The 109,124-nt window shown below is 65.3% G+C and carries 114 protein-coding genes, 2 tRNA genes and 1 other RNA gene (2 of these 117 running past the window's edge); 58 read left to right on the top strand and 59 right to left on the bottom strand.

The window, feature by feature from the left end; translation table 11 throughout:
- From WDLP6_RS14960 to WDLP6_RS14930, 7 genes are all read right to left on the bottom strand, one after another.
- Positions 1 to 545: the start of an acetyl-CoA acetyltransferase gene (locus WDLP6_RS14960; protein WP_162592961.1), read on the bottom strand. It extends 610 nt beyond the left edge of the window; the window shows 545 of its 1,155 coding nt (coding positions 1-545); its start codon is at positions 543 to 545; the stop codon falls past the left edge of the window.
- 2 nt (positions 546 to 547) lie between these two features.
- A complete protein-coding gene (locus tag WDLP6_RS14955) occupies positions 548 to 1,075 on the bottom strand; it encodes an acetyl-CoA carboxylase biotin carboxyl carrier protein (RefSeq protein WP_162592960.1) in 528 nt (175 codons plus the stop codon).
- An 11-nt stretch (positions 1,076 to 1,086) separates the two neighbouring features.
- On the bottom strand, positions 1,087 to 1,848 hold the full coding sequence (locus tag WDLP6_RS14950; protein WP_162592959.1) for an SDR family NAD(P)-dependent oxidoreductase: 762 nt from the start codon (positions 1,846 to 1,848) through the stop codon (positions 1,087 to 1,089).
- 52 nt (positions 1,849 to 1,900) lie between these two features.
- Positions 1,901 to 2,548 (bottom strand): 3-oxoacid CoA-transferase subunit B, encoded by a 648-nt coding sequence (locus WDLP6_RS14945; protein ID WP_162592958.1) that lies wholly within the window; start codon positions 2,546 to 2,548, stop codon positions 1,901 to 1,903.
- Positions 2,545 to 3,210, bottom strand: coding sequence for a 3-oxoacid CoA-transferase subunit A (locus WDLP6_RS14940; RefSeq protein ID WP_162592957.1), 666 nt, complete (start codon positions 3,208 to 3,210; stop codon positions 2,545 to 2,547). The genes WDLP6_RS14945 and WDLP6_RS14940 overlap by 4 nt, the downstream gene beginning before the upstream one ends.
- Before the next feature lie 14 nt (positions 3,211 to 3,224).
- Entirely contained in the window at positions 3,225 to 3,998 is a 774-nt protein-coding gene (locus WDLP6_RS14935; RefSeq protein WP_162592956.1) for an ABC transporter permease, read from the bottom strand.
- An 83-nt stretch (positions 3,999 to 4,081) separates the two neighbouring features.
- Complete coding sequence (locus WDLP6_RS14930) at positions 4,082 to 4,954, bottom strand: ABC transporter ATP-binding protein (protein WP_232077073.1); 873 nt, start codon at positions 4,952 to 4,954, stop codon at positions 4,082 to 4,084.
- Positions 4,955 to 5,069: 115 nt separating this feature from the next.
- Here WDLP6_RS14930 and WDLP6_RS14925 point away from each other — a divergent pair, with 115 nt between their 5' ends.
- Genes WDLP6_RS14925 through WDLP6_RS14910 form a run of 4 tightly spaced genes read left to right on the top strand, consistent with a single transcriptional unit; the run spans position 5,070 to position 8,668 of the window.
- Complete coding sequence (locus WDLP6_RS14925; RefSeq protein WP_162592954.1) at positions 5,070 to 5,828, top strand: GntR family transcriptional regulator; 759 nt, start codon at positions 5,070 to 5,072, stop codon at positions 5,826 to 5,828.
- Between the two features lie 50 nt (positions 5,829 to 5,878).
- Positions 5,879 to 6,931, top strand: a complete 1,053-nt coding sequence (locus tag WDLP6_RS14920; protein WP_162592953.1) for an ABC transporter substrate-binding protein — start codon at positions 5,879 to 5,881, stop codon at positions 6,929 to 6,931.
- Positions 6,932 to 6,989: 58 nt separating this feature from the next.
- Positions 6,990 to 8,231: an aconitase X gene (locus WDLP6_RS14915; RefSeq protein ID WP_162592952.1), complete on the top strand. Its 1,242-nt coding sequence runs from the start codon at positions 6,990 to 6,992 to the stop codon at positions 8,229 to 8,231.
- A gap of 59 nt (positions 8,232 to 8,290) precedes the next feature.
- Positions 8,291 to 8,668 carry an aconitase X swivel domain-containing protein gene (locus tag WDLP6_RS14910; protein WP_332105661.1) on the top strand — a complete coding sequence of 126 codons (378 nt, stop codon included), beginning with the start codon at positions 8,291 to 8,293 and terminating at the stop codon, positions 8,666 to 8,668.
- 52 nt (positions 8,669 to 8,720) lie between these two features.
- Here WDLP6_RS14910 and WDLP6_RS14905 read toward each other — a convergent pair whose 3' ends face one another.
- From WDLP6_RS14905 to WDLP6_RS14895, 3 genes are read right to left on the bottom strand one after another with little or no spacing between them, the layout of a single operon-like run.
- Positions 8,721 to 9,716 (bottom strand): isopenicillin N synthase family dioxygenase, encoded by a 996-nt coding sequence (locus WDLP6_RS14905; RefSeq protein WP_162592950.1) that lies wholly within the window; start codon positions 9,714 to 9,716, stop codon positions 8,721 to 8,723.
- Between the two features lie 56 nt (positions 9,717 to 9,772).
- Entirely contained in the window at positions 9,773 to 12,391 is a 2,619-nt protein-coding gene (locus WDLP6_RS14900; RefSeq protein WP_162592949.1) for a membrane-bound PQQ-dependent dehydrogenase, glucose/quinate/shikimate family, read from the bottom strand.
- A 4-nt stretch (positions 12,392 to 12,395) separates the two neighbouring features.
- The gene (locus tag WDLP6_RS14895; protein ID WP_162592948.1) at positions 12,396 to 12,869 is read right to left on the bottom strand and encodes a hypothetical protein; all 474 of its coding nucleotides are present in this window, start codon (positions 12,867 to 12,869) and stop codon (positions 12,396 to 12,398) included.
- Between the two features lie 243 nt (positions 12,870 to 13,112).
- Between WDLP6_RS14895 and WDLP6_RS14890 the strand changes: the two genes are divergently transcribed.
- Entirely contained in the window at positions 13,113 to 13,517 is a 405-nt protein-coding gene (locus tag WDLP6_RS14890; RefSeq protein ID WP_232077072.1) for a hypothetical protein, read from the top strand.
- On the opposite strand, the gene WDLP6_RS14885 is transcribed toward WDLP6_RS14890, so the two are convergent.
- Positions 13,514 to 14,005 carry an Lrp/AsnC family transcriptional regulator gene (locus WDLP6_RS14885; RefSeq protein WP_162567907.1) on the bottom strand — a complete coding sequence of 164 codons (492 nt, stop codon included), beginning with the start codon at positions 14,003 to 14,005 and terminating at the stop codon, positions 13,514 to 13,516. The genes WDLP6_RS14890 and WDLP6_RS14885 overlap by 4 nt on opposite strands.
- 92 nt (positions 14,006 to 14,097) lie before the next feature.
- Between WDLP6_RS14885 and WDLP6_RS14880 the strand changes: the two genes are divergently transcribed.
- Positions 14,098 to 17,703: an indolepyruvate ferredoxin oxidoreductase family protein gene (locus tag WDLP6_RS14880; RefSeq protein ID WP_162592947.1), complete on the top strand. Its 3,606-nt coding sequence runs from the start codon at positions 14,098 to 14,100 to the stop codon at positions 17,701 to 17,703.
- On the top strand, positions 17,703 to 18,149 hold the full coding sequence (locus WDLP6_RS14875) for a DUF302 domain-containing protein (RefSeq protein WP_162592946.1): 447 nt from the start codon (positions 17,703 to 17,705) through the stop codon (positions 18,147 to 18,149). The genes WDLP6_RS14880 and WDLP6_RS14875 overlap by 1 nt, the downstream gene beginning before the upstream one ends.
- Before the next feature lie 31 nt (positions 18,150 to 18,180).
- Here WDLP6_RS14875 and WDLP6_RS14870 read toward each other — a convergent pair whose 3' ends face one another.
- A complete protein-coding gene (locus WDLP6_RS14870) occupies positions 18,181 to 19,149 on the bottom strand; it encodes a nucleoside hydrolase (RefSeq protein WP_162592945.1) in 969 nt (322 codons plus the stop codon).
- Between the two features lie 158 nt (positions 19,150 to 19,307).
- Here WDLP6_RS14870 and WDLP6_RS14865 point away from each other — a divergent pair, with 158 nt between their 5' ends.
- From WDLP6_RS14865 to WDLP6_RS14825, 9 genes are read left to right on the top strand one after another with little or no spacing between them, the layout of a single operon-like run.
- Positions 19,308 to 20,345, top strand: a complete 1,038-nt coding sequence (locus WDLP6_RS14865; RefSeq protein WP_162592944.1) for an ABC transporter substrate-binding protein — start codon at positions 19,308 to 19,310, stop codon at positions 20,343 to 20,345.
- A gap of 22 nt (positions 20,346 to 20,367) precedes the next feature.
- Positions 20,368 to 21,228 carry an ABC transporter permease gene (locus WDLP6_RS14860; RefSeq protein ID WP_162592943.1) on the top strand — a complete coding sequence of 287 codons (861 nt, stop codon included), beginning with the start codon at positions 20,368 to 20,370 and terminating at the stop codon, positions 21,226 to 21,228.
- Between the two features lies 1 nt (position 21,229).
- Complete coding sequence (locus tag WDLP6_RS14855; RefSeq protein WP_162592942.1) at positions 21,230 to 22,006, top strand: ABC transporter ATP-binding protein; 777 nt, start codon at positions 21,230 to 21,232, stop codon at positions 22,004 to 22,006.
- Between the two features lies 1 nt (position 22,007).
- A complete protein-coding gene (locus WDLP6_RS14850; RefSeq protein WP_162592941.1) occupies positions 22,008 to 22,934 on the top strand; it encodes a hypothetical protein in 927 nt (308 codons plus the stop codon).
- Entirely contained in the window at positions 22,931 to 24,127 is a 1,197-nt protein-coding gene (locus WDLP6_RS14845; RefSeq protein ID WP_162592940.1) for an SIS domain-containing protein, read from the top strand. Before WDLP6_RS14850 ends, WDLP6_RS14845 begins: the two co-directional genes overlap by 4 nt.
- A gap of 16 nt (positions 24,128 to 24,143) precedes the next feature.
- Entirely contained in the window at positions 24,144 to 24,578 is a 435-nt protein-coding gene (gene rpiB / locus WDLP6_RS14840; RefSeq protein WP_162592939.1) for a ribose 5-phosphate isomerase B, read from the top strand.
- An 8-nt stretch (positions 24,579 to 24,586) separates the two neighbouring features.
- Positions 24,587 to 26,476: a 5-dehydro-2-deoxygluconokinase gene (gene iolC / locus WDLP6_RS14835; protein ID WP_269475600.1), complete on the top strand. Its 1,890-nt coding sequence runs from the start codon at positions 24,587 to 24,589 to the stop codon at positions 26,474 to 26,476.
- Positions 26,466 to 27,326 carry a sugar phosphate isomerase/epimerase family protein gene (locus WDLP6_RS14830; protein WP_162592937.1) on the top strand — a complete coding sequence of 287 codons (861 nt, stop codon included), beginning with the start codon at positions 26,466 to 26,468 and terminating at the stop codon, positions 27,324 to 27,326. Before iolC ends, WDLP6_RS14830 begins: the two co-directional genes overlap by 11 nt.
- Complete coding sequence (locus WDLP6_RS14825) at positions 27,323 to 28,342, top strand: LacI family DNA-binding transcriptional regulator (RefSeq protein ID WP_162592936.1); 1,020 nt, start codon at positions 27,323 to 27,325, stop codon at positions 28,340 to 28,342. The genes WDLP6_RS14830 and WDLP6_RS14825 overlap by 4 nt, the downstream gene beginning before the upstream one ends.
- Positions 28,343 to 28,381: 39 nt before the next feature.
- On the opposite strand, the gene WDLP6_RS14820 is transcribed toward WDLP6_RS14825, so the two are convergent.
- Genes WDLP6_RS14820 through WDLP6_RS14795 form a run of 6 tightly spaced genes read right to left on the bottom strand, consistent with a single transcriptional unit; the run spans position 28,382 to position 33,298 of the window.
- Entirely contained in the window at positions 28,382 to 29,110 is a 729-nt protein-coding gene (locus WDLP6_RS14820; RefSeq protein ID WP_162592935.1) for an amino acid ABC transporter ATP-binding protein, read from the bottom strand.
- Positions 29,107 to 29,844, bottom strand: a complete 738-nt coding sequence (locus WDLP6_RS14815; RefSeq protein WP_162592934.1) for an amino acid ABC transporter permease — start codon at positions 29,842 to 29,844, stop codon at positions 29,107 to 29,109. The genes WDLP6_RS14820 and WDLP6_RS14815 overlap by 4 nt, the downstream gene beginning before the upstream one ends.
- Positions 29,845 to 29,846: 2 nt before the next feature.
- Entirely contained in the window at positions 29,847 to 30,542 is a 696-nt protein-coding gene (locus tag WDLP6_RS14810) for an amino acid ABC transporter permease (RefSeq protein ID WP_162592933.1), read from the bottom strand.
- A 10-nt stretch (positions 30,543 to 30,552) separates the two neighbouring features.
- On the bottom strand, positions 30,553 to 31,368 hold the full coding sequence (locus WDLP6_RS14805; protein ID WP_162592932.1) for an ABC transporter substrate-binding protein: 816 nt from the start codon (positions 31,366 to 31,368) through the stop codon (positions 30,553 to 30,555).
- Positions 31,369 to 31,395: 27 nt separating this feature from the next.
- Positions 31,396 to 32,649 carry a pyridoxal phosphate-dependent aminotransferase gene (locus WDLP6_RS14800; RefSeq protein ID WP_443083408.1) on the bottom strand — a complete coding sequence of 418 codons (1,254 nt, stop codon included), beginning with the start codon at positions 32,647 to 32,649 and terminating at the stop codon, positions 31,396 to 31,398.
- Positions 32,639 to 33,298 carry an RraA family protein gene (locus tag WDLP6_RS14795; RefSeq protein ID WP_162592931.1) on the bottom strand — a complete coding sequence of 220 codons (660 nt, stop codon included), beginning with the start codon at positions 33,296 to 33,298 and terminating at the stop codon, positions 32,639 to 32,641. The genes WDLP6_RS14800 and WDLP6_RS14795 overlap by 11 nt, the downstream gene beginning before the upstream one ends.
- A 133-nt stretch (positions 33,299 to 33,431) precedes the next feature.
- On the opposite strand from WDLP6_RS14795, the gene WDLP6_RS14790 reads away from it, so the two are divergent.
- On the top strand, positions 33,432 to 34,445 hold the full coding sequence (locus WDLP6_RS14790) for a LysR family transcriptional regulator (protein ID WP_162592930.1): 1,014 nt from the start codon (positions 33,432 to 33,434) through the stop codon (positions 34,443 to 34,445).
- 28 nt (positions 34,446 to 34,473) lie between these two features.
- Here WDLP6_RS14790 and WDLP6_RS14785 read toward each other — a convergent pair.
- Positions 34,474 to 34,550, bottom strand: a tRNA-Arg gene (locus tag WDLP6_RS14785).
- Positions 34,551 to 34,675: 125 nt separating this feature from the next.
- Between WDLP6_RS14785 and WDLP6_RS14780 the strand changes: the two genes are divergently transcribed.
- Positions 34,676 to 34,897 (top strand): hypothetical protein, encoded by a 222-nt coding sequence (locus tag WDLP6_RS14780; protein ID WP_162592929.1) that lies wholly within the window; start codon positions 34,676 to 34,678, stop codon positions 34,895 to 34,897.
- Between the two features lie 18 nt (positions 34,898 to 34,915).
- On the opposite strand, the gene WDLP6_RS14775 is transcribed toward WDLP6_RS14780, so the two are convergent.
- From WDLP6_RS14775 to WDLP6_RS35380, 3 genes are all read right to left on the bottom strand, one after another.
- Positions 34,916 to 34,992 (bottom strand) — tRNA-Pro (locus WDLP6_RS14775).
- 49 nt (positions 34,993 to 35,041) lie between these two features.
- Positions 35,042 to 35,746 (bottom strand): glutathione binding-like protein, encoded by a 705-nt coding sequence (locus WDLP6_RS14770; RefSeq protein WP_162592928.1) that lies wholly within the window; start codon positions 35,744 to 35,746, stop codon positions 35,042 to 35,044.
- Positions 35,747 to 35,820: 74 nt separating this feature from the next.
- The gene (locus tag WDLP6_RS35380) at positions 35,821 to 37,503 is read right to left on the bottom strand and encodes an FAD-dependent oxidoreductase (RefSeq protein WP_162592927.1); all 1,683 of its coding nucleotides are present in this window, start codon (positions 37,501 to 37,503) and stop codon (positions 35,821 to 35,823) included.
- A gap of 142 nt (positions 37,504 to 37,645) precedes the next feature.
- On the opposite strand from WDLP6_RS35380, the gene WDLP6_RS14760 reads away from it, so the two are divergent.
- The 3 genes from WDLP6_RS14760 to WDLP6_RS14750 all read left to right on the top strand — a co-directional run bounded on the left by WDLP6_RS14760 (position 37,646) and on the right by WDLP6_RS14750 (position 41,240).
- Entirely contained in the window at positions 37,646 to 38,518 is an 873-nt protein-coding gene (locus tag WDLP6_RS14760) for a GNAT family N-acetyltransferase (RefSeq protein WP_162592926.1), read from the top strand.
- A 63-nt stretch (positions 38,519 to 38,581) separates the two neighbouring features.
- A complete protein-coding gene (gene ppk1 / locus WDLP6_RS14755; RefSeq protein ID WP_174259873.1) occupies positions 38,582 to 40,771 on the top strand; it encodes a polyphosphate kinase 1 in 2,190 nt (729 codons plus the stop codon).
- 7 nt (positions 40,772 to 40,778) lie between these two features.
- Positions 40,779 to 41,240 carry a SixA phosphatase family protein gene (locus WDLP6_RS14750; RefSeq protein ID WP_162567899.1) on the top strand — a complete coding sequence of 154 codons (462 nt, stop codon included), beginning with the start codon at positions 40,779 to 40,781 and terminating at the stop codon, positions 41,238 to 41,240.
- Between the two features lie 12 nt (positions 41,241 to 41,252).
- Here WDLP6_RS14750 and WDLP6_RS14745 read toward each other — a convergent pair whose 3' ends face one another.
- Positions 41,253 to 42,767, bottom strand: coding sequence for a Ppx/GppA phosphatase family protein (locus WDLP6_RS14745; protein ID WP_162592924.1), 1,515 nt, complete (start codon positions 42,765 to 42,767; stop codon positions 41,253 to 41,255).
- A gap of 223 nt (positions 42,768 to 42,990) precedes the next feature.
- Between WDLP6_RS14745 and pstS the strand changes: the two genes are divergently transcribed.
- From pstS to phoR, 7 genes are read left to right on the top strand one after another with little or no spacing between them, the layout of a single operon-like run.
- A complete protein-coding gene (gene pstS / locus WDLP6_RS14740) occupies positions 42,991 to 44,031 on the top strand; it encodes a phosphate ABC transporter substrate-binding protein PstS (RefSeq protein WP_162567897.1) in 1,041 nt (346 codons plus the stop codon).
- Between the two features lie 21 nt (positions 44,032 to 44,052).
- The gene (gene pstC, locus WDLP6_RS14735) at positions 44,053 to 45,117 is read left to right on the top strand and encodes a phosphate ABC transporter permease subunit PstC (RefSeq protein WP_443083456.1); all 1,065 of its coding nucleotides are present in this window, start codon (positions 44,053 to 44,055) and stop codon (positions 45,115 to 45,117) included.
- The gene (gene pstA, locus WDLP6_RS14730) at positions 45,114 to 45,998 is read left to right on the top strand and encodes a phosphate ABC transporter permease PstA (RefSeq protein WP_162592922.1); all 885 of its coding nucleotides are present in this window, start codon (positions 45,114 to 45,116) and stop codon (positions 45,996 to 45,998) included. The genes pstC and pstA overlap by 4 nt, the downstream gene beginning before the upstream one ends.
- 5 nt (positions 45,999 to 46,003) lie before the next feature.
- A complete protein-coding gene (gene pstB, locus WDLP6_RS14725; RefSeq protein ID WP_162567894.1) occupies positions 46,004 to 46,783 on the top strand; it encodes a phosphate ABC transporter ATP-binding protein PstB in 780 nt (259 codons plus the stop codon).
- Positions 46,784 to 46,792: 9 nt separating this feature from the next.
- A complete protein-coding gene (phoU, locus tag WDLP6_RS14720) occupies positions 46,793 to 47,494 on the top strand; it encodes a phosphate signaling complex protein PhoU (protein WP_162592921.1) in 702 nt (233 codons plus the stop codon).
- A 9-nt stretch (positions 47,495 to 47,503) separates the two neighbouring features.
- Positions 47,504 to 48,196, top strand: a complete 693-nt coding sequence (gene phoB, locus WDLP6_RS14715; protein ID WP_162592920.1) for a phosphate regulon transcriptional regulator PhoB — start codon at positions 47,504 to 47,506, stop codon at positions 48,194 to 48,196.
- 60 nt (positions 48,197 to 48,256) lie between these two features.
- Complete coding sequence (gene phoR, locus WDLP6_RS14710) at positions 48,257 to 49,597, top strand: phosphate regulon sensor histidine kinase PhoR (RefSeq protein ID WP_162567891.1); 1,341 nt, start codon at positions 48,257 to 48,259, stop codon at positions 49,595 to 49,597.
- Here the strand turns inward: phoR and WDLP6_RS14705 are convergent.
- From WDLP6_RS14705 to WDLP6_RS14695, 3 genes are all read right to left on the bottom strand, one after another.
- Positions 49,581 to 50,864 (bottom strand): MATE family efflux transporter, encoded by a 1,284-nt coding sequence (locus WDLP6_RS14705; RefSeq protein WP_443083455.1) that lies wholly within the window; start codon positions 50,862 to 50,864, stop codon positions 49,581 to 49,583. The two genes, phoR and WDLP6_RS14705, sit on opposite strands and share 17 nt — an antisense overlap.
- A gap of 49 nt (positions 50,865 to 50,913) precedes the next feature.
- A complete protein-coding gene (locus tag WDLP6_RS14700) occupies positions 50,914 to 52,641 on the bottom strand; it encodes a hypothetical protein (RefSeq protein ID WP_162592918.1) in 1,728 nt (575 codons plus the stop codon).
- 81 nt (positions 52,642 to 52,722) lie between these two features.
- On the bottom strand, positions 52,723 to 52,989 hold the full coding sequence (locus tag WDLP6_RS14695; protein WP_162567888.1) for a type B 50S ribosomal protein L31: 267 nt from the start codon (positions 52,987 to 52,989) through the stop codon (positions 52,723 to 52,725).
- 149 nt (positions 52,990 to 53,138) lie between these two features.
- On the opposite strand from WDLP6_RS14695, the gene WDLP6_RS14690 reads away from it, so the two are divergent.
- Positions 53,139 to 54,200, top strand: a complete 1,062-nt coding sequence (locus WDLP6_RS14690) for an oxidoreductase (protein ID WP_162592917.1) — start codon at positions 53,139 to 53,141, stop codon at positions 54,198 to 54,200.
- A gap of 130 nt (positions 54,201 to 54,330) precedes the next feature.
- Here WDLP6_RS14690 and rho read toward each other — a convergent pair whose 3' ends face one another.
- Both rho and trxA read right to left on the bottom strand, forming a co-directional pair.
- Positions 54,331 to 55,596, bottom strand: coding sequence for a transcription termination factor Rho (gene rho / locus WDLP6_RS14685; protein WP_162567886.1), 1,266 nt, complete (start codon positions 55,594 to 55,596; stop codon positions 54,331 to 54,333).
- A gap of 186 nt (positions 55,597 to 55,782) precedes the next feature.
- On the bottom strand, positions 55,783 to 56,115 hold the full coding sequence (trxA, locus tag WDLP6_RS14680) for a thioredoxin TrxA (RefSeq protein WP_093108875.1): 333 nt from the start codon (positions 56,113 to 56,115) through the stop codon (positions 55,783 to 55,785).
- A 127-nt stretch (positions 56,116 to 56,242) separates the two neighbouring features.
- On the opposite strand from trxA, the gene WDLP6_RS14675 reads away from it, so the two are divergent.
- The 4 genes from WDLP6_RS14675 to WDLP6_RS14660 all read left to right on the top strand — a co-directional run bounded on the left by WDLP6_RS14675 (position 56,243) and on the right by WDLP6_RS14660 (position 63,665).
- Entirely contained in the window at positions 56,243 to 58,795 is a 2,553-nt protein-coding gene (locus WDLP6_RS14675) for a PD-(D/E)XK nuclease family protein (RefSeq protein ID WP_162592916.1), read from the top strand.
- Positions 58,792 to 62,046 carry a UvrD-helicase domain-containing protein gene (locus tag WDLP6_RS14670; protein WP_162592915.1) on the top strand — a complete coding sequence of 1,085 codons (3,255 nt, stop codon included), beginning with the start codon at positions 58,792 to 58,794 and terminating at the stop codon, positions 62,044 to 62,046. Before WDLP6_RS14675 ends, WDLP6_RS14670 begins: the two co-directional genes overlap by 4 nt.
- On the top strand, positions 62,043 to 63,281 hold the full coding sequence (locus WDLP6_RS14665) for a TIGR03862 family flavoprotein (protein ID WP_162592914.1): 1,239 nt from the start codon (positions 62,043 to 62,045) through the stop codon (positions 63,279 to 63,281). The genes WDLP6_RS14670 and WDLP6_RS14665 overlap by 4 nt, the downstream gene beginning before the upstream one ends.
- A 90-nt stretch (positions 63,282 to 63,371) precedes the next feature.
- Positions 63,372 to 63,665, top strand: coding sequence for a hypothetical protein (locus tag WDLP6_RS14660; protein ID WP_162567882.1), 294 nt, complete (start codon positions 63,372 to 63,374; stop codon positions 63,663 to 63,665).
- Between the two features lie 152 nt (positions 63,666 to 63,817).
- Here WDLP6_RS14660 and WDLP6_RS14655 read toward each other — a convergent pair whose 3' ends face one another.
- The 6 genes from WDLP6_RS14655 to WDLP6_RS14630 all read right to left on the bottom strand — a co-directional run bounded on the left by WDLP6_RS14655 (position 63,818) and on the right by WDLP6_RS14630 (position 69,758).
- Positions 63,818 to 64,579 (bottom strand): hypothetical protein, encoded by a 762-nt coding sequence (locus tag WDLP6_RS14655; RefSeq protein ID WP_162592913.1) that lies wholly within the window; start codon positions 64,577 to 64,579, stop codon positions 63,818 to 63,820.
- 156 nt (positions 64,580 to 64,735) lie between these two features.
- Positions 64,736 to 65,200, bottom strand: coding sequence for a hypothetical protein (locus tag WDLP6_RS14650; RefSeq protein ID WP_162592912.1), 465 nt, complete (start codon positions 65,198 to 65,200; stop codon positions 64,736 to 64,738).
- A 926-nt stretch (positions 65,201 to 66,126) separates the two neighbouring features.
- Complete coding sequence (locus WDLP6_RS14645) at positions 66,127 to 66,717, bottom strand: hypothetical protein (protein ID WP_162592911.1); 591 nt, start codon at positions 66,715 to 66,717, stop codon at positions 66,127 to 66,129.
- A gap of 351 nt (positions 66,718 to 67,068) precedes the next feature.
- A complete protein-coding gene (locus WDLP6_RS14640; protein ID WP_162592910.1) occupies positions 67,069 to 67,239 on the bottom strand; it encodes a hypothetical protein in 171 nt (56 codons plus the stop codon).
- Between the two features lie 686 nt (positions 67,240 to 67,925).
- The gene (locus WDLP6_RS14635; RefSeq protein WP_197910164.1) at positions 67,926 to 68,690 is read right to left on the bottom strand and encodes an MltR family transcriptional regulator; all 765 of its coding nucleotides are present in this window, start codon (positions 68,688 to 68,690) and stop codon (positions 67,926 to 67,928) included.
- Between the two features lie 24 nt (positions 68,691 to 68,714).
- Positions 68,715 to 69,758, bottom strand: a complete 1,044-nt coding sequence (locus WDLP6_RS14630; protein ID WP_162592909.1) for a DUF4917 family protein — start codon at positions 69,756 to 69,758, stop codon at positions 68,715 to 68,717.
- 308 nt (positions 69,759 to 70,066) lie between these two features.
- On the opposite strand from WDLP6_RS14630, the gene WDLP6_RS14625 reads away from it, so the two are divergent.
- A complete protein-coding gene (locus WDLP6_RS14625) occupies positions 70,067 to 70,654 on the top strand; it encodes a hypothetical protein (RefSeq protein WP_162592908.1) in 588 nt (195 codons plus the stop codon).
- Positions 70,655 to 70,930: 276 nt separating this feature from the next.
- On the opposite strand, the gene WDLP6_RS14620 is transcribed toward WDLP6_RS14625, so the two are convergent.
- From WDLP6_RS14620 to WDLP6_RS14570, 11 genes are all read right to left on the bottom strand, one after another.
- Positions 70,931 to 71,581, bottom strand: coding sequence for a hypothetical protein (locus WDLP6_RS14620; protein WP_162592907.1), 651 nt, complete (start codon positions 71,579 to 71,581; stop codon positions 70,931 to 70,933).
- A gap of 446 nt (positions 71,582 to 72,027) precedes the next feature.
- Positions 72,028 to 72,888 carry a hypothetical protein gene (locus tag WDLP6_RS14615; RefSeq protein ID WP_162592906.1) on the bottom strand — a complete coding sequence of 287 codons (861 nt, stop codon included), beginning with the start codon at positions 72,886 to 72,888 and terminating at the stop codon, positions 72,028 to 72,030.
- Complete coding sequence (locus WDLP6_RS14610; protein ID WP_162592905.1) at positions 72,885 to 73,037, bottom strand: hypothetical protein; 153 nt, start codon at positions 73,035 to 73,037, stop codon at positions 72,885 to 72,887. Before WDLP6_RS14610 ends, WDLP6_RS14615 begins: the two co-directional genes overlap by 4 nt.
- Positions 73,038 to 73,141: 104 nt before the next feature.
- The gene (locus WDLP6_RS14605) at positions 73,142 to 73,516 is read right to left on the bottom strand and encodes a hypothetical protein (protein WP_162592904.1); all 375 of its coding nucleotides are present in this window, start codon (positions 73,514 to 73,516) and stop codon (positions 73,142 to 73,144) included.
- Between the two features lie 10 nt (positions 73,517 to 73,526).
- A complete protein-coding gene (locus WDLP6_RS14600; RefSeq protein ID WP_162592903.1) occupies positions 73,527 to 73,760 on the bottom strand; it encodes a hypothetical protein in 234 nt (77 codons plus the stop codon).
- A 78-nt stretch (positions 73,761 to 73,838) separates the two neighbouring features.
- Complete coding sequence (locus tag WDLP6_RS14595; protein ID WP_162592902.1) at positions 73,839 to 74,225, bottom strand: hypothetical protein; 387 nt, start codon at positions 74,223 to 74,225, stop codon at positions 73,839 to 73,841.
- A gap of 25 nt (positions 74,226 to 74,250) precedes the next feature.
- Positions 74,251 to 74,880, bottom strand: coding sequence for a hypothetical protein (locus WDLP6_RS14590; protein WP_162592901.1), 630 nt, complete (start codon positions 74,878 to 74,880; stop codon positions 74,251 to 74,253).
- A 13-nt stretch (positions 74,881 to 74,893) separates the two neighbouring features.
- Positions 74,894 to 75,580 (bottom strand): pentapeptide repeat-containing protein, encoded by a 687-nt coding sequence (locus tag WDLP6_RS14585; RefSeq protein WP_162592900.1) that lies wholly within the window; start codon positions 75,578 to 75,580, stop codon positions 74,894 to 74,896.
- A gap of 70 nt (positions 75,581 to 75,650) precedes the next feature.
- Positions 75,651 to 75,965: a hypothetical protein gene (locus WDLP6_RS14580; protein ID WP_162592899.1), complete on the bottom strand. Its 315-nt coding sequence runs from the start codon at positions 75,963 to 75,965 to the stop codon at positions 75,651 to 75,653.
- Positions 75,965 to 76,657 carry a hypothetical protein gene (locus tag WDLP6_RS14575; RefSeq protein WP_162592898.1) on the bottom strand — a complete coding sequence of 231 codons (693 nt, stop codon included), beginning with the start codon at positions 76,655 to 76,657 and terminating at the stop codon, positions 75,965 to 75,967. The genes WDLP6_RS14580 and WDLP6_RS14575 overlap by 1 nt, the downstream gene beginning before the upstream one ends.
- A gap of 500 nt (positions 76,658 to 77,157) precedes the next feature.
- On the bottom strand, positions 77,158 to 77,502 hold the full coding sequence (locus WDLP6_RS14570) for a BRO-N domain-containing protein (protein WP_269475599.1): 345 nt from the start codon (positions 77,500 to 77,502) through the stop codon (positions 77,158 to 77,160).
- A 125-nt stretch (positions 77,503 to 77,627) separates the two neighbouring features.
- Between WDLP6_RS14570 and WDLP6_RS14565 the strand changes: the two genes are divergently transcribed.
- Positions 77,628 to 78,143: a hypothetical protein gene (locus WDLP6_RS14565; protein ID WP_162592897.1), complete on the top strand. Its 516-nt coding sequence runs from the start codon at positions 77,628 to 77,630 to the stop codon at positions 78,141 to 78,143.
- 10 nt (positions 78,144 to 78,153) lie between these two features.
- On the opposite strand, the gene WDLP6_RS14560 is transcribed toward WDLP6_RS14565, so the two are convergent.
- Positions 78,154 to 78,513: a hypothetical protein gene (locus WDLP6_RS14560; RefSeq protein WP_162592896.1), complete on the bottom strand. Its 360-nt coding sequence runs from the start codon at positions 78,511 to 78,513 to the stop codon at positions 78,154 to 78,156.
- Positions 78,514 to 78,655: 142 nt separating this feature from the next.
- Positions 78,656 to 80,308 (bottom strand): site-specific integrase, encoded by a 1,653-nt coding sequence (locus WDLP6_RS14555; protein WP_162592895.1) that lies wholly within the window; start codon positions 80,306 to 80,308, stop codon positions 78,656 to 78,658.
- Between the two features lie 725 nt (positions 80,309 to 81,033).
- Here WDLP6_RS14555 and WDLP6_RS14550 point away from each other — a divergent pair.
- The 4 genes from WDLP6_RS14550 (at position 81,034) to WDLP6_RS14535 (ending at position 84,253) form a co-directional block, all read left to right on the top strand.
- Complete coding sequence (locus WDLP6_RS14550; RefSeq protein ID WP_162592894.1) at positions 81,034 to 81,297, top strand: hypothetical protein; 264 nt, start codon at positions 81,034 to 81,036, stop codon at positions 81,295 to 81,297.
- 18 nt (positions 81,298 to 81,315) lie between these two features.
- Positions 81,316 to 81,681, top strand: a complete 366-nt coding sequence (locus tag WDLP6_RS14545; RefSeq protein WP_162592893.1) for a MarR family winged helix-turn-helix transcriptional regulator — start codon at positions 81,316 to 81,318, stop codon at positions 81,679 to 81,681.
- 69 nt (positions 81,682 to 81,750) lie between these two features.
- Positions 81,751 to 83,313 (top strand): AAA family ATPase, encoded by a 1,563-nt coding sequence (locus WDLP6_RS14540; protein WP_232077070.1) that lies wholly within the window; start codon positions 81,751 to 81,753, stop codon positions 83,311 to 83,313.
- Positions 83,314 to 83,320: 7 nt separating this feature from the next.
- A complete protein-coding gene (locus WDLP6_RS14535) occupies positions 83,321 to 84,253 on the top strand; it encodes a DUF4435 domain-containing protein (protein ID WP_162592891.1) in 933 nt (310 codons plus the stop codon).
- Positions 84,254 to 84,414: 161 nt separating this feature from the next.
- On the opposite strand, the gene WDLP6_RS14530 is transcribed toward WDLP6_RS14535, so the two are convergent.
- A complete protein-coding gene (locus WDLP6_RS14530) occupies positions 84,415 to 84,690 on the bottom strand; it encodes a hypothetical protein (RefSeq protein ID WP_162592890.1) in 276 nt (91 codons plus the stop codon).
- Between the two features lie 204 nt (positions 84,691 to 84,894).
- Here WDLP6_RS14530 and WDLP6_RS14525 point away from each other — a divergent pair, with 204 nt between their 5' ends.
- Both WDLP6_RS14525 and WDLP6_RS14520 read left to right on the top strand, forming a co-directional pair.
- On the top strand, positions 84,895 to 86,445 hold the full coding sequence (locus WDLP6_RS14525; RefSeq protein WP_269475572.1) for a recombinase family protein: 1,551 nt from the start codon (positions 84,895 to 84,897) through the stop codon (positions 86,443 to 86,445).
- Positions 86,446 to 86,608: 163 nt separating this feature from the next.
- Complete coding sequence (locus WDLP6_RS14520) at positions 86,609 to 87,031, top strand: hypothetical protein (RefSeq protein ID WP_162592888.1); 423 nt, start codon at positions 86,609 to 86,611, stop codon at positions 87,029 to 87,031.
- 486 nt (positions 87,032 to 87,517) lie between these two features.
- On the opposite strand, the gene WDLP6_RS14515 is transcribed toward WDLP6_RS14520, so the two are convergent.
- Both WDLP6_RS14515 and WDLP6_RS14510 read right to left on the bottom strand, forming a co-directional pair.
- Positions 87,518 to 87,817, bottom strand: a complete 300-nt coding sequence (locus WDLP6_RS14515; RefSeq protein ID WP_162592887.1) for a hypothetical protein — start codon at positions 87,815 to 87,817, stop codon at positions 87,518 to 87,520.
- Entirely contained in the window at positions 87,817 to 88,242 is a 426-nt protein-coding gene (locus tag WDLP6_RS14510; RefSeq protein WP_162592886.1) for a hypothetical protein, read from the bottom strand. The genes WDLP6_RS14515 and WDLP6_RS14510 overlap by 1 nt, the downstream gene beginning before the upstream one ends.
- A gap of 188 nt (positions 88,243 to 88,430) precedes the next feature.
- On the opposite strand from WDLP6_RS14510, the gene WDLP6_RS14505 reads away from it, so the two are divergent.
- The 3 genes from WDLP6_RS14505 to WDLP6_RS14495 are packed head-to-tail and all read left to right on the top strand — an operon-like array spanning position 88,431 to position 89,743.
- The gene (locus tag WDLP6_RS14505; RefSeq protein WP_162592885.1) at positions 88,431 to 89,015 is read left to right on the top strand and encodes a recombinase family protein; all 585 of its coding nucleotides are present in this window, start codon (positions 88,431 to 88,433) and stop codon (positions 89,013 to 89,015) included.
- On the top strand, positions 89,012 to 89,278 hold the full coding sequence (locus WDLP6_RS35095) for a BRO-N domain-containing protein (RefSeq protein WP_162595103.1): 267 nt from the start codon (positions 89,012 to 89,014) through the stop codon (positions 89,276 to 89,278). Before WDLP6_RS14505 ends, WDLP6_RS35095 begins: the two co-directional genes overlap by 4 nt.
- Before the next feature lie 6 nt (positions 89,279 to 89,284).
- Entirely contained in the window at positions 89,285 to 89,743 is a 459-nt protein-coding gene (locus WDLP6_RS14495; protein WP_332105585.1) for a BRO-N domain-containing protein, read from the top strand.
- A gap of 227 nt (positions 89,744 to 89,970) precedes the next feature.
- Here the strand turns inward: WDLP6_RS14495 and WDLP6_RS35090 are convergent, their stop codons facing one another.
- Entirely contained in the window at positions 89,971 to 90,207 is a 237-nt protein-coding gene (locus WDLP6_RS35090) for a hypothetical protein (protein ID WP_232077068.1), read from the bottom strand.
- A 181-nt stretch (positions 90,208 to 90,388) separates the two neighbouring features.
- Here WDLP6_RS35090 and WDLP6_RS14490 point away from each other — a divergent pair, with 181 nt between their 5' ends.
- The 5 genes from WDLP6_RS14490 (at position 90,389) to WDLP6_RS14470 (ending at position 94,984) form a co-directional block, all read left to right on the top strand.
- Positions 90,389 to 90,685, top strand: a complete 297-nt coding sequence (locus tag WDLP6_RS14490; protein WP_162592884.1) for a hypothetical protein — start codon at positions 90,389 to 90,391, stop codon at positions 90,683 to 90,685.
- Positions 90,682 to 93,012 carry a hypothetical protein gene (locus tag WDLP6_RS14485; RefSeq protein ID WP_162592883.1) on the top strand — a complete coding sequence of 777 codons (2,331 nt, stop codon included), beginning with the start codon at positions 90,682 to 90,684 and terminating at the stop codon, positions 93,010 to 93,012. The genes WDLP6_RS14490 and WDLP6_RS14485 overlap by 4 nt, the downstream gene beginning before the upstream one ends.
- Before the next feature lie 85 nt (positions 93,013 to 93,097).
- Entirely contained in the window at positions 93,098 to 93,385 is a 288-nt protein-coding gene (locus WDLP6_RS14480) for a hypothetical protein (RefSeq protein WP_162592882.1), read from the top strand.
- Positions 93,382 to 93,957, top strand: coding sequence for a BRO-N domain-containing protein (locus WDLP6_RS14475; RefSeq protein WP_197910163.1), 576 nt, complete (start codon positions 93,382 to 93,384; stop codon positions 93,955 to 93,957). The genes WDLP6_RS14480 and WDLP6_RS14475 overlap by 4 nt, the downstream gene beginning before the upstream one ends.
- Before the next feature lie 250 nt (positions 93,958 to 94,207).
- Positions 94,208 to 94,984, top strand: a complete 777-nt coding sequence (locus tag WDLP6_RS14470; RefSeq protein ID WP_162592881.1) for a hypothetical protein — start codon at positions 94,208 to 94,210, stop codon at positions 94,982 to 94,984.
- Between the two features lie 54 nt (positions 94,985 to 95,038).
- Here the strand turns inward: WDLP6_RS14470 and WDLP6_RS14465 are convergent, their stop codons facing one another.
- The 3 genes from WDLP6_RS14465 to ffs form a co-directional block, all read right to left on the bottom strand.
- Positions 95,039 to 95,752, bottom strand: coding sequence for a hypothetical protein (locus tag WDLP6_RS14465; RefSeq protein ID WP_162592880.1), 714 nt, complete (start codon positions 95,750 to 95,752; stop codon positions 95,039 to 95,041).
- Positions 95,753 to 95,754: 2 nt separating this feature from the next.
- Complete coding sequence (locus WDLP6_RS14460; protein WP_162592879.1) at positions 95,755 to 97,476, bottom strand: DUF6538 domain-containing protein; 1,722 nt, start codon at positions 97,474 to 97,476, stop codon at positions 95,755 to 95,757.
- A gap of 97 nt (positions 97,477 to 97,573) precedes the next feature.
- An RNA gene (gene ffs, locus WDLP6_RS14455) (signal recognition particle sRNA small type) lies at positions 97,574 to 97,670 on the bottom strand.
- A 122-nt stretch (positions 97,671 to 97,792) separates the two neighbouring features.
- Between ffs and dnaX the strand changes: the two genes are divergently transcribed.
- From dnaX to WDLP6_RS14420, 7 genes are all read left to right on the top strand, one after another.
- Complete coding sequence (gene dnaX, locus WDLP6_RS14450) at positions 97,793 to 99,679, top strand: DNA polymerase III subunit gamma/tau (protein ID WP_162592878.1); 1,887 nt, start codon at positions 97,793 to 97,795, stop codon at positions 99,677 to 99,679.
- A gap of 39 nt (positions 99,680 to 99,718) precedes the next feature.
- The gene (locus WDLP6_RS14445; RefSeq protein WP_012747441.1) at positions 99,719 to 100,051 is read left to right on the top strand and encodes a YbaB/EbfC family nucleoid-associated protein; all 333 of its coding nucleotides are present in this window, start codon (positions 99,719 to 99,721) and stop codon (positions 100,049 to 100,051) included.
- Positions 100,052 to 100,064: 13 nt separating this feature from the next.
- Complete coding sequence (gene recR / locus WDLP6_RS14440; protein WP_162567867.1) at positions 100,065 to 100,658, top strand: recombination mediator RecR; 594 nt, start codon at positions 100,065 to 100,067, stop codon at positions 100,656 to 100,658.
- A 20-nt stretch (positions 100,659 to 100,678) separates the two neighbouring features.
- Complete coding sequence (locus WDLP6_RS14435; protein WP_162592877.1) at positions 100,679 to 101,068, top strand: MAPEG family protein; 390 nt, start codon at positions 100,679 to 100,681, stop codon at positions 101,066 to 101,068.
- A 115-nt stretch (positions 101,069 to 101,183) separates the two neighbouring features.
- Positions 101,184 to 102,218, top strand: coding sequence for an ABC transporter substrate-binding protein (locus WDLP6_RS14430; protein WP_162592876.1), 1,035 nt, complete (start codon positions 101,184 to 101,186; stop codon positions 102,216 to 102,218).
- 48 nt (positions 102,219 to 102,266) lie between these two features.
- Positions 102,267 to 103,082: an ABC transporter ATP-binding protein gene (locus WDLP6_RS14425; protein WP_162567864.1), complete on the top strand. Its 816-nt coding sequence runs from the start codon at positions 102,267 to 102,269 to the stop codon at positions 103,080 to 103,082.
- 1 nt (position 103,083) lies between these two features.
- The gene (locus tag WDLP6_RS14420; RefSeq protein ID WP_162567863.1) at positions 103,084 to 103,917 is read left to right on the top strand and encodes an ABC transporter permease; all 834 of its coding nucleotides are present in this window, start codon (positions 103,084 to 103,086) and stop codon (positions 103,915 to 103,917) included.
- A 13-nt stretch (positions 103,918 to 103,930) separates the two neighbouring features.
- On the opposite strand, the gene WDLP6_RS14415 is transcribed toward WDLP6_RS14420, so the two are convergent.
- Together WDLP6_RS14415 and WDLP6_RS35085 are read right to left on the bottom strand one after the other, a co-directional pair.
- A complete protein-coding gene (locus tag WDLP6_RS14415; protein ID WP_162592875.1) occupies positions 103,931 to 105,583 on the bottom strand; it encodes a transglycosylase SLT domain-containing protein in 1,653 nt (550 codons plus the stop codon).
- A complete protein-coding gene (locus WDLP6_RS35085; RefSeq protein WP_232077067.1) occupies positions 105,580 to 105,756 on the bottom strand; it encodes a hypothetical protein in 177 nt (58 codons plus the stop codon). Before WDLP6_RS35085 ends, WDLP6_RS14415 begins: the two co-directional genes overlap by 4 nt.
- Between WDLP6_RS35085 and WDLP6_RS14410 the strand changes: the two genes are divergently transcribed.
- Complete coding sequence (locus WDLP6_RS14410) at positions 105,755 to 106,549, top strand: class I SAM-dependent methyltransferase (protein ID WP_232077066.1); 795 nt, start codon at positions 105,755 to 105,757, stop codon at positions 106,547 to 106,549. The two genes, WDLP6_RS35085 and WDLP6_RS14410, sit on opposite strands and share 2 nt — an antisense overlap.
- Positions 106,546 to 106,995, top strand: coding sequence for a ribonuclease HI (rnhA, locus tag WDLP6_RS14405; RefSeq protein ID WP_162567861.1), 450 nt, complete (start codon positions 106,546 to 106,548; stop codon positions 106,993 to 106,995). The genes WDLP6_RS14410 and rnhA overlap by 4 nt, the downstream gene beginning before the upstream one ends.
- A 22-nt stretch (positions 106,996 to 107,017) precedes the next feature.
- On the opposite strand, the gene WDLP6_RS14400 is transcribed toward rnhA, so the two are convergent.
- The 3 genes in view from WDLP6_RS14400 to mobA are tightly spaced (at most 18 nt apart) and all read right to left on the bottom strand, a layout consistent with a single transcriptional unit that may run on beyond the window.
- Positions 107,018 to 107,512 (bottom strand): Crp/Fnr family transcriptional regulator, encoded by a 495-nt coding sequence (locus tag WDLP6_RS14400; protein WP_162592874.1) that lies wholly within the window; start codon positions 107,510 to 107,512, stop codon positions 107,018 to 107,020.
- An 18-nt stretch (positions 107,513 to 107,530) separates the two neighbouring features.
- Positions 107,531 to 108,844 (bottom strand): molybdopterin molybdotransferase MoeA, encoded by a 1,314-nt coding sequence (moeA, locus tag WDLP6_RS14395; protein ID WP_162592873.1) that lies wholly within the window; start codon positions 108,842 to 108,844, stop codon positions 107,531 to 107,533.
- A protein-coding gene (gene mobA, locus WDLP6_RS14390; protein ID WP_174259939.1) for a molybdenum cofactor guanylyltransferase MobA crosses the window boundary here: on the bottom strand, positions 108,841 to 109,124 show its end. Its footprint extends 358 nt past the window's final position; only the last 284 of its 642 coding nucleotides appear in the window; its start codon lies off the right edge, out of view; the stop codon is at positions 108,841 to 108,843. Before mobA ends, moeA begins: the two co-directional genes overlap by 4 nt.

Genomic DNA, 109,124 nt, shown 5'->3' with positions numbered 1-109,124 from the left:
GCCTTCGGATTGAGCGCGGCCCACTGGCGCGCGGACACGGCGACGTTCGCCAGTTGCTCCGGTGTGGCGCCGTAGTCGTGCATGTAGCGCTGGGCCACCATGGCGTAGAAAGACAGCGGGTAGAGCGGCGCGTACACGGTCTCGTATTGCGCGGCCGAGGTGCCCGACTCGACGAAGCCTTCGAGCTTGCGCGCTCGCTTCGAACGCTGCACGCTGCCATAGGCGATCAGCGCGACCTCGCACAGTCCGGCCTGGATGGCGGCGCAGGCGTGGGCCAGATGCATCTCGAAGGACGCGCCGCCGACCAGCGTGCTGTCGAGGTAGCGCGGCTGGATGCCCAGATGCTCCGACAGCTGGATGGCCGAGAAGCGCGACAGGTTGCAGGTGAACACGGCGTCCACCTGCGAGACCTTCAATCCGGCATCGTCGAGCGCCGCGAGCGAGGCCTGGACCGCGAGGTCGGTGGCCGTGCGGTCCGGCACCGTGCCCAGGTCGGACTCGGCGACGCCCGCGATGGCGCAGGGCTTGAGGTTGACAACGGCCATGCTCAGCTCCGGGCCGCGTCGGGGCGGATCCACAGCATCGCGCTGCCTTGCTCCACCATCGCGGCGTTGGCGGCGACGATCTCGACCACGGTGCCGGCGCACGGCGCCTTGATCGTGTTCATGACCTTCATCACTTCGATGATGCAGAGGTCCGAGCTTTCCGACACCTTCTGGCCCACGGAGGCGAAGGGCGCGGCGTCCGGCGAGGGCGCCGCGTAGTAGACGCCCATCATCGGCGCGGTGACGGGCACCAGGCCTTCGCGCTGCTCCGGTGCCGACAGTCGTTTGGTCTTGGCCGGCGCTGCAGCGGCGGGCTTCGGCTGCGCCGGTGCGGCCGCAGCCGGTGCCGCAGCGGGTGCGAGCGCAGCAGCGGGCGATGCCATGCCCGCAGGCGCGGCGCTGCCCGCTTCGCGCGCGGTCTCGCGGCGCACATGCAGCTTGAGGTCGCCGTATTCGAAGCGGACTTCGGCGGCGGGGAATTCCTCGATGATGCGAAGAATCTGGTCGACTTCCTTGAACGTGAGATTCATGTCGTCTCCTTTCAGGCGTAGACCACTGGCCTGAAGCCGAACGCGAGGTAGCCGCCGTCGACCGCCATCGCATGGCCGGTCATGAAGGACGAATCGTCGGAGGCCAGGAAGGCCACCGCGCTGGCGATCTCGTGCGGCTTGCCGTAGCGGCCCATCGGAATGCGCTCCTCGCGCCGGCGGCGTTCCTCGCCGACCTGCTCCTTGATCATCGGCGTCTCGACCTGCGCCGGCAGGATGGCGTTGACGCGCACCTTCTGCGGCGCCACCTCGCACGCCAGGGTCTGGGTCAGCGCGATCACGCCGGCCTTGGACACGTTGTATGCGCCCATGCCGGTGCAGGCGCGCACGCCGTTGATCGAGGCGATGTTGATGATCGAGCCGCCGCCCTGCGCCACCATGTGGCGCGCCGCGATGCGGTTGCACAGGAAGACGCCGGTGAGGTTGATCTGCAGGCAGCGTTCCCATTCGGCGGTGGCCTGGTCGAGCAGCTGTGCCATGGGCCGCACGCCGGCCGCGCAGACCAGCACGTCGATGCGGCCGTATTGCTCGACGACGCGGGCGAATGCCTCTTCGACGCTGGCCTCGCTGGCCACGTCGACGACCACGCCGAGCGCCTGGCCCTCGACCGCGCGCACGCCGGCCTGCACGGCGGCCTCGCTGGCGTCCATGACGACGACGCTCGCGCCCTCGGACTGGAAGAGTCCGCAGAGCTCCACGCCCATGCCGCCGCCGCCGCCCGTGATGGCGACGATCTTCTTGTTGAACCTTGACACTGGATATCTCCTTGTGGGTCTGATGAAGGGAATGGATCCGTCGCGCGCTGCGCTACTGGAGCCTGATCTGGACCGGGCCGCTCACGGCGGCCCGCATGTCGGATTCGGTGACGCCGGGCGCGAGTTCGCGCACCACGAAGCCCTCGTGCGTGCAGTCGATGACACCGAGGTCGGTGAACACGGTGCTGACGCAGCGCGGCGCGGTCAGCGGGAAGGAGCATTCGGACACCAGCTTGGGTAGTCCGTCCTTGCCGGTCTGGCGCATCATCACCAGCACCTTCTTGGCACCGACGGCGAGGTCCATGGCGCCGCCGACGCCGCCCACGCCCTTGGCACCGGGCACGCGCCAGTTGGCGAGGTCGCCGCCGGCCGAGACCTGCAGGGCGCCGAGGATCGAATAGTCGAGCCGACCGCCGCGGATCAGCGAGAAGGAATCGGCCTGATGGACGATCGCGGCGCCGCGCACCAGCGTCACCGGCTTCTTGCCCGCGTTCACGACGTCGGGGTCGGCCTGGCCCGGCAGCGGGTCGGGGCCCATGCCGATGATGCCGTTCTCGCTGTGGAGCAGCACGTCCACGCCGGCCGGTATGTGGCCCGCGACCGCCGTCGGCAGGCCGATGCCCAGGTTGACGCAGGCGCCGTCCGGCAGCTCGGCCGCCACGCGGCGCGCGAGCTCGGTGTCGCTCCAGCCCCTGCTCATTGCAGCGTCTCCACGATCTGGTTGACGAACACGCCCGGCGTGTGCACGTCGTCCGGGTCGATGTCGCCCAGCGGCACGAGTTCCTGGATCTGCGCGATGGTGTGGCGCGCGGCCATCGCCATCAGCGGATTGAAGTTGCGGCTGGCCAGCCGATAGCGCAGGTTGCCGGAGCGGTCGGCACGGTGCGCGGCCACCAGCGCGAAGTCGCCGACGATCGCCTTCTCGTACACATAGCCGCGGTCGTCGATCACGCGTGTTTCTTTCCCCTGCGTCAGCTCGGTGCCGTAGCCTGTGGGCGTGAAGAAGCCGGCGAGGCCGGAGCCGCCGGCGCGCAGGCGTTCGGCCAGCGTGCCCTGCGGAACCAGCTCGACCTCGACGCCGCCTTCCGCATGGGCGGCGAAGAAGTGGTCGGCGCCCTGCTGCGAAGGGAAGGAGGCGATCAGGCGGCTGACGCGCCGGTGCTTGAAGAGCAGCGACAGGCCGCGGTCGCCGGTGCCGGCATTGTTGGACACCAGCGTCAGGTCATGGACGTCGCGGCTGGCCAGCGCGTCGACCAGTTCGAGCGGCACGCCGATGTCGCCGAAACCGCCGACGAGGATGACGCTGCCGCTCTGCACGGTCGCGACGGCGGCCGCCGCCGATTGCTTGAGTTTGTCGATCAATGGAATCTCCAGGCTCAGCGTCCGCGCCAGTGCACCAGGCGCGACTCGAGCAGGTTGAGGAACAGGTTCAGCAGCAGGCCGATCGCGCCGATCAGCACGATGCCGATGAACACGACGGGGATGCGGAAGGTCAGCGCGGCGTCGGCGATCATGTAGCCCAGGCCCGACTGGGCACCGGTCAGTTCGGCCGCCACGACGACCGCCCAGCTCAGCGCCATGGCCACCTTCAGGCCGGTGAAGATCTGCGGGATGGAGGCCGGGAAGACGATGCGCGTGAACAGCTGGAACCGCGTCAGGCCGAGCGACTTGGCGGCCCGCAGGTAGGCGATGGGCACGTTGGCCGCGCCGGCATGCGCGTTGACGTGCACGTAGTTGAAGGAGGTCCAGAAGATCAGGATCACCTTGCCGACTTCGCCCAGGCCGAAGTAGAGGACGACCATCGGAATGAACGCGATCGGCGGGATCGGGCGCACGAAGGCCATGATCGGCGACGCGATCGCGCCGCCGACGCGGCTGAAGCCCGTCAGCAGTCCGAGCGGCACGCCGAACAGCACGCCCAGGGCGAAGCCGGCCAGCGTCCGGTAGAGGCTGATCTCGATGTGCTGCCACAGCGAGGCGTCCTTGTAGCCTTCCCTGACCAGCACGACCGTCTCGCGGAACAGCTCCGCGGGACTCGGCAGATAGCCCTGCGGTATCCAGCCGGACGTGCTGACGATCTGCCACGCGAGCGCCAGCACGATGACCGCCAGCGTGGAGATGGTGAGGGACGGCACGAAAGGTAGCTTCATGGAGGCCTTCGATGGAGGTTGCGCCGCGTCGGTTGCCTGCAGCAAGGCCCTGGGCGCGACGGCGGAGGACGTGTTTCTCATGATCAGTGCACCTCCATGCGGCGATCGGCGCTGCGGGCGGCGCCGTGCACGGCGTCCGCGGCCTGCTGCACGGCCTCGAGCAGCTTGGCCTGCAAGGCGACGAACTCCGGGGAGCTGAGGAACTGGTAGCTGCGCGGCTTGGGCTCGGTGACTTCGATCTTGACCTTCACCTTGCCGGGCCGGCCCGTCATGACCACGACGTGATCGGAGATGTAGATCGCCTCGGCCACGTCGTGCGTGATGAAGAAGATGGTCGGCCGGAACACCTTCCACAGATCGAGCAGCAGGCGCTGCATCATCAGCCGCGTCTGGTAGTCCAGTGCGCCGAAGGGCTCGTCCATCAGGAGGACCCTGGGTTCGCTGATGAGCGCACGCGCGATCTGCACGCGCTGCTGCATGCCGCCGGACAGCTGGTAGGGATAGTGGCGCTCGAAGCCGCTGAGGCCGACCTCGCGCAGCAGGTGCGTGGCGCGGGCTTCGCGTTCGGCGGCGCAGACGCCGCGGCACTTCAGGCCCAGCGTCACGTTGTCCATCACGCTAAGCCACGGAAACAGGGAAGGGTGCTGGAACACCACCGCGCGGTCCATGCCCGGCTCGCTGACGGCGTGGTTGCCTGCGTAGACGCCGCCGGCGCTGACGGCTTCGAAGCCGGCCACCAGATTCAATGCGGTCGACTTGCCGCAGCCGGTGGGACCGACGATGGAGAAGATCTCGGAACTGGCGATCTCCAGGTTGAAGTCATCCAGCGCCAGCGTGGCGCCGGTGCTGCCTTTGGCGCCGGGATAGCGCTTGGTCACACCGCGAAAGGAAATGCTGGAACCGCCCGAAGGCGGGCGGCCGTCCGGGGCGCGGGCAAGGGTCTCGACTGTCTCCATCTTCATTGCTCCGTTCAGAGGGTTTGGGCTTGCGAACTTCTAAGTTGTCTGCTATTGTATGCACATCATAGCAAACATATTCGGCAATGCAAGCAGATTTGAGAAAGACAGACAGATGAATGCCCTGCTCGAAAACCTCGAACGCGAAAGCGACCGCTCTCTCTATGAGCAAGTCACCGACCGGCTGCGCGGCCACTTGGTGGCGAACATGGCGGTGGGCCAGCAACTGCCCACCGAGGCCGAACTGGTCGAGGTGTTCTCCGTCAGCCGCTCCACGGTGCGCAAGGCGGTCCAGCAACTCGTGGACGAAGGCGTGCTCACGCGCCGGCAGGGCAAAGGCACCTTCATGGCACGGCCGACGCCGAAGATCGTCCATTCGATCGACCGGCTCGCGCCTTTCATGGAGACCTTCCGCAACGCCGGGGAAGACCTTCACACCGAGCTCATTCATTTCGGCTGGGTCGATTCGCCCAGCCTTCCGGATGCGCTCCAGGCATGGGACAAGCCGGTGCTGTCCTATCAGCGGCTGTATGTGTCGGGCGGCATTCCGCACGCGGTCACCCGCATCGATCTGCCGCATCACCTCGGCCGCAAGCTCAGCCAGTCGGACGTCGAGGCGCAGCCGCTCTACAACGTGCTGTCCAAGAAGCTGCGCATCTCGCTGTCGCGCGCGGAGTTCCTGGTCAGCTGCCGCCAGCCCACGCCGGAGCTGAGCCAGAAGCTGGAGCTGTCGCAAAGCACCTTCCTGCTGGTGCTGGAGCGCATCACGCGCGACACCGACGGCAACCCGGTCGAGATGACGACCCACTTCCTGCGACCCGACGTCTATCAGCTGAGCGTCGCGCTCGACGACGTGCACGCCCGGAAGTCCTAGCCCCATTCATGCAAACGCCGCCAGAGGCATACACAAAGAAGGAGACAACCATGTTCAGCAGATTCGTTCGCCAATTGATGGCCGTCACGGCGCTGGCCGCCGCGTCGGTGATGCCACAGGTCCAGGCTCAGCCTGCCGCCGCGCCGCCGGTCGGCGCACTCACGCCGGTGAACATCGGCTTGCCGATCTCCAACTACTGGCCGGCCTACATCGCGCGCGACCTCAAGCTGTTCGAGAAGGTCGGGCTCGCACCCAAGTTCTTCATGTTCCAGTCCGGCGCACCGCTGATCGCGGGCATGAAGAGCGGCAGCCTCGACGTCGCCTGGACGGGCCTTGCGACACTGTTCATGCTGGGCCAGGGCATCCCGCTGAAGTTCGTGCTGGTGCCGCTGGATTCGTCGAGCCAGATGGCCTACGTGGTCAATCCAGCGAGCGGCATCGAGAGCTACAAGGACATCGCCAAGAGCAAGAACATCGGCGCGTCGACGGCCACCTGCTCGGAGGTGTCGATGGTTCTCGCGGCGCGTGCGGCCGGCACGCAGCGCTCGGCGCTGCACGCCTCGAACCTGGCGCCGAACCTGATGCAGACGGCGCTGCAGAACGGCCAGATCGACTCCGCCTTCATGTGGGGCCCGTGGAACCTGCTGTGGCGCGATGCCGGCTACAAGATCGTCAGCTGGGACAAGGACTTCATGAAGGACGGCGGCGTGTGCGCCACGACGGTGGCGATACGCCCTGATTTCCTGAAGACGAATCCGTCGGTGGGCTGCAAGCTGGTGAAGGTGCAGGCGCTGGCGATGGAGGCGGCGCGCAAGGATCCGGAGCATGCGATCCGAACCATGCAGGAAGCCTTCAACATTCCCTACAAGACGGCCAAGGAAACCTACGAGACGCTGCTGATCCCGTCCATCGAATCGCAGCTCAAGCCCGATTCGCCGTGGACCTTGTCCAACAAGTCGGCCGGCCTGACCGAGAAGCTGTTCGTCGCGGGCGAAGCGTTGCGCGAGGCGAAGGCGATCACGCAGCCGATCTCGCGCGCCACGATCGCCGAGGCGGTCGATGACAGGTACATCCGCGAATACCTCGACAAGGACTGCAAGTAAACCTCGACGCCATCGCTTCACCACCGCTATGAACACCGAAACACCGGACACCGGGTCCATGAAGTTGAACGCCGACGAACTCGCCATGCTGCGCGGCGAGCGCGGCAAGGCCGTGCAGAAGGCCATCCAGTTCCAGATCGAGGTCGGCAACTTCTTCGGCGCGCGGCACTTCGTTCCCATCACCAACGCGCACGTCATGGGCGACATCGAGGTGATGGGCGAGGGCGGCCTCGCGCACCTGCGCGAGATGTCCGAGCACCACGCGCGGTGCGCCGTGCCGACCTCGAGCAACGCGCGCTGCATGCACTTCGACACCGTCGACGAGCTGCGCCAGGATCCGGCCGACATGGTGAAGGAGCGCGAGATCATCGTGCGCCTGCGCGACATGCGCGTCGCCACCACCGACACCTGCATCAACTACCAGACCGTCTACCAGCCCAAGATCGGCGAGCACGTGGCCTGGGGCGATACGGGGACGGTGATCTACGCGAATTCGGTGTTCGGCGCCCGCACCAACTACGAGGCAGGCAACGCCAGCTTCGCGGCGGCCGTGACCGGGCGCACGCCGGCCTATGGATTCCACCTCGACGAGGTTCGCCGCGGCACGCTCTCGGTCGACCTGCAGGCGAAGATGACGGACCTGGCCGACTGGGGCGCGCTGGGCAAGATCATCGGGCATCCGAACCAGGACTATTTCGCCGTGCCGGTGATCCAGGGCGTCAGGGAAACGCCCTCGTCGGATGCGCTCAAGCACCTGGGTGCATCGCTGGCCAGCTACGGCTCGATGGCGATGTTCCACATGGTCGGCGTCACGCCCGAAGCGCCGAGCGCCGAGGCGGCCTTCGGCGGCAACGTGCCGAGCTCCGAGATCACGGTCACGCAGGCCGATCTGGATGCCGTGTACCAGGCCTGCAAGTATGTCGACGGCGCGCACAACATCGTGGTGTTCTCGGCGCCGCAGCTGTCGATCTTCGAGATGCAGGCGATGGCGCAGCTGTTCAGCGGCCGCAAGGTCGCGCCGGGCATGCATGCGTTCATCACGACCAACCATGCCGTGTACAGCGATGCCAAACGCCTGGGCTACATCGACACGCTCGAGGCGGCCGGGGTCAGGCTGCTCCAGGGCGTGTGCTTCTATATCCTGCAGCGGCTGTCCAGCATCCGGCAGGAGAACGACTGGACGAACCTGATCTCCAACTCGGGCAAGCTGGTCAACACCATCACGGCGCACCGGTTCAACACCGTGCTGCGCCGCACCGCCGACTGCGTGGACATCGCATGCACGGGAGAACTCAAGTGAACGCGCGCATCGAAGTCACGAAGGCCTGGGGGCCGGTGGTCGAGGGCGAGGCGCTGGTGATGCGGGAAGGCTTCAGCCCGCGCTACGACCTGGACCGCACGACGGGCGTCATCTCCCGCATCGGTCACAGCGCGGAAGGAGAGTCCGTGATCGACCGGATTCTGGTGATCCCGACCGTGAAGGGCGGGGTGGCCGGCGGATGGGCCTTCCTCGACATGCTGCACAAGGGCATCGCACCGAAGGCTCTGGTGTTCGGCCGGCTCAACCCGGTGATGGTGCAGGGCGCCGTGCTGGCCGGCATGGCGATCACCGAAGGCTGGTCGTCGGACGCGTTGACGCTGATCGGGACGGGCGACCGCATCCGCATCGATCCGGCGGCAAGGACCATTTCCGTCGTCGCGGTGCACCGGCAGCCGATGCTTCAGCGCGTCAGGTAGGTTCGAGGCCGGCCGCTCGCCGCTTGCCGGAAGGATCCCGCGCAGCCACGCTTCACAGGACTTCGCGCACCAGCTGCGGAAACACCTTCGATACCTTGTCCAGCAGATAGTCCCCATAGCGGCCGTTGAAGGCATGCACGTTGGCGCGATCCCAGCGCAGCGCGCTGTCGTCCTCGGCATGGCCGCCGGCCAGCCCTTCGATGCGCGCCACGCGGGCCTCGAAGTTCGGATCGAAGAAGAGCGGAAAGGACAGCCGGTCGCGGCCCGAGGTGTTGCGCACCACGCGGTGCGGCGTCGAGCGGTACAGGCCGCCGGTCATGCGGTCGAGCATGTCGCCGATGTTGATGACGAAGGCGCCCGGCACCGGCGCGGCATCGACCCAGCCCGCGGCGGTGCGTACCTGCAGGCCGCCGATGTCGTCCTGATGCAGGACGGTGAGCAGGCCGTAGTCGGTGTGCTCGCCGACGCCCCATGCCACATCGAGTCCGGCCGGTACCGGCTGCGTCGGATAGTTGAAGAGGCGAAAGAGGATCAGCGGGTCGGCCGTGTAGCGGTCGTGGAAATAGCCGGCCTCGAGCCCGAGGCTCAGCGCGATGCCTTCCATCAGGCGATGGCCCAGTTGCGTGACGGCATCCATGTAGTCGAGCAGGGTCTGCCTGAAGCCCTCGATGTCGGGAATGAGGTTGCGGCCATGCACGGGTGTCTGCGCGCGCACGAGGGGATGGTCGTCCGCAAGCTCGGTACCGAGGTAGAGGCCTTCCTTCCAGTCGGGCAGGCCCGAGGTGAGTTCGCCGCCGAGCGGAAAGTAGCCGCGCCAGGCCCGGCCGCCGAGCGCCATGCGCCAGCGCATCTTGGTCGCCTCGTCGAGCGCGAAGAAGCGGCGGCTCAGTGTTTCGAGCCGATGCGTCAGCGCCGGATCCACGCCGTGGCCGATGGCATAGAAGAAGCCGTGCGCGCGGCAGGCGGCGCCGATCTCGGCGGCCACCGCGGCGCGCGCCGGGGTGCCGGCGACCAGTGCGGCGATGTCGATCAACGGGAGCGCGTTCATGGGCTGTCGTCCGGCATGCGAGGGGCACAGTCTCGCACGGCGCGTGGCGTGTGGTGCTAGCGCTTCGGCAACGCGTACGCGATCACCGAGTCACCCGCCTTCGTGCCCGTCGAGCCGTGCCCGCCGGCGACCACCAGCAGGTACTGGCGGCCATCGGCGCCGGTGTAGGTCATCGGCGTGGCCTGGCCGCCCGCGGGCAGGCGGCTGCGCCACAGCTCGCGTCCGCTCGCGATCTCGTAGCCGCGCACGTAGTTGTCGAGCGTGCCCGAGAGAAAGGCCACGCCGCCGGCCGTCATCACCGGGCCGCCCAGGTTCGGCACGCCCATGCGAAACGGCAGCGGCACGGGCGACAGGTCGCGCACCGTGCCGTTGCGGTGCTTCCATGCGATGCGACCGGTGCGCAGGTCGACGCCCGCGACATAGCCCCACGGCGGCGCCTGGCACGGGATGCCGATCGGCGAGACGAAGGGACTGAGCTTCACCGCGAAGGGTGCGCCGAAGTTCTCGTTGAGCGCCGGCAGGCTGCCTTGCGGCGGCCCCTTGTCCTGGACCATCAGCGCCTTGTCGTCCGGCCGCGGCACCAGCTTCGACACGAAGGCCAGGTAGGTGGGTGTGGTGAAGGCGGCCTGGCGCGTCGGATCGACCGCGATGCCGCCCCAGTTGAAGGTGCCGAAGTTGCCCGGGTAGATCAGCGAGCCCTGCACCGAGGGCGGCGTGAAGCGGCCCTCGTAGCGCAGCCGCTGGAAGGCGATGCGGCAGGCGAGCTGGTCGAACATCGTGACGCCCCACATCTGGCGGCCGCTGAGCGGCGGCGGATCGAAGGACAGCGCCGAGCGCGGCTGCGTCGGCGCCGAATGGTCGCCCTGTGCCGCGCCCTGCGGTGCCGGCGTCTCGGTGACCGGCAGCAGCGGCGTGCCGGTGCGGCGGTCGAGCACGAAGAGTTCGCCCTGCTTGGTCGGCTGTACCAGCGCCGGCACGGTGGCGCCGTTGACGGTGAGGTCGAACAGCGTCGGCTGGGCCGGCACGTCGTAGTCCCAGAGGTCGTGGTGCACGGTCTGGAAGCGCCAGCGCACCTTGCCGGTCGCGAGGTCGAGCGCGACCACCGACGACGAATAGTTCTCCACCGCGGGGCTGCGCCGGCCGCCCCATTGATCGGGCGGCTGGTTGCCCATCGGCAGGTAGACCATGCCCAGCGCTTCGTCGACGCTCGCGATCGACCAGCTGTTGGGCGAGTTGACGGTGTAGGTCTGCCCCGGCGCGATCGGCTCGGTGCTGTCGGGGTTGCCGGAATCCCAGTTCCACACCAGCGCGCCGGTGTCGATGTCGAAGGCGCGGATCACGCCGGACTGTTCATGCGTCGACAGGTTGTCGAGCACGGTGCCGCCGACGATCAGCAGCTTGCGCGTGACCACCACCGGCGAGGTCGAATAGTAGGAGCCCGGGTCGAGATTGGGCATGTGCGCCCACAGGTTGATCTGGCCCTTGCCGCCGCCGAAGTCCTTGCAGACGGCGCCCGTGTCGGGGTCGAGCGCGATGAGGCGGCCGTCCGCGGTCGGCATGAAGAGCCGGGCCGGGCAGTGGTCGGTCGCATGGCCGCTGTCCGCGGCCACCGGCTGTGCGGCCTGGCCGGACGTGGCGAGCTCGGGCGGTGCGGGTGGCGAGGGGGGAGGCTCGGATGCGGGCGAGGACGCGGACGCGGATGCCGGTTCGGCAGCGGGCGCCGGCGCGGATGCCGGCTCGGCCGGTGCTGTCGCCGCGGCCTGCACTGTCGGCGTTGCCTCGCTGCGCGGTGGCTGGTACGACAGGCCGCGGCAGGTCAGGTGCTGCAGCGCCAGCTTGCCCTGGATCTTCGGGTCGTAGCGCCACAGCTGCGCCCCCGTGGTGGCGTCGAGCGCGATCACCGACTGGTGCGGCGTGCACAGGAACAGCCGCTCGCCCACCTTGAGCGGCGTCACCTCGTCGGTCGTCTCTTCGGGGTCGCCGCTGCGGCCGCGCAGGTCGCCGGTCTGGATCTGCCACGCGACCTGCAGCTGGTCCACGTTGGCTGGCGTGATCTCGCCGAGCGGCGAATAGCGCTGGCCATAGCCGGTGCGGCCATAGGCATGCCATTCGCCGGGCGGCACCACATCCTCGGGTCCGCCGAGCGCGGGCGTGGCGTTGCCCGCCGCGCCGGGCAGCTGCCCGATGATCTCGTGCGGATCGCGTGTCCAGGACAGCACCGCCACGACCACGAACAGCACCAGTGCCATGGCGAGCGCGAGGCCGCCGTCGCGGCGCAGCGAGACCGGCGCCGGATCGGCCTGCCCCGGCACGTCGTGGACCAGCCGCTGCGTCACCCACGGCGTCAGCAGCAGCAGGCCGAACACGAACAGCACGTCGAGCCGCGCGGCCATCGGCCACCAGTCGAGGCCCGCCTCCCACACGGACCACACCAGCGAGGCGCCGAAGAGCAGCGCATAGACCCACAGCGCTGCCGGCTGGCGCCGCATCAGCAGCCAGCCCGTGGCCAGCAGTCCGGCGCCTGCCGCCACGTAGTAGCCGCTGCCCTGCAGCACGGCCAGCCAGATGCCGCCGCCGGCCACGCCCAGGCCCATGAGCAGCAGAAGGAGCGCGACGATGTTGATCGCGGCTTCGCCGCGCGGAGGTATCGGGTTCGGGATGTCGTCGCCGACCATGGCGTCAACGCAGCAGCGCGAAGGCCGCCACCGCCGTGGCCAGCGCACCCAGCACGACCCAGCCCTTCGATAGCCGCGGCTGGGTGACGGCGCGGTAGGCCTCCAGGCGCGCGGGGAGCGTGCGGATGTCCTCGATCGGCCGGTGCGGCGCGAAGCGCTCGTCCTTGTCGATCGCCGACAGCGTCGAGGCCAGGGTGGCGGCGTTCTTCGGGTTGCGCTCGCCCTGGGCGTTCTGGACGTAGGCCGCGAAGGCCTTGCCCTGCGCGGTGAAGCCGATGTCCTCGCCGCTCATGACCAGCACACCATGCTCGATCAGCGCGTTGAGGCCGCGGCGTATGGAGGGCCGTTCGTCCACCGGCACCGTGGCCTGCAGGCCCGTGCGCGAGGTCCTGGCCGCGCCGCTGGTGGCGCAGCGATCCTGCACGAGCGTCGCGAGAACGCCTGCGAAAGTTTCCCGCTCGGTCAGTTCCAGTGCCATTGAAGATACCTCGTCATCTGCGCAGCCGCTGCCGACAGGATAGCTGCGGCGTCCTCGAAGGCCGTAGGCGGTCTTCATCAAGCACGCTAGGATTTTCCCGCACGACCGCCCGGCCCGCGGCGCTCATTCTGGGCTAAGTCTCCCCTCATCCCCGTCTCATTCTGGCTGCCTAGAGTGCCAACAGGTCCTCCGTACGGCGTTCGTGCCGTGCGGGGCAGAACCGAGATCCTCAAGGAGATCCTTATGCACACTTCACTCAAAGCCCTGGCCTTCGGCGGCTGTGTCGCCCTGGCCGCATTCGGCTCCATCACGGCCAGCGCGCAATCGTCGTCATACAGCGACGAGGTCTACAAGGGTGCCGTCTCGGCCGCCCATCCGAGCGGCACCGAAGCGATCGGCCAGTCGACCGGCGCGCCGATGATGAATTCGACGATCTCGAGCGACGAGGTGAGCCAGGGCGCTGCCGCGGCTGCGCATCCGGCCGGCACCGAGGCCATCGGCCAATCGACCGCCGCGCCGATGGCGACCTCGATGGTGTCGAGGGCGGACGTCTACGCAGGCGCGGTGGCGGCTGCGCATCCGGCCGGCACCGAGGCCATCGGCCAGTCGACCGGGATGGCCGGCATCACCGGCGGCACGCCGCACTAGGCCGCGGGCCCTCCGGGAATCGGCAGGCTCGCGCCTGCCTTCACCTCGCGCAGCACGATCGCCGAGCGCACGTGCGTGACACCCGACAGCTGGAACAGCGTCGTGTGCAGGAACTGCTCGTAGTGCTTGATGTCCGGCACCAGCACGGTGAGGATGTAGTCCGCCGGGCCGGTGGCCGAGACGCAGCGCACGATCTGCGGGCTGGCGGCCACCGCTTCCTCGAACGCGCGCACCTGCGTCTCGCCGTGCCGGTCGATGTTGACCTCGGTCACGGCCGACAGGTTGAGCCCGACCTTCTCCGGATCGATCACCACCGTGTAGCCGCGGATCACGCCGGCGGCTTCCATGTCCTTGATGCGGCGCCAGCACGGCGTCGCCGACAGCCCGACCGCCTCCGAGATCTGCTGAACCGTCTGGCGGGCATCGCGCTGCAATTCGAAAAGAATCTTCAGCGAGTACGAGTCGAGAAGGATGGATTCGTCTTTCATCGTGCGATCGGAGAATTTGATTCTCGAAGAAGGGGTTGTTGCCAGTGTATTGAAGAAGCTTTTACTCAGGGTGCGGGCCAAGAATCCTGCGTATGAACTCCCTCACCGAGGCGCCCGTGCGCCCGAACGAATTGCATCGTTCCGACTATCAGCTTTCCGACAGCCTCTGGGCCTCTTCGGGCGCCATCTTCCTCACCGGCACGCAGGCGCTGGTACGGCTGATGCTGATGCAGCGCCAGCATGACGCAGCCCTCGGCCTGAAGACGCAGGGCTTCGTGAGCGGCTACCGCGGCTCGCCGCTCGGCATGGTCGACCAGGCGATCTGGAAGGCGGGGCCGCGCTTCGGCGATGCCGGCATCCGCTTCGTGCCGGCGATCAACGAGGAGCTCGCGGCGACGCAGGTGCTGGGCACGCAGCGCGTCGAATCGGATCCGGAGCGCACCGTCGATGGCGTGTTCGCGATGTGGTACGGCAAGGGGCCTGGCGTCGATCGCGCCGGCGATGCGCTCAAGCACGGCAACGCCTATGGCTCGTCGCCGCATGGCGGCGTGCTGGTGGTGGCCGGCGACGACCATGGCTGCGTCTCCTCGTCGATGCCGCACCAGAGCGACCAGGCGCTGGCCGCATGGAGCATGCCGGTGCTGCAGCCGGCCTGTGTCGCCGAGTACCTGGAGTTCGGCCTGTACGGCTATGCGCTGTCGCGCTATGCCGGCGCCTGGGTCGGCATGGCCGCATTGTCGGAGGTGGTGGAGAGCGCGAGCACGGTCGACCTCGACCTCGTGCTCGCACGCGTCGCCGCATGGGCCGATGCCGACGCGGTGCGCGCCGCGACCGGCCACAGAGAACCCGTCGACGGCCTGCATTACCGCTGGCCGGACCTGCCTTCGCTGCGCATCGAATCGCGCCTGGCCGACAAGCTCGACGCGGTGGCCGCCTTCGCGCGCGTCAACAGCATCGACCGCCACGTGATCGAGAGCCCGGATGCGAAGGTCGGCATCGTCACCTGCGGCAAGGCCCACTACGACCTGATGGAAGTGCTGCGGCGCCTGGAGATCACGCCCGAGGCACTGGCGCGCGTCGGCGTGCGGCTCTACAAGGTGGGCCTGAGTTTTCCGATCGAGCAGAGCCGCATCAAGGCCTTCGCGGCCGGACTCGACGAGATCCTGATCGTCGAAGAGAAGGGCGCCGTCGTCGAGACGCAGATGCGCGAGCTGTTCTACAACCTGCCGGCCGATACGCGGCCCGTGCTGGTCGGCAAGCGCGACCGCGAGGGACGGCCGCTGGTGTCGGCGCTCGGCGAACTGCGGCCCTCGCGGCTGATCGAGCTGGTCGCGCACTGGCTGTCGGCGCATTTCCCGGCCAACCAGGATCTCGGCGACCACCTGCAGCACGTGCGCGACTTCACGCCGCCCGAATTGCTCGCCAACCCGAGCGACAGCGTCAAGCGCCTGCCTTACTTCTGCGCCGGCTGTCCGCACAACACGAGCACGAAGGTGCCCGAAGGCTCGACTGCGCGCGCCGGCATCGGCTGCCACTTCATGGCCAACTGGATGGACCGCAGCACCGCCGGGCTGATCCAGATGGGCGGCGAGGGTGTCGACTGGGTCTCGCATTCGCTCTTCACTCGCACGCCGCACGTGTTCCAGAACCTGGGCGACGGCACCTACTACCACTCGGGCTACCTCGCGATCCGGCAGGCGGTCGCGGCCAAGGCCACGATCACCTACAAGATCCTGTTCAACGACGCGGTCGCGATGACCGGCGGCCAGCCGGTCGACGGCGTGATCAGCGTCGATGCGATCGCGCGCCAGGTCGAATCCGAAGGCGTGAAACAGGTCGTGGTCGTCAGCGACAACATCTGCAAGTACGACGCCATCCAATCACGCTTCCCGGCCGGCACCGAGTTCCACGACCGTGCCGAGCTGGACGTAGTGCAGCGCCGCCTGCGCGAGATCGCCGGCGTCACCGTGCTGATCTACGAGCAGACCTGCGCGGCCGAGAAGCGGCGCCGCCGGAAGAAGGGTGAACTGCTCGATCCGCCGAAACGCCTCTTCATCAACGAGGCCGTCTGCGAAGGCTGCGGCGACTGCGGCGTGCAGAGCAATTGCGTCGCGGTGCTGCCGAGCGAGACGCCGCTCGGGCGCAAGCGCAAGATCGACCAGACCAGCTGCAACAAGGATTATTCCTGCGCCAAGGGCTTCTGTCCGAGCTTCGTCGGCGTGACGGGCGGCGCGCTGCGCAAGAAGAGCGGCGCGTTGGCGCGCGATCTCGATGCCTTCTTCCGCCAGGCCGCGGCCTTGCCGACACCCGCTGCGCACACCTGGACGGCGCCTTACGACCTGCTGGTCACGGGCGTCGGCGGCACCGGCGTGGTCACGGTCGGCAGCGTGATTGCGATGGCCGCGCACCTCGAAGGCAAGTCGGCCAGCGTGCTCGACTTCATGGGCTTCGCGCAGAAGGGCGGCGCGGTGCTGAGCTTCGTGCGCCTGGCCGACGTGCCCGAGCGCCTCAACCAGGTCCGCATCGACACCCAGCAGGCCGACGCGATCCTGGCCTGCGACATCGTGGTCGGCGCATCGCCCGATGCGCTGCAGACGGTGCGCCACGGCCGCACGCGCATCCTGGCGAACACGCACGAGATTCCGGTGGCCGAGTCGCTGCGCAATCCGGATGCCGAACTGCATGTCGACCTGCTGCTGGACAAGCTGCGCTTCGCGGCCGGCGACGAGCGGGTCGAGACCTTCGATGCACAAGGCCTGGCGGAGGAATTCCTCGGCGGCACGCTGGCCGCCAACATCCTCGCGATGGGCTATGCGTGGCAACGCGGCCTGCTGCCGCTCGGTCTCGCGGCGCTGACGCGCGCGATCGAACTCAATGGCGTCGCCGTGCCGGAGAACCTGCTCGCATTCGCGCTCGGCCGCGTCGCTGCGGCGAACGCGGATGCGCTGGAGCGCCTGCGCGCGACACCGGCCACTGCTGCGCAGGACGATTCGATCGATGCGCTGATTGCACGCGGCGTGGCCCATCTGACGGGCTACCAGAACGCGGCCTGGGCACGCCGCTTCGAAGCCCATGTCCGCGCGCTGCGCGAGCGCGAGGCCGCGCTGCCGGGCGGCGACCCCACGCTGCCCCTGACGCGCAATGCGGCGCGCAGCCTGCAGAAGCTGATGAGCTACAAGGACGAGTACGAAGTCGCGCGCCTCTACACGAACGGCGATTTCCGCCGCAAGCTGGCCGAGCAGTTCGAGGGCGACGTCCGGCTCGAATTCCACATGGCCCCGCCCTTCATCGCGCGCCCGAAGAATGGCCAACCACCAGTCAAGATCCGCCTCGGCGGCTGGATGCTGCCGGCGATGGGATGGCTGGCACGCGGCAAAGTCCTGCGCGGCACGGTGTTCGATGTGTTCGGACACACGCAGGAGCGCCGGCTGGAACGCGCCCTGATCACGCAATTCGAGCAACGCCTGGAGACGCTGATGGCCGGCCTCAGCGCGACCGGCCAGGCGCGAGCGGCGCAGATCGCGGCACTCCCGCTCGACATCCGCGGCTATGGCCACGTCAAGCTCGCGAACCTCGCGCTGACGCGGGCGCGCGAGGCGGAGCTGCTGCATCGGCTGGACCCGGAGCGCTATCCCAAGCCGGTGGCCGGTGCACCGACCGCCGGCCAGTTCCGCGGCATCGCGGTGGTGGCTGAATAATGCGGTCTGCATCGGAGGCATCCGCCGGCGCGCAGGAGCACATCATCACGAACCCATCGAACGAGGCCGGACTGGTCGAGCAAATCGGCGCCTCGGACTTCGCATCCACGCTCGAACGGCTGACCGCGGCCATCGAAGGCGCCGGGCTGCAGATCTTCGCGCGCATCGATCACGCGGCAGGTGCGCGCGCGATCGGCATGGACATGCTGCCGGCCGTGGTGCTGGTCTATGGCCACGCGCGCGGCGGCACGCCGATCATGCAGGCCTGTCCGCAGGCGGCGCTGGACCTGCCGCTGCGCGTGCTGGTGCGGCAGGACGAAGAGGGGCGCACGCGGGTTGCGTTCCGTCCGGTCGGGGCGATGCTTCGGCAGTTCGGCGTGACCGAAGAGCTGGCGGCTCGGCTCGAACCGGCGCAGCGGCTGCTGCTCGGTGCGCTGAGTCCCTGATGCCGGCGCCGGCTGCGACTTCAAACGTGGCTCAGTTGCGCGGCGGGCGAGCTGTGCCGAAGACCTGCTTGAGCATGGCTGTGAATGCAGCGCCATCCGCATGGAATGCGACATGGCAATTCGGCGCCTTGCCGCTTCGGCTGGAGACGTCGATGACCGTTCTGCCCAGGGTCAGCTCACCCTTGGTCTCGACAGCGACGTGCAGAAATCGCGTCGTCACGATCGACGGATTGGTAAGGAACGCGACGCACAGCGGATCGTGAACCGGCGTACTCTCCAGGACGCTCATCGGCTGTCCTGCGATGTGTCCGGCGATGCGGCGTTCGATCAGCTTCGATGCCGCAATGCCCGCAGGCGTGCCGAGCGCGGCCAACTCGCGGCAATCGTCTCGCGTGATCAAGGCCTGGTGCGTGGCATCGATCGGAATCATGGTCAGTTGCCTGAAACCTGCATCCAGCACCGACGCCGCGGCCTCGGGATCTGACCATGTGTTGAATCCGGTCGATGGCGTGGTGTTGCCGATGGCGTGCGCGCCACCCATCATCACGACTTCCGGCACGAGGTCGACGAAGTCCGGCGCCAGGGCCAGCGCGACCGCCACATTGCTCGACGGGCCGAGCGGCACCAGTGCGATTTCCTCGCGCGCCGTGCGATAGGTCTCGATCAGGAATTCGACCGCATGCCCGCGCTGCTTGGCGATGGTGGGCGGCGGCAGCGGCAATTCGAAGCCATGGATGTAGCTCGTCATGTCGCGCGCGCTGCGTGGAACCGGAAAGTCCTTTCGAGCGATGGGGCGGTGCAGTCCTTCGTAGACCGGCACGTCGGCCCGTCCGATGAATTCCAGCACGCGCAGTGTGTTGTCGGTGGCCTGCTGCACGTCGACATTTCCGTTGACCGTGGTGCATGCGATCAGGTCCAGGTCCGGATGTAGGGCCGCCAGCATGATGGCCACCGCATCATCCGTTCCGGTGTCCACGTCGAGGATCAGTTTGCGCCGCATGCATGTTCTCCTGGAAGAAATCGGGCCTTCATTCGTTCGGCGATCGCATCGGGGATCTCGCCCTTGACACCGCCGAAAGTGTCTCGCTACACTGCGAATGACATCGATACCATAGCACGGCTTTTCCGCGTTTCCAACCTGTTCAAGGAGCGAAGGCAATGTCTCTGAAACTCAAATTCGCGGCAGTCGTCGCACTCTTGATTTCTCTGGTTCTCGGGCAGGAGATCGCCAAGGCCGCGGACGCTGCGGCGCCCGTCACGCTGGTGGTCGGCGTGCAGCCCTCCATGAACGACATCTGGGCCGGCGTGGCGGCGGGCGCGTTCGAGCGCAACGGCGTCAAGCTCGAATTCCAGACCTTCAGCTCGGGGCCGGCGATGTTCGCCGCGTTGCAGGGAGGTGCGGTCCAGATGGGCATTGGCGGCATGACCACGTTCTACGTCGCGCGCGCCAACGGCCAGAAGATCTCGTGGATCGCCACCACTGGCAACCTGAACCAGTCCGACGCATGCATGGTCGGGCCGAACAGTTCGGTCAAATCGCCCAAGGATCTTGCCGGCAAGCGCATCGGCTTCGTCAACAACTCGGTCGTGAACGGTCCGGTGCTCGAAGTCCTCGAGGCCAATGGCATCGCCAAGTCCGATGTCACGCTGATGAACCTTCAACCGCCTGCCGCCACGGCGGCGCTGCTTGCCGGGGACCTGGATGTGGCGTGCCTGTGGGCGCCGTTCACGTTCCAGATCGAATCGCGGGGTGGCAAGCGGCTCTTCTACATGGGCGACACGCCGTCCGGGGGATGGGGCGTTTCCGGCTATGCCGTCAGCACAGCCTGGGCCGAGGCCCATCCCGACGCCGTGGTGGGCTTTCTCAGGGCACTGGCTGAAGGCCAGCAAGCGTATGCCAAGAACAAGCAGCCGGCCATCGATGCCGTGGCGAAAGCAACGGGCATCGCGCCCGATCTGGCGAAGAAGCAATCGGAAGAGCTTCCGTTCTTCGCTGTGAGCGACAGCGCCACGCCCGGCGCGAGGGTGTCGATGTGCGGTGCGGCGTCCGGCCAGGGGCTTGGCAAGATCCTGGATCGGGCGAGCAAGTTCTTCATCCAGGCGGGGACGCTCAAGGAGCGCCTTCCCTACGACCAGTTCCTCGCGCCCGCCTATGCCGTGAAGGCTTTCCGTGGACCGAAGTGCACGGTCGACTGACGAATCGGGCAGGAACTTCCAGATGAGCGATGCCGGGCCCCATCGGTTGCACTCGCACATGACGCCGGCGCAAAGGCCGGCGAAGCGCGCCGCGCGGCTTGCCGATCGGGTCCGCGCACGGCGGTTTCGCATCAATCCGCTGAGCGCGGCGGTCGTGGTCCTTGCGCTGGTGGTGTGGGCGCTGGTTTCCAATTTCGTGCTCGTCGATTCGCTGGCACTGCCGTCCCCGCAGGTTCTGGGGCGCACGTTCTGGGACCTGTTCCAGAACGGCTACGGACACCGGTCGATCTTCGAGCACATCGGGACGAGCATGGGCCGGGCGCTGACGGGCTTCCTGCTCGCCGTGGTCTGCAGCACCGTGATCGGACTGCTGGTGGGCTACAGCGCGACGGCGCGGGCCATCCTGATGCCTTTCATCGACTTCATCCGTCCGGTTCCGGCGCTGGCCCTTGTTCCGCTGTTCGTCTTCTTCTTCGGCATCGGCAGCCTGTCGAAGGTCGCGTTGATCTTCCTGGGCGCATTCGTCTACATGACGCTGCAGACCTCGGATGGCGTACGTTCGATCCCGGCCGATCTGTTCAGCGCCGGTCGAAGCATGGGCTTCACCACCGCGCAGATGTTCAGGCATGTGGTGCTGCCGGGCACGCTGCCTGCGGTGGTGACGGGGATGCGCACCGCACTGTCGCTTTCATGGGCGCTGGTGGTGGCCGCCGAACTCATCGCAGCGCCGAGCGGCCTGGGCTACATCGTGACCGATGCGACCCAGTTCTTCCAGATCCCCGTGGTCTATTGCGCGGTCATCCTGTTGGGCGTTCTGGGCTTCGCGATGGACCGCCTGATCGTCGCGTTCAGAGCCAGGGTCCTGCATTGGCAGGGAAAGTGACATGGCCAACGACATCCGCATCACCGATGTCTCGAAATCGTTCTCGAACGGAGACGAGGTGATCGACGTTCTCGACCACGTTTCCCTCGACGTCGAGGCCGGCGAATTCGTCTGCATCGTCGGTCCCAGCGGATGCGGCAAGACGACCCTGCTGAAGCTGATCGCCGGCTTCGACACCGCGTACGAGGGCGAATGCCTGGTGGGTGGACAGCGGCACAGCAGCCCGTCGCCGGATCGGGGCTTCGTGTTCCAGAAGCCGGCGCTCTTTCCCTGGTACAGCGTCTGGGACAACATCACGCTCGGGCCGCGGGCCGCCGGCAAGGCCACGGCGCAGTGGAAGGCGGAGGCGGCAAGACTCATGAGCGTCATGACGCTCGATGGCTTCGAGACCAGCTTCCCCTACCAGCTCTCCGGTGGCATGGCGCAACGCGTGCAGCTGGCCCGCGTGCTCATCAACCAGCCGAGTGCGTTGCTCATGGACGAACCCTTCGGCGCACTCGACTATCTGACGCGGCTGCGCATGCAGCAACTGGTGTCGAGCCTGCATGTCGACTATTCCATGACCACGGTATTCATCACGCACGACGTGGACGAGGCCGTGCTGATGGCCGACCGTGTCGTGGTCATGTCGACGAGGCCCGGCCGGGTGCTGGCAGACATCCGGATCGAGCTTCCCAAGCGCCGAAGCGTGGACGTGGTGAGATCCGCGCAGTATGGCGAATACAAGACGCAGATCCTGTCGCTGCTCGGCTTCGGCGAGCCGGAAATGGAGCACTGAGTTGAACCATCTGTCGATCACCGTCGGTGCGCGTGAGCTCGTCGTCGAACTCGATGCCGATCGCGCGCCGTCGCTGGCTGGCGCGCTGTCGCGCGCGAGTCCGCATTCGACCTTGGCGGTGCATTGCCCGACAGCCGGTGCGGAGTTCTGCGTGCCGGTGCCGTTCTTCCACTGGCACGAGAATCGGCGGCCGCCGATGCCCGGCGATGTGGGCTACGCATCTTTCGGAAACTACCTCTGCTTCTACTACGGCGAGATGAGCGCTGCTGATGGGCCGACGAACGTCATCGGGCAATTGATCTCGCCATCGAAGGCGCTCGAGGACCTGGGCCTGGATCTTCTTGCGCATGGCGCCCGGCGCGCGCGCCTGACAGGTGCAAGTACCGATCTCCCCTCCGACGACACGATGGCGCTGCCTGCGTTGCCAGCGGCGGCCGGGCCGTGGCGGTGCAGCGCGCGGCGACTGCTCGCGGCGTCCCTGGCTCAGCCGCCCGAGGACATCCGGAGTCTGTGTCGTGCGAGCTTGCCGGCAATGGGCAATCTTGCGGGCCGGATGCAGGCCGGCGTCCTGCTGCTCGCGGTCGCCGAGATCTTCATGAACGCGAGAAGCCTGGCGACCGCCTTCGATGCGTCGGTGCAGCCGATTCGCGCATCGCTCCGTGCACAGATGGGGCGCCATGCCCGCTGGCTCGAGATGGCGGGCATGCCGGCCACCGCGACATGGCTTGGCGAAGCGGCTGCGGCCATCGACCGGGAGGCGCCGGCCGCCGATGTCTTGATCGCAGGCCTCGAAGATGCGCTGATCGCCTGCGGGCGACTCAGATTCTGGGCCGAGGCCGTCAGTCCCTGGCACAGGCTTGCGGACATGGGTCCGGATTCGAACTGGACCCACCCGGGCCTGTTGCTCGACCATGGAGATCTGTCTTGAACCCCGACGACCCGTCCGAACCCCAAGCATTGGACAGCTTGACCAGCGAACGCCTCGTGAAGGACACGCTGGCCATTCCGCGCGGCGTCCGCGCGCTGTACCCGTCGCTGGTGCAGGCCGTCGAGCGGGCCCTGTCGGCGTGCGATGCGGGTGCGATCGAGTCGATCCATCTGAGCGGTTCCGGGGATCTGCTGCACTCGGCGATGGCCGTCGAGATCGCCTTTCAGCGCCTGACCGGCATTCGGACCTGGGCCATGCCTTCCATGCGCTTCGGCCTTTACGCGGCACGCGACCTGTCTGCGCGATCCGTCGTGATCCAGATGTCGTTTTCCGGCAAGACCGCCCGTGCCGTGGAGGCCGCAACGATGGCCGGCCTTGCTGGGGCACGGGTCTGGGCCCTGACGAGCGATGCGCAGAGCCCGCTCGCGCAGCTTGCCGAACGCTGCATCCTGAAGCCCGATACCGGCGGCAACGAGGCCGCGGGCTATCCGATCACCATGCTGTTGCTGTACCTGGTCGCCGTCCGGGTCGCCGAGCTGCGGGGCCGCCTCGGCGCGGCGCAGGCGGATGCGCTGCGTGGCCGGTTGGCCCGGTCCGCCGACAGCATGGAACAGACCCTGGCCCAGTGCATCGAACCCGCACGCGCTCTCGCTCATGAATTCATCGGTGCCGAGCATGCCCTGTTCCTCGGGACGGGTCCCACCTACGGCAGTGCGGTCAACGGCTCCGCGCGGATCCTGGAGGCCGTCGGCATCAACGCTTCGGCGCAGGACATCGAGGAATGGGCACACCTGGACCGTTGGGTCGAGGAATGTAGCTCGCCACGCCTGGTGATCGCGCCGGACGGGCCGGGCGTCGAACGCGCCGGGGAGATCCTCGCAGCGATGCAGACGCTGGGAAAACCGTCCGTGGCCATCGTCGCAGACCATGCCGTCGAACTGGGCAGTCAGGCGCGCGCGTGGCTCCCGGTGCATTGCGAGCTTCCCGAGGAATTCAGCCCGCTCGTCTACGGCCTTCCGGGCGAACTCTTCGCCCATCTGCTGGGCGCTGCCAGAAAGAGCAGGCCGTACCGTCACGGCCATCCCGCCTACGAGCGGCTCGGCGAGATTCGCTGGGGCGGATGCATTCGCCGCTCGCTGCCGGCCTGGGACCCCGAGGGTCCGTCGCGCGCGGCTGTTCCCTCCCAGCCCTGACCATCGGAGCACACCCATGGAGCGAGCGATTGCCATTGCCAACGACCACGCCGGCTACGACCTCAAGCTCGCACTGAAGGCCGAGCTCGAATCCGAGGGGTGGCGGGTGCTCGATCTCGGCTGCCACGACAAGACGCCGGTCGACTATCCGGCCTACGGCCGCCTGATGGGTGAAGCGATTCGCGAGGGCCGCACCCAGCTCGGCGTGCTGGTCTGCGGCAGCGGGATCGGCATCAGCATCGCGGCGAATCGCAACCCCCTGGTTCGCGCCGCGCTCGTGCACGACACGCTGACCGCACGGCTCGCACGCGAGCACAACGACGCCAATGTGCTGTGCCTCGGCGGACAGACCACGGGCCCCGCGGTGGCGATCGAGTGCCTGAAGGTCTTCCTGGCCACGCCGTTCGGCGAGGGACGCCACGCGCCTCGCGTGCGAATGCTGGGAGCGTAGTCGCGGCAATGGCGAATGTCCCACGCCCCCTCGACCTCATCGCGATGGGCCGCACCATCGTCGATGTGTACGGCGACCAGGTGGGCGCGCGCCTGGAAGACGTGTCCTCGTTTTCGCGCTATATCGGCGGATGTCCGGCGAACATTGCCATCGGCACCGCCCGACTTGGTCTGTGCGTCGGACTGATCACGCGTGTCGGCGACGATCAGAACGGGCGCTACCTTCGCGAAGGGCTGGCGCGCGAGGGCGTCGATACGCGCTGTGTGCGAACCGATCCCTCACGATGGACGGCGCTGGCCTTCCTTGCCATCCGCGACAAGAAGACCTTTCCTCTTCTGCACTATCGCGACGATTGCGCCGACATGGCGATCTCGCCGGAGGACTATTCCGACGACGACCTCGGATCCGCGCGCGCGCTGCTCGTTTCGGGCTCGCACCTGACCACGCCGCACGCCCGGCAGAACCTGCTGAGCGCCGTGGCACGTGCCAAGGCGAAGGGCACCCAGGTCATCTTCGACATCGACTACCGGCCCGTGTTCTGGGGGTTGGTCGCCCGGGACGGCGGCGAGAGCCGCTTCGTCGACTCCGCGGTGGCGACGCGTGCGAGCCAGCTGTTTCTCGCGCAATGCGACCTGGTTGTCGGCACGGAAGAAGAGATTCACGTTGCAGGCGGCACGACGAACACGATCGAGGCGCTGCGGCAACTGCGCTCGCTGACGCAGGCGCCCATCGTCCTTAAGCGCGGTGCGGCGGGTTGCGCGGTGTTTCCGGATGCCATTCCCGACGACATCGAACGCGGCATCGTGATACCCGGCTTCGCGGTCGAGGTGTTCAATGTGCTCGGCGCGGGCGATGGTTTTCTGTCCGGCTTCCTGTCCGGCTGGCTGCGCGGGCAGTCGTGGGAGGAATGCGGCCGGCGCGGCAACGCCACGGGAGCGCTGGTGGTCTCGCGGCATGGCTGTTCGCCGGCATCGCCGACGAAGGCCGAGCTCGACTGGTTCCTGGAGCGATCCGTTCGGGAACCCGGGCTGCACATGAATGCCGAGCTGGCGTACATCCACCGTGCGACGACACGCCGCCCCCGGATCTTGCCGGTCTGTGTCATTGCGGCCGATCACGTCGCGCCGCTCGAGGCGCTGGTGCGTGTTCCCGCAAGAACCCTCAGCGCCCTCAAGCAACTGGTCGCGAGTGCGGCGCTGGGCCTGGCCGCTCGCCACCCTCGGCTCGGCATCCTGCTCGACGACATCGAAGGCGAAGAGGCGCTCCAGCGCATCGGATCCGACATCGGCTGGATCGGGCGCAAGATCGAAGCCACCGGTGCGGCACCGCTGCGGTTTCGCGATGGGGCGTCGGCGGCGGTCCTGCTGTCGAGATGGCCGCGGCATCACATCATCAAATGCCTGGTGCCGATGGACGACGATGGCACCCGGGCACTGCAGAACGAACGTCTCGTCGAGCTGTACCAGGCGGCCGCGATGTACGAAATGGAATTGCTGCTCGAATTCGTCCATCCGGACACCCCGCAGGACGCGCAGCGGGTCGTCGAGAGAATACGTGCCACGCAGGCGCTCGGCGTCAAGCCCGACTGGTGGAAGCTGCCCGCGTTTTCGGATCCTCGCGCGTGGGATGCGATCGAGCGCGCGATCCATTCCGACAATCCGCTGTGCAGAGGCATCCTGGTTCTTGGCGGCGGACGCGATATGCTCGATCTGAAGGCCGCGTTCACCGCAATCCGCGGACGGGCGTCCATTCAGGGTTTCGCTGTCGGCCGCACCCTGTTCATGGCGCCGGCAGCCGCGTGGCTGGCCGGGGAAGTCGACGACGGCGACTTCATCCGGATGCTGGGCGAACGTTTTCTTGAGCTCGAAACATTGTGGACAGAGACGAATGCCGCTTGAGGTCAAGACATCCATTCATGCCGCGGTCTGGGGGCCGGACTGGTCCGCCGACGCGATCGGCCCGACGCTCGAGTCGGCGGCGCGGGCGGGCTACGACCACGTCGTGATTCCCTTGCGCCGCTTCGAAGACATCGTGCCACGCCGTCTCGCCCGTGCATTCGAGCAATGCGGGCTCGCGCCGCTCAATGCCTGCGGCCTCGCACCGGATCGCGACATCGGCGCCGCCGATCCGGCCATTCGCGAGCGCGGTGTCTCCCATTTGTGCCATGCCGTGGCCTTGGCCAGGGACATGGGGTCGACGCAGATTGGCGGGGTGCTCTACGGTCCGCTGGCCAAGGCCGGCGAGCCCGTGACGGACGATGCGTTCGCGCGTGCCGCCGACGCCATGCGCCGCGTCGCCGAGGTCGCGCAGGCGGCCGGCGTTCGCCTCGCGCTCGAAGTGGTGAACCGCTACGAGACGGCACTGCTGTACAACACGGCACGCGGCCTGGCTTTCCTGGATGCCGTCGCGCATGACAACGTCTACCTGCATCTCGACACCTTTCACATGAGCATCGACGAAGCCGCACCTTTCGCGGCGCTCCAGGCTGCGCTGCCCCGGCTGGCCTATTTCGAGCTCGACCAGAGCCATCGCGGCGCGCCCTTCGAAGGCAGTCTCGATCTCGCCGATTGGGCGCGTCGCGCGAGCGCGGCCGGCTACCGGGGCATCGTCGGCGTGGAAGCCTTCTCACGGTCGAAGCTCGCGCCGGACCATGCGAACGCACTGGCGGTCTGGGAGGACCATTTTTCCGATGGAGATCTCATGGCGGTCGAGTTCATGCGGATCATCCGGGCCGCATTCGAGGCATGACGGCACGTCGCGGTTCGTGGACGATGCGCGATGTCGGCGAGCGCGCGGGCGTCTCGCCGATCACCGTTTCGCGCGCCCTGGCCAACCATGCGTCGGTGAGCCCGCAGACGCGTGCGGCCGTGCACAAGGCTGCGTCCGAACTCGGGTACGTGCCCAACTTCACTGCGAGCGCACTGTCGAAGCGCGGCAGCAAGTTGATCGCGCTGCTCGTTCCGAACGTGTCGAACTCGGTGTTCTCCGAAACCATCAACGGCCTGAACGACGTCCTCGAAGCGGCCGGGTTCGCACTGACGATCGCGCACAGCGGCTATTCAGCCGAGCGCGAAGAACGCCTGATCAGGACCCTGCTCGGCTACAGGCCGGACGCGGTGGTGCTGACCGGCTTCACGCACACCCCCGGAACCCGGATGCTGCTGAAAAGCGCCGGCGTGCCGGTGGTGGAGACCTGGAACATCGGTCCGAAGCCGATCGATCTGGCCGTGGGCTTCTCGAACTTCGAGGCCGGCCTTGCGATGACGAGGTACCTGATCCGCAAGGGCCACAAGCGGCTGGCCTATCACGGCGGCACGCAGGCGGACAACGAGCGCACGCGAGCGCGCGAGGAAGGTTTTCGCAAGGCTTTGTCGGAGGCCGGTTTGCCCATGATGGAGCCCTGGATACGATCGGCGCCGATGGAGCTGGCCAGCGGCGCCGAACTGGCCCGCGAGGTCAAGGCTGCGCTCGCCGCAAGGAAGGCGCCGCAGGCCATCTTTATTGCGAGCGACGTGATCGCCGCGGGCTTCGTGCTGGAGGCGTCGCGCATCGGCTTGCGCATTCCCAAGGACGTGGCCATCACGGGTTTCGACGACACCGAACTGGGCCAGGCGGTCACGCCGCCCCTGACCAGCGTGCATGTGCCGCAGCGCGAGATCGGCCGTGTCGCGGCTTCGCTCGTGCTGCAGCGGCTGCGCAAGGAGCGCGTCGCGCTGACTGCGCACGATCTCGGGTTTTCGATCGTTCCGCGTGAGAGCGCTTGACCCGGGAAGCGACCCTGCCGGAGCTCGGCAGCTGCTGCCTCAGTGCGAACGCAGATCCGACAGGAACTTCCGCGCGCGCTCACTCTGCGGATGGGAAAAAAACACGTCGGGCCTGCCACGCTCCACCAGGGCGCCGCGATCCATGAACCACACCTGGTCGGCCACCTCGCGTGCGAAGTTCATCTCGTGGGTGACGCACATCATGGTCATGCCGTCGCGTGCCAGGCCCTTCATGACCTGAAGCACTTCGCCGACCATCTCGGGATCGAGCGCGCTGGTCGGTTCGTCGAACAGCATGGCCGGCGGATTCATTGCCAGCGCGCGAGCGATGGCGACGCGCTGCTGCTGGCCGCCCGACAGTTCCGCAGGAAAGGCATTGCACTTGTGCCCGAGTCCCACTTTGGCGAGCAATTCGCGTGCGCGCGCATCTGCTTCGGGCCGCGGCATGCCGCCGACCTTGCGCGGCCCGAGCGACACGTTCTGCAGCGCACTCAGGTGCGGGAACAGGTTGAACTGCTGGAACACGAAGCCGATGCCCTTGCGGATGCGGTTGATGTCACCACGGCGCGCATGCGTGTCGACGCCGTCGATCGTGATCCAGCCTTGCTGGATTTCCTCGAGGCGATTGATCGTGCGGATCAAGGTCGACTTGCCGGAACCCGATGGGCCGCAGACGACGACCACTTCGCCCTTGGCGACCGTGGCGTCGATGTCCACCAGGGCCTGGTAGGCACCGTACCACTTGCTGACGTTGCTGAAGGTGATCATGAGGCGCTCGGGGTGGTGGGTGCGGCGCGCCAGGCCGGCTGCCTGGCGTTCGACGTGCGGCTGCGATGGATCGAGCGCTCCACCAGACGGATGGCCGAGGTGAGCGCGAAGCAAAGCACGAAGTAGGTCAGCGCCAGCAGCGCATAGACCTCGAAGGGTTGGGTGAGCAGCATGTTGTTGACCTGCGTGGCCGCGAAGGTCAGTTCCTGCACGCTGATCACATAGCCGAGCGAGGTTTCCTTGATGGTCGAGATGAACTGGTTCAGCATGCTCGGCAGCATGTTGTAGAGCGCCTGCGGCAGCACGATCAGGCGCTGCGTCTGCAGGTGCGTCATGCCGATGGAGCGCGCGGCCTCGACCTGGCCCTTGGGCAATGCCTCGATGCCGGCGCGGATCACTTCGGCGAGATAAGCGCTTTCGTAGATCACCAGCGCGCATAGCATCGTGACGAAGCCCGACACGGTCCGCCCGAGCAGCAGCGGTATGCCGAAGTAGGCCCAGAAGATGAACATCAGCAGCGGCAGGCCGCGCACCACGTAGATCACCGCGATGGCCGGCGTGCGGAACACGAGCCATGGGCTGGTACGCATCAGCGCCAGCAGCACGCTGAAGGGAAACGCGAGACCCAGGCCGAGCACGGACAGGATCAGCGTCAGGACCAGGCCGCCGAGCGGGCCGCTCGGGTAGTTCCCGACGAGAAACAGCAGCCAGTAGTCGTGGACGATCGCCAGCATGGTCAGCGTCCCGCGATCCGCAAGCGTTGCTCGAGCAGGTGGCCCGCGCCCATGATGACCAGCGAGAGGCCCAGGTACAGGACCGTGGCCACCGTGAAGATCTCGAAGGTCCGGAAGGTCTGTCCATCGATCTGGCGCGTCGCATAGGTCAGATCGGCGACGCCGATGGCCATCAGCAGGCTCGTGTTCTTGAACAGCAGCAGCGTGCCGCTGACCAGGGCCGGCAGCGCGGCGCGCAATGCCTGCGGCAGCACGATGAAGCCCATGGTCTGCGCGAAGCTCAGGCCCATGGCGCGCGCGGCCTCGGTCTGGCCGTGCCCGACGGTCCGGATGCCGCTGCGCAGGTCTTCGCTCACGTAGGCGGCCATGCACAGGCCCAGCGCGATGGCGCCGGGGATCAGCCCGCCGCCATGATCATTCAGCCAATGCTGCAGCGCATCCGGTAGCACGGTGGTCACGCCGAAATACCAGAACAGGACCTGCACCAGCAGCGGCACGTTGCGGTGGTAGGCGACATACACCGCGACAACGCCGTCGCAGAACTTCGAAGGCAGGCTGCGCAAGGCCGCAAGAAGAACGCCGAGCGCAAAGGCGATCAACCACGAGATCAGGGTCAGCAGCAAGGTGATCCACAGGCCGCCGAGCAGCATCGACCCGTAGTCCCCCTGCAGCAGGTTCAGAGGATGGAAGCCGGACATGCCCGCCTCGTCATGCGATCGGGCCGGTCTTGAATTCGCGGTTCGTCTTGTAGGGCGTGTTCGGCCCCAGCCACTTGTCATAGATCTTCGCGGCTTCGCCCGAGCGCTCCATGCCATCGAGCGTGTCGTCGACCTGCTTCAGCAAGGCCGGTTCGCCCTTCTTCACGCCGAGTCCCCACGGCTCGGCCATCATCGATTCGGGCAACAGCGTCAGGGGTGTCTTGTCCGCCACCTGGTGAATGAAGCGGACTGAGGCGAGCTCGGACAGCGCAAGACCGTCGACCTTGCCCTGTACCAGCGCGACGAAGGCGCTCGGCGGATCCTGGAAGGTCACGACCTCCGCGCCCGGAATCTTGGCCTTCACCGCCAATTCCGACGAGGAGCCCTTGGGCGCGCTGATCTTCTTGCCCTTGAGCCCGGCGAAGGATTTGATGCCGTCGGCCACGCGCACCATGACCTTCTGCTGGCTGACGAAATACTGGTGGCTGAAGTCGATCTGCTCGGCACGCTGCGGCGAATAGCCGAGGTTCGCCGCGATCACGTCCACGCGGCCCTGGCTCAGTTCGGGAATCCGGGCTTCGACAGCGACCAGCTTCAGTTCGAGCTTGACGCCCAGCTTGTCGGCGACGGCCTTGCAGAAGTCGACGTCGTAGCCACGGATCTCGCGCGTCGCCGGGTCGGGAAAGCTGAAGGGCTCTGCGTTGCCCAGCGTGCCGCAGATCAGCGTGCCGCGCTGCTTGATGGCGGCGAGCTGGTCGGCCGACGCGGCGCTGGCGAGAGCGAGCAGGGCCAGGGCGGCGGCGATCGGTTTGAGAAGTTGGCGCATGGTGTCTCCTTGTGTGTGTGATTCGAATCAGCGCAGCGTCGCGCAGGCAGCGCGAATGCGGCGGCATCCTTGCTCGATCTGGTCGATCGAGGTGGCGAAGGACATTCGCAGGAAGGCAGGCATTCCGTAGGATGTTCCGTCGATGCTCGCCACACCGGCTTCTTCCAGCAGGAAGAGCATCACGTCCAGATCGGACGTCAATGGTTTGCGGTTCCTGCCTGTCTTGCCGAACAGGCCGCCGACGCTCGGGAAGCAGTAGAACGCGCCGTCCGGCGCGCTGCAATCGATGCCGGGGACTTCGTTCAGCATTTCGACCATGCGATCACGCCGTGCCGAGAACTCGGCGACCGCATCGGCAACGCATTGCTGCGCACCCTGCAGCGCGGCCACCGCGGCCGCCTGGCTCATCGCTGCCGCGCATGAAGTGCTTTGCGACAGCAGCATCTCGATCGCCACAACGAGCGACCGAGGCCCCGCACCGTAGCCGATGCGCCATCCTGTCATCGCGTAGCTCTTCGACATGCCGTTGACGATCAGTGTGCGTGTCGCCAGCGCCGGTTCCACCTGAAGAATGGACACATGGCTGGCCGATCCGTAGACATAGTGCTCGTAGATCTCGTCGGTCATCAGCCAGATGTCCGGATGCCGCATCAACACCTCGACCAGCGCGCGCAGTTCGGCTTCGCTGTAGACCGCGCCGCTGGGATTGTTGGGCGAGTTGAGGATCAGCCAGCGCGTCTTCGGCGTGATCGCCGCCTGCAGCGATTGCGGCGTGAGCTTGAAGCCGCTCGCGGGCCCGTTGGCCACGATCACCGGCACGCCGCCGTTGATGGCGACCATGTCCGGGTAGGAGACCCAGTAGGGCGCCGGCACGATGACCTCGTCGCCTTCGTTCAGCGACGCGCACAGCGCGTTGTAGATGACCTGCTTGGCGCCGCTGCCGACGACCACTTGATCGGGTGTGAAGCTCAGCTGGTTCTCTCGCGCGAGCTTGTCGCAGATGGCCCGGCGCAACGCCGGTGTTCCCGATGACGCCGTGTAGCGTGTCTGGCCGTTGCGCAAGGCATCGACGCCGGCAGCGACGATGTGACCCGGCGTCGGAAAATCCGGTTCTCCGATCGTGAAATCGGCGATCTCCTTGCCCGCGCTGCGCAGGGCGCTCACGCGGCTTCGTGCTGCCATGCTGGGTGAGGCTTTGACGCTGCTCAGACGGTCGGCGAGGATGGGGGTCAAGTCGGGTGCCTCCTGTGGCATCGAGTTCGGCTGCGTATCAAAGGCCATGGGGCTGCAGCGTGCGTGTGAGCCAGCTTTGTGCAACCTGACCGTTGGCGATCTCGGCCCGGATCTCTTCTTCGAAAGCCGCGCTGCGCCGTGCGGCGGCGATCAGTTCGGCAGCTTTGGCCGCAGGGAAGGTGACGATCCCGTCCTCGTCGCCGACGACCGCATCACCCGGCAATACCACCTGGCCGCAGATCGAGACCGGCACATTGATGGCGCCCGGCCCCGCCTTGTACGGCCCGCGGTGACTCGAGGCGCGTGCATAGCAGGGAAAGTCGGCGCGATGGAATGCCGCGGTATCGCGCGCGGCACCGTCGATCACCAGGCCGGCGCAGCCGCGCTGCTGCGCGTACAGCATGATGAGTTCACCGACGAGTGCGTTGGCGGTGTCGCCCGCGCCATCGACCACCAGCACGTGGCCCGGCGACAGCATCGTCAGGGCCTTGTAGATGAACAGGTTGTCGCCGGGCCGCGCCTTGACGGTGAGCGCGGTGCCGACGAGCCTGGCTGCGCGATGGAAGCGCTGCAGGCCGGCGATGCCCGACAGGCGCTGCAGGTTGTCGCTGAGATGGGAGACCGCGATGGTCTTCAGCGCTTCCACCTGGTGCGCGGGCAGCAGGGGAGCAGGGGCGTTGATCGGCTGGTCGTACATCGAGGGCTCGGGCGTTGGCGATGACGAATTGTTGGTGAGGCGCTTGACAAATAAAAGCGATATTTACTAATCTGAATGAATCGCCTAAAGCGATTTATTGCAACGGCTGCAACGCCATCCCGAAGGACTCGCCGTGTTCACCTTCAAGCAACTCGAGGCCGTCTACTGGATTGCCGATCTGGGCGGATTCGCCGCTGCCGCGCGCAAGCTCAACACCACGCAGTCGGCGGTGTCCAAGCGCATCCAGGAACTCGAATCGTCGTTGGGCGAAGTGCTCTTCGATCGCGAGAAGCGACAGGCGCGCCTGTCCGAGAAGGGCGAGCAAGTCCTGGTGCTGGCGCGGCGGTTGCTCGAACACCGCGATGCGGCCGTCGAACAACTGAGCAAGCCCGAAGTCGTTGCGCGACGCGTGCGCATCGGCGTGACCGAGTTGACGGCCATCACCTGGCTGCCGCGCCTCGTGCGGCTCATTCGGCAGACCTATCCCAGGGTGGTGATCGAACCCGATGTCGATTCCAGCCTCAGCCTGCGTGACAAGCTGCTGGCCGACGAGATGGACCTGATCATCGCGCCGGACGTCGTGGCGGATGCCCGCTTCGCGAGCCATCGCGTCGGCACGGCCAGGCTCGCGTGGATGTGCAAGCCCGGCCTGCTGCCGACCTCGCGGGCAGTGAGTCTGCAGGAACTGGCCTCGACGACGATCCTGACGCAGGGCGACAGGTCGGGAACGACCGCCATGTTCAAGCCCTGGCTGCAATCGCCGGAGTTCCTGCAGGCCAACACCATCAGCAGCAACAACACGCTCGTGCTGATCGGACTTACCGTGGCCGGCATCGGCGTCAGCTACCTGCCGCTGGCCTGCCTGAAACCGCTGATCGAGCGCCGGGCGCTGGCGGTGGTGAAGACTTCGCCCAGCCTGCCGGAGATCAACTACGTCGCGCTTTTCAGGAGCGGACGCAAGAGCACGCTGATCTCGTCGCTGGTGTCGCTGGCGCAGCAGGTGTGCGACTTCTCGAGCCTCTTCCAGACGGATGCGCTGGATGCGAAGGCATCGGAGGACTTGGGCAGGGCGCTGTTCAGCAAGATCGGGACGTCGTCTGCACGGACGGCTCGTGCACCTGCTCGGCCGAAGATGAAGAAGACGTAGGCCTTTGCGCCCCGATCGAAAACATCGGTGGCCTGCCCGGAGGGGATCGAACCCCCGACAACCTGCTTAGAAGGCAGGTGCTCTATCCAACTGAGCTACGGGCAGTGCAGGGAGGCGCGATTTTACGTTGAGCCGCTGGCGCGTCGGTCCCGGCTGACAAAGGGTGGTGGCATTGCCCGGGTGCGCAGATGCGCGCCACGGCGCAAGTTGGCCTGCCAAGGAGTCCGCCCATGACAGACCACACCCCCGCCGCAGCACCGCAAAAGCACAGCACGAACGAGGAGCCCGAGATCGGCTTCGAAGAATCGATTCCCTCCGACGGCAAGGATCCCGTGGGCGAGGCCATGATCGACAGCCTCGGCAAGGACAAGCCGGAGAACAGCGACAAAGCGGAGAAGGTTCCGCCAAGCCCACCGGCTGAACCGCTGCCTGAGCAACTGCCCGTGAGCTGAGGAAGAAACAAGAATTGATGGTCGGGGCGAAAGGATTCGAACCTTCGACCCTCTGGTCCCAAACCAGATGCGCTACCAGGCTGCGCTACGCCCCGACGAGCCTTCGATTCTAGCCTGAGCGCGGGGATCTCCCGCCCCATTCGTTCAGCGGCGTTGGTATTGCGTCTTGCCGAACAGGATCTCGCGCTCCTTTTCGTCGCGAATGGGCTTGCGGTGCTCGGCCAGCACCTGCACGCCGCGCTGCACGGCCGGGCGGGCGGCGATGCCGTCGAACCATTCCTTCAGGTGCGGGTAGTCGGTCAGCACGATGCCCTGGTTCTCCCAGCTGCGCAGCCACGGGAAGATCGCGATGTCGGCGATCGAATAGGTCCTGCCGGCGATGAACTTGTTGCGCGAGAGCTGCTTGTCGATCACGCCGTAGAGGCGCTTGGCCTCGTTGCTGTAGCGGTCGATCGCATAGGCGAGCTTCTCCGGCGCGTAGATGCGAAAGTGATGGGCCTGGCCGAGCATGGGGCCGACGCTGCCCATCTGGAACATGAGCCACTGCAGCATCTCGTAGCGCGCCCGGTCGCCCTCAGGGAGGAACTTGCCGGTCTTGCCCGCGAGGTAGACCAGGATCGCGCCGGACTCGAAGAGCGAAATCGGCTTGCCGTCCGGTCCTTGCGGATCGGTGATCGCGGGGATCTTGTTGTTGGGGCTGATGGCGAGGAAGCCGGGCTCGAACTGATCGCCCTTGCCGATGTTGACCGGGTGCGCGCGGTAGGGCAGGCCGCACTCCTCGAGCATGATGTGGACCTTGTGGCCATTGGGCGTGGGCCAGGAATAGGCGTCGATGGGTGCTTGCGGCATGTGGCTGGATTCCATGGGTGATGAAAAGGGGCCGGCCAGCATAGCGGCGGCCGGCTTTTCCTGCAGGCGGCGGCTCAGGCGGCCGCGGCGGCCGTCGGCGCGAGATGCCGGTGGATCAGCGCGACCACCGCCGCCCCTTCGCCGATCGCGCCGCCGACGCGCTTGACCGAGCCCGAGCGCACGTCGCCGACCGCGAACACGCCGGCGACGCTGGTCTCCAGCGCAGCGGCCGGCCGGGCCGGGAATCCGCCGCGCGCGGCTTCGCCGGTCAGCACGAAGCCGTGCTTGTCGACCGCGACACCGCAGCCCTCGAGCCAGGCCGTCTCGGGCACCGCGCCGATGAACAGGAAGATGTTGCGCGCCGGGCAATCCTCCAGCGTGCCGTTCAGGCGGTTGCGCCAGGTCGCGCCGTTCAGCCCGGTCGCGGGCTCGCCGTTCAGGTGCACGAGTTCGGTGTGCGGATGCAGCGCGATGTTGGACGTGGCCTCGATGCGGTCGATCAGGTAGCGCGACATGGTGGCGGCCAGCGAAGGGCCGCGCACCAGCACGTTGACCTTGGCCGCCTGCTGCGACAGGAACACCGCCGCCTGGCCGGCCGAGTTGCCGCCGCCGACCAGCGCGACTTCCTGTTGTGCGCACAGCTTGGCCTCGATCGCCGAGGCCCAGTACCAGATGCCGCGGCCTTCGAATTCCGCGAGACGCGGCACCTCGGGCCGGCGGTAGTGCGCGCCGCTCGCGATCACCACCGTGCGCGAGCGCAGGCGCCGGCCATCGGTCAACCGGACCGCGAGCTCGCCGCCGTGGTCGGCGGCGCTGCAGTCCAGCGAGGCGACCTCGGCGGGAATCAGCATCTCGACGCCGAACTTCTGCGCCTGCACATAGGCACGCCCGGCCAGTGCGCCGCCCGAGATGCCGGTCGGAAAGCCGAGGTAGTTCTCGATGCGCGCACTGGCGCCGGCCTGGCCGCCGAAGGAGCGGCAGTCGAGCACGATCACGCGCAGCCCTTCGGATGCGGCATACACCGCGGTCGCGAGGCCGGCCGGGCCGGCGCCGACCACCAGCACGTCGAACAGGTCGGCATGCTCGAGGGTGTCGACCATGCCGAGGCAGCGCGCGAGCGCGTTGTCGGTCGGGTTCGCCATCACGGAGCCATCGGGGCAGACCACCAGCAATTCGGCCTCTCCGTACTGTTCGAGCAGCGCGGCCGCGTCGCTGTCCTGCGTGGCATCGACCACGTGATGGGGATGGCCGTTGCGGCGCAGGAAGTTCTGCAGCCGCATCACGGCGGCCGATTGCGGCGGGCCGATCAGCACCGGGCCGCTCGCGCCCGATTCGATCAGGGCCACGCGGCGCAGGATCATCGCGCGCACCAGCCGCTCGCCGAGATTGGCTTCGGCAATGATCAGCGCGCGCAGCCGTTCGGGCGGCACCAGCAGGGTCTGGACGTCTTCCTCGGCATGGCCGTCGACCAGGGCAGGGCGGCCCGAGAGCTGCGCGACCTCGGCCAGGAACTGCCCGGGCCCCTGGCGTTCGATGGGCACCACATGGCCGAGCCCGTCGCGCTGGCTGATCGCCACCACGCCCTCGAGCACGACGAACATGCCGGGGCCGGGTTCGCCGGCGCGGAACAGGCAGTCGCCGCGCGCATAGCGGCGAAGCTCGCCGAATCGGCGGATGCGCGCGATGTCGGCGGCGCTCAGGACGGGAAACATCTGGTGGCGACGGGTCTCGACTTGGATCGGTGTGTCGGCGGCCATGAACAGGACTCCAGGGGACGAATGTGGGGCATTAGACGACGAAGCAGGATCGCACGGGTCATGCGCGTCATGCAATTGCCATGGCGCTGACATGCTTGTTTCACTGCGGATGCCCAGACTCCAGCGGCAGAAAGGGTCTCGCATGAAAGAACTGCCCACTCCGACGTTTCCGTTCTCGCAACTGGGACTGCGCGCGGCGCTCTGGCCCGCGCCAAGCCCCGCGACCCGCACTGCCGTGTCTGTCCCGGCGCCGCTGCCGCGCGTGGACCCGGTACCCGCCGAGCCGGCGTCGGGCATCAGCGTTACCTGGGCGCGCCACCAGGACGACGTGCGCGCGGCGCAGCGGCTGCGCTACCAGGTCTTCGCGGGCGAAATGGGCGCCCGCCTCACGACGCCGCTGGACGGCCACGACATCGACATCTTCGACGATTTCTGTGAACACCTGCTGGTGCGGGATGTCGCGACGCAGCAGGTGATCGGCACCTACCGCGTGCTGACGCCGGCCCAGGCACGCCGCGTCGGCAGCACCTACAGCGACACGGAATTCGACCTGACCCGGCTGCGCGACCTGCGCGAACGCATGGTCGAGCTCGGCCGCAGCTGCGTGCATGCGGACCATCGCCAGGGCGGCGTGATCCTGGCGCTCTGGAGCGCACTGGCCGGTTTCATGAACCGGAACCGGCTCGACACGATGATCGGCTGCGCCAGCATTCCGATGTGGCACAACGGCGTCACCAGCGGCGATGCGGCGGCCAGCATCTGGCGCCAGCTCTCGGCCACGCACATGGCGCCGATCCAGTACCAGGTCCAGCCGCGCCTGCCGCTGCCGGTGCATCGGCTCGACGACGCGCTGGAGGTCGAGGCGCCGGCGCTGATCCGCGGCTATCTGCGCCTGGGCGCCAAGGTGCTGGGGCCGCCGGCCTGGGATCCGGACTTCAATACCGCCGACCTGCCGATGCTGATGCGCATCGATGATCTGCCGTCGCGCTACCGGAAGCACTTCCTGGGCCATTGAATCGATTCGGGGATGGCGTCACATGCTTGTCATGGAACTGTCACAACGGCTGTCGACACTGTCATGTTTACGCCTACGAGCATTTCCGTGCCGCTTGTCCCAGAATCAGTGTCCATGTCGCCCGCCAAAGCAGACGCCGCGGCCGCTCCCGTCCAGCCCGCCCTGGTGCTGCTCGATCGCGACCACAGCATCCTCGCCTTCAATGAGCGGGTGCTCGATTGGGCGCGGCGTCCCGAGGTGCCGCTGATCGAGCGGCTGCGCTACCTCTGCATCGTGTCGTCCAATCTCGACGAGTTCTTCGAGGTCCGCGCGGCGCCGCACCTGGGCGCCGGCGTGGCCGGGGACCACAAGGGCACGTACACCGTGGCATCCTTCGAGCGGCTGGCCGCGGCGGCGCACGCGCTGGTCGCAGGTCAGTACGCGCTCTACAACGACGAGCTGATTCCCACCTTCGCGGCCCAGGGGATCCAGATCATCTCCCACGGCGAGCGCAATCCGGTGCAGCGCAAATGGGTGCATGACTATTACGAGCGCGAGGTCCGGCCGTTGCTGATCCCGGTCGGGCTGGATCCGGCCCATCCGTTTCCGCAGGTGGCCAACAAGTCGCTCAACTTCATCGTGCGGCTGAGTGGCAAGGATGCCTTCGGCCGCGAGAACCCGATCGCCATCGTCAAGGTGCCGCGCGTGCTCCCGCGGCTGATCCGCATGCCGTCGAAGGTGTCGGGCGGCAAGACGCTGTTCATCGCGCTGTCGAGCATCGTGCGCGCCCACCTGTCGAGCATGTTTCCGGGGCGCGAGGTGGGCGAGTTCTCGCAGTTCCGGGTGACGCGCCATTCCGACCTCGCGGTCGATGAGGAGGACGTCAAGAACCTGCGCACCGCGCTGCGCCAGGGCCTGCAGCATCGGCACTATGGACAGGCCGTGCGGCTCGAGGTGTCGGCCAGCTGCGCCGAATCGCTGGCGAGCTTTCTGCTTGCGCAGTTCAATCTGCCCGCGCAGGCGCTCTACCGTGTGCATGGGCCGGTCAACCTGGCGCGCCTGACGCAGCTGATCGACCTGCTCGAGGAACCGCAGCTGCGCTTTCCGCCCTACCAGGCGTCCTACCCGATCACGCTGTCGCCCGGCCAGTCCTTCTTCGATCGGCTGCAGCGCGGCGATGCGCTGATCCACCAGCCTTTCGAAAGCTTCGAGGGCGTGCTCGCGTTCCTGCGCGAGGCGGTGAAAGATCCGCAGGTGCTCGCCATCAAGCAGACCATCTACCGCACCGGCACCGACTCCGAGTTGATGGACCTGCTGCGCGAGGCCGTCCGCAACGGCAAGGAAGTGACGGTGGTGGTGGAGCTCAAGGCGCGCTTCGACGAGGAAGCCAACATCAACTGGGCCGAGATGCTCGAATCGATCGGCGCGCAGGTGGTGTATGGCGTGGTCGGCCTGAAGACCCACGCCAAGATGCTGCTGGTGACGCGCCGCGAGGGCAAGCAGATGCGGCGCTACGGTCATCTGTCGACCGGCAACTACAACCCGCGCACGGCGGCGCTCTACACCGACATCAGCCATCTGACCGCCGATCCGCTGCTGACCGCCGACATGGAAGCGGTGTTCGTGCACCTGGCCAGCCAGAGCCGGCTGCCGAAGCTCAACCGCATGTGGCTCGCGCCTTTCGACCTCCACCGCAACCTGCTCGCGCGCATCGACGCGCTCGGTGTTGCCGCGGCGCTGGGCGAGCCGACGCGCATCGTCGCCAAGATGAACGCGCTGACCGACGAGGACCTGATCGCCGCGCTGGTCAAGGCCGGGCAGAAGGGCGTGAAGATCGACCTGATCGTGCGCGGCGCCTGCACGCTGCCGGCGCAGGCGCCGGGCCTGACCGACAACATCCGCGTGCGCTCGGTGATCGGGCGCTTTCTCGAACATTCGCGCGTCTTCTATTTCCGCCAGGGCGACGACGAAGCGCTCTACCTGTCCAGCGCCGACTGGATGAATCGCAACATGCTGCGGCGCATCGAGCTGGCCTGGCCGGTGACCGATCCGGTGCTGCGCCAGCGGCTCATCGACGAATGCCTGGTCGCCTACCTGCACGACGGCCGCGACGCCTGGGACCTCGGCGCCGACGGCGCCTACCACCACGTGCGTCGCGACACGCACGCGGGCGAGGGCGGTGCCGCGGCCGCGGTCGAAGCCCACGGCGCGCAGAAGGCCCTGATGGACCGCTACGCATCGCGCGGCCTCAGCCGCGCCGCTTCAAGAGATTGACAACACCATGGACCTTATTTTCTGGCGCCATGCCGAGGCCGAGGACTGGACCGAGGGCTGCGACGACCTGCAGCGCTCGCTCACGCCGCGCGGCGAGAAGCAGGCCAAGCGCATGGGCGCCTGGCTCGATCGCCAACTGCCGGAAGGCACGCGCGTGGTCTGCAGCCCGGCGCGGCGCTGCGAGCAGACGGCGCTGGCGCTCGGGCGCAAATACAAGCTGCGCGCCGAGCTCGCGCCCGACACCACGCCCGATGCGCTACTGGGCGCGGCCGGCTGGCCCAACGGCAAGTCGGTGGTGCTGCTGATCGGGCATCAGCCTTCGCTCGGCCAGTCGATCTCGCTGTTGCTCGGGCTGCAGCAGGACAGCTGCCCGGTGCGCAAGGGCGCGGCCTGGTGGATCCGCTCGCGCGAGCGCGACCACGACGTGCAGACGATCGTGGTTGCGGTGCAGTCGCCCGAACTGCTGTAGCGCCAGGCGCCTTCAGCCGGCGAGCTCGACGCGCCAGTTGGTCTTCTGCCAGGCCAGCACCTCTTCGCGCAGCAGATGCGCCGACTGCGGATAGGCTTCCGCCCAGCCGCTGCGGCATGCGACCGAGAACACCCGTCCGCCCGCGTGAGTGAAGCGCAGCCCCTGCAGATCGGGATCGCGCCGTGCATGGCAGAGGATCACCGCCAGCCGCAAGGACAGCAGTTGCGCGGCGAAGCCTTCGTCCTCCAGCACCGGTTCGAGCTTGCGCAGCTTGCCGCGGTGGCCGAGCACCAGCTGGCCGAGCCAGTGCATCTCGTTCACCGCGAAGCCCGGCGCATCGGCGTTGTCGAGGATGTAGGCGCCGTGCTTGTGGTACTCGCTGTGGGAGATCTGCACGCCGATCTCGTGCAGCTGCGCCGCCCAGCCGAGCTTGCGCAGCGCGCGACCGGCTCGGCTCGTGGTGCTGGCGCCGCGCGCGGCCGGATCGATCTGCAGGAACAGCGCCGCGGCGGTCTCGCCGACGCGCCGGGCCTGCATCGCATCGACGGCGAAGCGGCCGGCGAGCCGGGCCACCGTGGAAGCGCGCAGATCGGCGACGCTGTCGTCGCGCTCCAGCAATTCATAGAGCACGCCATGGCGCAGCGCGCCCTGGGCGACCCGCATCTCCTCGATCTCGAGCAGGTCGAACACGGCGCGCAGCACGCTCACGCCGCCGCCGATCACGGCCTTGCGGTCCTCGCGCATGCCTTCGATGCGCAGCCGGTCGGCGCTGCCGGCCTTGAGCAGCCGGTCGAGCAGCCAGTCGAGTCCCTCACGCGTGATCAGGCCCGGCTCGCCGCCGGCAGCCGCCAGCACGTCGCCGACCGCTCCGATCGTGCCCGAGGCACCGTAGGCGACGTCCCAGCGGTCGGGCACGTAGCTGCCGAGCGCGTCGTCGAGCACCGCCTTGGCCGCGATCTCGGCCGCCCGGAAGGCCGCGGCCGTGAATTGGCCCTCGGCGAAATGCTTCATCGACCAGGCGACGCTGCCGACACGGTAGGACTCCATCACCTCGGCTTCGAGCGCCCGGCCGATGATCATCTCGGTGGAGCGTCCGCCGATGTCCACCACCAGCCGGCGTTCGCGGTCGCTGGCATCGGTGTGGGGCAGCGCGTGGGCGACGCCCTGGTAGATCAGACGCGCTTCCTCGCGGCCGGTGATGACGTCGATGCCGAAGCCGAGCACGGTGCGCGCGCGCAGCAGGAATTCGTCGCGGTTGCGGGCTTCGCGCAGCGTCTGCGTGGCGACCGCACGCACCTGCGAGCGCTTGAAGCCCGCCAATCGTTCGCCGAAGCGCGCGAGCGTGTCCCATCCGCGCTGCATGGCCTCGGGCGTGAGGTTGCGCGCGCTGTCCAGGCCGTTGCCTTGGCGCACGGTCTCTTTCAGGTATTCGGTGCGATGGATCTGGCCATGGTCGACCTGACCGATTTCGAGGCGAAAGCTGTTGGAGCCGAGATCGACCGCAGCGAGGCGGGTTCCGTTTTGCATATTGAAGTGGAGAGGCCGGGGCCTGATCGTAGCGCCGACGAGCACGCAGGCGAGCGCAAGGCTAGATCGGCCGTGTGACGGTTGCATGACACCGTCATGTGGGCCGGATCGCCGAAAGGGTCGTTTTCCCTCTGTGGAGGGGTGTCACACCGATGTCACACGAGCTCCCTAGAGTCCGTCTCAAGCCCCTTGCGGGGTCCTTCACTTCAAAGGAAGTTCCAATATGAAAACGACGTTCAAATTCGCTGCCGCCGGCCTCGTCGCCGCGGCCTTCGCCCAAGTTCCCGCCTTCGCACAGGAAGCCACCGGCGCCGGCGCGAGCTTCCCGGCGCCGCTTTATTCCAAGTGGGCCTCCGACTACAACAAGGCCACCGGCGTCAAGATCAACTACCAGTCGGTCGGTTCCGGCGCCGGCATCAAGCAGATCGATGCCAAGACGGTGGACTTCGGTGCCTCCGACATGCCGCTGGCCGACGAAGAGCTCAAGGCCAAGGGCCTGATGCAATTCCCCACCGTGATCGGCGGCGTGATCCCCGTGGTCAACATCCAGGGCATCAAGCCCGGTGCGCTCAAGCTCAGCGGCCAGGTGCTCGGCGACATCTACCTCGGCAAGATCACCAAGTGGAACGATCCGGCGATCAAGGCGCTCAACGCTTCGGTCGCGCTGCCCGATGCGGCCATCGCACCCGTGCGCCGCGCCGACGGTTCGGGCACGACCTTCCTGTTCACGAACTATCTGAGCAAGGTCAACGCCGACTGGAAGAGCAAGGTCGGCGACGGCACGGCCGTCAACTGGCCCACCGGCGCGGGCGGCAAGGGCAACGAGGGTGTCGCGGCCTTCGTGAACAAGCTGCCCAATTCGATCGGCTACGTCGAATACGCCTACGTCAAGCAGAACAAGATGACGTACACGCAGATGGAGAATTCGACCGGTGCCTTCGTCTCGCCCGACGACACCGCGTTCAAGGCCGCGGCCGCCGGCGCCGACTGGTCCAAGACTTTCTACCAGGTGCTGACCAACCAGCCGGGCAAGGACGCATGGCCGATCACCGGCGCGACCTTCATCCTGATGCACAAGGCGCAGGACAAGCCGGCGCAGGCGGCGACCACGCTCAAGTTCTTCGACTGGGCCTACAAGAACGGCGACAAGACCGCTGCCGATCTCGACTACGTGCCGATGCCCGACAAGGTCAAGGGTGCCATCGCGTCCGCCTGGGGTGAGATCAAGGACGCGTCGGGCAAGACCATCACCGTCCAGCAATAAGAAACGACGGCGCGCATGAGCATGGAGCTCGATCGCGCGCCGCTTTCGGAGCGACCTGTGTCATCCACCTTTCCCGCAAACGCCCGCGCGCTCGACCTCGCCACCGAGGACGCGCGTGCCGCGACCAGTCCGCCGCCGGCCAAGCGGCCGCGCACCGGGCCGCTCACCGACCGTCTGTTCGGCTGGGCCGCCATGGGGGCCGCGCTGCTGACGCTCGCGATGCTGATCGGCATCCTGCTGTCGCTTCTGGTCGGCGCCTGGCCGGCGATCGCCAAGTTCGGCTTCGGCTTCTTCACCAGCAGCGTGTGGGATCCGGTCAAGGACGAATACGGCGGTCTCGTGATGATCTACGGCACGCTCGCCACCTCGCTGATCGCGCTGCTGATCGCGGTGCCGGTGAGTTTCGGCATCGCGCTGTTCCTCACCGAGATGTCGCCCTCGTGGCTCAAGCGCCCGCTGGGCACGGCCATCGAGCTGCTTGCTGCAGTGCCTTCGATCGTCTACGGCATGTGGGGCCTGCTGGTGTTCGGGCCGATCCTGGCGGCCTATGTGCAGCAGCCGCTCCAGAAGCTTTTCGCCGGGGTGCCTTACCTCGGCGCGCTGGTGACCGGGCCGCCCGTGGGCATCGGCATCCTGTCGGCCGGCATCATCCTCGCGATCATGATCATTCCGTTCATCGCCTCGGTGATGCGCGATGTGTTCGAGGTGACGCCGCCGCTGCTCAAGGAATCGGCCTATGGCCTGGGTTCGACCACCTGGGAGGTCGTCTCCAAGGTCGTGCTGCCGTACACCAAGGCCGGCGTCGTCGGCGGCATCATGCTCGGCCTGGGCCGCGCGCTCGGCGAGACGATGGCCGTCACCTTCGTGATCGGCAATACCAACCAGCTCAGTTCGCTGTCGGTGTTCGAGGCGGCCAACAGCATCACCTCGGTGCTGGCCAACGAATTCGCCGAAGCCGGCGAAGGCCTGCACCAGGCCTCGCTGATGTACCTCGGGCTGGTGCTGTTCTTCATCACCTTCGTGGTGCTGTCGCTGTCCAAGCTGCTGCTGCAGCGGATGAAGAAGAGCGAAGGGACGCGAGCATGACCACCGCAGAACGTCTGCTGAGCGCCAAGGCGCTCGAGGAAACACGCGCTGCGCGCTTTGCCAGCCGCAAGCGCGTCAACATCATCGCGCTGAGCCTGTCGCTCGCCGCGATGGCTTTCGGCGTGTTCTGGCTGGTCTGGATCCTGTGGGAAACGCTGCGCCTCGGCGTGGGCGGCCTCGCGCTGGCCACCTTCACCGAGATGACGCCGCCGCCGAACGAGGCGGGCGGCATCGCCAACGCGATCTACGGCTCCTTCATGATGGTGGCGATGGCCACCTTCATCGGAACGCCGATCGGCATCATGGCCGGCATCTATCTGGCCGAGTACAACCCGAAGAGCTGGTTGTCGAACGTGATCCGCTTCGTCAACGACATCCTGCTGTCGGCGCCGTCGATCGTGATCGGCCTGTTCGTCTACGCGGTGGTGGTGGCCTATTTCAAGACCTTCTCGGGCCTGGCCGGTGCGCTGTCGCTGGCGCTGATCGTGATCCCGGTCGTGATCCGCACGACCGAGAACATGCTCCAGCTGGTGCCGCCCGGCCTGCGCGAAGCGGCCTATGCGCTGGGCACGCCGAAGTGGAAGGTGATCCTGAGCATTACGCTGCGCGCCGCGCGCGCGGGTGTCGTCACCGGCGTGCTGCTGGCCGTGGCGCGCATCGCCGGCGAAACCGCGCCGCTGCTCTTCACCGCACTCAGCAACCAGTTCTGGACCTCCGACCTGCGCCAGCCGATGGCCAGCCTGCCGGTGACCATCTTCAAGTTCGCGATGAGCCCCTATGAGAACTGGCAGCATCTGGCCTGGGCCGGCGTGTTCCTGATCACCGTCGCGGTGCTGGGCCTCAATATCCTCGCGCGGGTCCTGACCCGCACCAAACTCTGACCCCCATGCCAACCACACTCGCACAGCCCTCGCGTTCGAAGATCTCGGTCAAGGACCTGAACTTCTACTACGGCAAGTTCCACGCGCTCAAGGGCATCAACCTCGAGATCCCCGAGAACAAGGTGACGGCCTTCATCGGCCCGTCGGGTTGCGGCAAGTCGACGCTGCTGCGCACCTTCAACCGGATGTTCGAGCTCTATCCCGAGCAGCGCGCCGAGGGCACCATCGCGCTGGACGGCGAGAACCTGCTGACCTCCAAGCAGGACGTCGCACTGATCCGCGCCAAGGTCGGCATGGTGTTCCAGAAGCCGACGCCGTTCCCGATGTCGATCTACGACAACATCGCTTTCGGCGTGAAGCTGTTCGAGAGCCTGAGCGCCGCCGAGATGGACGATCGCGTCGAATGGGCGCTCAAGAAGGCCGCGCTCTGGACCGAGGTGCGCGACAAGCTGCAGCAGAGCGGCTCCGGCCTGTCGGGCGGGCAGCAGCAGCGCCTGTGCATCGCGCGCGGCATCGCGATCAAGCCCGAGGTGCTGCTGCTCGACGAGCCGTGCTCGGCGCTGGACCCGATCTCGACGGCGAAGATCGAGGAGTTGATCGCCGAGCTCAAGAGCGAGTACACCGTCGTCATCGTGACCCACAACATGCAGCAGGCCGCGCGCTGCAGCGATTACACCGCCTACATGTACCTCGGCGACCTGATCGAATTCGGTGCCACGGAAGAGCTGTTCTTCAAGCCGAAGCGCAAGGAGACCGAGGACTACATCACAGGCCGTTTCGGCTAAGGAGATCGCATGACCGAGAAACACCTCTCCAGTCAGTTCGACAGCGAACTCAACACCGTCTCGTCCCGCGTGATGGAGCTCGGCGGCATGGTCGAGTCGCAGATCTACCAGGCGGTGTATGCGCTGTCCGAATTCGATTCGGAAGCCGCGGACCGCGTGATGGAGACCGAGAACCGCGTCAACGCGATGGAGATCGAGATCGACCGCGAGCTGTCGTCGATCATCGCGCGGCGCCAGCCGACGGCGCGCGATCTGCGCCTCCTGATCGCGATCTCGAAGACCACCGCCAACCTCGAACGCGTCGGCGACGAGGCCAACAAGATCGCGCGCATGGTCAAGAAGATCATCGAGAGCGGGTCGGCGCGCGCGCTGCCCTCGATCGAGCTGCGTGTCGCCGCCGACCTGGCCTCGGGCCTGCTGCGCAAGGCGCTCGATGCCTTCGCGCGGCTGGACACCGCCGCTGCGCTCTCGATCCTGAAAGACGACGACCTGATCGACAAGGAATTCGACGGCTTCGTGCGCAAGCTGGTGACCTACATGATGGAAGATCCCCGCACCATCTCGGCCAGCCTCGACCTGCTGTTCCTGGCCAAGGCCATCGAGCGCATCGGCGACCATGCGAAGAACATCGCCGAGTTCATCATCTACATCGTCAAGGGCGCCGATGTGCGGCACACTTCGATGCAAGATATCGAGTCGGCACTGCAGTAACCCGAGAGCATGAAGAAACCCCGCATCCTGATCGTCGAAGACGAGTCCTCGATCGCCGAGCTGATCGCCGTCAACCTGCGCCACAACGGCTTCGAGCCGATCTGGGCCGAGGACGGCGATGCGGCGCAGCGCGAGATCGATGCCTTCCTGCCCGACCTGGTGCTGCTCGACTGGATGCTGCCGGGCCAGAGCGGCCTGCAGCTCGCGCGCCACTGGCGCAAGGACTCGCGCACCAAGGCGATTCCGATCCTCATGCTCACTGCGCGCGGCGACGAGTCCGACAAGGTGGCCGGGCTCGATGCCGGCGCCGACGACTACATCACCAAGCCGTTCTCGACGCAGGAGATGCTGGCCCGCATCCGGGCCGTGCTGCGCCGCCGGGCGCCCGAGATCGTGACCGAGCGCGTCGAGATCGGCGAGCTCGCGCTCGACACCGCGACGCACCGCGTGACCTGGCAGGGCGCGCCGCTCAAGGTAGGGCCGACCGAGTTCAAGTTGCTGGGCTATCTCATGCAGCATGCCGAGCGCGTGCACAGCCGTGCCCAGCTGCTGGACAAGGTGTGGGGCGACCACGTCTACATCGAGGAGCGCACGGTCGACGTGCACGTCAAGCGCCTGCGCGAATCGCTCGGCGCGGCCGCGCCGATGGTCGAGACCGTGCGCGGCGCGGGTTACCGGCTCACGGCGCAGGCCACCGTCTGATGCCGACGCCGGGCCGCCGCGCGGCGGTGCACGGCCCACGGGCGGGATAATCGTTTCGGCATGCCCTTCCGTATCGCAACTTTCCTGATCGCTTCGCTCGCGGGCGCCGCCTGTGCGGCAGCCCTCATCGGCTGGCGTTTCGCGGGGGCCGGCGCCTGGCTGGGCGCGCTGCTCTGGCTGGCGCTCGATGCATGGCGTGCGCAGCGCCTGCTGAAGGTCTTGCGCAACGATGCCTCGGGCCTGCCTTTGCGCGGTCCCGGCGTGTGGGGCGAACTGTCCGAACGCATTCGCAAGCTGCTGCGCGTGCGCGAACAGCAGACCCGTCAGGCCGAGGACCGGCTGCAGGAATTCCTCGCTGCCATTCAGGCTTCGCCCAATGGCGTGGTGCTGCTCGACGAGCAGGGGCGCATCGAATGGTGCAACCAGACGGCGGCCTCGCAGTTCGGCATCGATGCCGAGCGCGACCTGCTGCAGCACCTCGCGAACCTGGTGCGCGATCCGGCCTTCGTGGCCTACCTCGCATCGTGGAACTACAGCCGCGACGTGGTGATCGACGCGTCCTCGCAGGTGCATGCGCACCGTGGTCAGCCGATGCGGCTGTCGGTACAGGTCCATCCCTACGCGGGCAATCGCCGCATGCTGCTCACGCGCGACATCACCGCGGTCGAACAGGCCGAAGCGATGCGGCGCGATTTCGTCGCCAACGTTTCGCACGAGATCCGCACGCCGCTGACGGTGCTCGCAGGCTTCGTCGAGACGCTGCAGAACCTGCCGCTCGATGCCGAGGAGCGCGCGCGCTACCTCGCGCTCATGGGGCAGCAGTCGCATCGCATGGAAACGCTGGTCAACGACCTGCTGACGCTGTCGCGGCTCGAGGGCAGTGCGGCACCGCCGGCCAATCGCTGGACCCGCGTGCGGGCGCTGCTGGCGCAATGCGAAGACGAGGGGCGCGGCTTGTCGAGCCGGCTGGCGTCGCAGGGTCATCGGCTCTCGTTCGACATGGAGGCCGACACCGAGCTGGCCGGCGCGCCGACCGAACTGCAGAGCGCCATGTCGAACCTGCTGAGCAACGCCATCCGATACACGCCGGGCGGCGGCCAGGTGGCGGTGAGCTGGCGCCTCCTGCCCGACGGTCGCGGCGAGTATGCGGTGCGCGATAGCGGACCCGGCATCGCGGCCGAGCATATTCCGCGGCTGACCGAGCGCTTCTATCGCATCGATCGCAGCCGCTCGCGCGAGACCGGCGGCACCGGGCTCGGACTGGCGATCGTGAAGCACGTGGCGCAACGCCATGGCGCCGAGCTGCGCATCGAAAGCACGGTCGGCAAGGGCTCGCGTTTCGCATTGCTGTTCCCGGTCACGCGGCTGCGGCCGGCTGCGCCGGTCAGCGTCGCTGCCTGACGGTCACCAGCAGCAGGGCGAGGAAGAGCGTTGCGGTGAGCGCGAGCGCCAGCGCGCCCATGATCCAGAACGCCAGCGGCGACTCCATCGCCGGCCACGGACCGACGCCGCGGTAGGCCAGCAGGTAGCTGCCGCCGAGGCCCACGCCCCAGAGCAGCGTGCAATAGAGGATCAGCGGCATCACGGTGACCCGATAGCAGCGCAGCACGAACACGCACAAGGTCTGCACGGCGTCCGCGAAGTGGTAGATGCAGGTCGCCAGCAGCAGTGTCGCGCCGAGTGCCACGACCTCGGGATTGGCGGAATAGATGCGCGGCAGCTGCCATCGGAACAGCAGCATCGATCCCGCGATCAGCAGGGCGAAGAACAGCGCCAGCTCGAAGCCCTTGCGGCAGGCGCGGCGCGCCAGGGCCGCCTCGCCCGCGCCGAGCCAGAAGCTCACGCGCGCGCTGGTCGCGATGGCCAGCGACAGCGGCATCATGTAGGCGACCGCGGTGAGGTTCGAAGCGATCTGATGGGCTGCCGAAGCGGCGGTGCCCAGGCGCGCGATGAAAAGCGCCATCAGCGTGAACGAGGTCACCTCCACCAACACCGAGAGCCCGGCCGGCACGCCCAACCGCGCGAACTGGCCGAGCTGCGACCAGTCGGGCTTCTCGATACGCTGCCAGAAGCGGTACTCGCGGTAGAAGGCCTGCCTGCGCAGCAACAGCACGGCGAGCACCAACATGGTCCAGTTCACGATCAGCGTCGCGACGCCGCAGCCCACCAGGCCCATCGCGGGCAGGCCCGCGCCGCCGAAGGTGAGCCAGATGGACAGGGGCAGCTTCATGGCGAGCGAAGCCAGCTGCAGCCAGGTCACCAGCTGCGGCTTGCCCAGGCTCTGGTTCAGGGTGCTGAAAAGCCGGAACAGCAGGGCCGGCGCGAGCGCGAAGGCGAGCACCTGCAGATAGGCCTCGACGTCCGCGCGCATGGCCCGCGGCACTTCGGTCCAGCGCAGCATCGGGGCCGGGAACAGCAGCACGCTCATCCCGAGCACGATCGCGATGCCGCACAGGTAGAGCGACTGCCGCACCGACGCGCCGACTTCCCCGGTGCGCCGCGCGCCGTGCAGTTCGGCCCACACCGGCAGCAGCGCCTGCAGGCCGCCCATCAACGAGACGTAGACGCTGACGAAGATGGCCGAGCCGACCGACAGTGCGGCCAGGGCGCCCTCGGCATAGCGGCCGGCCACGATCGTGTCGGTCACGCCGAAGGCCATTACCGCCATCTGTCCGGCCAGCACCGTCGCGGCGTGGCGCACGATCACGCGCCGTTCGCTAGTCACCGGCCGGGGTGATCCGTTGGTAGAGCAGCAGATCGTCGCCCGCGCTGGTCGGACGGCGCAGCGTGCCGGTGAAGCGCCAACCATCGAGGTTCACGATTTCGTGCAGCCGCACGATCGCTTCCGGGGCCACCAGCAGCCAGGGGCAGTTCTGCGCAGTGGTCAGCGGTTGCAGCTTCAGCTGGCCATGAAAGCGCAACGCTGCGATATGCGGGCGGTCGAGCGCGAGTTCGGAAATGCATGCAGGCTGGCCCACGCGTTCGGAGACCGCCCGCACCTGCGGGATGTAGCTGCGCGCGTAGTCGAGCAGCGGCAGCCACAGCGTCATCAGCAGCATCCAGCACAGCGCCGCGCCGCCGGCCGGCAGCACCAGGGTCTTCCAGAGCGCCGCCCGGTGACGGCCGGTGCGCCATCGCACGAGCCACGCCCAGGCAAGTGTCGCCGCCAGCGCGAAGGCGAAGGCGACGACCGAGAAGTGCGGAACGAAGCCGGGTGCCAGTCTCGCGACATTGGCGGCCGGCTTGGCCGGCACGCCGGTCTGCATCGCGATCCAGATGACCCAGATGATGATCGCCGAACCGCTGAAGAAGAGCAGCGTGAACCAGTCGATCAACGCCGACACGCTGCGCCGGAAGGTCGGCAGGGCGAAGGCCGCCAGCGTCGCGAAGGCAGGCAGGGCGAGCAGCAGCGAGCGTTCGGAATAGTTGGTGGTCCAGGTCGCGGCCAGGGGCACCAGTGCGAACCACAGCGGCAACGCGACGTGGCGGGCCATGAGCTGGCGGCGCCAGCGCCACAGGGTCCACACGGCAAGCGGCCACGCGGGCCAGGTGAACCACAGCAGCAGCTTGGCCTGATTCCTGACATCGACGGCGATGCTCGCCGCACGACTGCCGGGAAGCTCGATCTTCCAGTCGAACAGGCCGAGCGAAGCGGCCAGCACGCCTGCCAGCACCGTGGCACCCAGCACCGCGATGACCGCGCCGGTGGAGTAGCTGGGTTCCTCGGTGGTATCGACGCCGCGACGGCGTTCGGCGATCAGCACCAGCACGCAGCCGATGCCCAATGCCAGCCCGACCGTCGGGCCGCCGCTCAGCGTCATGCCGACGGCCCCGATCGCCAGGGCAATGAAAGCCCCGACACGCCGGTACGGCAGTGCAGCGACGCCATAGAACAGGTGGGAGGCAAAGAAAAGCTGCGCCAGCGCGGGGGTGGTTTCGTGTCCCAGCTGCGCGAGCCCGAGGCACGCGATCATCGCCAGCAGTGCGCCGTCCGCCATCGCGCGCGCATAGTCGGTCGGCCGGGCCTCGCCGCCGAAGGCGAACGCCACCGGTTGCGCGCGGGGCGTGCGGGCGAGGTAGTACACCGCGTACCAGGTGGCCGTGAAGGCGCCCCACAGCAGCAGGGCGAAGACGATGCGAACCGCCAGATCGGGGTTGAGCCACGCGGGCGCTGCCTTGATTGCCCAGGCACCGATCCAGTAGGGGAGCAGGGCGGGGCTTTCGGGCCGCATGCCGAGCAGCATCGGGTCGAACCAGCGCGCGAGGCCTTCGGTGGTGTGCGCGAGTTCGGACATGTAGCCGAAGGCGACGATATCGGCGCTCTTCCACGGTCCGCGCCCCAGCAGGCCCGGCATCAGGTAGGCGGCGCACAGCAACAGCAGCGCGATGCGCGGCAGGCGGCGTACGGCGCTTTGGGCAACGATCGCTGGCGTCGGCTGATTCAACGGTGGAGGATGGGTGAAACGCGGGTAAAGAAAAAGGGCAGCGCGGTAAACCGGGCTGCCCTCGACGTGGAAGCGCCTTCCTTACTTGGAAGCGGCGCCGGTGGTCTTGCCGAAGCGGTTGCGGAACTTCTCGACGCGGCCGCCCATGTTGTCGACCGACTTTTGCGTGCCGGTATAGAAGGGGTGCGATTCGCTCGACGTGTCGAGCTTGAAGAGAGGCAGTTCACGACCGTCGTCGGTCTTGCCCATTTCCTTGGTGTTCGCGCACGAACGGGTCACGAACTTGAAGCCGTTCGACAGATCGACGAACAGAACTTCGCGGTAGTTCGGGTGAATGCCTTCTTTCATGGTCTTTCCTTTGGTCGATGCGAGAGCCACAGGCCCCCTTGATCAAAGAAATCTTGGAGGAGCGACACGGCACGGCGCCGCGCTGCACTTTTCGCTGAGCCGAAGATTATCGCATACTGGCCGTTTCCCAAACCAGAGCCACCCCTCCGATGACCTTTTTCCCTCTGCGCGCAGGCCTTGTCGGCTATGGTTTTGCGGGCCAGACCTTCCATGCGCCCGTGCTTTCGGCCGTGCCCGGCCTCGTGCTGGGCGCCGTGGCCAGCTCCCAGCCGCACAAGGTCCATGCCGACTGGCCCGGCGTCGACGTGGTCCCGGATGCCGCGGCCTTGCTGCGCCGGGCCGACATCGACCTGGTCGTGATCGCGGCGCCCAATGCCCAGCATCACCCGCTGGCCCGCGAGGCCCTGGCCGCCGGCAAGCATGTGGTGGTCGACAAGCCCTTCACGCTCGATGCGGCGCAAGCGCGCGAACTGGCGGCGCTGGCGCTGCGCCACGATCGCCTGCTGTCGGTCTACCAGAACCGCCGCTTCGACGCGGACTTTCTGACGTTGCGCGACGTGCTCGCGGGCGGCGAGCTCGGGCGTCCGGTGTATCTCGAGTCGCATTTCGATCGCTTCCGGCCGCAGGTGCGCGACCGTTGGCGGGAGCAGGCCGTGCCGGGCGCGGGACTGTGGGTCGACCTGGGTGCGCACCTGGTCGATCAAGCCATCCAGCTGTTCGGCCGGCCCGACACCTTGCAGCTCGACACCGCCGTGCTGCGCGACGGGGCGCTGGTCGACGACTACTTCCACGCGGTCTTGCGCTACGAGGTCGGCCCGCACGCGCCGCTGCGTGTCGTGCTGCATTCGACCACGCTGGCTGCACACGCGGCCCCGCGCTACATCCTGCACGGCACGCGCGGCAGCTATGTCAAGCATGGTGTCGATCCGCAGGAAGACGCACTGCGCGCCGGACGACGCCCTGGTGGCGAGGGATGGGGCGTCGATGGCCTCGACGGTGAACTCACCCTGCACGCGGACGACGGCAGTGCGCAGCAACGGGCGCTGCCGACGCGGCCCGGCAACTACGCGAGCTACTACGCCGCGGTGCGCGACGCCATTCTCGGCAAGGCCCCGAACCCCGTACCCCCGGAGCAGGCCGTCGAACTCATGGAACTGCTAGACCTCGGCCGCCAAAGCGCCGCCGAAGGCAAGGCTCTCGCGACGCACTGAGCGCGCGGCGTCCAAGGCAAGCAAAGCGCGAAGCCCCTTCGTGAAACGCCGCGGATCCGGCTCTGCCGGTCCGCCGGCGTTGCCCCCTGAAAGGGGGTGGGCGGCCACACGAAGTGGGCAAGCCTGGGGGTCAGCCTCCTCGTCTCATCATGTCGAAGAACTCGACATTGGTCTTGGTCGCCTTCATGTTCTTGAGCATGAGTTCCATCGACTCGATCTCGTCCATGTTGTACATGAGCTGGCGCAGGATGCGGGTCTTCTGCAGGATCTCGGGCGCCAGCAGCAGCTCTTCGCGGCGCGTGCCGCTGCGGTTGAGCTGGATCGAGGGGAACACGCGCTTCTCGTAGAGACGGCGGTCGAGGTGGATTTCGGAGTTGCCGGTGCCCTTGAACTCTTCGAAGATCACTTCGTCCATGCGGCTGCCGGTGTCGATCAGCGCGGTGCCGATGATGGTGAGCGAGCCGCCTTCTTCGACGTTGCGCGCGGCACCGAGGAAGCGCTTGGGGCGTTGCAGCGCATTCGAATCCACACCGCCCGTGAGCACCTTGCCCGACGAGGGCACGACGTTGTTGTAGGCGCGGGCGAGGCGGGTGATCGAGTCGAGCAGGATCACCACGTCCTTCTTGAGTTCGACCAGGCGCTTGGCGCGCTCGATCACCATCTCGGCCACATGCACGTGGCGCGCGGCGGGTTCGTCGAAGGTCGAGGCAATGACCTCGCCCTTCACGGTGCGCTGCATCTCGGTCACTTCCTCGGGCCGCTCGTCCACGAGCAGCACCATCATGTGCACCTCGGGATAGTTGGCGCTGATCGCATGTGCGATGTGCTGCATCATGACCGTCTTGCCGCTCTTGGGCGGCGCCACCAGCAGCGCGCGCTGGCCTCTGCCGATCGGCGCGATGATGTCGATGATGCGGCCGGTGATGTTCTCTTCGCCCTTGAAGCCGTCGCGCTCGAGCTTCATCTGCTCCTTCGGGAACAGCGGCGTGAGGTTCTCGAACATCACCTTGTGCTTGTTGTTCTCCGGCAGGCCGTCGTTGACCTTGTCGAGCTTGGTCAGCGCGAAGTAGCGCTCGCCGTCCTTCGGGATGCGCACCTCGCCCTCGATCATGTCGCCGGTGTGCAGATTGAAGCGGCGCACCTGGCTGGGGCTGATGTAGATGTCGTCGGTGCTGGCGGTGAAGCTGGTGTCGGGGCTGCGCAGGAAGCCGAAGCCGTCGGGCAGGATCTCCAGCACACCGTCGGCAAAGACCTGCTCGCCGGCCTTGGCGCGCTTCTTGATGATCGCGAACATCAGCTCTTGCTTGCGCATGCGGCCGGTGTTTTCGATCTCGAGTGCTTCAGCCTGTTTGAAGACTTCAGACACGTGCAGTGCCTTGAGTTCGTTTAAGTGCATGGAATGACCCCGTGCGGGGAAATCTAGAAAACCAGGAGGGGGAGGCTTGGAATGAGGCGAGAAATGCCTCACAAACCGGGGAACTCGAACCGGGTCCCAGAAAGAGCCGGTGATCTGCGCAGGATTATGACAGGAAAAAAGAGAATGCTGCCGGCGCGTTGCGCGCCGGCAGCAGGCGTCCTGGCCTCAGGCGAGTTGCTGATCGATGAAGGCGGTGAGCTGGGCCTTGCTCATGGCACCGACCTTGGTGGCCGCCAGTTGACCGTCCTTGAACAGCATCAGCGTCGGAATGCCGCGGATGCCGAACTTGGCGGGGATGTCGCGGTTTTCATCCACGTTCATCTTCGCGATCTGCAGCTTGCCTTCATACGTGTTCGATACCTCGTCGAGGATCGGCGCGATCATCTTGCAGGGGCCGCACCATTCGGCCCAGTAGTCCACGAGCACAGGCTTGCCCGACTTGAGGACGTCGGCTTCGAAAGAGGAATCGGAGATGTGTTTGATGAGTTCGCTGGCCATTGGATGAATCCTTCTGCGCTGAGTGGTGGTGCAGCTAAAGTGCAGGTCATTGTGACAGAAACCAAGTGCCGGCGTGGTCGGCGCGGACGCTATCGCCGCGATAGCCAAAGCCCTGCGAGAACACCCGATGAATCCTTCTGAGCGCCATCCCGCGCACGCGCTGTGGTGCGATCCGGCCGAGGGTCTCGTCGCGCGGATTTCGCGCCTCCTGGCCGAGCGCCGGCTGCACGCGGCACGCACCGTGGTGGTCGTGCCCTACGGTCAATTGATACAGACGGCAAGGGCGCTGTGGGCCGCGCACGGCGCGCCGGGGTTCGCGCCGCGCTTCGAGACCACGCGCAACTGGGCGCGCAGTGCGGGCGGCTTCGCGCCGGGCGCCGACGACATCGCCTTCGACACAGCGCGCGATCTGCTCACCGCACAGTCGCTGCTGGGCCGCGCGGGTTTCGCAGCCTCGCGCATCGCATTGGCGGGCCGGCTGGTCGAGATCGCCCTGCAGCTCGCGCCACTGGCCGCGGCCGAACGCCCGCACGAACGTGCGGATTGGGCCTTGCAGGCGCGCGGTGTCATCGAAGCGGGCAAGGGCTCGGAATGGTTCGACATCGAGAGCGCGCTGAACGGCATCGCGCTCGCATGGGCCACCAACTCGGGCTACGCGACGGACGTGCTGCTCACCGACCCCGTGCTGGCGCAGGTCGACCAGCTGATCGTGCTCGATGGCCTGCAGAGCGATCCGCTGACCCGCAAGCTCTGCGCGTTGCTCGACGATCGCGTCGTCCATTTGCAGCTCGCGACGCTGCAAGCCCCGGGCTGCACCGTGGCCCTGCATCCCGCGGCCGACCCCGAGGACGAGGCCGAGCGCGCCGCGGCCTGCGTGCTGCGGCATCTGGCCGAGGGCCGCGCGCCGGTGGCGCTGGTGGCCACGGACCGCGCGCTGACGCGTCGTATCAGCGCGCAACTGGTGGCACAAGGCGTGTCGCTGCATGACGAGACCGGCTGGAAGCTTTCCACCACCCGCGCCGCTGCGACGCTGATGAGCGCGTTGCGCGCCTGCGCGCATGACGCCAGCAGCGACCAGGTGCTCGACTGGCTCAAGAGCGCGAGCGCGCTCGATGGCCTCGCCATCCGGATGCTCGAGGCGCGCCTGCGCGATCGCGGCATGCGCGACTGGCACGGCTGGTGCGCGTTCGTTGCCGCCAGCGGCAAGCAGCAGGACCTGGATGTCCTGCCTTTCACCAACGACGTCGAGACGCTGCGTGCGACCCTGCTGCGTGCGCGCCCTCTCGGCGACTGGCTGCAGGCAACGCGCGCACTGCTCGAGGCCGGTGGCCAATGGGCCGCGCTGGCCGGCGACGTGGTCGGCATCGAGGTCATCGCCGCGCTTTATCTGGATGCCGAGGATGGCGAGCTGCGGGGCACGCGCTGCACCCTGGCCGAGTTCACCGCCTGGGCGCGCGATGTGCTCGAGGCTGCGAGCTTCGTGCTGGCGCCGGGCCCCGACGAGGCCGCGCAGGTCGTCGTTCTGCCGCTGCACCAACTGCTGGGCCGCGCCTTCGCCGCGGTCGTGATGCCGGGCTGCGACGACCAGCGCCTGCCGGCCTCGCCCGAGCCGCCCGGCGAGTGGAGCCCGGCGCAGCGCGCCGCGCTGTCGCTGCCTTCGCGCGAGGCGCTGGAAGCGGCGCAGCGCGCTGCATGGGCCACCGCCCTGCAGGCACCATGCTGCGATGTGCTGTGGCGCGAGGCCGATGCCAGTGGCGAGCCGGTGCGGCCCAGCCCGCTGGTGCAATTGCTGCATCTCGACCATGCGGCGGCCGAGGCCATCGATCCGCGCCTGCCCGTGCAGATCGCTGCGCGGCCCACGCCGCGGCCGCAGCCGCGCGGCAACGCGCTCGTGCCGGCCACGCTCTCGTCGACTGCCTACGAGGATTTGCGCCGCTGTCCGTATCGCTTCTTCGCCCTGCGGCAACTTGGCCTGCGCAGCAGCGACGAGCTCGATACCGAGGTCGACAAGCGCGACTTCGGCAACTGGCTGCATGCCGTGCTCGGCCATTTCCACGTGGCCTTGAAGGAGGCGCCGACCACCGACCTGCACGCGCGACGCGCGATGATGGCCGCTGCACAGGAGCGCGCGACCCGGGAGTTCGGCCTGTCGGAGGCCGAGTTCCTTCCCTTCGCGGCGGCCTGGCCCGCGGTGCGCGACAGCTATCTCGACTGGCTCGCCGGGCACGAGGTCGGCGAAGGCGCGGTGTTCGTCGAATCCGAGCCGTGGAAAGAGGTGGCGCTGGGCCGTGTGAAGCTGGTCGGGCGCCTCGACCGCGTCGACGCGACGCCCGACGGCCGGGCCTTCGTGATCGACTACAAGACCGAGTCGGCCGACAAGACGCGCGAGCGCGTCAAGGACCCGACCGAGGACACGCAGCTGGCTTTCTACGCGGCCCTGTTCCCCGACGACAGCCTGCGCGCAGCCTATGTCAACGTCGGGGAAAAGGCATCGGGCACGCGCACGGTCGAACAGCCCGACGTCGTGGCCGCGCGCGACGCGCTGGTGGCCGGCGTGATGGACGACCTGGCGCGCATCGCCGACGGCGCCGCCCTGCCGGCGCTCGGCGAAGGCTCGGTCTGTGAGCACTGCACGGCCCGCGGCCTGTGCCGCAAGGACTTCTGGGAACTGGGCGAATGACCGACGCAGCCTACGAACACAACGGCGCGCACGTCTCGCGCGAGCGCTTCTACGCGATCGCCTGCGACCCGCGGCGCTCGGTGGCGGTCGAGGCCTGCGCCGGCGCCGGCAAGACCTGGATGCTGGTGTCGCGCATCCTCCGCGCGCTGCTCGAGGAAGGCGAGGGCGCCTGCGCGCCGCACGAGATCCTCGCGATCACCTTCACCAAGAAGGCGGCCGGCGAGATGCGCGAGCGCCTCGACCAATGGCTCGAGGCCTTCGCGCAGCGCCCGGTGCAGGAACTGGTGCCGGAACTCGTGATGCGCGGCATGGATCGCGCGCAGGCCGAGGCCAGGGCGCCGCGGCTGCAGGGGCTCTATCGGACCTTGCTCGCCGGCGGCCGGCCGGTGCAGTTCCGTACCTTCCACGCCTGGTTCGCGAGCCTGTTGCGAAGCGCGCCGGTCGCGGTGCTCGAACGGCTGCGCCTGCCGGCCAACTACCAACTGCTCGAAGACGATACCGAGGCGCGCGCGCGCGTCTGGCGGCCCTTCCTGGCGGCCGTCGCCGGCCATCCCGAGGCATCGGCCGACTACCACGCGCTGGTCGCGGTGCACGGCCGGTCGCAGACCGCGAAGGCGCTCGACGATGCGCTCACGCGGCGCGTCGAATTCGCGCTCGCCGATGCGCACGATGCGGTCGACGAGGCCGTGACGCCGATGGGCCTGATGTACCCCGCATATGCCGGCGCGGCGTCGCCGGACGATGTGCTGCTCGGTGAGCCTGCATCGCGCGCCGCGCTGCTGGCGGCCGCGCGTGCGCTGGGACGCGCGAGCGCGCCGACCTTCTCGCAGAAGGGCATCGAACTCGAGCAGGCGTTGACCGAAGGCCGCGCGGCCGGCGTGCTCGATGCACTGCTCACGCAGAAGGGCGAGCCGCGCAAGTTCAGCGAGAAACTCGCCGGCCTGGCCGACGTGCGCGCCGCGCAGGAGTGCGCGCGGCTGTACTGTGCGGCACGCGCACAGCACGAAGCCTGGCTGCACCAGCAGCGCATGGCCCGCCTCACGCGGCTTCTGCTCGCCTGCTTCGCCGAGGTCAAGGCCCTGCACGGCTGGGTCGACATGAACGACGTCGAGCAGGCCGCGCATCTTTTGCTCGGCAACGCGGAACTGTGGGGCTGGGTGCAGGAGCGGCTGGATGTGCGCGTGCGGCATCTGCTGATCGACGAATTCCAGGACACCAATCCGCTGCAATGGCAGGCGCTGCACGGCTGGCTCGGCAGCTATGCGGGTGCGGTCGGGCGCAGGCCAGGCGTGTTCATCGTCGGCGACCCGAAACAGAGCATTTACCGTTTTCGCCGTGCCGAGCCGCAGGTCTTTCTTGCGGCGCAGGCCTTCGTGCAGCAGGGGCTCGAGGGCGATATCCTTCATTGCGACCACACGCACCGCAATGCGCCGGCCGTGATGGCGTTGGTCAACGAGGCGATGCAGGAGGCCCAGCAAGCCGGCGAGTTCAGCGGCTTTCGCGTGCACACGACCGAATCCCGCGCCGCGGGCAGGGTGCGCAAGCTGCCCTTGATACCGCGCGACGCGATCGCGTCCACTGATGCGGATGGCGACGACGCCGATGATGACCAAGGTGCGCTCCGGTGGCGCGACAGCCTCACGATGCCGCGCGTGCTGCCCGAGGAACGGCTGCTGCAGAAGGAATGCGAACAGGCCGCGCGCTGGATCGCGCATCGCATCGCGGGCGGCCTCGCGCCGAGCCGGATCATGGTGCTGGCGCGCCGCCGCAGCCGGCTGACGGTGCTGCAGGACGAACTGCGCAAGCTGCACATCGCGGTCCAGCAGCCCGAGAAGAACGAGCTCAACGACGCGCCCGAAGTGCAGGACCTGGTGGCGCTGCTCGATGCGCTGGTGTCGCCCGATCACGATCTGTCGCTCGCGCGCGCGCTGCGCTCGCCGCTGTGGAATCTCGACGACGATGCGCTGGTGGAACTGGCCTTGCGCCGCCGTGCACGGCCCGCGAGCTGGTTCGATCTGCTGCAGGGCGAGGATCTGCCCGCGCCGCTGGCCGGCATCGGTCCGCGCCTTCGGCTGTGGCAGCAGTGGCTGGCCGCGCTGCCGCCGCACGATGCGCTGAGCGCCATCTACCACGATGCCGACGTGCTCGGGAAATTCGCCGCCGCCGCGCCCGTGGCGCTGCGTGCCGGCGTGCTGGCCAATCTGCGCGGCTTGATGGCCGCTTCGCTGGACATCGATGGCGCGCGCTTCGCAACGCCTTATTCGCTGGTGCGTGCGCTGCGTGCCGGCGGTGTCCGCGCGCCGTCGATTGCGGCCGCCGACGCGGTGCAGCTGCTCACGGTCCACGGCGCCAAGGGGCTCGAAGCCGACCTGGTGCTGCTGCTCGACACCGATGCCTCGGCGCAGCGCGCCCAGACCATGGGCGTGCTCGTGAAGTGGCCCGGCGAAGCGGCGGCGCCGGAGCGCTTCGTCTTCATGGCGAGCGAGAAGAACCCGCCGGCCTGCACGGTCGATGACCTCGCGCAGGAACAGGCCGCGCGGCATCGCGAGGAAATCAATGCGCTCTACGTGGCGACCACGCGTGCCCGGGCCGAACTGGTCGTGTCGGGCGTCAGCGCCGCGCGGCCCAATGCGCAGAGCTGGTGGGCGCGCCTGTCACCCCGGTGCGAACCAGTGGACGATGCGCCGGATGCTGCGCCCGGTGCCGTTGCGTCTGAAGTTGCCGCGTTCGAGATGCTGACCCTGCCCGCGGCGCCGCCGGCTGTGGCCGCGCAAACCGGGGAGCGCACGGTGTCGCCGGCAGGCACGCGCGCTTCGGCGCTGGGCCAGGCCATGCACCGGCTGCTCGAATGGGCCCAGCCCGGCGCGCCGCTGCCCGCGGTCCACGTGCGCGCCGCGGCGCGCGAATTCGCGCTCGACATGGGCGCCGTGCGTGCCGCCGCGCTGATGGCGCAACGCATCCGTTCGGGCGAAGGCGCATGGGCCTGGAACCCCGATGCGCTCGACTGGCATGGCAACGAGGTCACGCTGGTCCATGAGGGACAGACATTGCGCATCGATCGCCTCGTGCACCATCGCGAAAGCGCTGCGTGGTGGGTGCTCGACTACAAATCCGCCGGCCGTCCGGAGCGCGATGCGGAACTGATCGCGCAGCTGCAGCGTTACCGTGATGCGGTACAAGGCGCCTACCCCGGCGAGACGGTGCGCGCCGCGTTCCTCACGGGACAAGGCGAACTGGTGACACTCGAATGAACAACGACAAGAAGGTCGCCGTCGTCGGCGGCGGGCCGGCCGGATTGATGGCGGCCGAAGTGCTGAGCGCGCAGGGCGTGCGTGTGGACCTGCACGACGCCATGCCCTCGGTCGGACGCAAGTTCCTGCTGGCCGGGCGCGGCGGCCTCAACCTCACACACTCCGAGCCCTTCGACATCTTCATGGGCCGTTTCGGCGAGCGCCGCGAGGCGCTCGAACCGTTGCTGCGCGCATTCGGCCCCGAGGCGCTGCGCGAATGGGCGCAGGGGCTCGGCACCGAGACCTTCGTCGGCACCTCGGGCCGCGTGTTCCCGAAGGACATGAAGGCCGCGCCGCTGTTGCGTGCCTGGCTGCACCGGCTGCGGCAGGCGGGCGTGCAGTTCCACATGCGCCATCGCTGGACGGGCTGGCCCGATGCAACCGGGCCCGCGACGGCCCTGCGATTCGCGACACCGACCGGCGAGGCCGTGGTGCAGGCCGATGCCGTCGTGCTCGCGCTCGGTGGCGCGAGCTGGTCGCGGCTCGGCTCCGATGGCGCCTGGGCACCGTGGATGGCCGAGCGCGGCATCGCGGTCGCCGCGCTGGCGCCTGCCAATTGCGGCTTCGACATCGGCTGGAGCGCGCATTTCGCCGAACGCTTCGCGGGCCTGCCGTTCAAGTTGGTGGCGATCTCGTTCAGCGATGCCCGTGGCCGCCGCTTTGCGCGCAAGGGCGAATTCATCGCGACCGCCGGCGGCATCGAGGGCAGCCTGGTCTATGCCGCCTCGGCCTTGCTGCGCGACGAGATCGCCGCGAACGGACGCGCCACGCTGAGGCTCGACCTGCTGCCCGATCGCAGCGCCGAGCAGGTGCGCGCGGCCGTGCTGCATCCGCGTGGTTCGCGCTCGCTGGCCAGCCATCTGAAGAGTCGCCTCGGGCTCGAGGGCATCAAGACCGGCGTGCTGCACGAAGTGCTCTCGCGCGAGGAGATGCATGCGCCGGAGCGCCTGGCCGAAGCGATCAAGTCGCTCCCGCTCAAGCTTGTCGCACCGCGGCCGATCGACGAAGCGATCAGCACCGCGGGCGGCGTGCGCTTCGATGCGCTCGACGGCCACCTGATGAGCATCGCGCAGCCAGGACTGTTCTGCGCGGGTGAAATGCTCGATTGGGAAGCGCCGACCGGCGGCTACCTGCTGACGGCGTCGATGGCCAGCGGCGCGGCGGCGGCGCGAGGCGTCCTATCGCATTGGAAATAGGACATTGCATACTTCTGGCTAACGTGCATTTGTTCACGGAGTTGGGGACAATGCGCAGCCCGTCGAGGGCAGCCAACAAGAAAAACATGCATGCATCCCCAAGTCGACATCAAGAAAGTCCGCGAGAGGTACTTCAACTACGGCGTGAGCATCGGCAATGCGGACGAGCGCTACGCCGGGCAGGGCCTGCGCTCGATCGCCGAATGCCTGCACGATGCCGCCACCGCGCTCGGCCACCACTTCAAGATCGCGGCCATCAGCTATGAAGGTCGTTTGCTCGGTCACTACCACGTGGCCAGCATGGAGCATCGGACGCTGGCACTGGCCGAGACGCTGTTGGCCAAGCTGGCCATGAACCCGTCTGCGGAAGAGTCGGCGGCCTGAATGTGCGCAGAAGGCCGGCGCGTGAGCGCGGCTTCTGCATGATGTGAGGTTGACGAGCCTCACGGTTGCGCCGGGTTCCCCTAGGGAAACTCGCACTGTGTCAGGGGCGTCGGAAGCTCCGGGTTGACACAGAGTTGACAGTATACGGTGACCTACCTGTCCGGGCGTCCTGAGCGCAGGAATGAGGGATGCTGAACGTCGAACGGCTTCTTTGCCTTCTTCAGCCTGCCCTCGCTAACGAGCGCCAGTGCAAGGTGCGCAAGCTCCATGTTCCAGAATGTTCTCATTGGATGCGCGATATGGACGAACGCTTCGGCAAATCTCGTGCATATCGGCCCCAGATGATCCTTCCAACTCAGCGCGACACCTTTTGAGTCTATGGCTGTCTGTCCAGTTGCCTCCAGAGCCTGAAGCAGGCCAATTTCCATGGTGCACTGTCGCCACTCGACCGCATCGTGAGCGAGGACATTGCGGATGCGGAAAGCATCTTCGAAGGCCGCATAGAAGCCATCTCGGGATTGCTTTCGCTCCACCTTGGTTAGCAAGCCTTGCTCTTGCTGCCACTTGGTGAAGTAGCCGAATAAGTCCTCGAAACGCGCGTACTCATAGAAGAACATCCGAAACAGGAACTGAAACCGATTGAACGGGTTTTGATCGTGCAGGTGTCTCGGGTCCTCCGAAAGGCCCTCCAGATCACCCATCACAATGTTCAAGTTGTCGATCAACTCGTCAACCTCCGAGGTCAGCAAGAAGACGGAATGGGCAAGCGACTGTTCCGGCGATAGGCCCTTCAGGGTGATCCCGTTGCTGCCCGGTTCCATTTCTGCATGCTCTGCGAAATTCTCGGACACGGAGCGAAGTGCATAGCGGAATTCGTCGGGGATACGTATTCTGTCGATTCGGTATTTCGCCATGCTTCCTCGCTGCTCCACGATAGTTCGCAAACCGTACCGCAAAACTAGTGAGGCGTGCTTGAGTTAGCCAGCCACAGTGCGCACTTGAGCAAAAACATGCTGACCGTAAGTACCAACGACACGCAGAGCGTCTCTGAGGTCGCGGGCCGGTGGCGGTCATTCGCCTCTCGGCTCCTTTGCCTCTCGGCGGTGCTGGTCACGAATCGCCTCAAGCAGACGAAGGTAGTCCGGGTCGACCTGGGAGGTCTCGGCGATCTCGGGCGGCGCGGACACCATAGGACCAGCCCGGAGGCGTCGCGCCTTGTAGTGGTCTTGGCGTGCACGGATCATTTGCTTAATCGGGTCCGTTGCCGGGTCATAGGGGCGGCCATTGCGCAGGATTCGCCGAGTCTCGGCCTTTAGTGCGGCGCGTCGCAGCCGCTCGGCCTCCTTGCTGGCCCTCGCGGCTTGGGCCTGTCGTATGCCGGCCTCGATGGACTTGGCAAGGGCAACCGCCCCCACGTTGCGCACGTTCTCAGGGAAGTACCGCGGGTCCGCCTTGATTGCGGCGCGGGCGATGCGCTGTCGCTCGGCCTCCTTGACATACCGGGCTGCCTTGGTCGCCGCCCGAAGAGCCTTCAAGTGCGCCGGCTGGCACAGCTTGCACCGGGGAGCGTAGGCGGAGGGTTGCCAGGGGTAGCGGCCGGGACCCTTGCGGAGGGCGAAATTCTCGGATGAGAGGCGCAAGGAGCGGCCACAGTCTGGGCACGTTCGATATTGCGGCAGGGCTTCGGGATGTCTGAGGGGCATAGGAGGTCATGAGGCCCGGGCGGGCTCGTTGAGGTCGATGGCGCCCCGGGGGTCCGGGGACGATGGTGGCGCTTGCGGGGGCCGGGACGGCGGCGAGCGCCGGGAGTCTTGGGACGTGTCAGGACCCATGGGTGCGCAGGTGATCGCAGGTGTGCTCAGGCGCCCGCATTCGGCCTATGCGGCTCCAAGCCGTCCCAGTGACCCCTGGGCCTTCCCGGCGCCCTCGACGCCTCCTAGCGCGAATGCGGGCTTCGGGGTCGCCCTGGGGCTCCGCCTACTCGCAACCACGTCGGCCGGGAGGCGGCCGGGATGGCCTGAGGCCGATGCGTAGTGACGGGGGTCGGGTGCTCCACCTCCGGCCCCGAGTGGGCGAATCCTAGGCAGGACAAGCACTTAGGAGCGCCAGGGCGCCCAGGCAGCCCCGGGCGGCACAGCGCGAGGGCGGGCGTGTGTCAATCGGCACCGACACACAAACGGATTTGCAATCCGATGGTGCCTAACGGTTCGTCAGAGGGAGCAGGGGAGCCAGTGCGGCGGCCTGTGGGTGGCTGCTGGGGGTGGGTGTGGGTGGAATAGGCCCGGCCTGGGCCGCTTGCGGCTCGGCTGGGTGCCCCGGCAGGGCCTCGGCGGACCGGGGAGGGCAGGAGGTCCCGGGCGGGCCGGGAGGGCCTTGGTCTGCCAGGAATCGAGAGGCGGCACGGGGGCGCCTGCGCCGGGCCGGGGGGCACCAGCACTGGTCACGGATTCCTGGGAAAAATTTAAGCCGGCGGCGTGCTCTTGGCCGGACCTATGGCGCTCAGGAGTTCGTCGAGTTGCTCGGTGCGGCTCGCGACGGTTGAGCCCATCAATTCCGCCCAACCCAGTTGACGCATCACGATATCTTGCCAACTGAGCGGCAAGGGACGGGGCGCGAAGACCTGCCCATCGGGCGTTTGAAGCGCGACGACTCCAAGGTCCCACAGTTGCTCGAACGTGTGGAGATCGCCCGAGGCGGCGCACTGGACGCCCCTTCGCGTGACGACGACCTGCAGCCAACCGATCCAGAGGAGGATCGCGGCGTCGACAAGCAACGCCTGCCACCAGTGGAGCGGGAACCACACGGCGATCCCCGCAGCCAAGAGTGCCGCCTTCAGGTACAGGTAGCGCCGCATCATCGCGTGTGCCCCTGGGGATGCCAGGGCAATCTTTTGGGCCGTAGGCCAATCGACTGCGCTCCCGGCGGTCGCCGAGGACATCGAGATTCCGCTTGCACTGAGGGCGTACCACAGGGCATCGTCACGGTGAGCCGCGCTGATCGTCGACCACGTCCTGCGCGTCTCCTCCAGGCGCTTCTTTTGTTCTTCGGTCATGCGCGGAATGTAGATGGATTCGGCGACGGACGCGTGAAGCGCCGTCACTCCGCCTGACAAGACAAGACGCGCTGCCTTCGCCATTGCGATAGCAGTTTGTCATGCATCTGCCCCGGCGGTCCGGCCGGTGGTCAGAGGCGACCAAGGAAATCCAGGCCGCATGAGGCAACTTGGCGACCCCGACGAAGTTCCGGTCTTGATCCTGCACGGTGATCGCGACGGTTTCCCCTGTGATGGAGCACCAGCACTGGTCACGGATTTCTGGGAAGTTCTTGAGGCGCAGTCCTTAGTGCCTCGGGCTTCGCTTCGCTCCCGCCCTCCGCCCGCCCAGGTCGAGCGGGGTCTATTCGATCAGCCGGCCCTGCTCAGGTAGTCGTGAATCCACAGTCGCGCCTTGTCGGCCAATGCGGAACGCGCAGCAGCCTCGTCCTCGTCTGGTCGGGCAACCGACAGGCGGCACAAAATGGCGCCGCCGCGCTTAACTTCGGCGGTGAACTGGATGCCGTCTTTGAGCATATCCATGGACCACTCAGGCGGCGCCAGGGGCGCGTCCGTGGTAGCTGCGCTGCTTCGATCGAGGTTCACGATTCTGGGTAGGAAAGGGGCAATCGTAACGTCCATGGTTGACGTGGCAATCTCCGGTACCCCTAGATCGGCTCAGCCCTCACGGCGCACCAGAACCAATGCGAGGCCCTGCCCCGGTGGCGGCCCTGGGTCGCCCGGTAGCTCAGGCAGACCCGGCCAAACACTGGAACCTCCAGAACGACCCGGCGCGGCTCGGTGTCCGCTGGCCCGGGTGTCGGGAGCCCCTTGGCGCCTCGCGAGACCCAGTCGCCCGGTATGTGCCCCAGGATTCCCCGCACAGGATCGGCAGGGGGCGGCGGCGTCACGGGCTCAAGCCAGTCCCGGGCCGCCACAAGGGGCGGGAGGATGCGCATGGATTCCATGGCCCACAGGTCCGCCGCGACATCCTCCAGGACCTCAGGGTCGACCGTGCGCCATCTGCATTGCAGGGCGTGAGCACATGCGGCGATCCAGTCGGGGCGGTCCATGGGAATACTGTACGAATATCCAGTGTTCTTGTCCATGGTCACCAGGGCGTCGCGGTGACTCCTGAGGTCCACAAGTCCATCTTTGCACCATGTTTGGCCCTCGGCGCGTGCAGGAACCTGAGCCGCGGCGAGCCGCGAAGGTGTGACGCTCGGTGCCTACCCGGCTACCCTGCCTGCCAATTCCTTCTTGAGGGCGGCTACCTCACGGCGGCGACTGGGCGGCGCGGCCACTTCGATGAAGTGCAGACGCTCGGCAAATCTTACGAGGACTGCCTGATGGAACGAGCGCTTTTCACCATCGCTCGCATCGCGGTCTTGGCAAATATCATGCATTTGCTCTCGCGCGTCGGCCATCTGTGCATCGAAGTCCCCGCTAAAGCCCGCAATGAGGTGCGTGCCGGTAATAGGAACTCGGGTCTTTTTCTCCTCAATTTGGTGCGCAACAGCACGGACCTCGATTAGGAGCGTGGACATTGAAGACTGCACCTTTTCACGGAGAGTCTCAGGAAACTTGGTGCCTAGTCGGCTGTGGTTCATGGCCTTGACCAAGGCGGCAATCTTGGGGTCAGTGAGGGAAATTGGCCGCCACGTGTGGGCGAACTCATTTCGAATCTTCCGCAGGCGCTCCAGGTCTTCGAATTGGTTCTTTGTGAGTAGACCAAATGCATAGGCGGCTTTAGCCCGAGCAGAGAACGTCCCAAGGGGCGCATTGAACCCTTCCAGCAGTTGTTTGGACGCGTCTGAAGGAACCATGAATGCGCCAATCAGCGTGCCCAGAACGTCCTCAGAAAACGCAGAAAGCGAGAGGACTAGTCCTCGTTCGTCAAGATCGTGCAGCATCCCGTTCAACATATTTAGGCCGCCGTAGACGTCATCGCCTTCTGGGGATTTATCGGAATGATGTGGAGTCGGGTTAGCCATCGTGTCCTAGATCCAATAGCTCTGTCAGGGGTGCCATGGGTTGGCTGACTTGACGTTGAATGTGCACACCTTGGCGTGGAATTTTTTCTCAATGCGCTCGATGTGGTTTTTTCCCCCTTCTGAGAAAACTCCGATATATATGCTCCATAGTTTAGGAGGTGTTTTATGCTCGGCGTGGGCCGCCTTATTTAGTGCATCGATAATATGCTCATCGTACTGCCCGAATCCGAATCCATATGTGATCACGGAGCCGTCTACCTTGCACAAATGATCGTAGCAATTTGAGAGATAACTGTTGTGTCGGATTAGCTCCAACTTCTCATTCCCGCTACCGGCAGTGACAAAAATTGGATATTCCCCCTTGTCCAGCCGACTCCCAATATTTTCCAATAAGAGTCCTTCTTCATTATATTGCTCCTTGACGATATCGGTTCGGACGTCAAAAAAAGGCAGTGCCCCATGAATATAGTGAATATTTTGATTGCTTCGATTTGGCCCCCAGCGTAGTTCGGACCAATCCTTTTCCTCATCACCTTTCGCCGACTCCATCGGATTAAGCAATTCCCGGCCGAAGCCATCAACAGCTTTGTCAAAGTTTCCTCTCATTAGGACCCAGTACAGAAGCAAATCATAATTCGTGCTGAATATTTCTCCACCGTGATCGAGAAAAAGATGCAAAAATTTGGCGCAATTGTCGATACTCTCTTGCGGTATCTTGAATACATGCTCGGGGTGCAACTGCTTAACGGCATCCAATAAACTTACTTTAAGCTTGGCGTGTGCGTCTGAGACCTTTTTCTGTAAGCTGGCATCGGCGCCGAGAGCCTCTAGAAGATTGGAGAAGCTGTTTAGCTGGTCCATGATAAGTTCAAAGTTTTTTGTCTTTAAAACATTGAACAAAGTGGCTAACGTTGGGTCACTGATTTTTTGGACAAAATCGGCCAGTGCGTTGTAGGAAAATATTTTGGGGTCATAAGCCATGCTAAATCCATTTCCGATTAGCAGGCTTATGCGCCTCTTGCCATTTAATCTGTCGATTACGTCGGTGAAGTTTTCGTAGTGGTCCATTGTTCCTCCGGTGCCCGGCCAAACGCGTGCGACGGAATCGTTGCACGCTTAAGGCGCGTCTGTCGAGGAACTGAGACACAGGCGCTTCTCATCTGTTCAGCGAGGGGGCTGCTCTCGCGTCCATCGCGGACGCTCGCGAAGATCGCTACAGGTCCCAGGACGCGCCAGGACGGCCTCGCAGTCGGCAGGTGTCGCAGGCGATCGGCGGCGTCTTATGGTCTTATGATGTTCATCTAGAATCGTGTTGTTACAATAGATGAACATCTTTATTGTTCGAAAAGATAAAGATAGGCGTACAGTGCACCCCCATGGACCCCGTAACCAAAGTTGACCTCAAGCAGTTCGCCCGCTACTGCCTCGACAAAGGGCTGATGAACCGGAACACCGGCCTCGCGTCGATCACTGCGGTCGACAAGCTGCTGGACGGCCGAGGCGATCTGGACGACATCTCGGAACTTGACATTGCCGTGGAGGCCGTGCAGTTCAACAACCGCAACCCAGGCCGAATGTCGCCGGGATCGCTTATGACGTATCAGCAACGCGTGTCGAAGCTGGTTACGGAGTACGTGCGCTATCGAGACAACCCAGCGGGTTACAAGGTGCAGGGGCGGGGGTCTTCCAACGGCAGTGCGCGGAAGATGGCTGTGAAGGCGAAGGCCCAGGGAGAGGCGCCTTCAACGCAGGTGGCGTTCGCATCTTCCCCGCCGCCACCGCCTCCAATGCAGCAGATGGCGACGCTGGCGACGGAGCACGCACTCGCGCTGCCGTTTCCGCTCCGGCCCTCGTTTCTGGCTCAGGTCGTGATCCCGCGCGATCTCACCAAGGAAGAGGCAAATCGGCTGTGTGCATTCATCCAGGCCCTGGGCCACACGGCACCAGCGGAGGTGCCGCAATGAACAACCCCAAAGGCGAAGGGCCAGACGTGCGACCGTCCAGCCCTTCTTTTCCAACGTCGTGTGTGGCGAGAACTCAGCTTGTGAGTTTGATCAAGCGGAAGGGACCGGTGATGAAACGAACCATCTTGTTGGTCAATTCCGCAAGTAGCTAGTGTTGGGGTCTAGCTATGCGGATTGTAAGGGCGGGCTTCGGTCCGCCCTTTTACTTTTTTGGGGTGGCGCAAGAGCCACTGGCGAAGGTGGAGTGGTCGCCGCGTTCGCCGTAGGCCTCGGGCGTCAGTATCGAAGACCCCGCAAGCTCACGGCTGCTTCGATCCCCAGTTCGCCAAGGACATCCTGCACACGCCGGGTATACGTGTCGATTTGCGAGCGATGAATGCGGGTCGTGATCTGGCCTTCGTCGTCCAGCTTCCACATCAGACGGTCAGGGCGTAGATCGCTCTCGACCATCTGCCGGTAGGCGGCATCAGGAACCTCAGCGAAGCCGAGGAGAGTCCGTCCCTCGTCGACCACGGGAACATGCGTGAGCGGGCCAAGCTTGATCAGCTTGTGCGCCGCTTCCCTCCGACCATCGGGAAGGTAGATCATGGGCGGCCCGCCAGTCACGCCACGCACAAACTTATCCAGCGCGGACCCCGGCGCAGGGTTGCCAGTCTTGGGGAGCGGCCTGCCCTCGACCTTCTGCACGGCTGGGCGTTTCGGCTTCTCAGCGTAGGCCGGGAAGGCCAGGGCAACCATGTCGACCAGGGGGAAGCGGCATAGGGCTTCAGGGTTAGCCTTGGAGAAGGCAAACAGTCGACCATCGGGCTCCACTGCCAGCCGGTTCATGTTCGCATCGGTCTTGTCTAGGTAGGCAAGGACTCTCGGGTCGTCAAGAAAAGCAGGTGCCTCTATGGTCGCAAGCTCGGTTTCGGTGTCGTCGTTCATGTTCTCTTTTTGGTGGTTCAAATGGTCAATCTGAATAGTGGTCTTCCGATGGTGCGGAAGCTCACGGTGTTCGCTGCGACCTCCAATATCCCAATGGACACAAGGCGTCGCAGCGGCTCCCGTTGGAAGGCAGAAGGCGGCAATCGGGAGGAAGATGGTCTAACCGCAGGAACCTTGCCCAGGCCCTGCCGCGACACCTTGGGCTTCCCGTCCTCTCGATGTCGTCGCGGCGCGGTCTTGGCCGGTCTCAGGAAAGCCCGAAAAGACCGCTCTGTCCGGTGCCAGGGCTCGGCTTCGCCATTGCAAATCTCTTGTATATAGGCAGCGTTTTCGAAACCCGCATGGGAGTAGGGCTCCGGGCCGGTAACACAGAATAGAGTGCCTGTTTTTTAGTCAACTCTCGCGGCGGTCGCGGTAACACAAAATGCTCGTTGCAGGCCGCGCGATCAGGAGATCATCCCCGCCCCCGCGGGCGGGAAGACGGTCACCCAGTCCAGCGGGCTCGATGCGGTTCCTTCGGCCCAGGCGCTCCAGTCGGCCGGCCAGTTCTCCGGGCGCTGGCCCCACGGCACGCCATTGGCGTACCTTGGCTCTGCCGGCTTGTCGGGCTCAGCCCCGCAGTCTGTCCTGCCGTCTATCAGGTCTCGCCAATTCTGGGCGGCGGCTTCGCTGCCCGCCATCTGGGGCCTCTCGGCGAGCCGGCCTGTGGTTGCGAACGTCAATCCCTCCGTCCCAGCGATCACGGCCACCAGTTCGGCGGGCCACTCCAGCAAGTTGGCCCGCCCGATCACTTCGCCGAGGACGGCGTCAGTACGCTGCGGCAACAGGTCCCGGCGCTTCCAGTGGGCACGGATTCCCACGGACCCGATGACCGTGTGCCGGCGTCGCGCCCGTGCCGACACGATGACCGTGTTGTCGCGCGTGAAGCCCAGGTCCGGGACCAGCATGGCGAGGGTTGGTCGCTGCGCGTCGTCTCCGGTCAACAGGTCGTCCAGGGTCAGCGGACACACGGGCGGGAACGGTAAAAGGTCGTCGGGCGTGAGGTTGACCAGCGGTCCCCAATGCGCCACGTCGGCGTGGGCTTCTTTGGCCAGCCGAGCGGCCAGCGCTTCCTGAGATTCCACAGGAGGACGCGCACGCTTGGCGATGCTCTTGGCCTTCGCCTTGGCGCCAGCGACACGGCACCGACCTTGCAGGAACAGGGGCGGTCGGGAGCGGTCGGGGCCGAAGTCCTCGACCGGGTGGAAGGATTGGCACGCGCTGCACCAGTGCTGCCCCGGAGGCGCGGAACGGGCCGCTCGGCTCACAGCGGCCTCCAGCGGTCGGCAGGGTCTTCGGTGTAGCTGGTTCCCCCGATGCGGTACAGGATTGACAGGTCACCCCAGACGCTCGGAATCGGCGCGAGCTTCGGCTTCGCCCGTCGGCGTGTCGCCTTCGGTTTGGTGGTCTTGCTCATGAGTCTCTCCCGCGAAGGGTCGATAAAAATGGAAAGCCCGCCGAGACCTTGCGGTCAGGGCGGGCGATTCGTGGTGCTCCCCGTGGTCACGGGAAGCTCTGGGGTCACTGCGGGGGCGTGGTGGCCTGGGTCGTCTCGGCCAGCCTTGCGGCTTTCTTCGCTGCTCGGGCCTTAGCCTCACGCGCATAGCGCTCCGCATCCCGTTGGCGGTTCTCCGCCCTTCGGACTGCTGCGAAGCGTGCAATGGCGGTCTTGCTCTCCGCGCCCGACTCGGCCAACTTCCGGTCGTCTTCCGGGTCCCGTGACGCGCCGTGGCCGGCGCAGTCCGCGGAGTAGCTCAGGCACTTCGGACAGCAGGACCGGCCGTCCGCGAGGAACGCGACCTGTCCGGGGTTGTCCGGGTCGAATCCCCGCGCGATGTTCTGCTCGCGCCGTGTCTGCAGTAGCGCCAGCAGTTCCGACAGGTCGCAGGGAGTCATGCGGTCCCGGTCAGGCTGTGGTCTTCGGCTCGACCGCTTCGACGGGCACTCGCCCCATGACGCTGACAGCAAGCGTCAGCGGGACTTCGAAGACAGAGCCAAGTTCGCGGTCATGTCGAGCGGGGTCATCGAACAGGACAGAGGTCACTTGCCCGTTGCGGACCGTTATGAACTTCCTCGTTGGTGGCACAGGGGGCACGTAGCCCGGGCGGTCCTCGGGGCGAACTGCGATGGAATTGATCATTGGGTTTCTTTCAAGGTTTGGTGTTGCCCGGCCCCGAAGGGCGGGCGAAGAATTGGCCGCGGTGACTGCTGATGTGGGTCAGCCGTTGCCGCTCAGGTAGGGCAAGCCACTGGCGGTGACGGTCGGGACGGCTTGGCCCTTCGCGTTGATCTCGAAGCGGTCCCCGGCACTCCCAAGCTCGGTTGCCTTGGCTTCGCGCTGCGCCTGGGTTGCGCCGGCCGGCAGGTAGGCGTCAACGAGCATTTCGGGACCCTGCCGCGTGTGCAGGGTGAAGCTATGCACGTCCTCGTTCGGTTCACGAAAGCTGCGCCCTGCGGCGTTGGGCATTCGGAACGGTTCCGAGACCTGCTTGCCTCCGCTGAAGTGCGCGACCATGCCGGTGTCTTCGGTCACAGGCTGGCCGGTCACGGGGTGCAGGCCGATGGTTCGTTTGATGGGAAGGATGACAGTCGATCCAGATTTCATGTTGGTCTCTTTCGTTTGTTGCGGATCAGCGATACACGCCGTTGGCGGGGCCGTAGCCCCGGCGTTGCTCGCCCTGAACAATCGTGTATTTCGTCGGCGCTTGCTCGCATTGCGTCGACCCGTTGCCCCGATAGCTGAAGGTCTCATTTGCACGGTGGTGGAAGTGCCGCAGCAGGTCCCCGTAGCCCTCGGCCACCAGCGGGCGTCCGTCTTCAAGGGCGGAGAGCAAGAGCGCGGGAATGATCATTTCCTCCGACTGCGGCGGCGTGCTCAGTTCGGCGTGGAACTTGCCCAGGCCGCGCAGGCCGGTCAGCGCTGCCTCGCGGTCCATGCGCTTCAGGGATGCCGAGATTTCCATGAGAGCCTCGGCGAAGGCGATGCGTGTCAGGAGGCGCCGGGTGGCCGGCGAGTCATAGAAAGTCCCGAACGGCGTCGCGACGATCTTGCGTTCGGCGATGGGGTCAGATGCGCTGCCGGACGCTACGGCGGAGACGGCTCGGGACACTGCGGCCGTGGCTCCCTTCTTCATCGCTGCGATCTTCTCGCGCACGCTGGAAGGCGCCGGCTCGGCGGGCTTCTCGTTGGCGCCGAAGGGCAGAGCCTTGGGGGTGGCCGCGGTCTCGGATTGATTGGCGAGTTGTTTCTTGGTGGTCATTGTTGGTCGTCTCTCAGTTGGTGGTCGGGTAGTCGGCCCGGACTTCTTCAGCCTGCGCTTGGGCTTCCGCGAAGGTGTTCTGTCCGCTCACGCTGCTGCCGATGACAGCCGCTTGGAACTGGGTCAGCACGGCCTTGTCGGCTTCGGTGCCTGCGAACTGGGGCAGCAGTCTCGGCCAGCCCTCCAGCGTGCGCACATTGCCGAAGGTCATGATTGCGTCGGTCCAGTCGGACCCGCCCGTGCGGCAGTTCGCCCAGGTCGAACGACTCGCGCGAATACCTGCCAGCTTGGAGTAACGCAGATTGCAAGCGTCGAAGACCGCGCCCTCGGCCAGCGTGCCCGAGAGGTCACAGCCCTGCATGTCGCAGAGCGCGAACTGTGCGCCGCTCAGGTCGGTCTCGGCATCGAAGGTCGCAGGCGTGCCAGCGGTCAGATTGCAATCGGCGAACTTCGTGCCGCGCAGGTTGGTCCCAATGAACTCGGCGCTGCCGAAGGTGCAGTCATTGAAGACACCGCCCGACAGGTCGGCATAGGCGAACTCGATGTTGCCAAGTTGCAGGCGGGTGATGGGATTCCCGGCCTTCACCATGGCCTCCAGAGCTACGGCGCGGGCAACGCGCTCGTCCTCGACTCCTTCGACTTCGACGATCAAAGGCGGGACATGAGGAAACGTTGATTGAAATTGAACTGTGGTCTTCATTGGTGGTTCTCGGTGGTCTGGGTGGTCGTCGGCAAGTTGCCTGCCGGCGTGGCGTTGGTGCTCCCCGTGGTCATGGAAGCTCAAGGGAGTCGACGCTCTCCGCGTCCAGACTCGTGGCACTAGCCCTCAGCAAGGCGTGCTCGGCGGTCTGCTCGACCATCTCGGCGATGTAGCGGGGCGGAGTCACGTCGAAGTCGATGACGCTCTCGGCTTTCACGACTCCCGTGATGCGCAAGGTCTCTCCGGTGTCCAGGGTCACCAGAAGGGCGCAGGGGAACGCGAGGGGTGCGCGGGTGTCCGGGCCTGGGCGGCCGTCGTACATGGCGCCTGCGGCGTCCTGAGTGCCTTCGTGGGCCTCGGTGTTATCGGTGGTTGCGATGTTCATCATTTGCTCTCGGAGGTGGTGGTGGTCGGGATTGCAGGTTCGTCCAGGCGCACGGTGACGCGCAGGAACTCATTTCGTCGCTTCGCGGTCGCGGTGTCGTGCTTCTCGGTGAAGGGCGTGCTTGGCTTCTCAAGCGCCAACAGGAACGCAACAGCACGCGGACAAGTCGGGTCGACCTGCTCGATTGCCGCGATGCGCCGGGCGGTGGTGTCGTAGCTGCGGTTCGCTTCGCGACACAGGGCCGTCAGCGGCTCGGGTCCGTCCCCGAGGTCTACGGGGAACTGCATGGCCTTGTTCAGGGCGTTCTCGGTCGGCGTGGCCCAGCGGGTGTTCCCCGGGCGATACCACGACTTCCCGCCTTTGATGCGGTCGATGTGGGCGCCCGGGAAGTGCCCGGGGTTGTCCGCGATGAAGCGGGCATAGTCCAGCCAGGGCGCGATGACGCGAATCCCTCGCTTGCCGTACTGAGGCCAGCCGGTCGCGCCGGGCTTCGTGCAGCGGCGGACCATGTTGAACCAAGACCCGTAGCCGGGCTTGCTGAATTGCTTGTCGTTGCGAATCTGCGTGCAGCTTCGGCAGTAGAAGCCCAGGCCATCCGATGCAACCCGGTTGCTTCCCCAGAATCTCGGCGTCGGCGGGTAGCACTCGCCGCAGCCTGGGCAGCACTTCGTGGCATAGGCCAGTTCGATCACGGGCACGCTTGCGCCCGACTTGTTCTCAGTCGTCATTGAAGTCCTTGAGATGGCGGGGGGCTCGATGCCTGCCCGGCGTGGGGGGAAAAACGGAAGCAGTACCGGCCGGCGTGGCCGAGCAAAAAAGCTATATCGCAGCGTTTGGCGCTGTGGTCGTCATTACGGGCGTGTTCACTGGGAAAACTATCGACGGCTCAGAGCGATAGCTAGGCACAGCGTCACAGACCCATCGGTTCCGTCGTCGGCTATTGGCATTGCGCCGCCAAGACGTTTCGGGTGGGGGTAGTTCCAGCGTTTGCTGGCGTTATGGTCCTCTGATGGGCTACTACACTTCCCGATCGGCCCGCAGGCCGCGCCCACTCTATGTTCCTAGCTATATCGGATGTAGCAGCGAATTTATTGGTTGCAAAACGGGGCGTTGGCGTTGTGGTCGTCGTGTTACGGAAGAACACTCGTCTGCATTCGGGAAGCGATTGGAGTTAGGGTCTTCATCATGGGGGCTAACACTCAGGCTCGGCGATGCCGGCGCGGCTCTTAGCGTTCGGGTCGTCGATGGCCTGCTGCGCGACTTCGGGGGTCATGTACCCGCCGTTGCGCCGGATGGAAGGCAGGACTTCCTTGGTGACCCAGCGTTGGAAGTCGCGCGCGTCGGACTTGTTGGACCGCATCACGAGCGCGTAGATACCGGACTCGTTCACGAGCCACGGTGCTTGTCCGCGCAAACCCAAACTTTTTTGGACTTTGTCGTCGTCGTGCAGCTTGCGAATTGCCATGCCTGTGTCCTTCAGGCCGAGCGCCTTGCCGGCGTCGGCCGCGACGAACCAGGGCTCGCCGTCGATCTCGATGGCGCGGAGGTTGAGGGATGGGGTGAAAGCCGGGACCTTCCGACCGCCGCGCTCTGAGTCTGGATGACTGCCCGATAAAAAGCGCAGCGCAGTGGCCGGGCAAAATGGGGCAAAAGGAGAACGCTATGGAGTCGGCCGTCTGGGGGCTTTTGGGCACGCTTGTGGGTGCGTCCGCAAGCATCGTTGCTTCGCTCATCACTTCTCGGAGTTCGGTCCGACTGCAAGCAAATGCGGCAAGTCGCGAGTTGCTCGACAAGCACCGGGCAATGCAAATGCAGACTCTTCTAGAGCTACAAGAGGCCGTCAACAAGGAGATGCGGGCGGCGGCCAAGGCCAACATAGCTGACGAAATGGAATTCCGCCGATCCGGCGAGTGGACTCGTCCTTTGTTGGGTGAGGCGCTGAATCAAGAGAATTTCGAGGCCGGCCGTCGCACCGCATTTCTCGTTGAACGCGTGGCTGATGACGCGCTCAGAGCACAAGTGAATGCGACCCGAGAATCCTGCACGGCTGTGCTGCTGGCGCGTAGCCGCTCGGCGGCCGATGTCGCCCTAAAGCAGATGACCGAGCGCGGCATGAAGGCACAGCAAGACCTCGGCGTCGTGCTTCGCAGGCTCTACGCCTCTCCGCCTTCTGAGTGAGGCGCAAGCATCAAGCGGTCGCCAATGCGCCCTCGCACATCGCCCGATACTCGCGAACCCCGGCGAACCGGGCGGCCTTCAGCGCTTCCTCAAACGCGATGTTGTCGACGACGGCAACGCCGTCAGCGCCCATGACCGTGAAGCCATCGCGTGCTACGTGCGGGCCAGCCAGAAGCGTCACCAGCGGTCCGGGCTTGCCCCAGGCGCCGGCCGGCAATGAGTCAATGCACAGAGCGACATCCCGGTAATCGCCGTCGTCAGTCTCGCCGTATTCCGGTGTGACCTTGCGGCCGATGCGTTGGGTCATGTCGGCGCAGAGCGCTTCAAGTTTTGCGGTCTGGCGGTCGTTGAAGGGGTGCGGTACTTGCATAGCGACTCTCCGAAGCAGTTCATGGAGTCGCCAATGTGCCCGGCTCGCGTTCGTTTGCCGTAGCACGACTTGCCTACTTTGGGGTCATTCATCCGATGGCTGCAAACGTGCTGCGAGAGTGCCGAACGCCTCATTGCCCCTGTCAAATGGGGGCGATTTGTGTGGCGAAGGAACGACGCAGACCAAGGCCTCGCCAGTTCAATTTCGCGACGGCCTCTGCGAGCGCCTGAGTTGCGGCGTGCGTGTACCGCCCCTGCACCGTTCCGCTTTCATGGCCGACGAGCTTGTCAATGATTTGGTCGTTCACTCCGGCCGCCGCCAAGGCTGACCGAACGTTGTGACGCAAGCTGTGTGCGGTGAAGCGCTCGTCACGCTCGACCTTTGCGTCCTCGCGGAGCTTCATGAAGTCTTGGCCCGCAAGATCACTTGGCAGGCGCTTGCCGTTCTGGATAAACCTGGGGAACAAGAAGCGCTCCCCGGCCTCCTTGTGCTCCTCGACGTATGCAAGGAAGCCCAGGTCGATCAGAGACTGATGCACAGGCACGACCCGCAAGCCGGCCTTGGTCTTCACGCTGCGCTTCTCGTGCCCTTCAGTGGCTCGGTCGTGGATTTCGACGGCCGGCACGCCGTCGATCTCGCGGATGTCGGCAAGCTCAAGCTGTGCGATCTCGCCGAGTCGAGCGCCGGTGTGCAGCAGGAGCGGAAACAGCCAGCGACTCGCATCAGTTCGCTCGTTGTTCGCGATGGCGAGCTTCTTCAGGTCCTCCAAGCGCCACGGAAGGCGCTGGATCGAATCGGAGGTGTCGATCCGAAGTCCAGCCCACGGGTTGGCCGGCAGCTTGCCCGCGTCCACTGCGACATTCAACAGAGCTTGAATCGGGGCGACGAGGTTCTTGACGGACTGGCCTCGGATGCCGGTCTTGACCAAGTAGGCCCGATAGGTGGCGCCGTGCGTGCGAGTGAGGTCCGACACGGCCACGTCGATACCGGCTTCCGCGATCAAGCGCAGTGCTCTGTCGGTGATCTTCACCGCGGCCGTGGAGCGAGCCTTGATTGCCAGCCAATCGGCCTTGAGGTCGCGAAGGTGAAGCGCCGCGGTCTTCGGCTTGCTTGCGTCGGAACTTTCGGCAGGCGCAGGGGACACGGGGGCCACCGGACGCGCGGGTGTGTCATGGGGCTCGCCGCGGCTTCGCTCGACCGTAATCTGAAAGGCACGCACCTGGGCACGCGCGATACGTGCCAGCGCAAGCCGGGCCTGAGGTAACGCCCAATCAATGCGAATGCCAAGGCCGAGGAGCGTTGCGTCCGCTGCTTGTTGCACGCGCTCAAGGCGCCCGGCAGCAAGGTCGGATTTCGCGTAGCTCAGGGCCGCCTCTTGAACCTTGTTCCAGCGCTCGGGGTTGTCGTCGAGCAGCAATGGCGCAGGGTCGCCCGCGGTCAGATACCGAACGCCCGGGGTCACTGCCGCCGCCATGCCCGGAGTGAAGCGGACGACATCGTCGACCAGCAGAGCCAGCCAGCCGGCATTCGCCGCCAAGTACGTTTCGAGTTCTGGGGTCAGCGCGACGAACGGAGGCGCTCGCCGCACGGCTTCGTTGGATCGCTGTTGATCGAAGGTCGCCCGGTACTGCGCGATGAGCGCGTGAGCCTTCGTGATGGCATCGGTTCGGTCCCGGGTCTTGAGGCTACCTCGGTAAGCGTCGACGCCCTCGTAGAGATGCGTGAGGTCGGCAGGCACGCCGATGCGAAGTTGCCAAACACCGTTGCGTTGGCTGAGGCCAGTAGGGAGGGACAAGTCAGGCTCCAAGGTTTTGGAGCGCCGACGAATTGACACAGTGCTTTGACCCATTCGCCGACTGTAAGTCCGCGTCACGCCTAGGAATCACACGTTTCACTCGGGAGAACGTGTGTCAAGAACAAGTTGACGAGCCTTACCGCTGCCATGCACCTCTAGAAATTCAATTAAATCAATAACTTAGAGGCGCTGCGCGATCTTTAGGTTCTACAGTTTGGTTGCACAGCCGACGCCATCGTAGCACCGCGCTGCGCGTATTTTGTGCAGTAAGGTCCGGGCTATGGCAACACTGATCCTCCGTCGAAAGCTGCTACACGAAAGCCCGGAGATCATCGAGGCCAGGGAGAGCCTTGCGCTTGCGGTGCAAGCTATCAAGATTTGTGAGATGGCATGTCTACTGACCGGCCGCCGACTTTGGACTGATCCGGCGATGCCAGGCCTGATGCGCAGGCAGTACGAATGCCGAGATGAGCTTTTGCGGTTAGGCGCCGAAATTCCATCCGTGTGCCTCCCCGGGGTTCGTCGATAGGCCCCTTATCTCGACAACGAGAAGATCAACCCGTCAAGACCATCAACAAAGCGAGACAATTATATTGCGTGCAATCAAATTGAACGATACCACACCGCATTTCTAGGCGTAGTTCCTCGCATGGTCACCTCGAAAAATCAGGTCGATGATTCGCCCATCGCACCGATTCGAGCGCGATATCTGACCAAGGACACCAGTGGCATTCGATCCTCAAACCTACGCCCCGTTCTACGACGCAACCGACTTCGCCACTATCGAAGCAAACTACCTCAGGTCCTCTCTCCTCGCGGGTTCCGCCGCCTGCATCGCTAACGACATCTCGGAATGGGAGGACCACGGCGCCATGCCAAGCGATGAAGTGTTCCGTGAGGTTGAACCGTTTTACAACGATGAGGAGCCCACCGATCCCGAAACGGCCGCTACCTTCCTGTTGCTCGTGCGTGAAGCGGTGCGCTACTGAGGCATGCGGGATACGCGCATGGCCGATCTGCCCGCGCCTGATGCCGCGATCTGCCCGCCCGCGCCTAACATCGGCCTGATGGGCTATGAGCGCGTGACCACCGAGATGGGTAAGGCGGTTCCGGGCATTACCGCCGAGCAAATCCAAACGTTCATCGCGGTCGTTCGCAGCGGCCGTTGTTCGCAGACCGAGATATGCAAGATCACCGGGTTCACAAGACAAGCCACGTCCAGACATGTCGCAAAGTTGGTGCTGGCTGGTCTTCTCGTCCAGCGCAGAGATCCTGAGAGCGGCAGGCGCCGGGTGGTTCGCCTTACGGCGCTCGGAAGACTCATTCCGGCAACTCTTGCCAAGTTTGCTGGAACGGCGGCAATGAGCGGTTGACAAGTCCTCCAACCTTTCCCCGCATGGTGCTTGGAATATGTTACGTTCCGTTAAGCTAACGGCAGCTTCATGCCCCGGGCAAACCATATGGACACTCTTAATTCGCAAACGCGCTCGCCACGAGAAGGCGCTCGGCAGCCATCGGTGGTTGAACATTTCTCAATTGATGGTCTTTTTAAGTATCGATCGATTGGTTTTGATTCTGACTACGCGGCTACTGTGCTGATTGCAAGAAACGGCACTGGCAAGACAACATTGCTCGCGGCTCTCGATGCGTTTTTAAAAAACCAATTCTCCAGATTAATAAATCTGGAGTTTTCGACTATCGATTGCAAGCTTCGTAGCCTCGATCATGTATTGCGTATTGAAAAAAACCAAATCGATGGTTTGATCGCCGCAATAAACGATCCTGTTTTCGTCGCCTCCGCGAAAGCTTGGGAAGTAGAGCCGGCAGCTCTTCTAGAGGTGATCGAATTAGATCTTTCAATAATAAAGCATAGTGAGGTTATGGATTATCCAAACCTATACAGCATCTACACAAGGTCCGGTTACAACCTCGGGCAGTTGAAGGGAAGCTTAGACAAGCTTGCAAAAAAAATATTTGATGATACTGGTTTAACGGAAATTCGCTCGGAGATTCGGCAGGCGCTCGTTGGGTACGACATCGTTTATTTGCCCACTTACCGACGCATTGAGCTCTCTTTGCCACAGGTGGAGAAGAGAGGGGAACGCAAGCGCAATCTGTTTGCACAGTTGGGAATTTCGCGCCGAGGATTGCACAACGCTGACATTCAATTTGGCCTAGGGGATATCCGAGATCGTCTACGCGCACTATATTCAGATATGCTTTTTCGCGCCAATCAGGGTTATGGAAAAATTAGCGCAAACGTCATCAATGATTTGATAACCGGAGCATTCAGAAATGTCAGTGGCATATCGAGGCAATTGCCGACAAAAGAATCCCTAGAGCTTTTTTTTAGCAGAATTAAAGATATGGAGAGGGAATATCGAAGGGTTCCCTACACGAACATTATTGCCGCGCCGGATTTGGATCGACTTTTTAGAGGAGAGGTCGATTTTGACGCTCGCCCTTTCTTGGAATACTACCTTGATCAGCTAAATGTGGTTATACAAGACACTCGCGGGACAGAGGAAGTGGTGGAGACTTTTATTGATAGTTGCAATGCGTATCTTTCGGGAAAAACCGACTCCGATGAAACTTCTCTTGACGAAATAGCGGATTTTGATTGGAAGCAAATCAAGTTTCACAAGCGGAGTTTCCAAGTCTCAATTGAGAGTTTGGCGACGAAGGCAAAAGTTCCTTTAGAGTCACTCTCTTCAGGCGAAAAGCAGATGATTTCTTTGTTCGCCAGGCTGTATCTCTATCCCGGCAAAAAGCTAATTCTGATCGACGAACCAGAGCTGTCGCTCTCGATCGGCTGGCAAAGGAAGATTTTGCCTGACATTTTGCGCGCACCATCTTGTGAGCAAATTGTAGCGATTACGCATTCGCCGTTCACGTTCGACAATGAATTGGATCCATACGCCGGGGCTCTAAGTTTTCGGTGGACTAAATTCGTGCCAGATCTTTTTCCGGATTCTCATCTTGCGGATCCTTTTGAAGACTCGTGAAGATCGCATGCCTACATATATTGAGAATTTACGGAAACGAAGGGAAGTTCCTGCCGTTACTAAAACTGAATTTGCCACCTTTGCATCGGGTGTGCCGGCAGATCACCGAATTTTAGTGTTTGAGGGCCGCGACGACAAAATTGCGTACGCGCATTGGCTCAGGCGAATCGCAAATGACTTTAGGTACGAGGCACTGATTAGGCACAACAAGGCTGCAGTGCTTAAGTTGCATGAGTCTTTATCTGGGGACCTTACAGGGCTCTCCCGGCGGGCATTGTATTTTGTTGATCGGGATTTTGACGATTTGCAAGGCCACGCAACCTCTACGGCGATCTTCATGACAGATTGCTATTCAATAGAAAATTATTGTGTGACTACCGAGGTGTTTGAGGATGTACTGCGCGATGAGTTTCACTGCAACGGAATAAATGAGGCCCGCGCTGAATTGCTTCAGTTGTTTCGCGATGTCTACGGCGATTTTTTAATGAAAACGAAGCCCCTCAATTTACGAATCTATATTGCGCGTAAGCTGGCAATTTCGCAGGACGACAAGCTTCCGAGTCGACTAAATCAAATTGCAGCGGTCGGTCTCCATAGGGTCGATGCAGTGGAGGGGCGGCTGAGCGAGACCGTTCTATTGGAGCGAGAGCCGACCGAGGTCGAAGCTCAGGCGCTGACGGTAGAGTTTGAAAAGCTAGAGCCAGGTGCTCGTTATCGGGGTAAGTTCGCGTTGATGTTTTTTGTGAGGTGGCTTGAATTGCTGCGAATCGAGAGGCTGGGAAATTTGTCAGGGATTTTTGCTGCGTATGGCCAGCCGCAATTCAAGGTTCGAGGAGACTTTTCATTCGACGTACTGGTTTCCAGGGTCTCGCCGCCACCCGGCTTAAAGGAGTTCTTGGAGCACGCAACGTTCGGCGATTCCCAGAGGACCCACGCGTGACTCTCTTGAGACAACGAGCGCCGATGGACGGAGCACCGCAACTCTCCGTCATTCTCATCCGTTAGATCGGAGGAGCGCTGTAGTGCATGATTTGCCATCAGCCGCCGTCGCCCCAGACCGTGTGAGGCCCACAGCACGAGTTCAGCTCAGCTCTGACATACCTACTCGGGCAATGCTTCCAGGGCTGCCAAAGTGGCACGCAGAACCTGCAACGCCTGCACCGCGCACGCGAACTCATCGTGGCTTACGTGTTCCGCTTCGAGCGTATCGAGAATGAAGGCTTCAAACTTGTTGCCGAGGCTGCCCTCAAGGGCATCGTGAGATTCAAGCAAGACGTTCCCCATAAGGAGCAACTCGGCCAGTGCCCGCGCCGGCTTGCGATGCTCTTGCTCGAATGCTCGCCTGAGTGCTGCGATTTCTTCAGGGGTTGCGGCCACTAACGGCTCCCGTTCTCGAATGCCTAAGGTTCGCTTAAGGTCAGCGAGCCATCATCCTCGCACAGTCCCGGCGCTGGTAGAGGTGCTTCGGCAACCAGCCCTTCACGGGCGGTCCTCGATGCCGGTGGCTGTCCAATTCTCTCGGGCTGGCTTCCGCCGCCGAAAAGGCGCACCATCTTCCTCCCTACCCGTTGGGAGCGCGAGATGGTCAGATCACTCAAGCCCCAACTCGATCCGTTGAGGGTCATTCGGGCTGCCGAGTACGTCCGCATGTCCACGGACCACCAGAAATACTCGATCCTTAACCAGTCCGCGCTCATCCACGTTTTCGCTGAGACAAACGGAATGGAGATCGTGGCGACCTATGCCGATCCCGGCAAGAGCGGCCTCACGCTGCGTAGCCGGCCCGGGCTGTCGCAACTCCTTACCGACATCGTGGCTGCAAAGATCGACTTTGAAGTGGTGCTCGTCTACGACGTGAGTCGATGGGGCCGATTTCAAGACGCCGACGAAAGCGCCCACTACGAATTCATCTGTCGGAGAGCCGGCATCCGAGTGATCTACTGCGCGGAGCAATTCGGGTCGGACGATCATCCGCTGGCGAGCGTCTTGAAGGCTCTCAAGCGAGCGATGGCGGGCGAGTTCAGCCGCGAACTGTCGGTGAAGGTTGCGGCAGGCAAAGCGCGCATCGCCAGCCTCGGGTATCGGGTTGGCGGAATCGCCGGCTACGGCCTTCGACGGCAAGTGCTGGAAGACGGTCACGCCCGAGGAATGCTCTTGCGAAAGGGACAACTCAAATACCTTCAGACCGATCGGGTGACGCTGGTCCCCGGGCCAGCCGAAGAGATCGCCATCGTGGGCAGGATCTATCGCGACTACATCTATCTCCGCAAAGGCGAACTTCAGATTGCAAGAGCCTTGAATGCGGAGGGGCATAGCTTTTTCGGGAAAGCTTGGTCTCGCCATCTCGTGCGAACCATCCTCACCAACGAAAAATACATCGGAGTCAACGTCCTCGGGCGCACGATCCAAAGGCTTGCTACACCCAACGTCAACAACCCGCCCGAGAACTGGACTCGGTTTGAGGGAGCGTTCGTCCCTCTCGTAGGTCGAGACCTTTTCGAGGCTGCCGCTCGCGTGCGCCTGTTCAATGTTAAGAACTACACCGAGGCTGAGCTTCTACAGGCGCTCGCCGTAGCTCTGAAAAGGGAAGGCAAGCTCAGCGTGGAAATCATCGAAGCTGATCCCGACTTGCCCTCCGCAAGCACCTTCGGGCATCGGTTTGGTGGGGTCACTGGCGCCTACGAGCGATTGGGCTTTGTCGTCGCTCCGCGGTATAGGTTCTACGACATCGAAAGAACCTTGACCAAGATGAAGAGGGAAATCTTGAATTCGCTCATCGGGCTTCTGCGCATGCGCGGGACCGAGTGCTCCCTTGCGCCTCACAGCGTCGTCAACCTTAAGGGCCAGCTTGGATTCGAGGTACGCATCTGCCGCCACCAAGACCCAAGGGCGTACGCGCACACGGGCTGGAAGATCGCGTATCGGTGGAACCATCGAAGCTCGCACGTGCTGACTGTGAGGATGGCACTCGGAAATGAAGTGATTAAGGATTTCCTGCTGATGCCCAGGAGCGAGATCGCAGAATTACCGCGATTTCTTGAGGCGACCTGCGACGAACAGGTAGCGCGATTCAGGTGCCGCGATCTGCCTGCCGTCGCCTTGGAAATCGCCGGTATCAAGCAAGTCACCTGACTGCACCTCAGAGTCGATGCGGTACATCCCCTGAACGGCCCGCACCACGGTTGCCGCGATTGCGGGCTTTGCCCCGGTTGCCCCGGCTGCGCAGTGCCCTATGCCGAATGACCCCCGTATATAGTTCGCGCCGTGCCCGACTCCTGCGGGCTTGGAGTTCCCTTTGTTCGATTACTACTCACGACACGAGCGGGAAGTCAGAAAGGCGTTGAAGATCATTGCGGGCCAGCGGGTTGCAATGATCCTTCAACCGGGCAACGTCTTGGTAATTGAGAGGAGCCCGACCTCGACTGAATGGTTTGAAGAGGCAGTACAGACGTGTCGCATCCGTGGTTGGGTCGAAGTTCTCCATGAGGGGCTTCCTTCGGCGGACCTGGACTTTCATGATCAGACACCCATCCTCGGGTCGGCACGTCCGAAGACGCACTACAAACTCACTGAAGGCGGATGGAACGCGATTCGCGGGACCCATGCCCTTGTAATCGTTGCCATCATCCTGAGCGCCCTAAGCCTTGCTGCTGGCGTCGCATCAGTGGCACTCACGTGGGAGCAGATGAAAGGTCCGGCGAGCACCAAGGCCCCCTAGTGGGCTTCCATGCGCCACGTACGACCCACATGAGTGGAAAGGGTTTTGGCGAAAAATTGTCTGAGGCCCTCCAAGCAAGTCCGGCCGCGAAGTTCCCCCCTGGGGGCACCCCTCGCGCCACGCATCGGCACCCGTACCACGGCCGTTGACGCCAGCGTTATGGGATCGAAAGCGAGCCGCGTCAGTCAGTCATCCAGGCACGCCGGGTACTGTGCCTCCAAGCCACACGCAAGACACCGGCAGTACACCGAGGGGTTGATGTGGACGCGGGGCATATGGCGGTCTCGCTCGGACGCGGCATGGTGCGCCGTGTCGTCCGACTCGACGAGCCCTAAGATGCCGCAGCGGGGGCACTTCACGGCGGCGAGCGCGGTGGCAGGGTTGAAGTCTGTTGCGAACATGATGGCGGAACTCTACGAGCGGGTGATTCCTTGCATTGGCGCCTTGACGAGCGTTCGGCGGGGCTGGCGCGAACCTCCTTCGACCTTATTGCTTGTCTTGGCTTTTGGGGTCTTCTCGCCTCAACCAAGACCAGAAGTCCTTGCCCATCCACCCTTGACGGGCGTTAACGTCGAGTTTGCAAATAAACAAGCTGCCTTCGTCTTTCACAAGCGGCGAAAGCCTTGCATACAATTTTTCTGCATCGCTCGTTGAGTACACGATCCAAAGTGTTTCTTGTACTCGATACCAGTCGAGCGCTTGATTCATCTTCTCTTTGACATCCTCTAGAGTTGCGGACGTGTTGCGCTTGATGAAAACCATGAAGTAGTTCGCGGTCGTTGCCATCACTTGTTCTCCTTCGCTGGCGTTGCACCGCCGTTCGGCAACGCAAGGGGCGGAGGTGCATCCGGTGCTTCAATGTCTTCCTGTCGAAGCGCAGGTGGCTCATGATCGAATGTGGGCGGGAGCGAAGGGAGCGAGTCCTGGCCCTTCATCGCGTGTGCAATTCGTTCGTGTATCAGCAGTTCGGCCCCATCCATGATTGCTGCTTGAGGGTTCTTTTCCGCAAAATCGAGACAGCGCTTGAAGGCGTAAGCGACGAGCGCCATAAGCGGAAGCATGAGCGCTAGAGGAACCCACCAAACATCGACCTTGAGCGCCACCGCCGCCACACAGATACAAAGAACGATGAGAACCAAGCTCGTCTTACCAAAAATGCCTCCGGTGAGTTTGATGGTCTTGATGCTGTCGAGTACTTTCTCGAAGTTCACTTCGGCCCCTTAAGCGTCTAAATGGAAACTCAGCGAAGTCTCGCACGAGATTGAGCGCACACATGTTATGTACGAAATCGACCGGTTCCGTACAGTCTCAGTCACACTGTCCATAAAATAGCTTGACGATGTTTCGTACATGGGTCACGATTCGGACTTCATTTTCGTACACCCAGGAGCTTGTCCCCATGTCCCGAGTCTTCGCCTACTGCCGTGTTTCCACCGCTGATCAGACCACCGACAACCAAGTGCAGGAGATCGCTGCGGCCGGCTTCAGCGTGACCCCTCAGCGCACCATCACGGAGACCGTCTCGGGGTCCGTAGCGGCATCGGAGCGGGTCGGCTTTGGAAAGCTCATGGAGAAGTTGGAGGAGGGCGACGTGCTCGTGGTCACGAAGCTCGACCGCCTCGGGCGCAACGCGATGGACGTAAGGGCTACCGTGGAGGCGCTTGCGGGGCTCGGCGTCCGGGTTCACTGCCTCGCCCTCGGTGGCGTTGACCTCACCAGCCCGGCCGGCAAGATGACCATGGGCGTGATTGCTGCGGTGGCCGAGTTCGAGCGGGACCTTTTGATCGAACGTACGCAGGCGGGGCTCGCTCGGGCGAAGTCGGAGGGGAAGACTCTCGGGCGCCCTCAGGCTTTGCAGGGTCGGGTGATCGAAGACGTTCGGGAGCGCCTTCAAAAGGGCGAGGCCGTTGCGGCGATTGCCCGTGCTCACAACACCAGCCGCCAAACCATCATGCGCATTCGGGACGCGATGGCTCCAGCCTGAGTTCCGGCACGGCACCCGAACGAGCTCCGCAAGGGGCTTTTCTCATTCGGGATGTCCATGAAGCGAGGGGCCTGAACCTCCGCGCCCTCGTCCGTGACGGGGAGCCCTGGTTCCTTGCCAAGGACGTTTGCGATGCCTTGGGGCTGACCGACACGAACAAGGCCCTGAAGGGGCTCGACCCCGAGGAGAGGGATTACATCAACATTGCTGAGGTAATCAAAAAGGCCGGAACGAACAAGCGCCTGATCGGCACCGAGCCCTAGTTCGTAGTGACCGACCTGTGCAGGCCGCTCGGGTTCACGCACGCCGCCAACGCCGCCCGAGGTTGCGACCCCGAAGACCGGGGTACTCACATTGTGCCCACCCCTGGCCTGAACCTCCGCACCATCCTGATCGGCGCCGAGCCGTGGTTCGTGGCTGTAGACGTATGCAAGGCGCTCGGTATGAACACCGACAAGCAGGGGACCGGGCACTACCTCGCTCACCTCGATGCGGACGAAGTGAATACCGTGCGCAGTACCGAGGGTAAACGGGGCAACCCGAATCTCAAGGTCATCTCCGAGTCGGGCCTGTACTCGCTGATCCTTCGCTCCCGCAAGCCAGAAGCCAAGGCATTCAAGAAGTGGGTCACCTCGGTGGTCCTGCCGGCCATCCGCAAGGACGGCGCCTATGTCATGGGCGAGGAGAAGGTGGTCACGGGCGAGATGTCCGCAGGGTCAATCGATTGACCCCCCCTCTCTTGGTATAGCTACGGCCTGTCCCATTGGGTTCCTCACTCGGGAGCCCCGCGGCTTGGTCGATTAATACGTTGATTAGGTAGAGCCCCCGCACGACCACCAGCCGGAGACACTTCCGGCCACCACACAGCCACCTTACCGCCGCCGCACATCGCTGCGCTGGCACCCCATCCAACTTCCCCGGACATGCGTTCGCCCCGCGGGATAAGACCTCAGCCTCAGGGCTGTGGAAGGATTTCATGGGGGTAAGGGGGCAGAGACGAAGTCTCCCTATAGGGTTCCTGATAGTGCATCTCAGAGATGCCTTCGGCATGAGGAGACCAAGGAAGACCATCCTCCCCCTGATGCCCCTCAGAGATGCCCATGAAGATGTCCCTGTTGATGCTCTCTGAGGTCATCGCTACGGGAAACAACAGCATGCCTTCATCCCGTCCCTGAGCATGGGAAGCATCCATGGTCTCACCTCATCACCGATGCCCTCCGGTGTTCTATCGCCAGCGACTTGATGCCCGTTCCGGCCATCTCTCCGTGACTCCAAGTCGCTGCCGATAGGTCGCCCCTCGCGTCCTTGTCCTGAGCCCCTACGCCCCTGCGGTGTCGGGGCTTTTTTCTTTTCCAACTTCACATGAGCTTGTAATGGCACAACATCCCCTGCGCGTGATCCGCGCCTACTCCCTTCCCGTCCCCCTGTTCGACCACCTCAAGGTGTTCCAGCGGAGTCTCCAACTTGCGGCTGATCTCGAAGCCGGTACGCCCGCTCGCGAAGGTGACGACCATTGGATCGACAACAGCCGAGCCCTCGCGCATCTCGTGCAGCAACACAGCCTATTCTCCGTGGCAGCGGGGCAAGCTGGCATGCAGTCGGCAGACTTTGCCGTTGCCCTTTACCAAGGCGACCTAAAGGCGGTCAAACCTACCGAGGTGCAGGGATGAGCCGCGTCCAGGTCAGCGACCAATTCGGAGGGCAACAACTCCAAACGCATGCCCGCCCGGTGGCAACTGCGGTCCAGGCCGCGGCACCTGACCAGGAGACCCGATGGAAGGGCCTCGCGGATGCCTTCGCGCAGGGCGCAGGGTTGGCCGACACGGTGCGCCAGCAGGCCGAGATCGATGACCGCAACGCCGCCAAGCGGTGGGCTCAGTCGATGACCGTAGGGGAACTCGGCAAGGCCATCCAGGACGGCAAGATGCTGCCCTCGCAGAGCCCGGTGTTCGTCGGTACGGTGCAGCACATATGGGGCGTGAACTCCCACGAGGCCGGAATGCGCGACCTCACCTCGAAGCTCACGACCGGCGAACTGAAGTTCAACTCTCCAGCGGAGGCGGACAACTATCTGACCGAGTGGCGCAACACCACGTTGGCGGGGCAGAGCGACTACGCGAAGGCCGGCTTCGACAAGGCATACGCGCAGACCCGCGATAAGGTGATGGATCACGTCTCCAAGATCAACGATGCCACATGGGTCGATAACGCGAAGGCACAGGCATCGGACTTCCTGGCGAACTCGCTGAACGAGGTCTCCGGGCCGGACTTCAAGGGCACCCCTCAGGAAGCCGCTTCGGCGCTCATGCAGCAGTACCAACTGATGCGCCACACGAAGACCCTGCCTGACGATGCCGCGAAGGGTGCCCTCGGGGAGATGGTCACGCGCATGGCGGGCGCTGGCAAGCCGGACCTCCTCGCCGCTTTCCTCGATTCCGAGATGGACGGCATCGGCTCAGTCCGGGGCTTTCTCGGGGAGACCCGCGCCGCCACGCTCACTCATCAAGCGGCCGCTGCGTACGACCAGGGGCAGCGGGAGCGCATCGACGGCGAGATGTTGCCTTGGTACAAGCAGGCCGATGCGGGCTCGCTCAACGTCTCGAAGCTCGAAGCGTGGGCCGCATCTCCCGAGAATGCCAAATTCGTTTCCTCGGCCACAGTTCATAGTCTCACCCGGGCGAATGCTGCGGCCATCGAGCGGCAACAGCGGGAACTCCAACAGGCGCAGATCGTGGGGGCCATGCAGGCTTCCGAGTACGAGGCACAGCGCAGGGTCGATGCTGCTGCATCCGCGGGGCGGCTTTGGGAAGTGCAGGGCACTCGCACCCCGAAGGTGCTGACCAAGACCGGCGAGGTGAAAGACTTCGACGTGAAAGGCTATGCAGAACAGTCGCTCGGCCAGATGACGAACGCGATGCCGTTCGGTCAGCAGGTGTCGGCGTGGGCTATGAATGGTCTCGACAACCCGAACTGGCGCAACGAGATCAATGCCGGCTTCCTCAATCTCGCGAGCATCGGCGTGGACTCCCAGGGGAAGCCTAAGGGGACCCTGAACGAGGCCGGCAAGCGGAGCATCGAACTGTTCAAGCAGATCGACGGCACCAATCCCGACTATGCCCGCCAGCTTGTGGGCGAGAAGACCTATCAACGGTTCTACGACATCGGCTTCCTGATGCACCTCGGGCGTTCCGCAGACGATGCCGCAGGGCTCGCAGGAGGCGCCGCATCAGGGGCAGTAGTCGGCAGCGACGTAGACAAGCTCACGAAGAAGATCCACGCTGAAGTGAACAAGCTCACCGATAGCCCTTGGTACAAACCGAACTGGGTCACTCGCATCACGGGCGACAACACCACGGCGAACACCGCTCAAGTCACCGGTGCGCTCCGCAGATACTCCACCTTGCTTGCCCATAGCGGCCAGTATGGGGATGCAGAGGCGGCCGTCTCAGAGGCTTTCGGCTACCTCGCTAGACCTGAGGTGTCGGCGAAGATCAATGGCACCCTGTACCTACGTTCCGAGCTTCCCACGGCGCCGGCCACACGCACCCCCGACGAGTGGTTCTCCCGTTACCTCGATGCCGTGCCGAAGGCTCGTGCCCGGGAACTCGGACAGCGCGATAGCGATGTGCGCTTGGAATTCGATCCAACCATCAAGGCGTACCGTGCGTTCGTCCTCGGGATTCCGCTCTCGAATCCTGATGGCACCCTGATGGTTTCCACGAAGGGCGACATCGCGGCTTGGTACGCGCAGCAGCTTGATCGCGATGTGGCTGAGGCAACGGCCAAGGGCGCAGCCAAGGTCCAGGCCATCAAGGACACCCGAGCGGCCGGCGCCCAAATCAGCGAGTGGGCCAAGACGGAGTTCGGTAAGGGCATCCCGAAGGTGGCCGCAAAGCCCGCCGCACCGGAGGAGCCGTTCCGGGCACAGCCGCTCATCGACATGAACGGCATTACGAACCCGAACCCGAATGCACGTCCGGGCCAGCGGCAACTGTAAGCAGACCATCCCACACGAAGCCCCGCTCGGCGTCTCTATGGCGTCCTGCGGGGCTTTTTCTTTTCTCCAATCCATTCAACTTCCAATGCAAGAACATATTCCACCGACCACCCCGAACCTCAGCGAGGAAGTCCTCATCGTTCGTTCGACCACCTTCCGCAATTCGACCTTCGGCGGACTGAAGACCTACATCCGCGAGCACGAGCAGAAGACCGGCGAGCGCCTCACCAACGCCGCCGCCGTGGACCGCATCCTGAGGTCGCATCTCGTCTATCAAATCAACCGCCGAGCGGCGCACGAGATGATGACCATGGCGAGGCCCTCTGGTGCGCAGGCGCTGCGCTTCATCGACAAGGAAGGCAGGGCAGCATGAGCGGCCCGTCCCTTCAAGTCTTCACATTTGCACCCGGCATGAAGTTGCGTTCCCTCGGGCGAGGTGGCGAGGCATGGTTGCTTGCCATGGATGTATCGAAGGCGCTGGATTATTCCGACGCATTCGAGATGACCAAGCGCCTGGACGACGACGAAAAGCAAAACCTGCAGATCGCCGGTTTTGGTTCGCGAGGCGTCACGCTCATCAACGAATCGGGGCTGTACTCGGCAATCCTCGGGTCCCACAAGCCTGAAGCGAAGGCATTCAAGAAGTGGGTCACCTCGGTGGTCCTGCCAACCATCCGCCAGCATGGAGCGTATGGGAACGGTGCGGAGCACCTCTCGGCCTCTGCCCAAGCGAACCTCTACGCCATCGTTCGGAGTGCAACGCAGGAGGCCCTCAGGCGATACGACCGCGAGACGGAGCATGACCATTGGGCTTCCGACAAGAAGCGCCGGGCGGGTGCCAATGCGGCCGTCGCGAAGGTCGCCAAAGAAATGGGTCTCCCGGTTTCGGTGGTTGCTTCAGCGGCTTCGTCAGGGCTGGATGGAGCGTTGTCGTCTTTGCGGTGAGCAAAGCGGGTGCCACACCCCCGTGCGGTGAAGGCTACGGTAAGCATAGGCTTGCGGGAAGCCTCTCTCCTGCCCCTTGGTGCGTCTATTCGGCGCATCGAAGGGGTTGGGTGCTGCGGCTCCTGATGGAGCCTTGGCGGGGCTCTGAGGGCTTCGGTAGGGTTTGCTATCAAAATGATAGCGTCTCTGAGAGTATCTGTCCGCCGTGGGGCAAAGCCCCCCCCCCGGTGCTCGGTTGCATACTGAGCGCATGGCCGACGACATCACCTATTCGCACGTCATCCTCGAATGGCACTTCACACCCGCTGACTTCTTCGGGGGACCCGTCACGGCAACGCGTGAAGGCTACACGTGGTCCCTCGAAGATGGGAAGGCGGAGGCGCGTATCGACGGGCTGCAATACGCGGCCGATGAAGTGGTACGGGAAAAAATTCACCAAGAACTTGAGAGCAGGTTTCGGGCGGCGCAAGTGCTGCGGCACCAGCCCTTCGAGCTTTCCGGTTCGACCGTGATCAAGGTTCGCCCTGATGGAACTCGCGCCATCTCCATGGAGCTTCGAGCGGGCGCCATCACGATCACCGGCCACAGGCCCAGTGTCCGCATCACTGATCCTGCGGGCAACGTGGTGTATGACTCAGAGCAAGCCAGCCGTGAGGAGACGCGAGCCTTTGAGAACCGGGTCGTCGGGCATTCGACGGACCCTCTACTTGGCGTATTGCTGCGCAGCTTTCAAGCGGCAGTTAGAGACCCTGACAACGAACTCGTTCATCTGTACGAGCTTCGCGATGCCCTGGCAACCCGCTTTGGCGGGGACCGCGAAGCAAAAGCCGCGCTTGGGGTAAGCGCCAAGAATTGGGGCCGGTTCGGCTTGCTGTGCAACGGGGAGCCGCTACGACAGGGACGACATCGCGGTGAGAACGCCGGCTCACTGCGGGACGCTACGGAAGCCGAACTGGTAGAGGCCAGAACGTTCGGCAAGAAGTTGCTAGATAGCTATCTCGACGTGCTCGACAGCGAAAGCCCCTGACGACTGTCCATCTTGGGAATGAACCTCCGAGCATCCTTCGGGGCTCCATTGTCTTCATTCATCTTCTTCTCTTGTCACTCGTATGCAGCCTTGCAAGACTGAGCGAACAATGAGAACGGATTGAGCCGGAGGAGGGCTCCACAACAGATGGCGCTCGTCGCAGTCTCGATAGAAACGAGCATCAAGCTTAGCCAACGCTCGGCCATCTACTGTCAACGTGCATTCAAAGTCTCGTGCGTTTTTCGTGATTGGCTTGGCAACTGATACGAATCCTGCGGTGACTAAGTCCTTAAGCATGGCAGCCGTGGGCTCTTGTGCGAAGGCGTCATCGCCCCAAAAGCCAACGTCGTCAGCCGGCGTAGTGATACTGTTGATTCGCCGAGCCACGCGGTGCTCGTCGTTACTGTATTGGTCCGCTTGCATGTTCGGAAGGTGAACGTTTTCGGTGCCAAACGACGGCAGAGATCGAAGCAATTCAAGCTGTCTTCCCCGCACCCCAATCGTCTCGACCAACTCGCGCCATCCATATTGAGTCTTCAGAAGATCTATTGCGCCCTCGACATCTGGAAGCAGCCGGGACGCTTGCTCAGCGAGTTCCACTTGGGCCTCGATAGCTTTCGCCGCAGTCTCCCGTGCATCTGACTTTTTCTTGGTTTCGGCGATCTTCAGGGCCTTGTCCATCTTGGAAGAAGTAATGCCGACGAAGACTAAGAATCCGACTACCAATGCTCCGAGCAGAAGGCTGAAAATCTGTCGCACATCTTCCATGGTCAACTTCCGGGCGCGGCGGTGCGCCTCTGTTCGGGCGAGTTTACGACCCCCACAACGGCCAACTTCAGGGCTGGATATCGGATCGCCTCCACGGCCTCCTGAACCTCGCTCAGCGTGCGATGGTCATAGACCACAGTACCGATGCTGCCGACCGTCTTGTGCCCGGTCACCTTGTCCATCGTCCCCTCGCTATGCCCCGCCTTGCGCATCAGCGGGCGCACCGTGTGGCGGAAGCAATGGAAGTCGGGCCGTGTGCCAGTGAGGCCCAAGGCGTTGCGATGGTCCTTGAACCAGCGCCCGAAGAAGTCGCTTGGTTTCCCCTCGCGCAGCGGTAGAGACGGCCATAGGGAGTCGCTACGGGCCTTCTTGACGGTCTCCACGTACTTGAGAAAGCCGAGCCTGATGAGTTCGCTGTGAATCGGCACGCTTCGGTGCCCCGCATCGCTCTTGATGCTCTGGCCTTCGCCTTCGTTCGTCAGCACCAAGACGTTGATGCCCTCGACCTTCTGCACATCAGCAGTTCGCAGTTGGCAGAGTTCACCCAAGCGAGTACCCGTGAACAGCCCCAGGAGGGGAATCCAATACGCCGCCTCTCGGCCACCATAGCGGGCATCAGGAAGGGAATACGCAGTGTGCAAGGGCGAGGTGAATAGGGCCTTCAGTTCTTCATCCGACCACGGCCTCCGTTTGTTTGTCGTCGGCGCTTTGATGTCCAGGCCCCGCCATGGTTGTCGAGGAAGCCATTCAAGGGTTTCGTGCGCGAACTTCAGAAGCGACTTGATCGCGGTGAGGCGGTCTCGTGCGGTCTTTGGTGTAGCGCAGTTTTCACGGAGCCACGTCCGGTAGGTATCGCCGATCTCCCGCGTGATGTCGGCCAGCGCGAGGCCCTTATGTTGTCCCTCGAATTGCTTCAGGGCGCGGTCATAGGCCGCGATGGAGTCGGCGGAGCGGGGGGAGTCACCTGAGGTTTTCCATTTGCCGAACACATCGCGTAGGGTGCGTGCCTTTGCGGTCTTCAGTGCCTTCGGCGTCGTGAGGACTACGGGCGTGTCGATGACTTCCCCGGCGTCCCTCAGGCTCACCTCCTTGTGCGCCGTGCGGTACGCCTTCAAACATGCGAGAAGGGCATCGCGAGCCCCCGGCGTCTTCACATCGAACGAGACCCCGAGTTTTGCAGCCTCCGCTTGCACATGCGGCAACACCCGAGCGAGGTTCCGGCTTGCAAGTGATACAGCGGCCTTGCCATCCAGGTAGGCGTTCAAGTCAACCAGTTCCCCGCGTTCATCCTCCGTGGCCCCGCTCAGGTCATCGACACGGCGCTCGGTAGGGGTGGCCTGTGGAATGCTCAAGCGCACGCGGCTGCGCCGCACGCGGGCCATCTCAGCGAGCATCGGCAGATCGGAACGAAGAAAGTCATCGCGACCGAGCACAACGGCGCGGATGCGTGCGGCCAGGAGCGCAGCCATGTCAGGCGTTATCGCGTCCACCGGCGAGGGGTTGAGTTCGCTGCGCGTGGCCTCGAAGTCGGCGAGCCACTCGGCACGCTTCACGGTGCCCTGTAGGGTGGCCTCTCGGCGGTCGCTGGTGCCAAGCGCAATGTTCATCGCACGCTTGCCGTAGACCTCGCGAAGGTCAGGTGGAACGACGATGTTGATGTACCAACGGGAGCCGCGCTGATTCAAACCCGTGAGGGTGCTTGCCATGTCTTTCTCCAAGGTCATGGCTGTGCGAGGTTCTACAGTTAGGTTCTACAGTCAGGGGCTCGTAACCCCTTGTCAGCGCTTAAGTTCTTGAGAACAAAAGGCTTTTTGGAATGAGGTTGACGAGCCTTACCCCCGGCACTGACTACGCAGTTAGGGCTGCTTGGTTCCCCACCTGACCCGGTTGGCCACTTCACCATGCGGGGAGGCCCGTCAGCCTGCATTGTAGGCGAGCGGATTCACCGAGGTGCCAGCGGGGTTTGCGGCGCGCGAGGAATCGTCGGCCGCGTGCGGGCGCGCAGGAATGTTCGCCCGGCGCGCGACCTAAAATGCGCCGATGGCTTATCTCGTGCTCGCTCGCAAACACCGTCCGAAGACCTTCAGCGAGATGGTGGGCCAGGAGCATGTGGTCCAGGCGCTCGAGAACGCGCTGACCTCGCAGCGCCTGCATCACGCCTATCTTTTTACCGGCACGCGCGGCGTCGGCAAGACCACGGTGTCGCGCATCCTGGCCAAGTCGCTCAACTGCCAGGGGCCGGACGGGCAGGGCGGCATCACCGCCACGCCCTGCGGCGTGTGCCAGGCCTGCAAGGACATCGACAGCGGCCGCTTCGTCGACTACACCGAACTCGATGCCGCCTCGAACCGCGGCGTCGACGAGGTGCAGGCGCTGCTGGAGCAGGCGGTCTACAAGCCGGTGCAGGGCCGCTTCAAGGTCTTCATGATCGACGAAGTGCACATGCTCACCGGCCATGCCTTCAACGCGATGCTGAAGACGCTGGAGGAGCCGCCCGAGTACCTCAAGTTCGTGCTCGCCACGACCGATCCGCAGAAGGTGCCGGTCACCGTGCTGTCGCGCTGCCTGCAGTTCAACCTGCGGCCGATGGCGCCCGAAACCGTGCTCGAACATCTCACGCAGGTGTTGCAGACCGAAGCGGTCCCGGCCGAGCCGCATGCGCTGCGCTTGATCGCGCGGGCCGCGCGCGGCTCGATGCGCGATGCGCTGTCGCTCACCGATCAGGCGATCGCGTTCGGCAACGGCGAGCTGCTCGAAGTCGGTGTGCGCCAGATGCTCGGCAGCGTCGACCGCGGCCATGTGTTCCATCTGATCGAGGCGCTGGCGCAGGGCGACGGCAAGACGGTGGTCGAGACCTCCGAGGCCTTGCGCCGCGATGGCTTTTCCGCCGCTTCCATGCTCGAGGAGATGACCGCCGTGCTGCAGGGCATGGCGGTGTTGCAGGCCGTGCCGTCGCGTGCCGAGACCGACAATGCGACCGACCCGGATGCGGCAGAGACCGCGCGTCTCGCCGCCCTGATGCCGGCCGACGAAACGCAATTGCTCTACAGCCTCTGCCTGCATGGCCGCGGCGAACTGGGTCTGGCGCCCGACGAGTACGCGGCGCTCACGATGGTGCTGCTGCGGCTGCTGGCCTTCAAGCCGGCCGACACGGCCAGCGCGGAAAAAAAAACTCTGAATGAAGCGCCGCGCGCCGTGGTGCCCGCCCCGACTGCCGGCGCAGTGAGCGCCGAGGCCGTCGATGCGGTGCGTTCGCGCAGTGATGCGCCTTCGCCTTCACCGGCAGCACCCGCACCCTCGGAACCGGCACCAGCACGCACGGCGGCGCCTGCCGCATCGACTGCGCCGCCCGGCCAGCGCTTGCCTGTCCTCCACGCGCCCGCACTCGCTGCCTCGGCACCCCCGAGACCGGCCGCGGCTGCGGATGCCGGCCCCGCGGCCGCGAAGGTCATGGCGATGCAGGTGCGCGTGCAGCCGCCGCCCGGCGCGCGCGAGGCGCCGCGCGAGAGCATGCCGGGCGCCGTCTCGGCACCCATCGTCCCCACCGAGGAGGGCGACTTCTGGCATGCGATCGTCACGCGCATGGTCGCGGCCGAGGCCATCACGGCGCTGGCGCGCGAACTCGCGCTGCAGTCGCAGCTGGTGGCGCGCGATGTCGACCAGTGGCTGTTGCGCGTCGAGCGCGAATCGCTCAACCAGACGGCCAGCCGCGAGAAACTGCAGGCTGCGCTCGCGGCGCTGGGGCACGAGATCCGGATCGCGATCGAGATCGGCAGCGTCGCCGACAGCCCGGCGCGCCGCAACAGGCAGGCGGCCGAGGAGCGCCAGCGCGTGGCCGAGGAAGCGATACGCAGCGATCCCGAGGTGCAGTCGATGATGCGCGACTGGGATGCGAAGATCGTCCCGGGTACGCTGCGGCCCGCTTGAGCTTTTTCTTTTCTTCCAATCAACGACACAGGATCAACGATGTTCAACAAAGGACAACTGGCCGGCCTCATGAAGCAGGCGCAGGCGATGCAGGACAACCTCAAGAAGGCGCAGGAAGAGCTGGCCACCATCGAGGTCGAGGGCGAATCCGGTGCCGGCCTGGTGAAGGTGGTGATGACGTGCAAGCACGACGTCAAGCGCATCACCATCGACCCGAGCCTCTTGGCCGACGACAAGGACATGCTGGAAGACCTCGTGGCTGCAGCCTTCAACGCCGCGGTGCGCAAGGCCGAGGAGACCAGCGAGCAGAAGATGGGCAAGCTCACCGCCGGCATGCCGGGCCTGCCTCCCGGCATGAAGCTGCCGTTCTGATGCCCGCCCTCTGATGGCGGCCGATTCGAGCTCGCTCGACGCGCTGGTCGACGCGCTGCGGCGGCTGCCCGGCGTCGGCGTCAAGTCGGCTTCGCGCATGGCCTTCCATCTGCTGCAGCATGACCGCCAGGGTGCGCAGTTGCTTGCGCGCGCCTTGCAGCAGGCGGCCACGCAAGTGCGGCATTGCGAGCGCTGCAACACCTTCACCGAGGCACCGGTGTGCAGTGTGTGCCTCGACCCGCGCCGCGATGCCACCAAGCTGTGCGTGGTCGAGACGCCGGCCGACCAGGCGGCGCTCGAGCGCACGGGCGTGTTTCGCGGCTATTACTTCGTGCTGATGGGCAAGCTCAGTCCGCTCGACGGCATCGGGCCGAAGGACATCGGCCTGGCACGGCTGTTCGAGCGCGCGCTCGACGGCACGGTGAGCGAAGTGATCCTCGCCACCAATTTCACTGCCGAGGGCGAAGCGACGGCGCACGTCATCGGCGAGGCGTTGAAGCAGCGCGGCCTCACGGTGACGCGGCTCGCGCGTGGCGTGCCGGCCGGCAGCGAACTCGAATACGTCGACCTCGGCACCATCGCCCATGCGCTGGTCGATCGCCGCTGATTGCATTCCTGGAGACGAGCATGAGCTTTTCGCTGCCGCTGGCTTACTGGTGCGTTCTGGCCGCTGCGTTGCTGCCCTACGCATCGGCCTACATCGCGAAGGCGGGCAATTTCGGGCCGCGCGACAACCAGGCACCGCGCGAATGGGGTGCGCGCCAGAGCGGCTGGCGTGCGCGGGCCAACGGTGCGCAGGCCAACAGCTTCGAAGGGCTGGCGTTCTTCATCGGCGCGGTGATCATCGCCCGCCAGCTCGGCGCTGCGCAGGCACGGCTGGACATGCTGGCCGCGGCCTACGTGCTGCTGCGCATCGTCTACATCGCGCTCTACGTGAAGGGCGCGGGCGCGGCGCGCAGCGCGGTCTGGGCGCTCGCATTCGCGGTCAATATCGCGATCCTTTTCGTCGGCCGCTAGCGGTCTTCATGCTTACGTGGAAACCCGCACGGGATGTTCCCGATGCAGGCATGGTGGGCCGCCCCTAAGCTCGATTCGAACTCAGGAAATCCAAAGCCCTCAAGGCAAAAACTACATGCTCAATCGCCGTACTTTCACTGCCGCCGCAGCGCTCGGTGCCGCTTCCGTCGCGGTGCCGCTGGTCCATGCGCAAGCCAAGCTCGAGAAGACCAAGATCGCCATTTCGGTCGGTGGCAAGGCCGCGTTCTACTACCTCCCGCTCACCATCTCCGAGCAGCTCGGCTACTTCAAGGCCGAAGGGCTCGACGTCGAGATCTCCGACTTCGCGGGCGGCTCGCGCGCGCTGCAGGCGGTGGTCGGCGGCTCGGCCGACGTCTGCTCGGGCGCCTTCGAGCACACGATCAATCTGCAGGCCAAGAACCAGTTCTTCCAGTGCTTCGTACTGCAAGGCCGTGCGCCGCAGATCGCGATCGGCGTCTCGACCAAGAACATGCCCGGCTACAAGAGCATTGCCGATCTCAGGGGCAAGAAGATCGGCGTCTCGGCACCGGGTTCGTCGACCAACATGGTGTCCAACCTCGTGCTGTCGCGCGCGGGCCTGAAGGCCAACGACGTGAGCTACATCGGCGTGGGCGTCGCTGCTGGCGCGCTGACGGCGCTGCGTTCGGGCCAGATCGACGCCATCAGCAACACCGATCCGGTGATGACCATGCTCGAGCAGAAGGGCGACGTGAAGATCATCAGCGACACCCGCACGCTCAAGGGCACGCAGGAGGTGTTCGGCGGCCCGATGCCGGCCGCCTGCCTGTATGCGTCGGCCGAGTTCATCCAGAAGAATCCCAACACCTGCCAGGCCCTGGCCAATGCCATCGTGCACGGCCTCAAGTGGCTGCAGAGCGCGGGCCCCGGCGACATCATCAAGACCGTGCCGGAAACCTATCTGCTCGGCGACCGCGCCTTGTATCTGGCCTCCTTCGACAAGGTGCGCGAAGCCATCGCCATCGACGGGCTGGTCCCGTCCGAAGGCCCGCAGACCGCGCTCAACGCGATCGCGAGCTTCGACCCCACGGTGAAGGCCGACAAGATCGACCTCTCGAAGATCTATACCAACGATTTTGCGCGGCGCGCCAAGGACAGATTCAAAGCCTGACCGGAACGTCTGCAACCCGGCTTCGGCCGGGTTTTTTCTTGCCACCCCATGTCCGACTACGCACTCGAACTCCTCGACATCAGCTGCACCTTTCGCTCGAAGGACGATCACAGCCAGCGCTACACCGCCGTCGCCGACACCACGCTGCGCATTCGCGAGGGCGAGTTCGTCTCGGTGGTCGGACCCACGGGTTGCGGCAAGTCGACCCTGCTCAACGTCGGCGCCGGCCTGCTGGAGCCCTCGTCGGGCACGATCAAGGTCTTCGGCCAGCCGCTCGCCGGCGTCAACGCACGCGCCGGCTATATGTTCCAGAGCGAAGCGCTGATGCCCTGGCGCAGCACGCTGGACAACGTGATGGTCGGCCTGCAGTACCGCGGCGTTCCCGATGCCGAAGCGAGGGCGCATGCGCAGCAGTGGCTCTCGCGCGTCGGGCTCACGGGCTTCGGCGACCGCTACCCGCACCAGCTCTCGGGCGGCATGCGCAAACGCACCGCGCTCGCGCAGGTGCTGGCGCTGGACCCGGACATCATCCTGATGGACGAGCCCTTCAGCGCGCTCGACATCCAGACCCGGCAGCTGATGGAAAACGAAGTGCTCGAACTCTGGGCCGCGAAGAAGAAAGCGGTGTTGTTCATCACGCATGACCTCGACGAGGCGATCGCGATGAGCGACCGCGTGGTGGTGCTGTCGGCCGGACCGGCGACGCATCCGATCGGCGAGTTCGCCATCGACCTCGACCGTCCGCGCGACGTGGCCGAGGTGCGCACCCATCCGCGCTTCGTCGAACTGCACACGCAGATCTGGAACGTGCTGCGCGACGAGGTGCTCAAGGGCTATGCGCAGCAACTGAAGAAGGTGGCCTGACATGCGCCTGGCTCCTCATGAAAGCAATGCGCGCTACTGGCAGGTCGGGCTGCTCGTCGTGCTGCTGGTCGCCTGGCATCTGGCTTCGCGCAACCAGCAGTTCGCTTTCTTCCTTGGCGAGCCGATCGAGGTCGCGGGACGGATCTGGAGCTGGTTCCTGCCCTTCGACGTGGCGCCGAATGCGCTGTTTCCGGAAGGGCTGCCGGGCCATGCCGACATCTACCTGCACCTGGGCACCACGCTGATCGAGACCGTGCTGGCCTTCGGCATCGGCACGCTGCTGGGCCTCGCCTGCGGCCTCTGGCTGGCGCTGGCGCCGACTGCGAGCCTGATCCTGGAGCCCTACATCAAGGCCGCGAACTCGATGCCGCGCGTGATCCTGGCGCCGATCTTCGCGCTCTGGTTCGGCCTGGGCATCTGGAGCAAGGTGGCGCTGGCGATCACGCTGGTGTTCTTCATCGTCTTCTTCAACGTCTTCCAGGGCGTGCGCGAAGTGAGTCCGGTGGTGCTGGCGAATGCGCGCATGCTGGGCGCCAACCAGCGTCAGCTGCTGCGCACGGTGTATCTGCCGAGCGCGACGAGCTGGGTGTTCTCGAGCCTGCATACCTCCGTGGGCCTGGCCTTCGTCGGCGCGGTGGTGGGCGAGTACCTGGGCTCGGCGCGCGGCGTCGGCTACCTGATCCTGCAGGCCGAAGGCACCTTCGATGTCAACACGGTGTTCGCCGGCATCGTGGTGCTGACGGCCTTCGCGCTCGCGCTCGACGGCTTCGTGAGCGTGATCGAGAAGCGGCTGATGAAATGGCAGCCGCGCAGCGGCGAGACCGAAAAGCTCTGAACGCGGCGCTGGTTCAGCGCTTCTTCTTCGACGGCGTGCCGCCGCGCTTTTCGCGCACCACCTCTTTGCTGCTCGATCGGGGCACCTTGGTCACGGTGGCCTTGGCGGAGACCGAGGCGTGCGCCTTGACACGCGACGCACCCTTCCCGGATGCGGCGGAGGCCTTGGCGTGCACCTCTGCCTTCGACGAAGCTCTCATCTTCGATGCACTGGTGCGCTGGAGGATGCTGGCGCCCACGTGGCCGTGCGGCGTGCCGGTGCCCACGCTGGCCGCGCGCGCGGCACGAACCGGCAGGTACACCACCACTTCGAAGCCGCGCTGGAACACGTGATTGGGCTTGACGTCGTTCCATTCGGCCACGCGGGCCGGGCTCAGGCGCAGGCGCTGCGCGATGCTGGCCACGCTGTCCTTGCGGCCGGCGCGGATGACGGTGCGCCGTGTCACGATCTCGGGCTCGAAGTTCAGATGGCCGGTGTCGGCGATCACCGCGGCGACGTCTTCCTGCACGCGCGCGCCGCGCGGCACGATCAGCGTCGATCCGGCCTTGATCAGCATCCGCGGCGGCACGTTGTTGACGCTGCGCAGATCGGCCTCGCTCATGCCGGAACGCTGGGCCGCATCGGCCACGGTCATGGTGGCCGGGACCGTCCACGCGGTCCAACTGGCGTATTGCCCTTGCGAATAGGCCTCGAAGTTGCGCTGGAACAGCGCGGCGTTGTCCCACGGCAGCAGGATCTCGGGCGTGCCGGCCGCGAGCAGCACCGGCTTGTGCGCGGAAGGATTGAGCGCGCGGAAATCCTCGATGTTGACGTCGGCCAGCTTCGCGGCCAGCGAGACGTCGAGGTCGCGCTTGAGCGTGACGGTCTGGAAGTAGGGGTGGTTGGCGATCAGCGGCAGCTCGGTGTTGAAGCGCTCGGGGTTGGCCACGATGTTCTTCACCGCCTGCAGCTTCGGCACGTAGAGGCGCGTCTCGGCCGGCATGCTGATGTCTTCGTAGCCGGCCGGAAGGCCTGCGCGCTGGTTCTTGGCGACCGCGCGTGCCACGTTGCCTTCACCCCAGTTGTAGGCGGCCAGCGCGAGCTGCCAGTCGCCGAACTGGGCATAGAGCCTCTGCAGATAGTCGAGCGCGGCGCGGGTGGACGCGATCACGTCGCGCCGGTCGTCGCGGAAGATGTTCTGCTTGAGGGCGAAGTCGGTACCGGTGGCGGGCATGAACTGCCACATGCCGGCCGCGCGCGCGCTGGACACGGCCTGCGGGTTGAAGGCGCTCTCGATGTAGGGCAGCAGCGCGAGTTCGGTCGGCATGTCGCGGCGTTCGAGTTCCTCGACGATGTGGAAGATGTAGCGGCTCGAGCGCTCCGTCATGCGCTGCATGTAGTCGGGCCGGCTCGCATACCACTGCTCGCGCTCGTGCACGAGGTCGTTGTCGAGATCGGGCATCTTGAAGCCGCGGCGGATGCGGTCCCACATGTCGGCAGGCGGCGCCAGCGTGACGATGGTGCGCGATTTCGTCTCGCTGGTGGTGATGGGCTTGAGCGCGCCGCCGGCATAGGCGGGCGCGCCGGTGGCCGAGGTGCCGGAAGAAGAGGAGCCCGTGCCGGTGGTGCTCGCGCAGCCCGCCAGGAACAGCGAGCCTGCGAGGCAGGCAGCAAGGATAAATTTCATCGAAAGTCGTTTTTCCATTGGCGCGGGGCCGCGAACACGTTGGCGTGGACGCGGGCCGCGCGAAGGATGGAGGCTTCGCGGCTGCGAAGGGGGATGTGAGGGGGCGTGACTAGAATCGCGCCCAGTTGCTGAAGGCCGTTGTCGGCAAAGGTGGGCGGCGGAACGAGGGTCATGAGCGGTCAAATTATAGGTTTGCATGAATGGTTAGCGACCCCCCCGGGTCGCTACCTGCTGGCGTGGGAACAGGCCCAGTACGACCAGGCCGTGGCGGACGTGTTCGGCTACCACGCGCTGCAGCTCGGGCTGGGCGAGGTCGAAGGGCTGCGCGCCAACCGCATGCCGTATCGCTGGCTGGCGCTTTCCGATCCGGCCCTGGCGGCGCGCAGCGCGCTGGTCACCGATTTCGCGGCGCTGCCTTTCGGCGCCAACAGCCTCGACCTGGTCGTGCTGCCGCACACGCTCGAACTCAGTCCCGATCCGCATGCGACGCTGCGCGAGGTCGAGCGCGTGCTGGTGCCGGAGGGTCGGGTCGTGATCTGCGGCTTCAATCCTGCCAGCCTGTGGGGCCTGCGCCAGCAGCGCGCGCAGCTCTATCGGCAGCTCGGCTTCGGCGAGCTCTTTTTGCCCGATGCCGGCGACTTCATCGGCTACCGGCGCATGCGCGACTGGCTGCGGCTCCTGAGCTTCGAGGTCGAGTCGGGGCGTTTCGGCATCTACCGGCCGGCGGTGCGCAGCGACGCCTGGCTGGAACGCTGCCGCTGGTTCGACACCGCGGGCGAGCGCTGGTGGCCGATCTTCGGCGCAGTCTATTTTCTGGTGGCGGTCAAGCGGGTGCGCGGCATGCGGCTTCTGAGCACCGACTGGCGCCGCGCGGCCTCGCGCGCCAGCGCACCGGTCCCGATCGCGGGCAAGCTGCACCACGACCACAGCCATCGACAACGACAACAGGAAGGAAACGGGTTTTGAACGAAGTGCAGATCTACACCGACGGCGCCTGCAAGGGCAACCCCGGCCCCGGCGGCTGGGGCGCATGGCTCAAGTCGGGCGAGACGGAGAAGGACCTGTTCGGCGGGGAGCTCAACACAACCAACAACCGCATGGAACTCAAGGCGGTGATCGAGGGCCTGGGTGCGCTCAAGCGGCCGTGCAAGGTCGTCCTGTATCTGGACAGCCAGTACGTGCGCATGGGCATCACCGAATGGATTCGCGGCTGGAAGGCCAAGGGCTGGCGAACCTCCACCAAGCAGCCGGTCAAGAATGTCGAGCTCTGGCAGGAACTCGACAAACTGGTGGCCGAAGGCGGACATCAGATCGAATGGCGCTGGGTCAAGGGGCACTCCGGCGACCCCGGCAACGAACGTGCCGATGCACTGGCCAACAAGGGCGTGCAGCGGGCGCTGGGGCGGCTCTGAGGGGCGCGTCCCGGCCGATTGCCTAGGACGCCCGCGCGATGCGCTGCGGCGCCTCCAGCGTCTCGCCCATGCGCGCGCGAAACAGCAGCTCGTCGGTCGCGCGCAGGCGGCGGCTCATCTCGCGCCCGATGTTCATCTGGATCAGCGCGAACTGCTCGGCATCGCGCTCGAAGAGGCGATAGAGGTTCTCGGGCGTGAGCTCGATCGCGTCGCAGTCCTCGTCCGCGCGCACCGACGCGCTGCGCGGAAACAGGTCCAGCAGCGCCATCTCGCCGAAGCAATCGCCGGGCGCGAAGCGCCGCAGCAGAAGCTCGTGGCCCTGCCAGCTCTTCGACACCGTCACGTGCCCTGTTTCGAGGACGAACATGCTGGCCGCCGGATCGCCTTCGCGGAAGAAGAAGTCGCCGCCCCGGACCGTGACCAGCGGCGCCGGCGCCAGCAGGAATTCGATCGCCTCCGCACCGATGGCGCCGAAGATCGGCATCTGCTGCATCATCTCGATCCGCGCCGCGAGCATGGGTGTTTCCTGTAAGGGCTACACCATGCCGTCGAACATCATCACGTCGACCGGCTCGCCCGCCGCCACGCTGCCCTGGTCATGGTGCAGCACGACCAGGCCGTTGGCTTCGACCATGGAGCTCAGCACGCCCGAGCCCTGGTTGCCGGCAATGCGCACCTCGGGCAGCGCGCCGGGCACCGTCTGCACCCAGCCGCGCTGGTACTCGGTGCGGCCGGGCTTCTTGCGGATCGCGCCGACGCTGGTTGCGCGCAGCAGCGGCGGCGGCGCAGCGCAGGCCTCGTTGCAGCCCATCATCTGCAGCAGCGCCGGCCGCACGAAGGCCAGGAAAGTCACCATCACCGCGACCGGGTTGCCGGGCAGGCCGAACAGCACGGCAGCGCCTTCGCCGTCGCCGCGCCGCGGGATCCGCCCGACCGCCATCGGCCGGCCGGGCCGCATGGCGACGCGCCAGAAGGCCATGTCGCCGAGCTGCTGCATCACGGCGCGCGTATGGTCCGCTTCGCCGACGCTGACGCCGCCGCTGGTGATGATGGCGTCGGCCTCCGTGGCGGCGCGGCGCAGCGCGGATTCGAGCGAGCCCGGGTCGTCGCGCACCAGGCCGAGGTCGATCACTTCGCAGCCGAGCCGCGTGAGCAGGCCGAACACGGTGTAGCGGTTGCTGTCGTAGACCGCGCCCTCGCGCGGCACCTCGCCCAGACTCAGGATCTCGTCGCCGGTGGAGAAATAGGCGACGCGCAGCCGGCGCAGCACCGGCACCATCGGCAGCCCGAGGCTGGCGACCATGCCCAGCGCGGCTGGCGAGAGGCGCTCGCCGCGCTGCAGCGCGGGCTGGCCCTGCATCAGGTCCTCGCCGGCGAAGCGGCGGTTGTCGCCGCGTCGCAGCACCTTGGCGGGGAAGCGGACCGCATCGCCTTCGATGTTGCAGAACTCCTGCGGGATCACGGTGTCGAGACCGGCGGGCATCATCGCACCGGTCATGATCTTCACCGCCTCGCCTGTGCCGACCGTGCCGCGCCATGCCGCGCCGGCCAACGCCGTGCCGACCACGCGCAGACTCACCGAGGTGTCGATGGACGCGTCGCCTTGGAGGAGGGCGCCGTCGAACGCGAAGCCGTCCATCGCCGAGTTGTCGTGCGGCGGCACGCTGACCGGCGACACGATGGCCTCGGCCAGCACGCGGCCGAGCGCGTCGCGCAGTGCAATGCGCTCGCTCTGCGTCACGACCGCGGGCGCCGCCAGCCGGGCCAGGAACGCGCGCACGTCATCGACGCCGAGGGCCTGGGGGTCGTAGCCGGCCAGGGCGCCGGCGATCTCCGCGACGCTCGTCATCTCGAAGCTTCCAGCGCGTGCAGTTCCGCGAGCGTGTTGGCGTTGAAGAAGGCGTCGGGCGCATCGCCGGCGCGACCGAAGGGAACGAGCACCGTGCGGTGCTGCGCCGTCCAGGCGTCGATCTTGCGGCCACCGTCCTGCGTGAAGCGCAGCAGGCTGTCGAGCAGGGTCTTGCGCAGCAGGCAGAACACGGGCTGCGGCCGCCGCACCGGCGCGGCATCCGCTGCGGCGATGGCTTCGGGCGCATCGACCATCGCGATCTCGGCATCGGCGGCCGCCA

Source organism: Variovorax sp. PBL-E5, assembly GCF_901827185.1.
Lineage (GTDB): Bacteria > Pseudomonadota > Gammaproteobacteria > Burkholderiales > Burkholderiaceae_C > Variovorax.
The sequence above is the reverse complement of the archived record's forward strand: the minus strand, read 5'-3'. Positions and strand labels throughout refer to the sequence as shown.

Coding starts and splice junctions, on each gene's coding strand:
- WDLP6_RS14625 (WP_162592908.1), top strand. CDS start 70,067: ATGGACCCCGTAACCAAAGTTGACCTCAAGCAGTTCGCCCGCTACTGC.
- WDLP6_RS14565 (WP_162592897.1), top strand. CDS start 77,628: ATGGAGTCGGCCGTCTGGGGGCTTTTGGGCACGCTTGTGGGTGCGTCC.
- ppk1 (WP_174259873.1), top strand. CDS start 38,582: ATGTTTACGCCTACGAGCATTTCCGTGCCGCTTGTCCCAGAATCAGTG.
- WDLP6_RS14535 (WP_162592891.1), top strand. CDS start 83,321: ATGCCTACATATATTGAGAATTTACGGAAACGAAGGGAAGTTCCTGCC.
- WDLP6_RS14670 (WP_162592915.1), top strand. CDS start 58,792: ATGACCGACGCAGCCTACGAACACAACGGCGCGCACGTCTCGCGCGAG.
- WDLP6_RS14475 (WP_197910163.1), top strand. CDS start 93,382: ATGAGCGGCCCGTCCCTTCAAGTCTTCACATTTGCACCCGGCATGAAG.
- WDLP6_RS14885 (WP_162567907.1), bottom strand. CDS start 14,005: ATGAAAGACGAATCCATCCTTCTCGACTCGTACTCGCTGAAGATTCTT.
- WDLP6_RS14580 (WP_162592899.1), bottom strand. CDS start 75,965: ATGAACATCGCAACCACCGATAACACCGAGGCCCACGAAGGCACTCAG.
- WDLP6_RS14910 (WP_332105661.1), top strand. CDS start 8,291: ATGCGGGAAGGCTTCAGCCCGCGCTACGACCTGGACCGCACGACGGGC.
- pstS (WP_162567897.1), top strand. CDS start 42,991: ATGAAAACGACGTTCAAATTCGCTGCCGCCGGCCTCGTCGCCGCGGCC.
- pstB (WP_162567894.1), top strand. CDS start 46,004: ATGCCAACCACACTCGCACAGCCCTCGCGTTCGAAGATCTCGGTCAAG.
- WDLP6_RS14795 (WP_162592931.1), bottom strand. CDS start 33,298: ATGTACGACCAGCCGATCAACGCCCCTGCTCCCCTGCTGCCCGCGCAC.
- WDLP6_RS14820 (WP_162592935.1), bottom strand. CDS start 29,110: ATGATCACCTTCAGCAACGTCAGCAAGTGGTACGGTGCCTACCAGGCC.
- phoU (WP_162592921.1), top strand. CDS start 46,793: ATGACCGAGAAACACCTCTCCAGTCAGTTCGACAGCGAACTCAACACC.
- WDLP6_RS14690 (WP_162592917.1), top strand. CDS start 53,139: ATGACCTTTTTCCCTCTGCGCGCAGGCCTTGTCGGCTATGGTTTTGCG.
- WDLP6_RS35085 (WP_232077067.1), bottom strand. CDS start 105,756: ATGACCCTCGTTCCGCCGCCCACCTTTGCCGACAACGGCCTTCAGCAA.
- WDLP6_RS35380 (WP_162592927.1), bottom strand. CDS start 37,503: ATGGCCGCCGACACACCGATCCAAGTCGAGACCCGTCGCCACCAGATG.
- WDLP6_RS14605 (WP_162592904.1), bottom strand. CDS start 73,516: ATGACTCCCTGCGACCTGTCGGAACTGCTGGCGCTACTGCAGACACGG.
- WDLP6_RS14630 (WP_162592909.1), bottom strand. CDS start 69,758: ATGGACCACTACGAAAACTTCACCGACGTAATCGACAGATTAAATGGC.
- WDLP6_RS14515 (WP_162592887.1), bottom strand. CDS start 87,817: ATGGCAACGACCGCGAACTACTTCATGGTTTTCATCAAGCGCAACACG.
- WDLP6_RS14640 (WP_162592910.1), bottom strand. CDS start 67,239: ATGGATATGCTCAAAGACGGCATCCAGTTCACCGCCGAAGTTAAGCGC.
- WDLP6_RS14460 (WP_162592879.1), bottom strand. CDS start 97,476: ATGACCTTGGAGAAAGACATGGCAAGCACCCTCACGGGTTTGAATCAG.
- WDLP6_RS14420 (WP_162567863.1), top strand. CDS start 103,084: ATGCGCCTGGCTCCTCATGAAAGCAATGCGCGCTACTGGCAGGTCGGG.
- WDLP6_RS14760 (WP_162592926.1), top strand. CDS start 37,646: ATGAAAGAACTGCCCACTCCGACGTTTCCGTTCTCGCAACTGGGACTG.
- WDLP6_RS14780 (WP_162592929.1), top strand. CDS start 34,676: ATGACAGACCACACCCCCGCCGCAGCACCGCAAAAGCACAGCACGAAC.
- WDLP6_RS14560 (WP_162592896.1), bottom strand. CDS start 78,513: ATGCAAGTACCGCACCCCTTCAACGACCGCCAGACCGCAAAACTTGAA.
- WDLP6_RS14825 (WP_162592936.1), top strand. CDS start 27,323: ATGACGGCACGTCGCGGTTCGTGGACGATGCGCGATGTCGGCGAGCGC.
- trxA (WP_093108875.1), bottom strand. CDS start 56,115: ATGGCCAGCGAACTCATCAAACACATCTCCGATTCCTCTTTCGAAGCC.
- rho (WP_162567886.1), bottom strand. CDS start 55,596: ATGCACTTAAACGAACTCAAGGCACTGCACGTGTCTGAAGTCTTCAAA.
- phoB (WP_162592920.1), top strand. CDS start 47,504: ATGAAGAAACCCCGCATCCTGATCGTCGAAGACGAGTCCTCGATCGCC.
- WDLP6_RS14815 (WP_162592934.1), bottom strand. CDS start 29,844: ATGCTGGCGATCGTCCACGACTACTGGCTGCTGTTTCTCGTCGGGAAC.
- WDLP6_RS14875 (WP_162592946.1), top strand. CDS start 17,703: ATGCGGTCTGCATCGGAGGCATCCGCCGGCGCGCAGGAGCACATCATC.
- WDLP6_RS14855 (WP_162592942.1), top strand. CDS start 21,230: ATGGCCAACGACATCCGCATCACCGATGTCTCGAAATCGTTCTCGAAC.
- WDLP6_RS14410 (WP_232077066.1), top strand. CDS start 105,755: ATGAGCGGTCAAATTATAGGTTTGCATGAATGGTTAGCGACCCCCCCG.
- WDLP6_RS14695 (WP_162567888.1), bottom strand. CDS start 52,989: ATGAAAGAAGGCATTCACCCGAACTACCGCGAAGTTCTGTTCGTCGAT.
- WDLP6_RS14895 (WP_162592948.1), bottom strand. CDS start 12,869: ATGGCACTGGAACTGACCGAGCGGGAAACTTTCGCAGGCGTTCTCGCG.
- WDLP6_RS35090 (WP_232077068.1), bottom strand. CDS start 90,207: ATGGATGCTTCCCATGCTCAGGGACGGGATGAAGGCATGCTGTTGTTT.
- WDLP6_RS14490 (WP_162592884.1), top strand. CDS start 90,389: ATGGCACAACATCCCCTGCGCGTGATCCGCGCCTACTCCCTTCCCGTC.
- WDLP6_RS14675 (WP_162592916.1), top strand. CDS start 56,243: ATGAATCCTTCTGAGCGCCATCCCGCGCACGCGCTGTGGTGCGATCCG.
- rpiB (WP_162592939.1), top strand. CDS start 24,144: ATGGAGCGAGCGATTGCCATTGCCAACGACCACGCCGGCTACGACCTC.
- pstC (WP_443083456.1), top strand. CDS start 44,053: ATGGAGCTCGATCGCGCGCCGCTTTCGGAGCGACCTGTGTCATCCACC.
- WDLP6_RS14800 (WP_443083408.1), bottom strand. CDS start 32,649: ATGGCCTTTGATACGCAGCCGAACTCGATGCCACAGGAGGCACCCGAC.
- WDLP6_RS14600 (WP_162592903.1), bottom strand. CDS start 73,760: ATGATCAATTCCATCGCAGTTCGCCCCGAGGACCGCCCGGGCTACGTG.
- WDLP6_RS14590 (WP_162592901.1), bottom strand. CDS start 74,880: ATGACCACCAAGAAACAACTCGCCAATCAATCCGAGACCGCGGCCACC.
- WDLP6_RS14470 (WP_162592881.1), top strand. CDS start 94,208: ATGGCCGACGACATCACCTATTCGCACGTCATCCTCGAATGGCACTTC.
- WDLP6_RS14900 (WP_162592949.1), bottom strand. CDS start 12,391: ATGGTCGGCGACGACATCCCGAACCCGATACCTCCGCGCGGCGAAGCC.
- WDLP6_RS14430 (WP_162592876.1), top strand. CDS start 101,184: ATGCTCAATCGCCGTACTTTCACTGCCGCCGCAGCGCTCGGTGCCGCT.
- WDLP6_RS14505 (WP_162592885.1), top strand. CDS start 88,431: ATGTCCCGAGTCTTCGCCTACTGCCGTGTTTCCACCGCTGATCAGACC.
- WDLP6_RS14945 (WP_162592958.1), bottom strand. CDS start 2,548: ATGAGCAGGGGCTGGAGCGACACCGAGCTCGCGCGCCGCGTGGCGGCC.
- WDLP6_RS14485 (WP_162592883.1), top strand. CDS start 90,682: ATGAGCCGCGTCCAGGTCAGCGACCAATTCGGAGGGCAACAACTCCAA.
- WDLP6_RS14655 (WP_162592913.1), bottom strand. CDS start 64,579: ATGGCGAAATACCGAATCGACAGAATACGTATCCCCGACGAATTCCGC.
- WDLP6_RS14930 (WP_232077073.1), bottom strand. CDS start 4,954: ATGGAGACAGTCGAGACCCTTGCCCGCGCCCCGGACGGCCGCCCGCCT.
- WDLP6_RS14770 (WP_162592928.1), bottom strand. CDS start 35,746: ATGCCGCAAGCACCCATCGACGCCTATTCCTGGCCCACGCCCAATGGC.
- WDLP6_RS14905 (WP_162592950.1), bottom strand. CDS start 9,716: ATGAACGCGCTCCCGTTGATCGACATCGCCGCACTGGTCGCCGGCACC.
- WDLP6_RS14745 (WP_162592924.1), bottom strand. CDS start 42,767: ATGCAAAACGGAACCCGCCTCGCTGCGGTCGATCTCGGCTCCAACAGC.
- WDLP6_RS14865 (WP_162592944.1), top strand. CDS start 19,308: ATGTCTCTGAAACTCAAATTCGCGGCAGTCGTCGCACTCTTGATTTCT.
- WDLP6_RS14585 (WP_162592900.1), bottom strand. CDS start 75,580: ATGAAGACCACAGTTCAATTTCAATCAACGTTTCCTCATGTCCCGCCT.
- WDLP6_RS14645 (WP_162592911.1), bottom strand. CDS start 66,717: ATGACCGAAGAACAAAAGAAGCGCCTGGAGGAGACGCGCAGGACGTGG.
- WDLP6_RS14445 (WP_012747441.1), top strand. CDS start 99,719: ATGTTCAACAAAGGACAACTGGCCGGCCTCATGAAGCAGGCGCAGGCG.
- WDLP6_RS14620 (WP_162592907.1), bottom strand. CDS start 71,581: ATGAACGACGACACCGAAACCGAGCTTGCGACCATAGAGGCACCTGCT.
- WDLP6_RS14545 (WP_162592893.1), top strand. CDS start 81,316: ATGGCCGATCTGCCCGCGCCTGATGCCGCGATCTGCCCGCCCGCGCCT.
- WDLP6_RS14705 (WP_443083455.1), bottom strand. CDS start 50,864: ATGGCGGTAATGGCCTTCGGCGTGACCGACACGATCGTGGCCGGCCGC.
- WDLP6_RS14925 (WP_162592954.1), top strand. CDS start 5,070: ATGAATGCCCTGCTCGAAAACCTCGAACGCGAAAGCGACCGCTCTCTC.
- WDLP6_RS14435 (WP_162592877.1), top strand. CDS start 100,679: ATGAGCTTTTCGCTGCCGCTGGCTTACTGGTGCGTTCTGGCCGCTGCG.
- pstA (WP_162592922.1), top strand. CDS start 45,114: ATGACCACCGCAGAACGTCTGCTGAGCGCCAAGGCGCTCGAGGAAACA.
- phoR (WP_162567891.1), top strand. CDS start 48,257: ATGCCCTTCCGTATCGCAACTTTCCTGATCGCTTCGCTCGCGGGCGCC.
- WDLP6_RS14540 (WP_232077070.1), top strand. CDS start 81,751: ATGCCCCGGGCAAACCATATGGACACTCTTAATTCGCAAACGCGCTCG.
- WDLP6_RS14595 (WP_162592902.1), bottom strand. CDS start 74,225: ATGAAATCTGGATCGACTGTCATCCTTCCCATCAAACGAACCATCGGC.
- WDLP6_RS14635 (WP_197910164.1), bottom strand. CDS start 68,690: ATGGCTAACCCGACTCCACATCATTCCGATAAATCCCCAGAAGGCGAT.
- WDLP6_RS14750 (WP_162567899.1), top strand. CDS start 40,779: ATGGACCTTATTTTCTGGCGCCATGCCGAGGCCGAGGACTGGACCGAG.
- dnaX (WP_162592878.1), top strand. CDS start 97,793: ATGGCTTATCTCGTGCTCGCTCGCAAACACCGTCCGAAGACCTTCAGC.
- WDLP6_RS14880 (WP_162592947.1), top strand. CDS start 14,098: ATGAACTCCCTCACCGAGGCGCCCGTGCGCCCGAACGAATTGCATCGT.
- WDLP6_RS14665 (WP_162592914.1), top strand. CDS start 62,043: ATGAACAACGACAAGAAGGTCGCCGTCGTCGGCGGCGGGCCGGCCGGA.
- iolC (WP_269475600.1), top strand. CDS start 24,587: ATGGCGAATGTCCCACGCCCCCTCGACCTCATCGCGATGGGCCGCACC.
- WDLP6_RS14915 (WP_162592952.1), top strand. CDS start 6,990: ATGAAGTTGAACGCCGACGAACTCGCCATGCTGCGCGGCGAGCGCGGC.
- WDLP6_RS14810 (WP_162592933.1), bottom strand. CDS start 30,542: ATGTCCGGCTTCCATCCTCTGAACCTGCTGCAGGGGGACTACGGGTCG.
- WDLP6_RS14860 (WP_162592943.1), top strand. CDS start 20,368: ATGAGCGATGCCGGGCCCCATCGGTTGCACTCGCACATGACGCCGGCG.
- recR (WP_162567867.1), top strand. CDS start 100,065: ATGGCGGCCGATTCGAGCTCGCTCGACGCGCTGGTCGACGCGCTGCGG.
- WDLP6_RS14660 (WP_162567882.1), top strand. CDS start 63,372: ATGCATCCCCAAGTCGACATCAAGAAAGTCCGCGAGAGGTACTTCAAC.
- WDLP6_RS14610 (WP_162592905.1), bottom strand. CDS start 73,037: ATGAGCAAGACCACCAAACCGAAGGCGACACGCCGACGGGCGAAGCCG.
- WDLP6_RS14830 (WP_162592937.1), top strand. CDS start 26,466: ATGCCGCTTGAGGTCAAGACATCCATTCATGCCGCGGTCTGGGGGCCG.
- WDLP6_RS14480 (WP_162592882.1), top strand. CDS start 93,098: ATGCAAGAACATATTCCACCGACCACCCCGAACCTCAGCGAGGAAGTC.
- WDLP6_RS14525 (WP_269475572.1), top strand. CDS start 84,895: ATGGTCAGATCACTCAAGCCCCAACTCGATCCGTTGAGGGTCATTCGG.
- moeA (WP_162592873.1), bottom strand. CDS start 108,844: ATGACGAGCGTCGCGGAGATCGCCGGCGCCCTGGCCGGCTACGACCCC.
- WDLP6_RS14870 (WP_162592945.1), bottom strand. CDS start 19,149: ATGCGGCGCAAACTGATCCTCGACGTGGACACCGGAACGGATGATGCG.
- WDLP6_RS14415 (WP_162592875.1), bottom strand. CDS start 105,583: ATGAAATTTATCCTTGCTGCCTGCCTCGCAGGCTCGCTGTTCCTGGCG.
- WDLP6_RS14425 (WP_162567864.1), top strand. CDS start 102,267: ATGTCCGACTACGCACTCGAACTCCTCGACATCAGCTGCACCTTTCGC.
- WDLP6_RS14465 (WP_162592880.1), bottom strand. CDS start 95,752: ATGGAAGATGTGCGACAGATTTTCAGCCTTCTGCTCGGAGCATTGGTA.
- WDLP6_RS14955 (WP_162592960.1), bottom strand. CDS start 1,075: ATGAATCTCACGTTCAAGGAAGTCGACCAGATTCTTCGCATCATCGAG.
- WDLP6_RS14890 (WP_232077072.1), top strand. CDS start 13,113: ATGCACACTTCACTCAAAGCCCTGGCCTTCGGCGGCTGTGTCGCCCTG.
- WDLP6_RS14935 (WP_162592956.1), bottom strand. CDS start 3,998: ATGAAGCTACCTTTCGTGCCGTCCCTCACCATCTCCACGCTGGCGGTC.
- WDLP6_RS14805 (WP_162592932.1), bottom strand. CDS start 31,368: ATGCGCCAACTTCTCAAACCGATCGCCGCCGCCCTGGCCCTGCTCGCT.
- WDLP6_RS14920 (WP_162592953.1), top strand. CDS start 5,879: ATGTTCAGCAGATTCGTTCGCCAATTGATGGCCGTCACGGCGCTGGCC.
- WDLP6_RS14400 (WP_162592874.1), bottom strand. CDS start 107,512: ATGCTCGCGGCGCGGATCGAGATGATGCAGCAGATGCCGATCTTCGGC.